The organism is Pseudomonas sp. BT76 TE3572, from assembly GCF_050435365.1.
Taxonomy (GTDB): domain Bacteria; phylum Pseudomonadota; class Gammaproteobacteria; order Pseudomonadales; family Pseudomonadaceae; genus Aquipseudomonas; species Aquipseudomonas fluorescens_W.
Map to the genome: position 1 here is coordinate 2,339,692 of NZ_JBNDKE010000001.1, position 111,243 is coordinate 2,450,934.

The window sequence follows — 111,243 nt, forward strand, 5'->3', positions numbered from 1 at the left end:
TGTCGGCATCGCCTTCGGCCAGAATCTGCTCAGCGACTTCCGGGGTATTGATACGGTTGGTGGTGATCAGCGGAATGCTCACCGAGCCACGCAGCTTGGCCGTGACCTTGCTGAACGCGCCGCGTGGCACTTTGGTGGCGATGGTCGGGATCCGCGCTTCGTGCCAGCCGATGCCGGTGTTGATGATGGTCGCACCAGCCTGCTCGATGGCCTTGGCCAACTGGACGATTTCTTCCCAGCTGCTGCCACCTTCCACCAGATCAAGCATCGACAGGCGGAAGATAATAATGAAATTCGGGCCTACCGCTTCGCGCACCCGGCGGACAATTTCCACCGGCAGGCGCATGCGGTTTTCGTAGCTGCCGCCCCAGCGGTCAGTACGGTGGTTGGTATGGGCGGCGAGGAACTGGTTAATGAAATAACCTTCGGAGCCCATGATCTCGACGCCGTCGTACTCGGCCTGTTGCGCCAGGGTCGAACAGGTGACGAAATCGCTGATCTGCTTCTCGATGCCTTCCTCGTCCAGCTCTTTAGGCTTGAACGGGTTGATCGGCGCCTGAATGGCGCTCGGTGCAACCTGTTTCGGGCTGTAGGCATAACGACCGGCGTGAAGGATCTGCATGCAAATCTTGCCGCCCGCCTCGTGCACCGCGCGGGTGACGATGCGGTGCTTGAGCGCTTCTTCCTCGGTGGTCAGCTTGGCTGCGCCGGAGTACACCCCGCCCTCGTCGTTGGGGCCAATACCGCCGGTGACCATCAGGCCAACGCCGCCACGGGCACGTTCGGCGAAGTACGCCGCCATGCGCTCGAAACCGCCGGGTTTTTCCTCAAGACCGGTGTGCATCGAACCCATCAGGGTACGATTGCGCAGCGTGGTAAAACCCAGGTCCAGCGGGGCTAACAGGTGCGGGTAATGAGCGGCGGCCATCGGTAACTCCACATCGAGCGATCACGGAAAAAGTGCAGGAGCTCTTCGGCCCCTGTCAGTCATATTGAACAGACTAAGAGTCGCGCCGCTGTCACTCAATGACCGAAACTGACAACTTATTGATCCAAATGCACAGCGCCCCTTGGCAAGCGCCGGCATGCGCCCTACCCTAGTCGCGAACCCTGCACACGGCTGTTGACTGTTTCCCCATGCGCAAACTTCTGTACCTGACCTTTTCCATGGCATTGATTGCCGCACTCACGACCTACGCCATGTGGGCCGCGGACCGTCCGGTGGGTCATTACCTGTCGGACCTGCGCATCAACCTTGCGGTTGACCAAGGCATACCCGCTGATCGCGGCAATTTGCTGGGCATACAGCCCGAACTGTTTCCCACCGACTATCAAAGCTCCGAGCGCTTGCACCGCAAGTTGGCGGCCTATTTGCAGAAGGCCCAGGACCAGGGCCTGCTGAATGAAAAAACCATCGTCGTCCTGCCCGAACATATCGGTACCTGGTTGATGGTCAGCGGCGAGAAAGATGAGCTGTACCAGGCGACCACGCTCAAGGAGGCCATGAACTGGCTGGCGGTCAGTAACCCGTTGAAGTTCGTCCGCGCACTGATCAGCGCCGAGGGCGAAAAACGTCTGGACGACGCGCACCTGCGCATGAAGGCCAAAGGCATGGCCAAGGACTACCAGGCACTGTTTGGTGGTCTGGCAAAAGAATTCCACGTGACGTTGGTGGCGGGCTCCATCGTGCTGCCCGAACCCAGCGTCATCGACGGTACCCTGAAAATCGGCCACGGCGCGCTGTACAACAGCAGCGTGGTGTTCGGCCGCGATGGTCTACCCATCGGCCAGCCCCAGCGCCAGATGCACCCGATTTTCGATGAACATGACGTCATCGCCGCCAATGGCGAGCACACGCTCAATGTCGTCGACACCCCGGCCGGACGCCTGGGTGTGCTGATCGGCAGCGACAGCTGGTACCCGGACAATTACCGCAAGCTCGACGATCAGGGGGCGCAGTTCGTCGCGGTCCCGGCGTTTGTGATCGGGCGCGGCACCTGGGACAAGCCGTGGCGCGGTTACAAGGGGCTGTCAACGCCTGGTTCCGTCAGCCTCAAGGCCGGGGAGCTCAGCGAAGGCCAGGCCTGGCATCGTTTGACACTCACCGCTCAACCGCCCAGCAGCCAGGCAATCGCCGGCATGAGCGTGTTTCTGCGCGGTCAGTTCTGGGATCAGGGCAGCGCGGGTCAAAGTTTTCTCAGCAGCAACGGGCAGCAATTCGCCGACGGCAATGCCCGTGGCGCGCGATTGCTGAACCTCTGGTTGTAACCGATGAAACCGTTGCCGATGCGCCTCGGCGATCTGTCGGTCGGCTTTGTTCATAGCCTGGCCGACGCCGTGCGCAGCCACGGTGTAGACCCTCAGCCGTTGCTCGAACAATACGGTCTCGACGCGGCTCGCCTCAGTGAAGCGGGCGCCCGGCTCTCGATCCCGCGCTACATGCGCCTGGGCCACAGCGCCATTCAACTGACCGACAACCCGGCACTTGGCTTGCGCATGGGCCAACTCAGTCGCCTGAGCCAGGTCGGCCTGGCCGGGGTCACGGCCGCTCAGGCGCCAACGGTGCGAGAGGCCGCGCGGTGCCTGATTAGGTTCGAAGCCTTGTATGGCTCCAACTATCGCGGTCAATCGAGCTTTCACGAAGACGCCCAAGGTGCCTGGCTGCGGTTCTATTCCATCAGTCCTTACAACGCCTACAACCGCTTCGTGGTGGATTCGATCATCGCGGGCTGGTTGCAGCAATTGTCCAGCATAAGCCCTGCCCCGTTACGGGCCGAACGTATCGAGATCGAGTTTGATGAGCCGGATTACCGAACGGCTTATGAAGTGCTGGGCGACTGCCCGATCCAGTTCGGCAGTGAACACAATCAACTGCGACTGAGCCTTGCCAGCCTCGCCCAGCGCAACCCGGAACACTGCCCGAGCACCTGGCGACACTTGCTGCAACTGTGTGAGCGAGAACTGGAGCAACTGACACGCACCCGCAGCCTGCGTGAACGCATCACTCAGCTACTGGGGCCATTGCTCAATGGTGGCCGGGAACCCGACCTGGAAGAAGTGGCGGCACGCCTGAAGCTGCCAACCTGGACCTTGCGCCGCAAACTCGCCGAGGAAGGCACGCAATTTCGCGCGATCCTCAATGATACGCGTCGCGACCTGGCCATGACCTACATCCGCGATACCGAACTGGCGTTCGGAGAAATCGCCTACCTGCTGGGTTTTGCCTCAGCCGAAGCCTTTCAGCGGGCCTTCAAACGCTGGAGCGGCCAGACGCCCGGCGAGTTTCGCCGCAGTCATCGCCAATCCGCCTGACGCTTACAGCTCGGTCGCGTCTTCGGCCGGTTCCAGCGGGTCCAGTTCAAACGCCTGATACTCGAGCAGCTCTTCTTGATAATCGTCCATTTTGAATCCCCCACAGCTCGTTGAAAAAAACGCCTGAATAAATGACCAGCGCCCCGAGCATAAAGTGCCCACGTGAAAGAAAAATGACGCAGGCACGACGCTCAGCGGCTACTTAATAAAACGTAGCAGGCCGTCAGGAATTTATCACAGGATTTTTTCGATACAGGCTGTAGGACAACGGCCTGGGTTGACGCGGATCAATTTAAAGACGCTGCGGGATCGGTGTCGTCTGACCCGATCCCGCAGCGTCAGAGCACGATTACTGGCCAGATACAGGAATGGCCGAAATAGGCTCGGTGGGTGGAGGCAGGCTTGATTGAGGCGGCGGAGTGACCGTTTCCGTGGTCGATGCCGGCTCGGAATTCCCGGCTGGGGCAATCGGAGCGGCTTCAGGCGGCGGAGCAACAGGCTCAGAGGCTGCTGGAGCAGCTTCGGCAGGTGCCGGCGCAGGTTCTGCCGCCGACGGCGCCAACGGAGCCGGTGCGACCTTGGCTTCAGGCACGCCGAGATCGGGTTTGGGCTTATCCTGGATGTGCGCGGCCTTTTTCGCTTCCGGCGGCAGGAACAACTCGACCAGGGTGAAGAACCGCTCGTAAAACTTGGGCGACGATACGGTTTCGCTGGCGACCTTGACCATCGAGTCGTCGGACGAGCCGATCGGCATCGACACAGAACCCAGCACGCCGACACCAACGCTGGCGGAGTTGTTGGTCTTCTTCAGCGCATAACGGTCCTGCAGGGCGTTGGCGAACATGGTCGCGTGGCGCCCCTCACTGCCGTCATCGGCACAGACCACACTGAAGCTGATCTCCATGTGGGTTTCGCCGGTCTGCTGGAAGCTTTTGTGTCCGCTGACCAGTTTCGGGTCGGCGCTGGTGATGATGTAGCCCTGGCTGAGCAATGCCCGACGGGCGGCTTCGCACGTCTGCGCATCAGTCACCGGGTAGCTACGCGAAAACGTTCCGGAGTCATCGAAGTTCTCATGCTCGTAGATAGGGGCTTTCTTCGACGAGCAGCCGGCCGCGGCGGCCAGCAATAACGCCAGCCCTGCAACACGCATGGGAATTGATTTAAACATTGAACATCCTGAGGAAAACGGTCCGAGGCGTATTGTGCAACAGATCGATGCTTAGCGGAGTATCGATTAGTGTCTTAAAACAGTTACAAGTCTACTGACTGCCATTTACAGGAAAAAGTCGCACGGTAAACACTCAGGCGACGGGTAACCCGCGCCGCTTTTGTTTCGCCCATAAAAAACCCGGCCTTTCGGCCGGGTCTTTGTGTTGCGCAAAACTCAGTCAGGCATCAGAAACGTTTGATCTCAGCCTGGCTTTCCAGCATTTTGCGGTAGGCCGCAAAGTCTTGCTGGCCAATGCGCGAAGCAAGGAAGCGACGGTATTGAGCCTTCTCTTCTTCGGTCGGCGCAGCCGCTTCGTTCACGCCGTTCAGACGCACAATCACCAGGCTACCATCGGCCAGGGTCACGTTGCTGAAGGTCGGCTTGTCCTTGGCAGCAGGCTTGGGCATGCGGAACAGCGCCTGCAGCACGGTTGGGTCAACCCCTTCCTGGCCACGAGTGGCTGCCTGGGTCACTTTCCAGCTCTGACCGTCGATCGCCTTGTCCAACGCAGTCTTGCCATCGCGCAGGCTGACAATCAGCTCTTCAGCCTTGGTCTTGGCGGCAGAACTGGCGTGCTCCTTGGACAATTGCACGCGAATACTGGCAGCTACGCTTTCCAGCGGCAGTTGCGCAGGCTTCAGGTGCTCCTTGGCGCGCAGCACGATCACGGTTTCCGGATCGAGCTCGATGGCGGTGCTGTTGGCACCCTCATCCAGCACTTCAGGGCTGAACGCTGCAGTGACCACGGCGCGGTTGGCCGCAACACCTTCGCCACCTTCACGGCCGAACGGCTTGGACGTATGAACAGTGAGCTTCAGGTCCTGCGCCGGCTGAGCCAGATCGGAGGATTCGAACGACGAATCTTCCAGTTGCTTGGTCGCCTCGACGAAACGCTGCTCGACCTGCTGGGTTTTCAGCTCACGGGTCAGCTTGTCTTTCAGGCTGGCGAGCGTCGGCACTTCAGGCGCTTCAACGCCCAACAGCTTGATCAGGTGGAAACCGAAGTCGGTGCGAACCGGCGCCGAGACCTGATCCTTGGCCAACGCGTACAGCGCTGTTTCGAAGGCTGGGTCGTAGACGCCAGGACCGGCATAGCCGAGGTCACCGCCGTTGTTCGCCGAACCAGGATCCTGGGAGAACTCCTTGGCCAGGGCCTCGAACTTCTCGCCTTTAGCCAGACGTGCCTGGATCTCTTCGATCTTGGCCTTGGCTTGCGCTTCGGTCACCTTGTCGTTCACTTCGATCAGAATGTGCGCGGCCCGGCGTTGTTCCGACAGGTTCGCGATTTCTTTCTGATACGCCGCTTGCAGGTCTTCGTCCTTGACGCTGACCTGATCAAAGAAGGAAGCCTTCTTCAACTCCAGGTAATCAATGACCACCTGATCCGGGGTCATGAATTCCTTAGCGTGTTCGTCGTAGTAGGCTTTGACTTCATCGTCGGTCAGCTTCACAGCCGCCGGGTCAGCCTTGACGTCCAGGGAAGCGAAATCGCGGGTCTGTTTTTCCAGACGGGCGAATGCCAGAACCTGTGCGTCGGTGACGAAACCGCTACCTGCCAGACCAGCGCGCAGCTGACCGATCAGCATTTCCTGAGCCAGCATCTGGCGGAATTGCATGCGGCTGTAGCCGAGTTGACGAATAACCTGGTCAAAACGCTCTGGGCTGAACTTGCCATCAACCTGGAATTCAGGCGTTTGCAGGATCACCTGGTCCAGAGCAGCTTCGGAAAAAGCGAACTTCGAGTTTTCTGCGCCTTGCAGCAGCAGCTTGCGATCGATCAGGCCTTTGAGGGCCGATTCGCGCAGCATTTTTTCGTCGAGCAAGGAAGCATCGAAATCCTTGCCCAGCTGTTGCATGAGCTGACGGCGTTGCATATCGACCGCCTGGCTCAGCTCGTTCTGGCTGATTTCTTCGCCATTGACCTTGGCCGCATCATTGCGGTGCGTCGTGGCCTTGAAGATGGCGTCGAAACCGGTCAAAGCCATCAGTGCAACGATGACCCCGATGATAGTCTTGGCAATCCAGCCTTGTGAATTGTCCCTGATATTCTGCAGCATGCGTCCCCCAGAAACGGTTGAACTTCAAAATTAGGCAACCGTGGAGCGTGGGTAGAATCCGGATAGAAGAAAGGCGCATCCGAGGATGCGCCTTCTCGTAACTGGCGGAGCGGACCGATGACTCGAACTTGCGAGCCTCGGGGTCTCGGATCGGCGACTCGCCGACTGGACTACCGCTCCGCTGCCAGGTCAGGCATGACCCCGACCCGGATAGGCAAAAACCTGAATCGAACTTAGTTGACAGCTTCTTTCAGTGCTTTACCGGCTTTGAAACCTGGTTTTTTAGCGGCTGCGATTTCCAGCGTCTTACCGGTCTGTGGGTTACGACCAATGCGAGCTGGACGATCAGTTACGGAGAAAGTACCGAAACCAACCAGAACAACAGAGTCGCCAGCCTTGAGAGCGCCAGTGACGGATTCGATTACAGCGTCCAGCGCACGGCCAGCAGCAGCTTTCGGGATATCAGCGGATGCAGCGATAGCATCAATCAGTTCCGACTTGTTCACTCTAAGTCCCCTTATATCTATTTGAGTATGATTCTAAGTTTTTTGGTGAAAGCAAAAACGAGTGCTGAATGGCCTACAGACACTTAAGAGCCGCTTTATAACAAGGGCTCTAAAAAGCTGTCAACAAGCCACCCAGGCAAATGCGTACTAATGCGTGCTAATTCTTTCCTTAGAGTCAGACTCGCGTTTTTCATCCTTTGCAACTATCTCTGGAGCTACATCTGGCAAGGGCTCCGGCGCGTATTGCAGCGCAATTTGCAGGACCTCGTCAATCCATTTAACCGGTTTAATCTGCAGATCTTGCTTGATATTGTCAGGAATTTCCTTCAGATCGCGTACGTTCTCTTCAGGAATGATCACCGTCTTGATTCCGCCACGGTGAGCAGCGAGCAGTTTTTCTTTCAAACCACCAATCGCCAGCACCTGACCACGCAGGGTAATTTCGCCAGTCATGGCGACGTCCGCGCGCACAGGGATCCCGGTCAATGCCGACACCAGAGCCGTGCACATGCCCACACCGGCGCTAGGGCCGTCCTTCGGGGTCGCCCCTTCCGGCATGTGGATGTGCGTGTCGCGCTTCTCGTGGAAGTCCAGGGGAATCCCCAGGCTCTTCGCGCGACTGCGAACAACGGTCAGCGCCGCAGTGATCGATTCGACCATAACGTCACCCAGGGAACCGGTCTTGATCAACTGGCCTTTACCCGGTACGACGGCGGCTTCGATGGTCAGCAATTCGCCACCCACCTGAGTCCACGCCAGCCCGGTGACCTGACCGATCTGATCCTGCGATTCGGCCAGACCGTAGCGGAATTTGCGCACGCCCAGGAAGTGTTCCAGCATCTCGGCAGTGACCTTCACCGAGAAGCGTTTTTCCATTGCATGCTCTTTGACCGCCTTGCGGCAAACCTTGGCAATCTGGCGTTCCAGCCCACGCACACCGGCTTCGCGGGTGTAGTAGCGGATGATGTCGCGGATCGCCTCGGCGTCGAATTCAAGCTCGCCTTTTTTCAAGCCGTTAGCCGTAATCTGCTTTGGCGAAAGGTATTTGACGGCGATGTTGATCTTTTCGTCTTCGGTGTAACCCGGCAGACGAATCACTTCCATCCGGTCCAGCAACGCTGGCGGAATGTTCATGGAGTTCGAGGTGCAAAGGAACATCACATCGGACAGGTCGTAGTCGACTTCCAGATAGTGATCGTTGAAGTTGTGGTTCTGCTCAGGGTCGAGCACTTCCAGCAACGCCGACGCCGGATCGCCACGCATGTCGCTGCCCATTTTGTCGATTTCATCGAGCAGGAACAGCGGGTTGCGGACGCCCACTTTTGTCATCTTTTGAATCAATCTTCCTGGCATCGAACCGATATAAGTACGGCGATGACCACGAATTTCCGCTTCATCACGTACGCCACCGAGGGCCATGCGCACGAATTTGCGGTTGGTGGCGTGAGCAATCGACTCCGCCAGAGAGGTTTTACCCACCCCCGGAGGACCGACCAGGCACAACACCGGACCACGAATTTTCTTCACGCGTTTTTGCACGGCGAGGTATTCGAGGATCCGCTCTTTGACTTCTTCCAGACCATAGTGGTCGGCATCGAGAATGTCTTCAGCGCGTGCCAGATCCAGGCGCACTTTGCTCTGTGCCTTCCACGGCACCTGAACCAGCCAGTCAATATACGAGCGCACCACGGTCGCTTCCGCAGACATTGGCGACATTTGTTTTAACTTGTTCAGTTCACCCTGGGCTTTGGCCAAGGCATCTTTCGGCAGACCGGCGGCATCGATGCGCTTTTTCAGCTCTTCGATTTCGTTGTGGCCTTCGTCGCTGTCGCCGAGCTCTTTCTGAATGGCCTTCATCTGCTCATTCAGGTAGTACTCGCGCTGGCTGCGCTCCATTTGTTTTTTGACGCGACCGCGAATGCGTTTTTCGACTTGCAGCAGGTCGATCTCGGCATCCAGCAACGCCAGAACGTGCTCGACCCGGGCCGACAAATCAATGATTTCGAGGATTTCCTGCTTCTGCTCGATCTTCAGGGCCATGTGGGCGGCCATGGTGTCGACCAGGCGACCTGGTTCGTCGATGCTGTTGAGCGACGACAGGACTTCAGCCGGGACTTTCTTGCCCAGCTGCACATATTGTTCGAACTGAGCCAGCAGGCTGCGTACGAAAACTTCCGACTCGCGCTCTGGTGCGTCGACTTCGTCGATCAATGAGACTTCGGCACGGCAGTGGCCGTCCACTTCGCTGAAACGCTCAACAGCGCCCCGCTGCTCACCTTCGACCAAAACCTTGACCGTGCCGTCAGGCAGCTTGAGCAGCTGTAGAACGGTAGCAATGGTACCTACGCGATAAAGTGCATCTTCACCGGGATCGTCGTCAGCAGGGTTTCTCTGAGCCAGCAGAAGGATCTGCTTGTCGCCCGTCATCGCTGCCTCGAGGGCTTCGATGGATTTCTCGCGCCCCACGAACAGCGGGATAACCATGTGCGGATAAACCACAACATCACGCAATGGCAGGAGAGGCAATTCGATGGTTGTCTTCATGATTTCGCCTCTACGGCGGCCATAAGGCCGTAAACAGATGGAAGTGAGCTTGAAACCAAGATGGGGGCTACCTTCAAAAAAAACAAGCTTAAAGAAGGTGTTAAAACGCGCAAAAAGCAAAGGGGCCCGAAGGCCCCTTCTTTATTCCAGCAGCGTGACGCTTAGGCGTCTGGCGCTGCCTTGGCAGCCGGCTCACTGTTTTCGTAGATATACAGTGGCTTGGACTTGCCTTCTATAACGCTTTCGTCGATCACTACTTTACTCACCTCGGACTGCGAGGGGATTTCATACATAGTGTCGAGCAATACACCTTCGAGAATCGAACGCAGTCCACGGGCACCGGTTTTGCGCTCCAGGGCACGCTTGGCGACCGATTTCAGTGCGTCAGCCCGGAATTCCAGGTCCACGCCTTCCATCTCGAACAGCTTGGCATACTGTTTGGTCAGAGCATTTTTCGGCTCGGTGAGAATCTGCATCAGCGCAGCCTCATCAAGCTCGTCCAGCGTGGCAAGTACCGGCAGACGACCGACGAACTCCGGGATCAGACCGAACTTGACCAGATCGTCAGGCTCGACTTCACGCAGGGACTCACCGACTTTCTTGCCTTCTTCCTTGCTGCGCACTTCCGCGTTGAAACCGATGCCGCCTTTGGTGGAACGGTTTTGAATAACCTTTTCCAGACCGGAGAACGCACCACCGCAGATGAACAGGATGTTACGGGTGTCGACCTGAAGGAATTCCTGCTGCGGATGCTTGCGACCACCTTGAGGCGGAACGGAAGCGACCGTGCCTTCGATCAACTTGAGCAGGGCCTGCTGCACGCCTTCACCGGAAACGTCCCGGGTGATCGACGGGTTGTCAGACTTGCGCGAGATCTTGTCGATCTCATCGATGTAGACAATGCCCATCTGGGCCTTTTCTACGTCGTAATCGCACTTCTGCAGCAGCTTCTGAATGATGTTTTCGACATCTTCACCCACGTAACCCGCCTCGGTGAGGGTGGTTGCGTCGGCGATGGTGAACGGAACGTTCAGCAAGCGGGCCAGTGTTTCGGCAAGCAGGGTTTTACCCGAGCCTGTCGGGCCGATCAGCAAGATGTTGCTCTTGCCGAGTTCGACATCGTCATTCTTTTTGTCACGCTGGTTCAGGCGCTTGTAGTGGTTGTACACCGCTACGGCCAGAACCTTTTTCGCACGCTCCTGACCAATCACGTACTGATCAAGGATGCCGCTGATTTCTTTAGGCGAAGGCAATTTATGCGCGCTGCTTTCGGCCTGGGCTTCCTGCACCTCCTCACGGATGATGTCATTGCACAGGTCGACGCACTCGTCGCAGATAAAGACCGAGGGGCCGGCAATCAATTTGCGCACTTCATGCTGGCTTTTGCCACAGAAGGAGCAATAGAGCAGCTTGCCGTTGTCCTCGCCGTTGCGGGTGTCAGTCATTCGTTCGATCCAAATCCGATAGGCTTGCAACACAAGATGAAGGCTATTGCGGGCTTTTTCAAGCCCGCTAGTGATCGGACGCGCCGACCAGCCCTATTTTGAGCTGCTTAATTTAAGCGGGGCGCTGGCTGATCACTTCATCGATCAACCCGTATTCACGCGCTGCTTCTGCACTCATGAAATTGTCGCGGTTGGTATCGCGCTCGATTTCTTCAAGAGTGTGCCCGCTATGCTTGGCCATCAGCGTGTTGAGACGCTCACGAATGAAGAGGATTTCCTTGGCATGGATTTCGATATCCGAAGCCTGGCCCTGGAAACCGCCCAGTGGCTGGTGAATCATCACACGCGAGTTCGGCAGGCAGTAACGCTTGCCGGCTGCACCGGCCGTCAATAGAAACGCACCCATGCTGCACGCTTGACCGATACAGGTGGTCGACACGTTTGGCTTGATGAACTGCATGGTGTCATAGATCGACATGCCCGCTGTCACCGAACCGCCCGGGGAGTTGATATAGAGATGGATGTCCTTGTCCGGGTTTTCCGCTTCAAGGAACAGCAGTTGCGCACAGATCAGGTTGGCCATGTAGTCCTCTACCGGACCAACCAGAAAGATCACTCGTTCCTTTAGAAGGCGCGAGTAGATGTCATAGGCGCGCTCGCCACGAGCAGATTGCTCGACAACCATCGGGACCAGGCCGCCTGCGGCCTGGATATCAGAGTTCTGCTGAATATACGAATTACGGAACATGCTCTGCAGTCACTCCCAAATAGTTATGTCTTGAATACGCATAAGCCAGCACGAAGGCTGGCTTATGGTGTGTGCTTCTTACCGCAAAAACGATCAGTCGGCTTGTGGAGCTTCTACCGGCTTGACTGCTTCTTCGTAAGAGACCGATTTGTCGGTCACGCTAGCTTTCTGCAGAACAGTATCCACAACTTGTTCTTCCAGCACAACCGAACGGACTTCGTTCAGTTGCTGGTCGTTCTTGTAGTACCAAGACACAACCTGCTCAGGCTCCTGGTAAGCCGAAGCCATTTCCTGAATCATTTCACGAACGCGGGCTTCGTCAGGCTTGAGGTCGAATTGCTTGACCACTTCAGCCACGATCAGACCCAGCACAACGCGACGCTTGGCTTGCTCTTCGAACAGCTCGGCCGGCAGTTGCTCAGGCTTGATGTTGCCACCGAACTGCTGAACAGCCTGCACGCGCAGACGGTCAACTTCGTTGGACAGCAGAGCCTTAGGCACTTCGATCGGGTTGGTGGCCAGCAGACCGTCCATTACCTGATTCTTGACCTTGGATTTGATCGCCTGACGCAGTTCACGCTCCATGTTCTTGCGAACTTCGGTGCGGAAGCCTTCCAGACCCGTTTCCTTGATGCCGAATTGAGCGAAGAATTCTTCGGTCAGTTCTGGCAGTTTTGGCTCGGAAACAGTGTTCACGGTCACGGTGAACTCAGCAGTTTTGCCTGCCAGGTCGAGGTTCTGATAGTCCTCTGGGAAGGTCAGGTTCAGAACGCGCTCTTCGCCGGCTTTAGCGCCAACCAGACCGTCTTCAAAACCAGGGATCATGCGGCCGGAACCCAGAACCAGCTGAGTACCTTTGGCGGAACCGCCTGCGAATACTTCACCGTCGACCTTGCCAACGAAATCGATGTTCAGCTGGTCTTCGTTTTGAGCAGCACGATCAGCCACTTCGAAACGGGTGTTCTGCTTGCGCAGCACTTCCAGCATTTTGTCCAGATCGGCATCAGCCACGTCAGCGCTCAGGCGCTCAACCGCGATACCTTCGAAACCGGCAACGGTGAACTCAGGGAACACTTCGAAAACCGCGACGTATTCCAGGTCTTTGCCAGCTTCCAGCGATTTCGGCTCGATCGAAGGAGCACCAGCCGGGTTCAGCTTTTGTTCAACAACAGCTTCGTAGAAAGAAGACTGGATCACGTCGCCAACTGCTTCCTGACGCGCATCAGCACCAAAACGGCGCTTGATTTCGCTCATTGGCACTTTGCCTGGACGGAAGCCAGCAATCTTGGCCTTTTGGGCAGTCTGCTGCAGACGCTTGTTGACCTGAGTCTCGATGCGCTCAGCCGGCACGGTGATGCTCATGCGGCGCTCAAGAGCAGAAGTATTTTCAACAGAAACTTGCATGGATATTCCTCGTTGCACAGACGTTAGCCGGCCGTTTCCGACCCCAGAATCAAGGGCATGCATTCTAGTGGGTCAAACTCAAGAAGTCACCCTACTGAAAACGGGTAAAAAAGCAGCAGGCAATTTATAGGCGAGGGACAAACGGTTGTGCCTCGCCCTGTTAGCAAATACAGCCAGTCACGCCAGGGCTCTGCACCAATCCTTCTATATATAGAAGAAGTTGCCAATCATCTCCCTGACAGCCGGTCTTGCGAGCAAGGCCGGCGGGCGGCGCGGCATCATCGAGAAACATAAATACGACGAAACACCCCACCCCTGCGGCCCAGGACATGCAGCCGATTGATACTCGAACCGCTAAAACAAAAAAGGCGCCAGACTGTTAAATCTGGCGCCTCTCGAAATATGGGGTGGACGAAGGGGATCGAACCCTCGACAACGGGAGTCACAATCCCGTGCTCTACCAACTGAGCTACGCCCACCATATTGCCTGACAAAGAAGCCAAAAACTCCCTTGCTGCGCCCCAACCAAACCAACCGGCCTGGGTGAAGCTTTATTTGGTGCGGATGAAGAGACTCGAACTCTTACACCTTGCGGCGCTGGAACCTAAATCCAGTGTGTCTACCAATTCCACCACATCCGCGATTTGAAGCTGTTAAAGCAAAGGCGCCAGACTGTTAATCTGGCGCCTTTTGAAATATGGGGTGGACGAAGGGGATCGAACCCTCGACAACGGGAGTCACAATCCCGTGCTCTACCAACTGAGCTACGCCCACCATATTGCGCTACTTGTGCCAAAGCTGCCTAATGGCGCACCCGGCAGGACTCGAACCTGCGACCATCCGCTTAGAAGGCGGATGCTCTATCCAGCTGAGCTACGGGCGCCTTATTAATCTGTACTCTTGGAGGACTACAAACTAAGTGCTTTCCAGTCTCGCAGAATCGCAATTCCGCTCGACCTTCTCATCCAGTGCTAGGCTGTGCCCGACAAGTGCGACGAATAGTATAGAGCGCCCCGAAGGCCGTCAAATCCTTTTTATAAAAAATTCATTTAATTAAAGGGCTTAGAGGAATTTGCAGACCAAGCGCCTTTGCCCTCACCTCATGACATGCGAGAATGCGTTCTCTTTTTTTTCCCTCTCGATGGTTAATCACGCGCAATGACTGCACAACTAATCGACGGCAAATCGATCGCCGCCAGCCTGCGCCAGCAGATCGCCAAACGCGTCAACGAGCGTCGCCAGCAAGGTCTGCGCACGCCCGGCCTCGCGGTGATCCTGGTCGGCAGCGATCCTGCCTCTCAGGTTTATGTCTCGCACAAGCGTAAAGACTGTGAAGAGGTCGGCTTCATTTCCCAAGCCTACGACCTGCCTTCCGAAACCACTCAAGAAGCGCTGACCGATCTGATCGATCGCCTGAACGACGACCCGGCGATTGATGGTGTTCTGCTTCAGCTTCCTTTACCTGAACACCTGGACGCCTCCAAATTGCTGGAGCGCATTCGTCCAGACAAGGACGTCGACGGTTTCCACCCTTATAACGTCGGCCGCCTCGCCCAGCGTATTCCGCTGCTGCGTCCGTGCACGCCTAAAGGCATCATGACGTTGCTGGAAAGCACCGGTGTCGATCTCTACGGGATGGACGCAGTGGTTGTCGGAGCCTCCAACATTGTTGGCCGCCCGATGGCCATGGAATTGCTGCTGGCCGGCTGCACCGTGACCGTCACCCACCGCTTCACCAAGGATCTGGCAGGCCACGTCGGCCGTGCCGATCTGGTGGTGGTCGCCGCCGGCAAGCCGGGGCTGGTAAAGGGTGAGTGGATCAAGGAAGGCGCCATCGTGATCGACGTCGGCATCAACCGCCAGGAAGATGGCAAACTGGTCGGTGACGTGACCTACGACACCGCCCTGCCCCGCGCCGGCTGGATCACTCCAGTCCCGGGCGGCGTTGGCCCGATGACCCGCGCTTGCCTGCTGGAAAACACGCTGTACGCAGCCGAAACACTGCACGGCTGAGTTCGCATTTTCATGGCTGCGACGTTCAAAGGAACCCCGCCATTGGCGGGGTTCTTTTTGCCCGAGTCAAAAACGTTACCGCTCGCCGGAAACCTACTGTTTGTAGGGGTTTTCAAGGACTTTGCCCTGTTCATTGATCAACCATCGACAGTTCTTCAGCCATACTCCTAAAATGCGTCGTTTTTTAAGAAACAACCCGTTACAGAACGGCTTATCCACACCTATCGAGTCTGCCAGCGTGAAAATCCGTCTTTCCATCCTGAGCCTATTTTTTGCATTTACAGGGACTTTCACCACGCCAATGGTCAACGCTGCCGACACCACTTCGGCGCCGCGAGATACGTCATCACTGAAGATCGCCTCCGGCAGCGCATTGCTGATGGATCTGCAGACCAACAAAGTCATCTATGCCAGCAATCCCGACGTGGTTGTGCCGATCGCTTCCGTCAGCAAACTGATGACGGGGCTGGTTGTGGTTGAAGCCAGGCAGAACATGGACGAATACATCAACATCAACATCAGCGACACCCCGGAAATGAAAGGCGTGTTTTCCCGGGTCAAACTCAACAGCGAAATGCCGCGCAAGGAAATGCTGCTGATCGCCCTGATGTCCTCGGAAAACCGCGCGGCCGCGAGCCTGGCCCATCATTATCCGGGTGGCTACGTCGCGTTCATTGCCGCAATGAATGCCAAAGCGAAAGCATTGGGCATGACCAACACGCACTTCGTCGAACCCACCGGCCTCTCCCCTCGCAACGTGTCCACGGCCCGCGACCTGAGCAAACTGCTGATCGCTGCGCACAAGTACCCGCTGTTGACTGAGCTGAGTACCACCAAGGAAAAAACCGTCTCGTTCCGTAAACCCAACTACAGCCTGGGTTTCCGTAATACCGACCATTTGGTCAACAAGCCGAACTGGGACATCAAGCTGACCAAAACCGGCTTCACCAACGAGGCTGGTCACTGCCTGGTGCTGGTCACCAGCATGGGCAATCGCCCGGTTGCGCTGGTCATCCTCGACGCCTTTGGCAAGTACACGCACTTTGCCGATGCCACTCGCATTCGCAGTTGGGTGGAAACCGGCAGGGGCACGAACGTGCCGACTGCAGCCTTGCAGTACAAATCCGACAAGAACCTCAAGCATCGTCAGAGCGGCGTGGTTGAAGCGTCGAAATAACTAAACGACAGGTAAAAGAAAGCCCCGACTATTCGGGGCTTTTTTTCGTCCGGCTGTCTCGTCCTGAATAAGGTTTACACCTTCTGACCCATTCTCAGGAGGGAGTAATGAATACAGGAAAAAGGCGCAGTCAGCGTGACTACACGCGGACCTTTAAATTGTCGGTCGTCGATCAGGTCGAAAAAGGCGAGTTGAGTTATAAAGAGGCTCAAGAGCGCTATGGCATTCAGGGTAAATCGACCGTACTGAACTGGTTACGCAGGCATGGTCGGCAGGACTGGAGTCAAGGCGCGTCCATTCGCTCCAAGAGACCCCGTTCCATGGATGAGCCCGATAAACCACTGACACCCGAACAGCGAATCAAAGAGCTTGAAGAAAAGCTGGCCCAAGCCAACCAGAAAGCTCAGTTTTTCGAAGCTGTCGTTGATGTTTTGAAGAACGACTTCGGTGTTTCTGTCGTAAAAAAGCGATCCGGCAAGTCCTCTCCCAAGGGCAGATCCAAGACCTGAGCATCAGTCGGGCTTGCCAGTTCATGGGAATTTCCCGTCAGGCTTATTACAAGCGCAACCGGGCGTGTGATGCCCGGGCCCGTCATGCCCAGGAAGTGATGGGATTCGTGAGGGAAAAACGACTTAGGCAACCGCGCCTTGGCACCCGAAAACTTCACAATCTGATGCGCACTGAGCCAGAAGTGTCCGTAAAGGTCGGTCGAGACCGGTTATTCGATATCTTGCGAGATCGGCGCGAGCTGGTTCCCCGCAGACGGGCCTATCACAAAACGACAGACAGCCATCATCGCTTTCGCCGGCATCCAAACCTGCTCAAAGATGGGCCGATTCAGGTAGTTGCCAAGGCGCCAGAGCAAGTATGGGTTGCGGACATCACCTACTTACCGACGCAAACGGGTGTGGCTTATCTGAGTTTGATCACCGATGCGTACTCCCGAAAAATCGTGGGGCACCATGTCCATGAAAGCTTGCACACCGAATCGGTGATCCAGGCGTTCAACAAAGCCCTCAAGCAGCGGACAACGAAGCAATGTTTGGTGCATCACTCGGATAGAGGCGTCCAATACTGCTCCGAGCTTTATCAGCGGCTGCATGCCAAATACGGCATCACCTGCTCAATGACCGATGGCTACGACTGCTACCAAAACGCGTTGGCTGAGCGTGTGAACGGGATTTTGAAAAACGAGTTATTGCTGCATCGCCCCAAAAATTTTGCAGAGGCCATCCGGATGGTGGACGAGTCGGTGCAGATCTATAACAACGAGCGGCCTCATCTATCGCTGAAATACAAAACGCCCGATGCGGTGCATCGGGCGTTTTGAGGCTGAAACAGGTGTAAACCTATTTCAGGACTAGACAGGCGTTAATCATTGGGAAGCGGCATCTGGTCGTCATCCGGAATGCCGTCCCCGGCACTTGGGTCTTTCCAGCCTTGTGGATGCTCCGTGGGCACAACTACTGGCCTGGCCAAAGGATCCCTTAACGGGCTGTTCGGATCCATCACGGGGTCAACACCCTCTTCCGGCGTGGTTGGAACGCTATCCGGACGTTTGTCGTCGAAACTCGAATCGGTAGACATACGCACCTCACTCAGGCTCAGGGTTTCAGATCGGCGAGTGGATCGTAAGGCTTCGCAGGCGTCTTGGGGTTGTCGCCCGGCTTCACATCCCTGGGCGCTTTGGCAGGTCCGATGGGGTCGACCTGAGGATCGGCGAGATCCGGCGAATCGGGATCGAAGCCCAACTCATTACCTGAAGAATGCTCAGATGAGTGCGGGCCGACAGGGGTAGTGGAAGTTGCCATGGGCGCCTCCTTTGAGTCTGACCCGGAGAAATCCGGGCCCTACTATTTTAGAGGTCGGCAACGTGCAGGGGTGCCCGACAGATGACGAACGGACTTATTGCGCGTTCAGCGCTTTCTTCGCCCTGGCGGCCGCCTGCTCCTGACCTGCCTGGGCAAGGTCGCTCGCTGCCTTGAGCCAACGCTGTTGATCGACATTGGCTGGCAGTTGATTCGGCTTCTGGATCAGCACGGCCCAGCCACCGGCATCCTTGAGCGCCGATTCAAACGAACCGAAGCCCATCAACTCCCGACGATTCATGCCCGAGCGCAGCAGCACTGTCTGCTTCTGACGGTTGTACCCGGCAAGAATGGCGTAACGCGGTTCAGCCCAGAACGCCGAGCCTTCCGTGAAACGCACCATGACCGGGTAACCGGCCGCCACCTGGGTCAACAGTGCAGGCAGATTGCTGTCGAGGGGATAGACGACCATGCCGTATTCGCGAGCGAGGTTCTGCATGTTTTGCTGCAACTGGGCTTCGGCACCCGGCAAATGCAACGGTTTTTCGAGCAAACCTGGCGTAATCACAATGCCTTGCTGGGACAACATGCTGGCCAGCACCTGCGGCCCACTCTGATTCGCCACGCCACGGTAGAACGTGCCACTGAGCTCGACTCGCTCCGGCAGGCGCTTGATTTCAGGTGCCACACTCCCCGCGCAGCCCGCCAGACCGGCAACGCAGCCAACGACCAGCATTAAAGATCGAATTCGAGAAAATACCCGCACCATCATCACTCTCTTGATTTAGACGCCAGGCATTCGCGCTCCCGGCTTGGCCGTCGATCATAGGACGCCGCGCGGCAGCGGTATAGCCTTAACCGGCAGATGATGGCATTCGATAGAGCGAACTGATTGATCACCGCCGACCTTTGGTCAATAGCCTGAAACACAGCAGCGACTAGACTGTCATGTGCAAAGAGTGTGTGCCCGCAGCAGGGCGAAGAGGAGGCACTGATGAGCCTGACAATGACCATTGTGATGTTGATTTCTGGCTGGCTGGCCGTTGCCGCCGCCATGTTATGGGGAGTCCTGCGCATTACCCGCCGGCACCATCATCCAGCTCAGTCGACGCCAGCGGCGAAACCCGATAAACCCGCTGAACAGCACGCTACCGCGCATTGACCGACAACCCTTATGTACCCAAATAAAAACGGCCGCCTGGCTCTTTCGAGCACAGGCGGCCGTTTCGTTTAACGCAGGTTATGCTTCAGCGGCGATACGCTTCTGCTTTGCCCGTCGCGACATCATGTTCAAACCCTCGATCGTCGCCGAGAACGCCATGGCCGCATACACGTAGCCTTTCGGTACATGGGCGCCAAAGCCTTCGGCGATCAGTGTCATGCCGATCATGATCAGGAAGCCCAGCGCCAGCATCACCACCGTCGGGTTGTCGTTGATGAACTTGGCCAGAGGATCAGCCGCCAGCAACATCACCAGCACCGACACCACCACCGCGATGATCATGATCGGCAAATGCTCGGTCATGCCGACAGCGGTAATGATGCTGTCGATGGAGAACACCATGTCCAACAGCAAGATCTGACCGATCGCGGCGGCAAAGCCCAAGGTCACGGTCGAGGTGGCCGACGTCGGATCATCCGGCGCAGGGTCCATGCTGTGATGGATCTCGGTGGTCGCCTTCCACAACAGGAACAGGCCGCCGGCGATCAGGATCATGTCCTTCCAGGAGAACGTCTGGCCGAAGATATCGATCACAGGCTCAGTCAGCTGGACGATGAACGCGATGGTGCTCAACAGCGCCAGTCGCAGGATCAGCGCCATGCCGATACCAATGCGCCGCGCCTTCTGCCGGTGCTGCGCGGGCAGTTTGTTGGTCAGGATCGAAATGAAGATCAGGTTATCGATGCCGAGCACGATTTCCATGACGATCAACGTAGCCAGGGCGACCCAGGCGGTGGGGCTTGCAGCAAGTTCTAAAAGGTATTCCATGGGTCAGTCCTGACTCTTTTAAGACGGTTTAGATTTCCTGGGACGACGATTCGGTTTTAGCTTTCTCTTCGCCCGAATGTTCTTTCTTGCTGATAAGCCCGCCAGTGGCTTCACTGATTGCCTGCTCTGCGGCTTTGTGGGTGTCGTCGATCGCTTGTTTGGCGGTTTCGGCAGCCTTGCCCATCAGTTGCTGAGCGCTTTTTTCGGCCTGTTCACAACCGGCCAGGACCAGTAAAGACGTGATCAGCAGTGCCGTGGTTTTAAGCTTCATGATGCTTTCCTCGATAGAACAGACAGGGCCGAAAAGGCCACCCGTCGATAGCGGAGCATTCTAAGGAGGCAAACACTTCAGGAAAATTCGTATTTTTAGCGTCTATACTTCGGTTTTAACGAACTGTAGGTCGTCATGCTCAACTATCGGCAATTGCATTATTTCTGGGTGGTGGCCAAGACAGGCAGCATCGTGCGCGCCTGCGAGCAGCTGAATCTGACGCCGCAGACCATCAGCGGGCAGATTTCCCTGCTCGAACAAACTTATGGCATCGAGTTGTTTCGCCGGGTCGGCAGGCAGCTTGAGCTTACGGAGGCCGGCCGTCAGACCCTGCCCTACGCCGAGCAAATGTTTCAGCTGGGCGGCGAACTGGAGCTGATGCTGCGAGCACAGCCCAATGAACAGCAGATTCTGTTTCGGGTTGGCGTGGCCGATGTGGTGCCCAAATCCATCGTCTATCGCCTGATCGCGCCGACCATGGAATTGAGCGAGCCGCTGCGCATCACCTGTCGCGAAGACAAACTGGAACGCCTGCTCGCCGACCTGGCGATCCAGCGGCTCGACCTGGTGATTTCCGACAGCCCGATGCCCTCGCACCTGGACATCAAGGGCTACAGCCAGAAACTCGGGGAATGCGGGATCAGCTTCTTCGCCACCGCTGAACTGGCGGCGCAATACGGTCAGGATTTCCCCCGCAGCCTGCACGGCGCACCGCTGCTGATTCCAGGCCCGGAGACCGTGGTGCGCAGTCGCTTGCAGCGCTGGTTTGCCGAGCAGCAGATCCAGCCGCGCATCGTCGGCGAGTTCGACGACAGCGCCTTGATGCAGGCTTTCGGCCAATCCGGCAGCGGGATCTTCATCGGCCCGAGCGTGATTGCCGATGAGGTAATACGCCAATACGGCGTGGAATTGATTGGCCAGACCGACGCGGTGACCGAGTCGTTCTACGCCATTTCGGTGGAACGCAAGGTCAAGCACCCCGGCATTGTCGCCATTACCGAAGGTGCCCGACGCGAGTTGTTCACCGAGATGTGAGGGGTCAGGCGCAGACTTCGCGGGGCTTGAAGGTCATCAGCGCGATGGCCAAGAGGATCGAGGCGAGGATAAAAGCGGCCGCCGCGAAACCAAGACCTTGCAGGCCTACACCGTCAATGACCCGACCACCAATCATGGCGCCCAGGCCGATCCCGAGGTTAGCCCCGGCAATGTTGAGCGATGCCGCGAACGCCGGCGCTTCGGGTGCCGCCTTCATCAATCGAACATGGCTGACCAGGAACAACGCCGCCTGAGTCACGCCCCAGATCCCCATCGCCGCCGCCAGACCCAGCGGCGAATGGATGTTCGGCACCAACGCCACCAGGCCGGCGATCATGAACGCGCAGAACATCATCGAGGCGATCAGCGGATGACGATCCACCGCGCGGCCGCCCAGTGAGTTGCCGATCAAGCCGACCGCGCCGAAGCCCATCAGGCACCAGCCGACCACTGTGCCGTTGAAACCGGCCAGGCGCTCAAGAATGTCCGCCAGGTAGGTATAAGCAGTGAACATGCCGCTAAACACCAGGATCGACAGCAACACATGCCCCACCATCAGCGGGCTGCGCAGGATCCTGAACTGCGAGCGAAAGCTCACCTGATGCTGATGCAGATTGGTTTTCGGCAGGTAGATAAACAGCAGCAACGCCTTGGCAAACGCGATCACCGCCAGAATGCCGAAGGCACTGCGCCAGCCGAATGCATCGGAGATCAGTGTGCCCACCGGAATGCCGAACACCGTGGCGCAGACAATCCCGAAACCAATCTTGGCGATGGCGCGACCGGCGTAGTCCGGGCCGACAATGTCCACCGCGGTTTCACTGGCCAGCGCCCAGAACACTGGCAGCCCCAACGCGGGGATCAACCGAGCGGCGGCCATCACCCAGATATTCGGCGCAAACGCCGCGAGGGTGTTGGCCAGGCCGAACATGATCAGCACCGAGATGAACAATTTGCGGCGCTCGAACCTCGCGAAATAGGCCGTCAGGAACGGCCCGAATGCAGCGACCGTGAAGGCGAACAAGGTCACCAGCAAACCCGCCTGGGGGATGCTGACTTCAAGGTCTCGAGCGATCGCCGGCAACAGGCCGACGATGACGAATTCCGTGGTCAGCACCGTGAAACCGGCGGCAGACAACAGAAGGATGGGCAACAGCATGCAGAACTCCAGAAAACGACGACACCAGCGATAACCCGAAGGCCCACTGGCATGACTTGAAAATGAGGATGGCGAATCTTAACAGAGTGTTTCCGATCAGGGTTGCACGAACCTGCCGATCTCGTTGCCCTCGCGGGCGGCAGATCGTCACAGGTCTGAAGGATGAAGACCACGCTGTGATAAAGTCCGCGCCCTGCGATACGTACACCTTGTTCATCGGCCATTGATTGGCATTGATGTCGCGATACCCCCGCACCTAAAAAAATCAGAGATGCCGTTTTATGACCGCTCCAACCCCTTCGCTATGGTTACGCCTGAAACGCTTAAGCCTGGTCACACAAATCATCATCGGCCTGATCGCCGGGATTGCCCTGGCCCTGTTCGCGCCGGAGGTGGCGAAGTCCACCGCGTTCATCGGCAAAGTCTTCGTATCGGCACTGAAAGCCGTCGCGCCGATTCTGGTGTTCGTGCTGGTCATGGCCTCGATTGCCAACCATAAGCACGGCCAGGAAACCCACATCCGACCGATTCTGTTCCTGTATCTGCTGGGAACGTTTGCGGCGGCGGTGGTGGCTGTTGTCGCCAGTACGTTGTTCCCATCGAGCCTGGTACTGGCCACTCACGACGTTGCGGTTACCGCGCCGGGCGGAATCAGTGAAGTGCTGCAAAGTCTGCTGCTGAGCGTGGTCGACAACCCGGTCAGTGCGCTGATGAATGCCAACTTCATCGGCATTCTGGCGTGGGCTATTGGTATGGGCATTGCCATTCGCCATGCCGGTGACACCACTCGCGAAGTGCTCGGCGACTTGTCGAACGGCGTGACCTTGATCGTGCGCTTGGTGATTCGTTTTGCGCCGCTGGGCATTTTCGGCCTGGTGGCTTCGACCCTCGCCACCTCCGGTTTCGGTGCCTTGATCGGCTATGTGCATCTGTTGGCGGTGTTGCTGGGTTGCATGCTGTTTGTGGCGCTGGTGATGAACCCGGTCATCGTGTTCTGGAAACTGCGGCGCAACCCGTATCCACTGGTGCTCACGTGCTTGCGCGAAAGCGGTATCACCGCATTTTTCACCCGCAGCTCGGCGGCTAACATTCCGGTCAATCTGGAATTGAGCAAGCGCCTGGGTTTGCACGAAGACACCTACTCGGTCTCTATCCCCCTGGGCGCAACCATCAACATGGCGGGTGCGGCGATCACCATTACCGTGCTGACACTGGCCGCCGTGCATACGCTGGGCATCGCCGTGGACATTCCGACCGCCATCCTGCTGAGCATCGTCGCCGCGATCTGTGCCTGTGGCGCTTCGGGCGTGGCGGGCGGTTCGTTGCTGTTGATTCCACTGGCGTGCAGCCTGTTTGGCATCCCCAGTGAAATCGCCATGCAGGTGGTGGCCGTCGGGTTCATCATCGGTGTGCTGCAGGACTCGGCGGAAACTGCGCTGAACTCCTCCACCGACGTACTGTTCACCGCGGCGGCGTGCCTGGGTGAAGACGAGAAGGCTCAGCGTCTGGCGTAAAGCAAAGATCAAAAGATCGCAGTCGAGTGCAACGAGGCTGCGATCTTTTGATTCACAAAAAAAAGCCCGCCAAGGCGCGAACCTTGGCGGGCTTTTGTGTATCAGGGCGGTTTAGAACGCGCCCATGTAATCGCGCTTGCCCACTTCCACACCGTTGTGACGCAGCAGTGCGTAGGTGGTGGTGACGTGGAAGAAGAATTGCGGCAGACCGTAGGTCAGCAGGTAAGCCTGGCCAGTGAAGCGCTTCTCTTTCGGCGTGCCCTGACGGGTGATGATTTCGATACCTTCCTTGCCATCGATCTGTTCCGGTTTGATCTCGCCGATGAAGGCCAGCACTTTGGCGATCAGCGCTTGCAGCTCGGCGAAGGTGGTTTCGGTGTCGTCGTATTTCGGCAGTTCAACTTCAGCCAGACGCGCGGAAACGCCCTTGGCGAAATCAACGGCGATCTGCACCTGACGGACCAGCGGGAACATGTCCGGGTACAGACGGGCTTGCAGGAAAGCATTTGGGTCGATGTTCTTGGCAGTGGCGTGGGCTTCGGCCTTGTTCAAAACATCGCTCAGGGCGTTGAGCATTTGTTTGAAAACCGGAACGGAAGCGGCGTACAGAGAAATAGTCATGGCAGTCTCGTGTTGTGACAGGAGGGAAACGTGGGAGCGATTATAGCCATGAGCGGTCCCAGGTGAAGCGATAGATATTGGCTGGCTGTCCGGGATGACAACGACCGTTATCAGCATCGGCACCAACAATCGACCACTGCGCACGCGAAGTTTCGCCCAGTTCACGGGCGGCCTGAGGATTGAAACACTGGCTCAGCAGTTCATCCGGCACCAAGGCGTACGCCTGAGGGTGTTCGCGCAGCCATTGAGCGGCCTGCTCGACCGTGGAGCCGATCATCCCGAAATGCACGATCGGCTGTCGGGCGAACAACCAATGGCCTTCGCGCCAGTTGACCAGCACCAAGTCTGCGCCTTGAGTCATTGTCGCTGCTTGCGCCATCAGCGCCTCGTGGGGATTGGGTCCGTCCTTGACCGGGTCGATGAAACCGCGAGCGAACCACAGCGTGAACCACGTGACGGCCAACACCTGAAATACCCGCCGACCGCGCGGGCGCGTGCCGAACCAGCGCTTGAGCAGCCACGGAATCAGCGGCGCGGCAACCAGCACCAGCCCTGGCAACGCCGGATAAATGTACAACTTGCGTTTGCCGCTGCTCAGGCAAAAGAACAGTACGACCAGTACAACCCAACCCAGCAGCACCAGCACTCGACCGTCGCGCTTGCGCAACTGCCTGCGCCAGGCGGGCACGAGCCACGGCAAGGCCAGTACCAACGGCAACCAGTATTGCGGGATGACGTTGACGAAGAAATACCAGAACGGTTCACGATGATCCCACGCTGCGGCATAGCGCCCCGCTGTCTGGCGCAGAAGAATTTCCCGCGCGTAGGCGATTTCGTCAGCGGCGCCATTGAATGCGATGGACACCGCCAAAGGCAGCAGCCAGATCGCGACGGCGCCAAGCACCACCAAAAGGCCCAGGCACCACTTGCGCGCCTCGCCCGGCATGGCCACCACGCCAGGCCAGCCTTTGCGCACCGCGTAGGCATACGGAATCAGCATCAACGCCGGGAGAAAGCCGACCCCTTTGGTGATCACGCCAATGCCCATGGCCGCGCAACCCGCGTAGAACCAACGCCAGGCGGGCCCGAGCAGCAGGTGACGGGCCAGGCCGTACATACCCAGAGAAGTGAACAGAATCAGAAAACTGTCGATCTGACCGGTCCGCAGAATGCTGTAGGTCTGATACGTGGCCAAGTACAACAGCGCGGCTGTTCGTCCGGCCTGCTGATTCCACAACCGGCGACCCAGGTCGTAAAGCATGGCCGTGACCGAAGTGGCAGACAAAAGCCCCGGAATATAAAGGGCAAGCGCGGGCATCCCGGTGATCCAGGTGAAAAACGCCACCGTCCACATGAAAATCGGTGGTTTATCGCCGTAGATCTCGGCGGCTCGGTGCGGAATCAGCCAAGAACCGTTGTGCAGCATCTCCAGCGCAACGCCGAGAAAACGCTCCTCGTCGACATTCTGCGGCTGACGCAGCCCGAATCCGGCGCCGACCAATAAAAGAGCAAGCAACATCAGCCCCAGGCATTCGACGCTGGGTGACAGGGTTCGGCGCACGGTTCAATCCTTCACGGTTGTGCTGCGGGCAATCAATTGCAGGTTGCGTAAATACACGATGGAGCCGAACGCCTGACCGGCGATGAAAACCGGGTCCTGTCGGTAAATGGCATAGGCGAACAGCAGCGTACTGCCGACGATGCTCAGGTACCAGAAGCTCACCGGAATCACGCTGCGTTTTTGGTATTCGCTGTACAGCCACTGCAGGACAAAGCGACCGGTGAAGGCGATCTGGCCACTGAAACCGACCACCAGCCACAGGGTTTCGCGGGACAGGTTCATCCTTCGATCTCCTGCGCATGGGCATGCAGACGCGTGCGCCTGATCAGCCACCAGACGCCGATCAGATCGAGAATGCCCACCAGGGCGCGGTCGATGTTTCCGTATTTGGAGACCCCGGCCGTGCGAGGCCGATGGTTGACCGGATGGGTGATCATGCGGCCGTTATGACGCTGGATCAGCGCAGGAATGAACCGGTGCATGTGGTCGAAGTACGGCAAGCGCAGAAACGCCGCGCGCTGTATCAGTTTCAGCCCGCAGCCGGTGTCCGGCGTCTGGTCCTTGAGCATGCGGCTGCGCAGTCCGTTGGCAAAACGCGAGGCCCAGCGCTTGCTCGCGGTATCGCGACGATTGACCCGGTGCCCGGCCACCAACTGAAGGTCGACGCGGCCCTGCTCACTGCGCACTAATGCCAGCATGCCGGGGATGTCCGCCGGGTCATTCTGACCATCGCCATCGAGCGTGGCCAGCCATTGGCCCCGGGCGGCGAGCGCCGCATGATAGAGCGAAGTGCTCTGCCCCAGCGAACGCTCATGGCGCAGGATACGCAACGTGTCCAGGCCGCTGTGCCGGGTCTGCCGCAGTTCCTGCAAGGACGCGTCAGTACTGCCATCGTCCACAACGATGATTTCATACGCCTCATCGGCCAGTGCGATACGGATTTCTTCGAGCAGCGATTTGAGATTGCTCGCCTCGTTCTTTGCCGGAATCAGCACGGATACAAATATGTCTTGGCTCATAGAGGCCCCTATTACCCTGGATTTTTTATTATCAAGGGCCAACGTTTTATCTCTGGTAAAAGTGGCGATACCACTTCACAAATTCCGCGACGCCAGCCTCAACCGTCACTTGTGGACGGAAATCGACCCACTGCGCCAATGCCGACACATCCGCCCAGGTCTTGACCACGTCGCCAGCCTGCAGCGGCAGGAAGTTGCGCCGGGCCTCCCTGTCCAATGCCGACTCCAGACACTCGACGAAATCCAGCAACGCCACCGGTGTGCCGCGCCCGATGTTGAAGATCCGGTTGGTGCCATCGCCAGGTCCGTCCGATAACGGCGGTCTTGGGCGCAGCCGCGCAATGCTTTCGACGATGTCGTCGATGTAGGTGAAGTCGCGCGACATCTGGCCTTGGTTGTAGAGGTCAATTGGTCTGTCGTTAAGGATCGCTTCGGTAAATTTGAACAGCGCCATGTCGGGGCGCCCCCAAGGTCCGTAAACGGTAAAAAAACGCAGGCCGCTGGCCTTCAGTCCATACAGATGGCAATAGCTGTGGGCCATCAGCTCGTTGGCACGCTTACTGGCGGCATACAACGAAATCGGATGATCGACGGGGTCTTCGACGCTGAACGGCATTTTGCTGTTGGTGCCGTACACCGAACTGCTCGATGCATAAATCAGATGCTCGGGGCGATGGTGCCGGCAGGCTTCCAGCACATTCAGAAAACCCGTCAGGTTCGATTGCGCATACACGTCCGGGTTGTCCAGCGAATAGCGAACGCCCGCCTGGGCAGCCAGATGGATAACCTCGGTGAAGCCGTGATCCTTGAACAATGCCATCAAGGCCGGTTTGTCGACGATATCCAGTGCCTGGAAACGAAAGCCCGGCAAGGGCTTCAGCTCCTTGAGCCGTGCGTGTTTGAGTTCCACGCTGTAGTAGTCGTTGAGATTATCGATACCGACCACCTCAAGACCTTCCTGACACAGGCGCTTGACCGTGTGATACCCGATGAAACCGGCGGCGCCGGTGACCAGTACGGTCATAGCGGGCGCGCGCCGATCAGCGCATTATTGCGGGTCGATGCCCACGTCAACTTCATGCCTTGCTCCACTGCACAATTAATAAGGCCGGTGACGTCGTCGATAGGAATTTTCGCCGTACCCGTGATGAGCCGCAGTCCGCTGCAGCCCTGCATACGGTGCACGTCTGATTGTTAAGATTACGTAACAGATTGATTTAGCTTTTGTGACCATTGCCAATCGTACGGCGACGAATTCAGTTGCCATTGGCACACGTCAATCTAAAGTGCATGCCAGCAGGAGAAAATCATGAACCCGGGAAGGAATGCAGAATCATGAGCACCGAGCAAGAAACGACCTTCGACGAGCCGCGACTCAACAGCACGGAAATCCGCATTCTGGGGTCGTTGATCGAAAAACAGGCCACCAGCCCGGAAACCTACCCGCTGACCCTCAATGCGCTGGTGATTGCCTGCAATCAGAAAACCAGCCGCGAGCCGGTGATGAACCTGACCCAGGGTCAGGTCGGCCAAAGCCTGCGCGCCCTCGAAGGACGCGGCTTTACCAAACTGGTGATGGGCAGTCGTGCGGATCGCTGGGAACACAAAGTCGACAAGGCACTGGAACTGGTGCCGGCTCAGGTCATTCTTGCGGGGCTGCTGTTCCTGCGCGGTCCGCAAACGGTCAATGAACTGCTGACCCGCAGCGGCCGCATGCATGACTTTGAAGATGCCGAGCAGGTGGTGCATCAACTGGAACGCTTGATCGCTCGCGGTCTGGCGCTGTTGATTCCGCGCCAGGCTGGTCAGCGTGAAGACCGCTACATGCACGCCTTGGGCGACCCGGCCGACATCGAAGTGATCCTGGCGGCACGGCAGAACCCGACAGAGCGTGGCGCGGGTGGCGGCGTATCGGTTGAGCGGATCGAAGAGCTTGAGGCGCGAATTGCGGCGCTGGAAGAGCGTCTGGCCCGCCTCGAATAACCCTGCGCTACTCGCCGTCCCAATAATCCACGCCGTCCGCCGGCCTGGCGACGGCGACGAAGCCCGAGGCATTGCCCTCGGCGTCGACCTTGAAGTCGTCCATCACCGCGTACTTGCCGGAATCCGGGTACTCGCAAATCTCCGGTGACTGCTGGGTGCTGACCGCCAGGTAGCGCAGCTCAGCGTTGCTGGTGTTGATGATCTGGTGCGCGGCTTCAGGGCCGCCCGGCGGACAGGCAATGACATCACCGGCGCGGACGGGAAAGCGCTCGGCGCCCAAGCGAATCTCCCCCTCCCCGGCCACGATGTAAAACATCTCCTCGTTGACCCGATGACTGTGAAACGGGCTGCCACGCATCCCCGGTTCCAGCGCATACAGGCGATAACCCAGCTTCTGCGCGCCCAGTTGCTGGCCGATGCGCGCCTGCCGTTGCTGATAGCGGTCGGCGGTGTCTCCCGTCGGGGCAAACGCTTCGGGCAGCGGCTCAAGTTCGGCCTGATCCAGATTAAGAATGGCAGGATGCATGAGTCACCTCAGTCACGGTTTCGCTTGCGGGGCAGCAGGATAGCCAAGGCCACTTCGGGCAAATTCCACGGCGTTGTGAAACTGCTCATCGGTCGGTCGCACCCCGGTGTACAGCACGAACTGCTCCAGCGCCTGGATCGCGATCACTTCCAGCCCGGTGATCACTCGCTTGCCTTCAGCACGAGCGCGCACAATCAACGGTGTTTCCGAGGGAACTGCCACTACATCGAAGACAATCTCGGCAGCAGCGATGGTTTCAACATCGAACGCCAGCTGATCGGCCTCGGGGCCGGACATGCCAATCGGTGTGACGTTGATCAGCATCTGCGGCCGCTCCGAACCCAGCTCCGCTTGCCATCGATAGCCCAGCGAGTCGGCCAACGCCCGTCCGGAACGCTCGTTGCGGGCAACGATCAGGCCATTTTTGTAGCCACCATCGCGCAAGGCGCTGGCCACCGCCTTGGCCATGCCGCCGCTGCCGCGCAGGGCAAAGGTCAATGCCTTCGGCACCTGGTGGGTGTCAAGTAACTGGGCGATCGCGATGTAGTCGGTGTTGTAAGCCTTGAGATGGCCGTCAGTGTTGACGATGGTGTTGATCGATTGAATGGCCGCAGCGGAAGGATCCAGTTCATCGACCAGCGCAATGCAGGCCTCCTTGAACGGCATCGACACGCCGCAACCACGAATCCCCAGAGCGCGAATGCCGCCAACGGCGCCTGGCAGATCCTGACTGCTGAAGGCCTTGTAGTAAAAATTCAGGTCCAGTTGCTCATACAGATGATTGTGAAACCGCAGGCCGAAGTTCCCGGGACGTGCGGAAAGCGACATGCACAGCTGGGTGTCTCTGTTGGGGTTCATCTGCATGAAAAATCTCCTTGAATAGCACTTTCAGATGGACGGGATTAGCCAATCCATCGGGTCTGATCGATCATAACGGTGTGTCTGTACACGGCCTCACAGAACCGTAAAGAAGCGAGTACAGACCTTACACAAAATTTACCCAACGGCTGTGCTGATTTTGAAAAAAACGCTGTCTTAAAAGTATCCCCGCGACAATCCTTGGGTCTATTGCAGACACAAGCGCAGGGGCGAAGAACCGAGGAACTATCATGATCCGTAAAATCCCCACAGTAGCCTTGCTGATCGGTGCTCTTGCTATCGCAGGGCAGGCAGAAGCTGGCGGCGGTCACGGCGGTCACGGTTGGGAAGGGCCGGCGGTATTTGGCGCGATCGTTGGCTCGGCCATCGTCGGTTCGGCCATCATCAACAGCAATCGGCCGGTCTATGTACAGCAACCGGTTTACGCTCAACCACAACCGGTTTACTACGCCCCGCCACCGGTTTATTACCAGCCGGCACCGGTCTATGTGCAACAACCGGTCTATTACGGCCCGCCGCCGGTTTACTACGGACCGCCACGTGGTTATTACGGTCCACCGCGCGGTTACTACGGCCCTCCCCACGGCTATGGCCGCTGGTAACGGAATCATCAGGCCCCGCCTCAACAGCGGGGCCTTTTTTGTGACCGTCCGTCGGCAGAAGTCTGGATAAATCTCGCCAAGGTCGCTGTCGGGACAGTCTTTGCGGTTCAAATTGGCAAGATTGACTCGCCGCCCTTCCCCCGCTTCGGGGAAAACGGTCATATTTATGTCATGTCGGGTCCGCACTCTTGGATCTGTCCGTTAACAACAGGTTGATAAAAACAAGGACGACCTCATGCCCACGCAAAACCCGCACCGTATTGTCGGCTTGTGCACTTCCAGCAAGGTGTACAACGCACTGACCGAACTCAAGCACCTGGAAGGCCATCGCAGCGCCAAGTTTCTTTCGCTGCTGGCAGAAAACCTGGTGCGAAAAGGCCTGCTCAACGAGCAGGAAGTGGTTCATATGCTGGATCTGGTGGTCGACTGAAGCGAAGCCTCATTGGCATCAATGACGACTATCGAAAGCGTTGATTGTCCGTTCAAGCGTCCGGCCCGTAAGGTAGCTCCATAGATTGATGGAGGTACTTATGTCCCAGGTTCAGATCATGTCCGTTATCGGCAGCGCCGTTCCCGCATCACTTAGAGAGCTCGGATTGCTCGCCTGTTGGTACCTGGTGCAGGACGGCGAACCGATCAGCGGCCCGCTCACCTCACTGCCGGCCGCCCAGGCACTGTCGCAACGCATCGGCCAAGGCCATATCAGCGCTTAAGGCAGCTGTACCCGCGGCTTGGTTTCAATAAAGATCGCCCAGCTCGACATGAACAGCGCAGCGATCAGCGGCCCGATCACAAAGCCATTGAGGCCGAAGATCGCCAGACCGCCAAGGGTCGAGATCAGGATCAGATAGTCCGGCATCTTGGTATCCTTGCCCACCAGGATCGGTCGCAGCACGTTGTCCACCAGGCCGATCACAAAAACCCCGAACAGCCCCAGCACCACGCCCTGCCAGATCGCTCCGGCGAACAGGAAAAACGCCGCCACCGGCGCCCAGACGATCCCCGCCCCCACCGCTGGCAACAGCGACAGAAACGCCATCAGCACCGCCCAGAGCAACGCGCTCGGAATATCCAGAAACCAGAAAATCAAACCGCCCAAGGCGCCCTGCGTGATCGCCACCAGCAGGTTGCCCTTCACTGTCGCCCGCACCACACGATTGAACTTGAGTTGCAAACGGCGTTTCTGGTGCTCTTGCAGCGGCACGGCAGCGCGTACTTTGCGGGCCAGTTCGGCGCCGTCCCGCAGAAAGAAGAACAGCAGGTAGAGCATGATGAAAAAGCTCACCACAAAATCGAACGTGCCTTGGCCGAAACTGAACGCCTGCGTGGCGATAAACTCATTGCCTGTCACCGCACTCTTGATGATTTTCTCCCGCAGCCCGTCCAGCTCACCTACCCCGGCCCGATCGAGCAAGTGCTGGAAGTACGGCGGCAGGCTGTGTTTGAAATGCGTCACGTACCCGGCGATGTCCAGTTCGCCGCTTTCGATGCTCTTGTACACCGAGGTCCCTTCCTGGACCAGCAAGATACTGAGGACAATCACCGGCAGAATCGCGATCACCAGACAGATGCTCAGGGTGAGCAGCGACGTCAGGTTGCGCTCCCAGCCGTATTTCAGTTGCAGTCGTCGCTGCAGGGGCGCGAAGAGGATGCCGAGGATCACCGCCCAGAACACCGCGCCGTAAAACGGCAGCAATATCCAGATGAAGGCGACGGTGACCAGCCCCAGCAAGATCACCAGTGATTTGTTTTGTACTGTCTCTTCGTTCATGTCCGATCCATGTCAGTCCGCAAGGACACAATGTCGCGCCCTGATACTTAGTCCTCCACGGTTCGCGCGAGTGCCATCCGTTTGTTCATCAAGCATAGATCCAGATCAATGAACCCCACGGGCAAGCCGCTTACTCTCGGCGGCTTTTGTGACCGACTCCGCCATGACTCTCCTGCCTCCAGAACTGCTCGCCCCCGCCGGCACCCTGAAAAACATGCGATATGCCTTCGCCTACGGCGCCGATGCGGTGTACGCCGGTCAGCCGCGCTACAGCCTGCGGGTGCGCAACAACGAATTCGATCACGCCAATCTCGCCCTCGGCATCCACGAGGCCCAGGCTCAAGGCAAGCGCTTCTATGTGGTGGTGAACATCGCCCCGCACAACGCCAAACTGAAAACCTTCCTTAAAGACCTGGCGCCGGTGATTGCCATGGCGCCGGACGCGCTGATCATGTCCGATCCAGGCCTGATCATGCTGGTCCGCCGGCACTATCCGCAGATGCCGATTCACCTGTCGGTACAGGCCAATACGGTGAACTGGGCCAGTGTCGAGTTCTGGCAGCAACAAGGCTTGAGCCGGATCATCCTGTCGCGAGAACTGTCCCTGGAAGAAATCGCCGAAATCCGCCAGCAAGTCCCGGCGATGGAGCTGGAAGTGTTCGTCCACGGCGCCTTGTGCATGGCCTATTCCGGTCGCTGCCTGTTGTCGGGTTACATGAACAAGCGCGACGCCAATCAGGGCAGTTGCACCAATGCCTGTCGCTGGAAATATTCGGCGCAAGAGGCCACGGAAAATCAGCTCGGCGAGATCGTGCAGACCTTCCAGCCCGAACCGACCCTGGGCATCGGCGCCCCGACCGATCAGGTGTTCCTGTTGCAGGAAGCCAATCGGCCCGATGAACTGATGCCGGCCTTCGAAGACGAACACGGCACTTACATCATGAACGCCAAGGACCTGCGCGCGGTGCAGCACGTCGAGCGCCTGACACAGTTGGGCGTGCACTCATTGAAAATCGAGGGCCGGACCAAATCCCATTTTTACTGCGCGCGAACCACTCAGGTTTACCGCCGGGCAATCGACGACGCGGTGGCCGGTCGTGAGTTCGACCGCAGTCTGATGACGGATCTGGAATCCCTCGCCCAGCGCGGCTACACCGAAGGCTTTCTGCGGCGGCACGTGCATGACGAATACCAGAACTATCAGCACGGCAGCTCTGTTTCAGAGCGGCAGCAATTTGTCGGCGAGCTGACCGGCGAGCGGCGTGACCGGATGGCGGAGGTCAAGGTGAAGAATCGATTTGGTCTGGGCGACCACATGGAGCTGATGACGCCCAAGGGTAATTTCCACTTTGATCTGCATCAGCTGCAGAACGTAAAAGGCCAGCCCATCGACGTGGCGCCGGGGGACGGGCACACGGTGTATCTGCCGATTCCGGATGCGGTGGATTTGCGGTTTGGGTTGTTGATGCGGGATGTGGGTGTCGCTTAGATCCCCCCTCACCCTAACCCTCTCCCAGAGGTAGAGGGGACTGACCGATGTGTTCTTAGGACGACATCGACCTGAAATTCCGAGCCGAACTCAGGTTTGAAAAACACAAAGATCGGCTCCCTTTCCCCCTCTCCCCTCTGGGGAGAGGGATGGGCGGGTAAAAACCGGGTACATCCTTTACGTTTGAGACCGGGGACATGGTTTACAGGTATCAATCATGGTCAGGAGGTACTGACCATGCCCTGGAATCGAGAGTCCCCGATGGATCAGCGAGTGAAATTAATCCATGACTGGCTTAGCGGCAGTTACAGCAAGAGCCAACTGAGTCGACGATATGGCGTTAGCCATCGAGCCGGTGATTGAGTGTGTCGTCGAGCAATTGGCCTCACCAGCGCCTGATCCAGACTGGCGCCCACAAAATGCAGGGTCAGCGATCGGCCGAAAACCGGTCTCGACTGTTGGTCAGGTGCAGCCACATGGCCGCCCGCGCCGCGTCCGGATCCTGGCGTTTGATCGCATTGAGAATCGCCTCGTGCTCAAGGTTGGCCAGTTGGCCGAGCTTGCTCAAGTCCACTGCGCCGCGCTCGGCGGCATTGACGCGGGTGCGCGGGATCATGGCGCTGCCCAGGTGCTGCATGATTTCGGTGAAGCACACGTTGCCGGTGGCTTCGGCGATCAGCAGGTGGAAGCGCTTGTCGGCTTCGACGCAGCTGTCGTTGTTGGCCAGCAGGCTTTGATAGTCATCCAGCGCTTCGCGCATCTGCGTCAGTTGATGCTCGGTGCGACGAGTTGCCGCCAGTGCGGCGGCCTGGGTTTCCAGACCCATGCGCAACTCCAGAATGCTGCGCACCCCCAGCGCGGTATCGACGTTCAACCGCAGCCCCTGCTCCGGTGCTCGTTCAATCACAAAGGTGCCGATGCCGTGGCGAGTTTCCACGAGACCGGACGCCTGCAACTTCGAGATCGCCTCGCGCACCACCGTGCGACTGACCCCGTGCTCCTGAACAATCGTGTTCTCGGACGGCAGCTTATCCCCGGGCAGCATCTGGCCGAGCAAGATGCTCTGGGTCAGTTTGGCGACAAGGTCATGGGCCAGGTTGTGGGTGCGCTTGCGGGCAGGCGCGTCGAGGTCTTCTTGCATGGCGATCATCCGGAAGCAGGGCTACCGGAATCGTAGCACTGCGCTCGATGGGAATCTCAAGAAAACACCCACCTACTTGTATGACAACACTCAACAAATCGGCTATTCGAGACCACAATAAAGGTCGTACATCACGGAAAAAGAATAACAAACGCTCTATAAAGCGCCATTTTGTTGGGCAATCACTCTTGCGTGATGAAAAAACGTAGTTGTATGATGTCTATCAACAACGCAACACCCAGTCACACCCCGCATAAAAATAATCAGTGGGAGATAACGCAGTGAATACATCCATATCCGGGATGAACGATGGCGCCGATTCGGTCCTGAAATCCGCCATCTCGAAAGTGAAACGCCATGTTCTGCCGCTGTTCGTGATCATGTTCATCGTCAACTACATCGACCGTGTGAACATCGGCTTCGTCCGCGCCCACATGGAACATGACCTGGGCATCGGCGCTGCCGCCTACGGCCTCGGCGCCGGTCTGTTCTTCATCGGTTACGCGCTGTTTGAAGTCCCCTCCAACATTCTCCTGCAAAAAGTCGGCGCTCGAATCTGGCTGACCCGCATCATGCTGACCTGGGGCCTGGTCGCCGCTTGCATGGCCTTCATCCAGAACGAAACCCATTTCTACATCCTGCGATTCCTGCTCGGCGTGGCCGAAGCCGGTTTCTTCCCCGGAGTGATTTACTACTTCACCCGCTGGTTGCCTGGCGTTGAACGCGGCAAGGCGATTGCGATCTTCCTCAGCGGTTCGGCGATTGCTTCGCTGATCTCCGGCCCGCTGTCCGGGTTACTGCTGCAAATCAGCGGTTTCGGGATGCACGGCTGGCAGTGGATGTACTTCATTGAAGGGATGTTCTCGGTCGGGTTGTGCGTGTTTGTCTGGTTCTGGCTGGACTCCAAACCCCACGACGCCAAATGGCTGAGCCGCGACGAACAAAACGCGCTGGTCAAAGCCATCGACGACGAACAACTGGCCCGCGAAGCCGCGACCCCGATCAAGCCGTCGTTGGGCACACTGCTCAAGGATCGCCAGATCATCCTGTTCTGCCTGATCTATTTCTTCATCCAATTGACCATCTACGCCGCGACCTTCTGGCTGCCGAGCATCATCAAGAAGATGGGCGACCTGAGCGATATTCAGGTCGGGTTGTTCAACTCGATTCCATGGTTGCTGTCGATCGTCGGCATGTACGCCTTCGCTTCGCTGTCGGCCAAATGGAAGCATCAACAAGCGTGGGTCGCCGCGGCCCTGCTGATTGCAGCAGCCGGGATGTTCATGTCCACCACCGGTGGGCCGATCTTCGCCTTCGTTGCAATCTGCTTTGCTGCGCTGGGTTTCAAATCGGCGTCGTCGCTGTTCTGGCCAATTCCACAGGCCTATCTGGATGCGCGGATCGCTGCCGGCGTGATCGCGCTGATCAACTCGGTGGGCAACCTCGGCGGCTTCGTCGCGCCGACCACGTTCGGCCTGCTGGAAGAACGCACCGGTTCGATTCAGGGCGGGCTGTACGGCCTGGCCGCGACCTCGATCATTGCCGCAATCATCGTCTTCGCCGCACGCAACAAACCGAAATCCGCACCTGCTGCTGCACTGGCCAAACCAGCGCCCAATCACGCCTGAACACTCATGTAAGAGCACTGTTTTGAAGGACATGACAATGAACACACAAGAAACCGCCAAAGCCCCGATCATCACCAGCATGCAGGTTGTTCCGGTGGCCGGCCACGACGGCATGTTGCTCAATCTGAGCGGTGCTCACGGGCCGTTTTTCACCCGCAACATCGTGATCCTCAAGGACAACGCCGGTCACACCGGCGTCGGTGAAGTACCGGGCGGTGAGCGCATTCGCCAGACCCTCGAAGATGCTCGCTCCTTGGTGGTCGGCAGCCCGATCGGCACTTACCAGAAGATCCTCAATCAAGTGCGCCAGACCTTCGCCGATCGCGATGCCGGCGGTCGCGGGTTACAGACGTTCGATTTGCGCATCACCATCCACGCCGTCACCGGCCTGGAAGCCGCCCTGCTCGATCTGCTCGGTCAGCACCTGGACGTACCGGTTGCCGCCCTGCTCGGCGAAGGTCAGCAGCGTGATGAAGTGAAGATGCTCGGTTATCTGTTTTATGTCGGTGATCGCGACGAAACCGACCTGGCCTACCGCAGCGAGCCGGACGCCGACAACGACTGGTTCCGCGTGCGTCACGAAAAAGCCATGACCGCCGACGCCGTGGTGCGTCTGGCCGAAGCCGCCCACGCTCGCTACGGTTTCAAGGACTTCAAACTCAAGGGCGGCGTGCTCAGTGGCGATCAAGAAATCGAAGCCGTCACCGCCCTGGCCGAACGCTTCCCCGATGCGCGCATTACCCTCGATCCGAATGGCGCGTGGTCACTCAAGGAAGCCATTCGCCTGTGCCGGGATCAGCATCACGTACTGGCTTACGCCGAAGACCCATGCGGCGCGGAAAACGGTTATTCAGGCCGGGAAGTCATGGCTGAATTCCGTCGTGCCACAGGCCTGAAAACCGCGACCAACATGATCGCCACCGACTGGCGGGAAATGGGCCACGCGATCCAGTTGCAATCAGTGGACATTCCGCTGGCCGACCCGCACTTCTGGACCATGCAGGGCTCGGTCCGCGTGGCGCAGATGTGCAATGAATGGGGCCTGACCTGGGGTTCGCATTCCAACAACCACTTCGATATTTCCCTGGCCATGTTCACCCACGTCGCGGCCGCCGCGCCGGGTGAAATCACCGCCATCGATACGCATTGGATCTGGCAGGACGGCCAGCGCCTGACCAAAGCGCCGCTGCAAATCGTCGGCGGCTGCGTACAGGTGCCGAAGAAACCAGGGCTGGGCGTCGAACTGGACATGGATCAACTGGCCAAGGCTCATGAGTTGTACAAAGGCATGGGATTGGGTGCGCGGGATGACAGCGTGGCCATGCAGTTTCTGATTCCCGGATGGAAATTCGATAACAAGCGGCCGTGTCTGGTGCGCTGATTCAGCGGTCGCGCCTGGCCTGTTAACAATCAGCCCGGCTCGCCTAAAGGCGGTCGGGTTTAAAAACCGTTCGGAAGGTTGCGTTTAACACCCTAAAATAGCGCGCAATTGAATCACTGACGGACCAAACCAACATGGATAGGCTGAAAACTCTCGCCGTTTGCGTGGCGCTGCTCGCCACTGGCCAATGTGTCGCACAGGATCAAATCGAAACGGTGGTGAATGCCGCCGTACGACCGGTCATGCAAGCCCAGGCCGTTCCCGGAATCGCCGTGGCCGTGACCGTCAACGGAAAGCCGTATTACTTCAACTACGGCGTGGCTTCGAAAGAGAGCGCACAACCCGTCACTGAAAACACCCTGTTCGAGATCGGTTCGGTAAGCAAAACCTTCACCGCCACCCTCGCCGCCTACGCTCAGGCCTCCGGCAAACTGTCCCTGTCGGACAAGGCCAGCAGCGTGCTGCCGGAACTGCGTGGCAGCGCGTTCGATAACATCAGCGTGCTGCAACTGGGCACCTACAGCGCCGGTGGCCTGCCGCTGCAATTCCCCGACGAGGCCGATGCACCGGACAAGATGCTCGGCTATTTCCAGCAGTGGAAACCGACCTATGCCGCTGGCACCCATCGGCTGTATTCGAACCCGAGCCTGGGCTTGTTCGGTTATCTGGCAGCCCAAAGCATGGGCGCGCCGTTTGATGACGTGATGGAAAAAACCCTGCTGCCGAAACTCGGGTTGAAACACACCTACCTCACAGTGCCGCAGGCTCAAATGGGGCTTTACGCTCAGGGTTACAACAAGGATGACAAACCGGTGCGAGTCGGGCCGGGGGCACTGGATTCGGAGGCTTATGGCGTAAAAACCAGCGCTGCGGACATGATTCGGTATGTTGAGGCGAACATGAAGCCGGCCAGCCTCAAAGACCCGATGCAACGAGCAATCGCCACGACACATACCGGTTACTACAAGGTCGGCGACATGACTCAAGGCCTCGGATGGGAGTTCTACCGCTATCCGGTCACCCTCGATACATTGCTGGCGGGTAACTCGACGCAGATGGCGATGGAGGCTCACGAAGTCCAGTGGCTGACCCCGCCGCAACCTCAACCGGAAAGCGTGCTGATCAACAAAACCGGCTCAACAAGCGGCTTCGGTGCCTACGTGGCGTACGTGCCGTCGAAAGACATCGGCATTGTGATCCTGGCCAACAAAAACTACCCGAACCCTGAGCGGATCAAGATTGCTCATACGATATTGAGTGCACTGGCGAAGTAACCAGGAGCAACTAGATCTCTAATAGGCAAACAAAATGGGCGACCCCTTTGAGGTCGCCCATTGTCGTTACTGCGTCAGCTCAATGCCGAGTCGGCGGCTGAGCGTCAGGTACATCGCTTCTAGGATCAAGATTTTCCCGTGCCTGATTCACCAACAACTCAGTGACCGCCGCCAAATGCTGAATCGACAGCAGTACCTTGCGGTTCGAGCCTTCCAGTATCCCGGCAAAACTCGCAATCAGGACATTCAGGGAGGCAAGGTTTTCGCAGGCCTGATTCAGCAGGGTCAGTGTGTCGACACCGGGGGCAACAGTGAAAACCTGCTGGGTCGTGGCGGGACGCCCGGGGCTTCGGGTGACTGCGCCTTTTGCGGATTCACACGGCTTCGCGGGATCGGGATGATCGGCATCGGTCGGGGTTTGCGGTTGATGCTTGCTGAACTTTTTCACAGACGAGGCTCCTTGTTGTGCCATTGGTGTTTTCGTCCCTGGATCCCTCAGTGTCGCGGATTCCCACGTCCGACCGCGATTTTGCGGTGGCTGACGAAGGCTAGCGGTGCTCTCTGACAGAAACCAGTTCATCAAGACCGACAGAACTTGCAGGAAACTTCCGAGACCAATAGAAGCCAATACATCTCCCCCCGGAACACCCGGTTTTTTTAGCAACTGCCGAGCAAACAAAATGGGCGACCTCTTGAGGTCGCCCATTTTTCATTGTTGTAGCAGTTGGCGCAGCCTGCGTTCGGCTGCTCCAAAAGTCTGCGTTTAATCATCCGGCATTTCAGGGGGTTTGGCAGGCTTCGCCGGTTTGCCCGGTTTTGCACCTTTGGCACCCTTGGCGGCAGGTTCCGCTACAACGGGCATCACGACCGCCGGCGCTGCGGCTTCTTTCTCAGTCGCTGGCAAGGCGTCGATGGTATCGAAGATTTTCTTCAAATTGACCGATTTTGATTCATCCCCCGAACTCTCGAACTTCTTCTCGCCGTCCTTGCCCACCAGGATGACTTTGGGTAACGCCCCCGCGCCGAGTTTCAGCGAACGGATCAGTGCCATGGTGTCCTGTTGGCCGAGATCCTTGCCGTCGAGTTGACCGAACATGTTCAGCACGGTGTACACCCTGATATTGCGTTGGGCGACACCCTCCTTGTTGGCTGGATCGTCCAGCGACTTTTTCAGGCCCACCCAGACCGGGTCAACCGTGCTGGGAGCAATCACAATCAGTGGCCGGGCCCTGCCCTTGTCAATATCCAGAGGTGAGCCATCATCGGCGGCAAACAAGGGGCCGGCGAAAGCCAGCAGGGTAGTCAGGATCAATGACCTGATGAGCATGCGCATCTCCTTTTGATATCCACGCTCTAATGATTGCGCATCGCGGCGTTCGTTCCGGGTGACGCACGCAATTATGTCTCGCCTTGCCCCAAGCTTAGGTCAGGGCGGTCATTGCGCAACAGGCTGAGCTAATCTCATAGCTCAATAACGACGCCCTGATCCGCCGTGAGGACCCGTGCATGAGCGCTCAGTTGAACCACACCATCGTCTGGTGTCGCGACAAGCAGACATCAGCCAACTATCTGGCAGACATCCTCGGCCTGCCCCGCCCTGAACCCTTCGGCCCGATGCTGATCGTCAAGTTCGACAACGGTGTGTCGCTGGACTTCTACGACAATGACCCGCCGATTGCCTCCCAGCATTACGCGTTTTTGATCGGTGACGACGACTTCGATGCGGCCTTCGCCCGCCTGCAAGCCCGAAAGCAACCCTGGTGGGCCGACCCCGGCAAACAACGACCGAACGAGATCAACGATTACGGCGGTGGCCGGCGAGTTTACTTCGATGACCCGGACGGGCATCTGCTGGAAATTCTGACCCGGGCCTAAGCCTCGCCCATCACCAACGCCGGAATGGAAAAGGTGAAGACGCTGCCAACCCCCGGCTCGCTCTCGGCCCAAAGCTCTCCGCCATGGGCCTGCACGATGCTGCGGCAGATGTACAAACCCAGGCCACTGCCGTTGGGATTTCCGTCACGAATCGACCAGTAGCGCTCGAAGATGTGCGGCAAATGCACGGCGTGGATACCGCCGCCATTGTCGCGTACCGAGATCAGCACCTTGCCGTTTTCCTGGCGGGCGCTGAGGTCGATACGCCCGCCCGAGGAGGTGAATTTAATCGCGTTGCCCAACAGGTTCGACAACACCTGGAACAACCGCTCGGGATCAGCATCGATGCTCAACCCTTCAGAACTGCTGCAGTTGAGCTCGATGTTTTTGTCGGACGTGAGGGTCACCAGCAACGAACAGGCTTCCTGAAGCAAATCGACCACATCCAGCGGCCTGCACGCGAGTGGGTACTTGCCTGCATCGAGTTTCGACTTGTCCAGCAAATCGACAATCAGGGTGTTCATCCTTGCGGTGGCTTCTTCCATGGTGCCCAGGGCCGCGCTCATCCGCACGGTATGCTTGCCTTCGTCCTTGGCAACCAGGCGCTGCATCATTCCGCATTGCATGATGATGATGGTCATGGGATTGCGCAGGTCATGGGACACCACCGCCACTAACTCATCACGCTCGCGGACCGCTTGATGCTCGCGGAGCACCTGACGGGCGAGGTCGTTTTCGATGGCACTGCGGCGCAGTTCCCTGACCGCATAAGCATCCGCCGTACTCCATTCACGCGCCCTGCCCTCCACTTGCTGTTCCCACAGCGCAAAGGAGGTACGCGGTTGCAGACGGTTGTCGGTCCCGGCACTGAAATGCTCATCAGGATTGCCGCTCCACTTCATGCTGGAGCGCAGTTGCGGGCGGAACCACAGGACGCCGTTGTCCACAGGCTTGGGCAGTACGAAAGCCAGCAGACCGCTGGCCACGTCGCTGTAGCGCGCGCTGGCACCGTGCAAGCCTTGCAGGTGGTCAGTCAACAGCGGCTCGCCGCTTGCCAGGCATCGCTCGCGCACCCACAGGTACAGGGCGCGTACCTGCTCGACCGTCGGGCACTCACCGAACAACTGCAAGCGATCTTCGATCAATACGGCGACGCCACTGGCCTCGGTCAGGTCCAGCAATTGCGCCGGGTGGTTGAGCAGCCCCTCCAGCACACCCCTATCAGCCAGGCGCATCGCGGTGGTCAGTTCAGTGATCAGCCGGGATTTCTGTTCACGCTGACGCTGTTCGTCCCGGGTTTGCAGGGCCGTGATCTGCACGCTGAGCAATTGGGCGATCGCGGCGCACATCGTGCGCACCGAGTGACTGACCAGCAACGGTTCAGGATGGGCACACGTGATCAGCCCCCAAAGCTGATCGCTCTCCAGCAGCGACAGGCTCATGGAGGCCCGCACGCCCATGTTTTCCAGGTACTGGCAGTGCACTGGCGACACGCTGCGCAGGACCGAAAACCCCAGATCCAGAGGCTGCCCCGTGTCAGGGCGCAACACCGGAAGAATCGGCACCGGCACATAACGCGCATCCGGGATCACCCGGATCCAGTTCAGGCGATACAGCTCACGCGCCTGCGCCGGAATGTCCGAGGCGGGGAAGCATTGCCCCAGGTAACCGGGCAGAACACCGCCCAGCGCCTCGCTGATGACTTGCCCATGCCCCGCCGGCTGGAAACGATAAATCATCACCCGGTCGAAGCCGGTCAGGCGGCGGATTTCATCGACACTGACGGTGTACAAGTCCTCCAGCGTGCTGGCTGCCTGCATCCGTCGCAGAGCCCGAAGCAGGATGGCGGTGTTGTCTGGTGTAGCGTCGTGCAACGGCTCCAGCTCAAGAATAATCACACCGTCACGTCGGTTGAGCGATCCGTTGAACCGCTGCCCCTCTATCTCCAGCAACAACGGATTGGCGTCCTCCAGGTCATTCAACAGCAGCGCCTGACGAACCTGCTCTGTCGCCGTAGCACCCGACAGCAGCGTCAACGGTTGCTGCAATAAAGCCGCCGCCGTCTGACCGAGCAACGCAGCACAATTGCGGCTGATCTGCTGGATGATCAACTCAGGCTCACTCAGGGTCAGCAGAACGCCATGGGGCTGGATCGACCCCGGAATCCGGATCGCTTCGCTGGCGCATTCGGCGAGCGCGGCGTCGAGTTGCTCATCGGTGAGGCGGTTCATACCAATACCTCGCAGCGCTCGAGCCAACCTTCGAAGGTCTCGAAAGTCGCTTGGGCCGCAACCACCGACTTCGCTCGTTCAACGGGACCACACACCTCATACAGACACGCCAGGAAACCGCGCCACATCAGCAAGGTCGACGGGCCGTACACCGAAAAAAACCGGCCGCCCGTGTGTTCATCGATGCCCAGGCGCGAGTACAGGCCGTTGCGCAGCGATTGCCCACCCAGCGTCGCGCCTTCCAGGACGTACAACACGCCCAGCACATCGGCAATGGAGCGGGGCTGAAGGGAAAATGGGCAGAGGGGGATGGCATCGATGGCGGCAGCGTCCAGACCCAAGGCATACAGATCGGCTTCAAGCGACGGGGTTTTGCTGCGCATCAGCCAGTCCAGGCCGGGAATGTCCGTCGCCACCGGGAACAGCAGGTTTTCCAGCGGCCGATAAAAACCGTAGTAGGCCTCGATCAGGCGGGTGTAGAGCAATAAATCGGCGGTGAAAAACGGAATGCGCTTTTCCAGCACCAGATGCTGCCGGGTCGTGGCGGTGCGCAGTTCACTGAGGATCAGCGGCAGGCTTTTGGACGGGGCGGTCACGACAGTGTGTCGAAGCAATACCCGGCTTCGTGGCTTTGATACTCGGCGATTGGCGTGGACACGTGCCACCTCTAGTCGATCACGGGAAAATGCCGACAGGTCATTCAAGGTGAATGAAGGCTGGCTTTCCACCGTAGCACCAATGCGGTGCAGGAGGTGGTTTGTTTCTGGAACGGGCGGAATCAGAACGCCAGTTTGTACCCGATCAGCACCAGCATCGTGGCCAGGCAAGGCCGCAGCACTTCATCGGAGATACGGCCCGTCAGGTGGCTGCCCAGGTAAATCCCCGGCAGCGAACCGATCAGCAAATAACCCAGCACGTGCCAATCCATGTTGCCCATGCTCGCATGGCCGAGGCCGGCAACCAGGGTCAGTGGTACGGCGTGCGCGATTTCCGTACCCACCAGGCGGCGGGTCGGCAACAGCGGATAGAGAATGAACAACGCGACGGTGCCCAGGGCGCCAGCGCCGATGGAGGTCAGGGCAACCATAGTGCCGAGGACCAGACCGGTGATCACGGTCAGCGCATTCAAGCGCTTGCCGCTGGGGTTGTAATGACCGCCCGCACGTTTGTGGGCGAAATCGAGCAGGCGTTTCTTGAAGAAAATCGCCAGCGCCGTGGCAAACAGCACAAAGCCCAACGCCTGTTTGATGACCGCGTTCATCGCCTCGGGCGACGTTTGCAAGGTGCTCAGGAACCACAGCGTCAGCGCCACCGCCGGCACACTGCCGAGGGTCAGCCAACCGGTAATGGCCCAGTCGATGTTCTTGTTCTTTCGATGAACCAGCACGCCACTGGACTTGGTAATCGCCGCGTACAACAAATCCGTCCCCACCGCGGTGGCCGGATTGACGCCGAACCACAACAGAATGGGGGTCATCAAAGAACCGCCACCCACCCCGGTCATCCCGACAATAAAGCCGACCACCAGACCTGCCACGACTAAACCGAAATTACCGAATTCCATTAACACGCCCACAAAAAACGCATGAAAAATCTGGTCCGCAGCATAGCGATTTTTCTTATAACCAGTTATATCGATGCGATCTATATTTATGCACTTTTTCGTTTACTGCACGGGCAAGAAATTCAAAAACAGCAAACTCTGCGCGTAGTTCAGACCGATCCGTCGGTAACGCTCGTCCAGCATCTGCGTCAGCAAATCCAGCCGCGCGACGATCTTGCCGAACTCCACCGCGAAACTCAGGTTGCTGCCCTCCTCCGAGATTTCGTTGGAGAACAGCAAAGGCTCGCCGTTCTTGCTTTGTCGCTGGCTGAGTATCCAGGTGGCTTTCTCGATGTTGCGGGCAGCGTTGCTGACGAACGTCGGATTGATCGCATCGGTCATGTAGAACTCGATCCGATTGCCGTGGGCGGTGACGAGCATGCTGCCGATGGCATAGATGAAGGCACCGACGCGGTCGCCGAGAAACTCCGGGCTCATGGCATAACTCAGCGCTGCCAGGTCTTTTTTGCCACCCAGGGTCGGCAGCGGTTGTTGCTGTTCGATGGCCATGCGCACTTGCTTGCCAGCGGTGCGGGCGTCGAGGAAACCGGATTTTTTCAGCTCGTCCGGGTTGCGCAGGTAGAGCTTGCTCATCAGCAGGTAGAGGCTGTCGAGGTTGTCGCGCATCGTCAGGGTTGCCATGCGGTCGACGCTGGTCTGGAGGAATTCCTGGGGTTTGCCTTCACGGAACTGGCTGACGATGTCGCTGCCCTGCTGCTGACTGCACCCGGAGGTTACGAGCATCGACAAGCAGGCCAACAGCAGGCAATGGCGGCGGATTAGCGGGGTGGTGAGGGGTAAAACTCGAGCCATGGGTTCTTGAACTTGGGCATGGGCCGGCGGTGGGGATTCGCCGCAGGCTGGCCAAGGATAGAGCCGTGAATCCTTGAAAAGTGCGGTGCCGGCGGTCCGTAAGCACTGGCAACCGTTAAGAGGATCGCCAAATTAGTCATACTTTATAATTGCAACAGTTCATACATAAGCTATAAATCCTTCCTTGATCGCATTGAAACGCGATTATTAGTATGACTACTTCGTTAAAAACAACAAAAAGGAAGGTCAACCATGCTTCAATCCCGATACCCACTCTGCGGCCTTGGACTGTCCCTGATGATCGCCACCCTCTGCGCCCAGGCCGCCGGCCTGTCCAGCGAACACAAGGCCTTCGGCAAAACCAATGACGGCACGCCCGTCGAGCAATACATCTTGCGCAACAGCCATGGCCTGACCGCCACGGTCATTACCTACGGCGGCATTCTGCAGTCGCTGAAAGTGCCGGACAAAAACGGCAAGCTCGACGATGTGGTGCTCGGTTTCGATAACGTGCAGGGCTATCAGAGCGGCACGGCGTACTTCGGTGCGACCATCGGGCGCTTCGGCAATCGCCTGGCCAACGGTGCTTTCGAACTGGACGGCAAGCGCTATCAGGTACCGCTCAACGACGGTTCCAATTCGCTGTACGGCGGCCCTCAGGGTTTTGACAAAGACGTCTGGAAAGCCCAACCGAGCAACGGCAAGGATTCGGTCGGCGTGACCCTGACGTACCTGTCGGCGGACGGTGAAATGGGCTTCCCCGGCAACCTGAAAACCGAGGTCACCTACAGCCTCACTGAGCAAAACGAGTTGCGCATCGACTACAAGGCTTCCACCGATAAAGCCACAGTGTTGAACCTGACCAATCACAGCTATTTCAACCTGGCTGGCGCCGGTAACGGTGATGTGCTGAAACAGCTCGCCACCCTGCACGCCAGTCATTACACGCCGGTCACCGGAAAATTGATCCCGACCGGTGAACTGGCCCCGGTGGCTGGCACACCGATGGACTTCACCCAACCGACCGCCATTGGCAAGAACATCAAGGCCGATCACCCACAGTTGAAATTTGCCGAACCGAAACAGGGCGGCTTCGATTTCAACTGGGTGCTGAACGCCATGGGTGATGTGGGCCAGCTCGCCGCCGAGGTCAGCGATCCGCAATCCGGTCGTCGCTTGCAGCTCTACACCACCGAACCCGGCGTGCAGTTCTACACCAGCAACTTCCTCGACGGTTCGGTCAAGGGCAAGTCTGGCAAGGTCTATCCGCACTGGGGCGCGTTCACGCTGGAGACCCAGCACTATCCGGATTCGCCGAATCAGCCGACCTTTCCGTCCACGCGCCTGGACCCGGGCAAGACCTATGCCCAGAGCACTGTGATGAAGTTTTCTGCCCAATAAAAAAGGTCAAAAGATCGCAGCCTTCGGCAGCTCCTACCAAGCCAGGGTCCACCCGCGATATCACGGATGGACTGGTCCGGTGTAGGAGCTGCCGAAGGCTGCGATCTTTTGATTTAGCGGCGGAACCCTCGGGCTATTCTGCTGCCCACTGATGTATCGATCGAAATTCAGAAAGGAGGTTTGAATGCGGACCCTCGAACTGGCCGGCGTCAAGGTACCGGTCATCGGCCAAGGCACCTGGCGCATGGGCGAAGATCGTTCCCGGCACACCCAGGAAGTGGCTGCATTGCGCCAGGGCATCGAACTCGGCATGACCCTCATCGACACCGCTGAAATGTACGGCGAGGGCGGCGCTGAGGAAGTGGTCGGTGAAGCCATCGCCGGCAGGCGTGACGAAGTGTTTCTGGTCAGCAAGGTGTACCCGCACAACGCCAGCCGCAAAGGCATCCCCCAGGCGTGCGAACGCAGTCTGCGGCGGCTGGATACCGATTACATCGATCTGTACCTGCTGCACTGGCGCGGCCAGTATCCCCTTGAAGAAACGGTCGAAGCCTTCGAACGCTTGCGCGAAGAAGGCAAGATCGGTCGCTGGGGCGTCTCCAATTTTGATGTCGACGACCTGGAGGAACTGGCCTCACCGGCCTGTGCCACCAATCAGGTGCTCTACAACCTGGAAGAACGCGGCATCGAGTTTGATCTGTTGCCCTGGAGCCGCCAGCATCAAATGCCGGTCATGGCCTACTGTCCGATCAGTCAGGGTGGGCCTATGCTGAACCATACAACCCTCAAACAAATAGCCGCTCGTCACCGGGTGACGCCGGCCCAGGTAGCACTGGCATGGATGCTGCGTAAGGAAGGCGTGATCGCCATCCCCAAAGCGATCCGACCCGAGCACGTACAACTCAACGCGCAAGCGGCGCAATTGCAATTGGAGACTGGGGATCTGGAGGCGCTGGACCAGGCGTTTCGCGCACCACAACGCAAACAGCGGTTGGCCATGGTCTGAGCCATCGCTGTCTGTCAGAGGGCTTCGGCATGAGAAGCACTGATCAGGACGATTCCTTTAATCTGCAACGCTTTATCCAGGCGCAGGACCCGGTGTTCAAACGGGTCCAGGCCGAGCTGAACGCCGGTCACAAGCGCAGTCACTGGATGTGGTTCATCTTTCCGCAATTCTCAGGATTGGGCGGCAGCGAGATGTCCCGCCACTTTGCCATTCGTTCCAAAGAGGAAGCCGAGGCGTACCTCAATCATCCGCTGCTGGGTTCACGGTTGCGCACCTGCACGCAATTGGTGCTGAACATCGAAAACAGCTCGATTGCGGCCATCTTCGGTCACCCCGACAATCTCAAGTTTCATTCTTCCATGACGCTGTTTGCCCAGGTTGCCGGCGCCAACAGCGACTTTCATCGAGCACTTGATCAGTATTTCCACGGCATCCTGGATGACTGGACGTTGTTGCTACTGGATTCAAAACAGGCCCAACTGCCCACCCACCAAGGTTGAAAAGTCGTCGTCCACGAAGGGCAGAATGGCGTCCGCCACCGGTTGCAGTTGGCGGGAGACGTAGTGGTCGTAGTCGATGGGCGCGCTGCGGATTTCCAGCGGCTCGGGCCCGGCGACGGTGATCACGTAACTGATCCAGCCACCGTTCTGGTATTGCCGCGGACGGCCCTGCTGGTCGTTGTACTCATCGGCAATCCGCGCGGCCCGCACGTGGGGCGGCACATTGCGCTGATAGTCATCGAGGGTGCGGCGCAGGCGCTTGCGGTAGATCAGGCGATCGTCGAACTCCCCCGCCAACGTCTTGCGCACGTAGTCGCGCACATAATCCTGATAGGGTTTGCGATTGAAGATGCGCAGGTACAGCTCCTGCTGGAACTGCCGGGCCAGCGGCGACCAGTCGGTGCGTACGGTTTCCAGGCCTTTGTAGACCATTTCGTCGGTGCCATCGGCGCGGGTCACAAGCCCCGCATAGCGCTTCTTGCTGCCCTCCTCGGCGCCGCGAATGGTCGGCATCAGAAAGCGCTTGTAGTGGGTTTCGAACTGCAACTCCAACGCACTGTCCAGACCGTATTCCTGCTGCACATGCTCGCGCCACCACTGGTTGACGTGATCCACCAGCGCGCGGCCGATCTGTGCGGCTTCTTGTTGACCATGGGCACGGCGCAGCCAGACGAAGGTCGAGTCAGTGTCGCCGTAAATCACAGTGTGGCCCTGGGCTTCAATCAGCTGTCGCGTACGCAGCATGATTTCGTGGCCGCGCAGCGTGATGGACGACGCCAGGCGTGTATCGAAGAAGCGGCAGCCGCTGGATCCGAGCACACCGTAAAAGGCGTTCATGATGATTTTCAGGGCCTGGGACAGCGGCGCATTGTGTTCGCGCTTGGCGGTTTCGCGACCTTCGGCGACTCGGGCGACGATGGCGGGCAGGCAATGCCGGGTTCTGGAAAAACGTGCACCGCGAAAGCCTGGCACCGACTCGCTGTCATCGGGATGTTTAAGCCCCTCGATCAAGCCCACCGGGTCGATGAGGAAGGTACGGATGATCGATGGATAGAGGCTTTTGTAGTCGAGCACCAGCACCGACTCGTACAGGCCCGGTTGCGAGTCCATGACAAAGCCGCCGGGGCTGGCCTGCGCAGGCTTGTTGCCAAGGTTCGGCGCGACGAAACCCTGGCGGTGCATCAGCGGCATGTAGAGGTGCGTGAACGCCGCCACCGAGCCGCCACTGCGATCCGCCGGCAAACCAGTGACGCTGGCCCGCTCCAGCAGGAAGGTCAGCAGCTCGGTCTTGGCGAAAATCCGCGTCACCAGCTCGCAGTCCTTGAGGTTGTACTTGGCCAGGGCCGGTTTGTCCTCGGCGAACATGCGGTTGATTTCGTCCATGCGCTGGTATGGGTTGTCGATCGACTTGCCCTCGCCAAGCAGGGTTTGCGCGACGTTTTCCAGGCTGAACGAGGGGAAGCTCCAGGTCGCCGAGCGCAGGGATTCGATGCCGTCGATGATCAGCCGGCCAGCAGCCGAAGCGAAGTAATGGTTGCGGCTACCGTGTTCGCGCCACTGCATTTCCTCACCGCCACGCCCCAGTTTCAGCGGCACCGCCAGACGCCGGGCGTGTTCGTGGAGCACGCGCAGGTCGAATTGCACGACGTTCCAGCCGATGATCGCGTCGGGGTCATGGTGGGCGAACCACTCGTTGAGTCTTTTCAGCAGCAAGGTTCGGGAATCGCAGTATTCGAGCTGGAAATCCACTTCGCTGTCGTCGCCATTGGGCGGGCCGAGCATGTAGACCTGGCGCTCGCCGCAGCCTTCCAGGGCGATGGAATACAGCTCGCCCTGAGCGGTGGTTTCGATGTCCAGGGAGACCAGCCTGAGGCTCGGGCGATAGTCGGGGTCGGGTTTCATTTGCGCATCGAGCAGCAGGCCTTCGGCGTTCGGCGTGCCACTGAACCGGACCGGTGCGGTGATGAAACGCTCCATCATGTAGCGTTCCGGCGGGCGCACATCGGCTTCGAACATGTCGACGCCAGCCTTGCGCAGCGCGGTTTCCAGACGTATCAACTGGCCGTACTGCTGGCAATACAGACCAAGTACCGGGCGGTGCTCGAAATCCAGCAATGCCAACGGCCGCAGCTCGACGTTCTTTTCGCCGCGCAGCAGCGCTTCGGCCTGCTCGCGCTGGGCGGCGGGGATGAACGCCACCGACGGTTGATGAGGCAGGCGGATCCGCTGGGGACCGGTGTCGGTCGCCAGCCAGAACTCGACTTCCGTACCGGCCGGGGTATCGCGCCAATGCCGGGTCAGGACGAAGCCCCGCTGTAAATCCACCACTGCAACCTCACATTTGATTCAGGTCGCAATTCTACGCGCCATTGCGGGTGGAAAGCGTGGAGGCTTATGGATTTGGCAGCCTTTAGAACCACCACTCACCCTAACCCTCTCCCCACGGGGTAGAGGGGACTGACCGAGGTGTTCTTAGAGCTACATCGACCTGAATTACCGAGTTGAACTCAAGGTTTGAAAAACATGAAGATCGGCTCCCTTTCCCCCCTCCCCCGTGGGGTGAGGGGTGGTTCTTGAAGTCGCAGCCAGATTGCAGGTGTTTATCGACCTGGTACGGAGATATTCGAAAGAAAAACCGCTGAATGGCGTTTTTTGCGTGTTATCTGCCGCTTTCTCCCTTGCCCTCAGCGCCCGTGTCTACGATTCTTCAAGGACAACGACAACACCTGAGAAACTGCCATGAAAACCGTCGCCCAACTGCTGAAGTTAAAGGCTGAACAGAATCATGAAGTCCACACCATTGCACCGCATCAAATGGTGCTGGAAGCGCTGATGGTCATGGCCGCGAAAAACGTCGGTGCCTTGCCGGTCGTCAAGAATGGCGAGGTCGTCGGCATCATCAGCGAGCGTGACTATGCGCGCAAACTCGTGCTCAAGGGCCGCTCCTCCGTCGGTACGCCGGTCGAAGACATCATGGTGTCGCCGGTGATCACCGTGGACACCCATCAAACCGTCGAAACCTGCATGGGCATCATGTCCGACAAACGCCTGCGCCACTTGCCGGTGGTGGAAAACGGCACATTGATCGGCTTGCTGTCGATCGGCGACCTGGTCAAGGAGGCCATCGCCGAACAGGCTGAGCTGATTCGCCAGTTGGAGCAGTACATCCGCGGCGAATAGATCAATCCGGCCAATGCCGCGCGAAGACCGGTGCCAATGTCGGGTGCCGGTCGATGCGCGTAAGCCACGCGAAAAACCCGGGCCTTGCACTGCGTAAATGTTCCCGACTGCCCGCCCATCTGGACACCACACCCGCCAGCACATCCAGCGCCCCCGGCGTCTCGTCGCCCAAGTACAAATCGCCCGAAAACTGATCAGCAAACACCTCCCAATTCCTGTGCAGTCGCGCGCGGGCGCCGATCATGAGGTTTTGCCTGGACGATTCATCCGCCTCGGCCAACCAGCGCTCGGGGTAGTCGATGACGCCAATGGCCGAATAGCAATTGCTGACGATGTACACCAGGCCTCGAATGGCCTGATCCCGCGCGGCGGTGTCTTTCGGCAACAGGTTTGATTTGGGGAACGTGAGCCCCAGGTGAATCAGAATCGCCGCGCTCTCGGTGAGAACGCTGCCATCGGGCAATTGCAGCGTTGGAATCTGCTTGAGCGGATTGAGTTTCTCCAGCGCGTGAGTCGCCTCGGCAGAGGCTTCAACGTCGATGAAGCGGTAAGGGATTTCGCAAAGCTCCAGTGCCGCTTCTATCGCGGCAGCGCCGGAGTTCTGGTGTCCGTATAGCTGGTACATATCGCGCGCTCCTGGCGAAACGAAAATAGAGTCAGCAGACGAGTGGGCACGAGGCACGTTCCCTGCCATCGGGCCGGGCGATAAAGGTAAGATACGCCTCCCGGGCCGCACTCATGACTACCCGTCGCGGTTCAAGCCCTACTGCACACTTCAAGGAAAGAACATGCGCCAACAGGATGGCGGTCTCCCCCCGCTTCTTCGTCTCTATGGGTTTCTTCTGGCAGGCCTGGCCCTGAGTGGCTGCTCGCCGAGCGAACACTCGTCATCGACCAGTCTAGCCGGTGAACAAGGGCGCGGTGGCGCCATGCTTGCCTATGAGCACGAACTGCAACTGTTGCTGCCCCAGGCGCAAATCGGGCCGCGCTTGCAGGCCACACGTGAGGCCTGCGAAACCGCACGCTTCGGGGCCTGTAACGTTCTGCGTATCGAGCAAGGCGCCGGCCGCGCCGAGATCACTTTGCGCATTGCCCCCGCTGGCGTCGAACCGCTGGTCACGATGGCGGCCGAGGGTGGGGAACTGGGTCAACGAATCACCAGTGCCGAAGACCTGGCCGATGCCGTGGACGACACGCGTCGGCGTCAAGAACGGCTCAAGGCTCAGCAGCAACGTCTGGATGAGTTGGCGACCCGCAAAGACATCAGCGTCACGGATCTGATTACCTTGAGCAAAGAGCAGGCCGGGATCGAAAACGACCTGCAAGCCCTGGCCCAGATCGCCGCCGGACACCAGCGCCGCCTGGACACCAATCGGGTCACGCTGTCGTTCCTGCCGACCGACGCCAGCAGTCGCTCGTCGCACCTGAGTCAAGCGTTCAGCAATTTGCTGGACAACCTGGCCGATGGCGCGGCCGATGCGCTGGAGAAAGTCAGCTATGCCCTGCCCTTCCTGATTCTGGCCTTCCCGCTGTTCATGCTGTGGGTCTGGTTGTGGCGCAAGTTTGTTCGCCGGCGCACGTGAGTCGTTGAACTGAAACATCACGCACACGAGGGGTGCGTCGCCCTTCCTATCATTGCCGTCGATGTTCACCATCACGGCAATGAAGTTCTCATAAAAAATCCGCGGCGTAACATCGGCTCCATACCAAACAACTACACCCCGGAGCACACCATCATGAAACGCCAAACTATCCTCAGCATCGCTTTCTCGGTTTTTGCAGTTAACGCTTTCGCCGCTACCTCTGTTCACCCGGTTGTCGCCGAAGGCGGTTCGGATCGTCTGATTGAAAACCGCGTTGCCGAAGGTGGTTCGGATCGTCTGATCGAAAGCCGCGTTGCCGAAGGTGGTTCGGATCGTCTGATCGAAAGCCGCGTTGCCGAAGGTGGTTCGGATCGTCTGATCGAAAACCGCGTTGCCGAAGGTGGTTCGGATCGTCTGATCGAAAACCGCGTTGCCGAAGGTGGTTCGGATCGTCTGATCGAAAACCGCGTTGCCGAAGGTGGTTCGGATCGTCTGATCGAAAGCCGCGCTGTATAAATGAATGGTTTTACCGCGGTACTCAATGAAAAACCTGGCCTTATCAGCCGGGTTTTTTTACGCCTGTTTTTTGCGCTCGGTCACTTGCCGGCCCGTGCCATGCAACGCTGATAACGCTCATCGACCCGCTTGGCAAACCATGCCGTGGTGAGTTTGCGGGTGATTTTCGGGCTTTGCAGCGCAATCCCCGGCAACACCGCACGCGGGAATGGCCGATCTTCCGCCTTTTCGGCCAGGGCGAAAACCCGTGCATAGAGCTGGGTGTCCTCGAATTCGAAGTTTTTGCCCTCCTCCAATTGATCCCGAATAGTCGGATTGCGCATGCCCAGTTGCTTGCCGAGGGTACGCACCGCCAATTCCGTGGTGCCAGGCATGATCGAATCGTAACGAACCAGGTCACCATCCAGCTCCAGCGGTATGCCCGACGCGCGACTCACCGCGTTCTGAAACGCGGCATTGCGACTGGCGTACCAACCGGCATTGAAATCGGCAAAGCGATACAGCGGTTGTTTGTAGCTCACCGGATAGCCGAGCAAGTGGGCGATACCGAAGTACAGGCCGCCGCGACGAGTGAACACTTCATGACGGATCGAACCGCTCACCGGGTACGGATACGCCTTCGCCTGTTCCTCGGCGAAATCGATGCTGACCTGCATCGGCCCACCGGTATGCACCGGGTTGAACCCACCGAACAGCGTCTTGCCCATGGGCACCATGCCGATGAAGTCATCGAAGATCGCGCTGAGTTCTTTTTCGCTGCGCGCCGCATTGAGGCGGTCGCTGTAGCTTTTGCCGTTGGATGAACTCACCTGCAGCGCACCGCTCACCAGCAGGCCCGGAATGTGGGCTTTGTCGGCACGGCGGTCGATCTCCTCGCGGGCGATTTTGCCCAGGCCCGGTACCGGTGGGTCCACCTGAAAGGTCGACTCCTGCTCGGTGACCGCCAGTACCGAGCACAGGTTTTGGGTGGATGGATAAATGTTCTGGGCAGCAAATGCTGCGTAAATATCGGTAGCCCAGCCCTGGCGATCAGTGGTTTTGGCCGGCAGCAGACGCACGATCTCGGCCTTGACCTCGGCAGGCTTGCGCGCAGGAAGCTCTTGCGTGCGCTGAGTACCGCAACCGGCCAACACCAGCAGCGCGGCGACGCTCATCATCAATCGATTGGCTTGCATGTTGCTCCATCAAATCCGTTGAGCCGGGTTAACCATACGATCAATGGCATGGCGCAGGCTATGACTCTCGCCGCCCCCTGCTGTTCCCCATCGCAGCGCGGGACCTTTTTCCGTTTGGCAGACAACCTGCCCGTCCGTCCCGGCTGAACCATACTTGTGCCACACACCGAGGAGGACAGTCTGATGAACCGTAGCGACGTTCTGATCATCGGCGCCGGCCCGACCGGGCTGGTGTTGGCGCTGTGGCTGAGCAAACTTGGCGTGCAAGTGCGCATCATCGACAAGACGTCGACACCCGGAACCACGTCGCGGGCGCTGGCCGTCCAGGCGCGGACGCTGGAGCTGTATCGCCAGCTCGACCTCAGCAATGCGGTGGTGCAGAACGGTCATCGAGTGGCCGCGGCGAACTTCTGGGTCAAGGGCGAACCTGTGGCGCGCTTGCCGCTGAGCCGCATCGGCGAAGGCCTGACGCCCTATGCGTTCCTCGAAATCTATCCTCAGGACGAACACGAACGGCTGCTGATAGACCGCCTCGAAGCCTTTGGCATCAAGGTGGAGCGCAACACGGTGCTGGAGAGTTTCTTGGAAAACGGTGACGGCATCACCGCCTATCTGCGCTTGCCCGATGGTCAGGAGGAAACCTGCCAGGCTTGCTATCTGGCAGGTTGTGACGGTGCCCGGTCGATCGTGCGCAAGACTCTGGACACCGGATTTCCCGGCGGCACCTACCAACAGATTTTCTACGTCGCCGACGTGCAGGCCAGCGGGCCGACGTTCAACGGCGAACTGCATGTGGATCTCGATGAAGCGGATTTTCTCGCGGTATTTCCCTTGGCCGGTACAGGCCGCGCCCGTCTGATCGGGACCGTACGCGACGAGCGGGCCGAGCAAGCCGACACCCTGCAATTTGAAGACGTCAGCAGCCGGGCCATCGAGCATATGAAAGTAAAGATCGAGCAACTGAACTGGTTCTCGACCTACCGCGTGCATCATCGGGTGGCAGATCATTTTCGTACCGGGCGCGCGTTTCTATTGGGTGACGCCGCCCACGTCCACAGCCCCGCCGGTGGCCAGGGCATGAACACCGGCATTGGCGATGCCATCAACCTCGCCTGGAAATTCGCGGCGGTGTTGAGCGGCGGCGCTGAAGCCAAACTCCTCGACACTTACGAAACCGAACGCATCGCGTTTGCCCGCAGACTGGTCGCCACCACTGATCGGGTGTTCACTTTTGTCACGGCCGAAGGGCGCATGGCCGATTTGCTGCGCACGCGCCTGGCGCCGTTCGTGATTCCGAAAATGGCATCGTTTGAGGCGTCCCGCGAATTCCTGTTTCGCACGGTGTCGCAGATCACCCTGAATTATCGCGGGATGCCGTTGAGCACGGGTGTTGCCGGTCATGTTCACGGTGGCGACCGCCTGCCTTGGGCTCACGACGGTGAGGGCGACAATTTTGAATCGCTGAAATGTACGACCTGGCAGGTGCATGTGTATGGCGACACCAGCGACGAAATGATCGCCTGGTGCCACGAACATCATTTGCCGTTGCATGTGTTTGACTGGCGGCCGGCGTTTGAAGCGGCTGGCCTGGGACGCAACGGGTTTTACCTGTTGCGGCCGGATACGTATGTGGCGATTGCCGACAACTCTGCCGATCCCAAGGTGATCGAGCGGTACTTCCGGGATCACGGAATCAAACCGTTTTTCGGCGCCCACTGACTCAACACCGTAGAAATGTGGGAGCGGGCTTGCTCGCTCCCACATTTAATCTGCAGTGATACTTAGATCCCGGCCAGCGCCAGGTCCATTGCGAAGTAAGTGAAGATCAGATCCGCCCCAGCCCGCTTGATCGCCCCAAGGCTCTCACGCACCACGCGATCCTCATCGATCGCCCCGGCCTGGGCGGCGAATTTGATCATCGCGTATTCGCCACTCACCTGATACGCCGACAGCGGCAAACGCGAGGCTTCACGGATGTCGCGGATGATGTCCAGGTACGCGCCGGCCGGTTTGACCATCAGCGCGTCGGCGCCTTCCTGCTCGTCCATCAGTGATTCGCGCACGGCTTCGCGGCGGTTCATCGGGTTCATCTGATAACTTTTGCGGTCGCCCTTGAGCGCGCTGCCGCCGGCTTCACGGAACGGACCGTAGAGCGCCGAGGCAAACTTGGTCGAATAGGCCATGATCGCGGTCTGGTTGAAACCTGCTTCATCGAGCGCCCGGCGAATGGCCTGAACCTGCCCGTCCATTGCGGCCGACGGGGCGATCACATCGGCGCCGGCACGGGCCGCGGCCACCGCTTGCCTGCCGAGGTTGATCAGGGTCTGGTCGTTGTCGACTTCATGGTTGTGCAGCACGCCGCAATGGCCGTGGTCGGTGTACTCACAGAAGCAGGTGTCGGACATCACAATCATGTCCGGCACGGCGTCCTTGGCAATGCGCGACATGCGCGACACCAGACCGTTGTCGCTCCAGGTATCGCTGCCGTTGCCGTCCAAATGGTGCGACACGCCGAACGTCATCACCGACTTGATCCCGACCCGGGCATAACGCTCGATCTCACCCGCCAGTTTCGACTCCGGAATACGCATCACGCCGGGCATGCTTTTGATCGGTACGAAGTCGTCGATCTCTTCCTCGACGAAAATCGGCAGCACCAGATCGTTCAAGCTGAACTCGGTTTCCTGGAACAGGCTGCGCAGGCTCGCATTGCGGCGCAGACGGCGTGGACGTGCTTCGGGGAACTGACTGGACATGAGGGGTTCCTGAAAAACGGAGGACGAGACGAAAGTCGTAGGGGGCCAAAGCTTATTCCCTCAACGGTCAGGGGCACAAACATCGATTGTGGAAGACTTTGTTACGGGCCCGGCAATAATCCCACCTCATTGCGCCAGCTGAAGACAACGTTCAGGATTGAGCAAAACCAACACAAGGAGTGACGCAGCATGTTTGATATCCAAAACTACGGCAGCTTCCTTGCCGCGATTCTGATCTTCCAGTTAGTGCCGGGGCCAGGCACCTTCGCCATTCTCAACGCCACCGCCCGCAATGGCCTGGGGGCCGGGTTCGGCGCCGTGGGCGGCACGCTGCTGGGGGATGCGACGTACATGATTGCGGCGGCCATCGGCCTGGCGGCCGTGATGCAGGCCAATCCCCTGCTGTTCCAGATGCTGCAGTGGTTCGGCGCCGCGTACTTGTGCTGGATCGGCGTGCAATTGCTGCGCGCGCCAGCGACTCGAGATTCAGCGGGGCTGGAGCCGAAACGGTCGGCCCGGGACTACTTTCGCACGGCCCTGGCGGTGAGCCTGACCAACCCCAAGGTCATCCTGTTTTTTGTGGCGTTTTTTCCGCTGTTCATTCGCCCCGATGCCTCCAGCCTGACCCTGGTCGCGATGATGCTGCATGTTTCGTTCATCAGCGCGCTGTATCAGGGTCTGCTGGTTCTGCTGGGCAATGCCGCGGCCCGTCGTTTGAAAGCCATCCCCATGGCGCGAAAAATCGCGTCCCGCGTCGCCGGCATGGCGCTGGTCGGGTTCGGGATCAAACTGGCGGCGAGTAACCGTTAGGCCGCGACGCTCGGCGCTACAGATTCAAGGTTCCGCTGATGCAGGTCACCACCGCGCCGCCGATCCAGATCTCGTCGCCCACTTGCTCGACCTGAATGCGTCCGGCGCGCCCCATGGACAGGCCCTGGCTGACCACATAGGACGCCGGCGCCAGTCCATCTCTGAGCAACCATTGGGCAATTCCGGCGTTCAGGCTGCCGGTCGCGGGGTCTTCCGGCATGCCGTCGCCGGAGATAAACGCCCGCACTTCGAATTGTGCGTCATCGCCATCGCGCTCGGGATGCCATGGCGCGATGACACCGACGGCCAGGCCGAGCATTTGCGAATGATCCGGTTGCAGGTCCAGCACCTGCTGGCGATCCTCGACCATCACGGCCAGCCATCCGGCACCGTTGTCGACCCACTGAGTGCGCACAATCGCCCCCGATTCCAGCCCGAGCCCCCGCCGCACCCGTTCCACCACATCCGCCTCCACTGGCCCGGTTTTGAGCAATGGCGGTGCGAGAAAGGCCAGCTCTGTCCCTTGTCGACGAACCCGCACCAGCCCCACGCCGCACTCCTGAATGATTTCTTCGCCCTTGGGCACGCCACCGGCCTCCAGCCACGCATGGCAGGTGCCCAGTGTCGGATGACCGGCAAACGGTAATTCGTTCAGGGTGGTGAAGATCCGCACGCGATAATCGGCGCGAGGATCGCGCGGTTCGAGTATGAATGTGGTTTCGCTGAGGTTGGTCCAGCTGGCGAACGACGCCATGTGCTCATCGCTGAGCTCATCGGCGCCGAACACCACCGCCAACGGATTGCCCTTGAGCGCAACACGGCTGAAGACATCTACTTGCTTGAAATCGAATGAGTGCATGGCCTTCCTTGGTCTTGATCAAATCGAAGCGTTTGGCTTGGGAATTTCCAGCCCGCGCGTCACCGCCGGCCGCGCCAGAAAGCGCTCCAGCACCCGCGTAACGTTCTTGAAGTCGTCGATGCCCACCAGCTCGCCGGCCTCATAGAAGCCGATCAGGTTGCGCACCCAAGGGAAAGTCGCGATGTCCGCAATGGTGTAGCGCTCGCCCATGATCCAGTCGCGCCCTTCCAGGCGGTTATTGAGCACATTAAGCAGGCGTTTACTTTCATCGACGTAGCGGTCGCGGGGACGTTTGTCCTCGTAGTCCTTGCCGGCGAATTTGTTGAAAAAACCGAGCTGGCCGAACATCGGCCCGATGCCGCCCATCTGAAACATCAGCCACTGAATGGTCTCGTATCGCGCCGCCGATTCCTGGGCCAGCAGTTGCCCGCTCTTGTCGGCCAGGTAGATCAGAATCGCCCCGGACTCGAACAACGCCAGGGGTTGGTCCCCCGGACCGTGGGGGTCGAGGATTGCCGGGATTTTGTTGTTGGGGTTCAGCGAAAGAAATTCGGGGGACATCTGATCATGGGTGTCGAAGCCCACACGATGCGGTTCGTAGGGCAGTCCGATCTCTTCGAGCATGATCGACACCTTGACGCCGTTGGGGGTCGGCAAGGAGTAAAGCTGGATCCACTCGGGGTATTGAGCCGGCCATTTTTGGGTAATCGGGAACGCGGACAGATCGGTCATGGGAAGAATCCACGAGAAAATTGAGAGTGCCGATCTTAATGCAGGAGGATCTTTTGCCGGAATCAATCTCACTGATGTTAAAGATCAAGAGATTGCAGCCTTCGTAAGCACTACTACGTGTACTGTGTCCATAATTCCGCAACATCCTGTCGATAACCTTTGCTCTACCCCATCTCAGGTTGCCGCTACAGTGCTGCGCACTCGCCCGGATCGAACCAAAGGGGCTTCAGAGGACTCTGAGCATTGCCCTTTCGGAAACGGACCGGCCCAACGACATGGAAAACACCCGGCGCAGGGAGCTCGCGGTGTAAAGGTTTGTCAGCCTTAACCGAATGCGCTGAAGATCACCTATTCAAATGATGAGCCTTTTTAAATTCGCCAAACGCTTCAAGCATCGCGCGTATGTCGTCCTGCCTTGCCTGTTGGCGGTCGGCGCGCTGTTCCTGTTCCTTGAGCCCGGCGAAAGCCGCGCCCAACCGGCGGACGGCACCCAGACGCTGGTATTTCTGCGCCACGCGGAAAAACCCGAAGGCGGCCTCGGCCAGCTCAACTGCCAGGGCCTGAACCGAGCCATCGACCTGGCCACCTTGCTGCCGGAAAAATTCGGCAAGGCCAACTACGTGTTTGCCGCCAACCCGACGCGCAATGTCGAGGAAGGCGAACTGGACAATTCCTACAGTTACATCCGCCCCCTGATGACCATCAGCCCCAGCGCGATCAAGCTTGGTTTGCCGGTGAACATCAACTTCTCGGCCAACGACACCAGTGACCTGGCCGATGAATTGCTCCACGACAAGTATCACAACTCGGTCATCTACACCGCCTGGTCCCACGGCTATCTGCCGGAGCTGATCAACAAGGTCGCAGGAGAAGCCGTCGGCAAGAAACAGAACATCGCCGACGACTGGGAATCCAGCGACTACGACTCGCTGTACGTGCTCACCCTGACCTGGCACAACGGCAAGGCCAGTCTGCAGAGCCACGTCTACAAGCAAGGCCTGGATAATGGGCGGGAGACCTGTCCGACGTAAGTGTCGGCGGTGCCTTAAGTTTTATAGCGGCTGCAAGGGCCCCTTCGCGAGCAGGCTCGCGAAGGGGCCGGCAAAACCAACACATTACTTACGATTGATGCGCCGCGCTCGTAGATACTCCAGAACTGCAACCCTCTCCCCCGCGAATTCAATGCGAGCCCCTTTCTTCTCCCTCTGATACGCATACATCGGGTCGTAATACTCGCGAAGCAACCCTTCGATCCAGGCCCGGTGCAGGTCCACTGCCCCGCTGCTCGCCTGCTCCGCCAGCGCGTCTTCCATCAAAATCAATATCCGCCGATAGCGTTCACCGCCCAGGCGTTTCTGCACATTGTTCAGGCTCTCCAGCAAACGCTCGGAAAACAGCGCGAAGCCTTCCTCGCCATGCACGCCGATGAACTCGGCACACAAGTCCACCACGTAATCGCGCAGGATCCGTTCGACCCTCCCTTCGAGGCTGTCTTCAAGCCAGACCATCGGAAACTGCTGCATGCCCTGATACAGCGACAACGGCAGCGCACAACTGCCAATCGCGCGGCTCTCGTCTTCCAGCACAAACTGCTCGATGCCGTTGGCGCGCTTCTTCAGCACGTCCACCGCCAGGCGGTTTTCAAAATCGATGTTGGAGGGTTGGCCGGTCGCGCGTTTACCGAAACTGGAGCCGCGATGATGGGCGTGGCCTTCAAGGTCCAGCCCGTTGCGCAACTGCGTGAGCACCTCGGTTTTACCGGTGCCGGTCATGCCGCCCAGCAAGACGAAATCACACTGGGCAACGGCCTGATCGAGCGTGTCCAGCAAGAAGGTGCGCATCGCCTTGTAACCGCCACCCACTCGCGGATAGTCGATGCCCGCCTCGTCCTTGAGCCATTGCTGGACGATCTGCGAGCGCAAACCGCCGCGAAAACAATACAAATACCCATCGGGATGAGCCCGGGCAAAATCGGCCCAGGCCTGGATACGCTCGGCTTTTATCTCGCCGGACACCAACTGGTGCCCCAGCGTAATAGCCGCTTGCTGGCCGTGTTGCTTGTAACAAGTGCCGACCCGTTGCCGCTCATGGTCATTCATCAGCGGCAGGTTGATCACGCCGGGGAATGATCCTTTGAGAAACTCGACTGGCGCACGGGCATCCATCATCGGTCGGTCGTTGAGGAAAATGTCGCGGTAATCGGTGAATTCGATGGACATCAAAACACCTCGACCGCGTTCGTCTGTCGCTCGATCAGTTCACCGATCGGCTCGAGGGTCAGGCCCAGCTCGGCGGCTACTTTGAGGAAGTGTTCGTTGCCTTCGGGGGTGACCGCAACCAACAGGCCACCGCTGGTCTGCGGGTCGCAGAGCACGCGTTTGTGCATTTCCTGAAGACGCCCAAGCTTGCTGGCGTAGCTGTCGAAGTTGCGCAGCGTCCCGCCCGGCACGCAGCCTTGGTCGAGGTAATACTCGACACCCGGCAGACGCGGCACACGGTCGTACTCGATGCGAGCGGTCACGTTGCTGCCGTCGGCCATTTCCACCAAATGCCCCAGCAGGCCGAAACCGGTGACGTCGGTCATCGCGGTGACGCACTCGAGTTTGCCGAAACGGCTGCCGGGTTTGTTCAGGGTGCACATCCAGTCGCGGGCCAGGCCGATGTCGGCGTGGCGCAACTTGCCCTTCTTCTCGGCGGTGGTGAGGATGCCGATGCCCAGCGGTTTGGTGAGGTAGAGCAGGCAACCGGCGGTGGCGGTGTCGTTGCGCTTCATGTGGCGCTTTTCCACCAGACCGGTCACGGCGAGGCCGAAAATCGGCTCCGGCGCGTCGATGGAATGCCCACCGGCCAACGGTATCCCCGCCTCATCGCAGACCGAACGCCCGCCGCGAATCACTTCCCGGGCAATTTCCGGGGCCAGTACATTGACCGGCCAGCCAAGGATCGCAATCGCCATCAACGGATCGCCGCCCATGGCGTAGATGTCGCTGATGGCATTGGTGGCGGCGATGCGGCCGAAGTCGAACGGGTCGTCGACGATCGGCATAAAGAAGTCGGTGGTCGACACCACGCCGCGTTCTTCATCGATGGCGTACACCGCCGCGTCATCGCGCGAGGCATTGCCGACCCAGAGTTTCGGGTCAAGGTTCTGCGCCCCGCTGCCGGCCAGAATCACCTCCAGCACCTGGGGAGAAATCTTGCAGCCACATCCTGCACCGTGGCTGTACTGGGTCAGGCGAATCGGTTCGCTCATGGGGGGCACACCTTGTGAAGTCAGTGCCAAGGAGTCTACATCAACGTCGTCTCCCCCGAGGCCCCACGAATCGTTGACCGAAAGGACAGCTAAACCACTCATTCCCTCACCTTTTCCGTACCTTGAGCAAAACTGGTATGCCTTGTGCAAACGTTTGCGAGTCGCTGATACAAGCGTTTTCGCTACAAAACAGCGCAAGCCCGCAGAACCGGGCCTTCAATCCGCACGAAAAGGGACTTTTAATGCACCGCACGTCCAGCCGCGTGACTTGCTCGCGCACCTTTGCTGTTTCCTTGCTGCTGGCCAGCGTTACAGGACTACTCAGCAACACCGTTTTGGCGCAACCCGCTCTCGCCGAAGAATCCGCCCAGGGTGAAACCCTCAGCCCCGAAGCGAGCCCACCGAAAAAAGGCGTGTACCTCTCGGACTGGTTCAATCAGGACCTGACCGTCATCGGCAGCAAAGACATCAGTTTCGGCCCGCAACCGGCCGACGATATCTACCTGGAATACGAGTACTTCGGCCGCAAGGGGCCGTTCGAGTTGTACGGCTACATCGACATTCCGAAGATCTTCGACATCGGCAACAGCCACGACAAAGGCGTGTGGGACCACGGCTCGCCGGTGTTCATGGAGCATGAACCGCGGATCTCCATCGATTACCTCGCCGGCCGCAGCCTGGCCATCGGGCCGTTCAAGGAATGGTACGTGGCCTTCGACTGGATCTACGACCACGGCAGTAACAGCGCCAACCGCGCCAATACGCTCTACAGCGGTTTGGGCACCGACATCGACACCCATTCGCAGATCAACCTCTCGGCCAACGTCTATGGGCGCTATCAGTGGGAAAACTACGGCGCCAGCAACGAGTATTCATGGGACGGCTATCGCGCCCAGCTCAAATACATCGTGCCGATCAGCAGCTTCAACAACGGCGCGTCACTGACCTACATCGGGTTCACCAACTTCGACTTCGGCTCGGATTTGCACAAGGACAACCCGGCCCGTACCGCCAACGCCACGGTGGCCACCAACGTATTGCTGTACTCGTTCACCCACTTGCGTTTCACCCTGGTCGGCCGCTATTTCCACAACGGCGGCAACTGGGACGATGGCAGCGAATTGAATTTTGGCGACGGTAGCTTCCGCGCCCGTTCCGACGGCTGGGGTTACTACGCTGGTGTCGGTTATCAGTTTTGAGTCTGGTTTGAATCAGGAGCCGCCAAATCTTGTGGGAGCTCGCTCCCACATTGATTGTGTTATGGCAACAAAATCACCTTGTCACCACTGCCTTGACTCACCTCGGCATACCGCTCCAGACCTTCTGCCAACGGCGATTCAAACAACCCCTCGGGCAACGGCAACAGGCCCTGATCGAAGAACGTGCCGAATTGCTCAAGCATCGCCGCACACGCCTGGACGCCGTACAACAACGAGTTGATCCCCACCACCGAACCGCCCTTGCGATACAGCGCCAGGGCCGGCAATTGCACCAGGCCGTCCACCGGCGCGGCGATGATCGCGATGCGACCGAACGCGGCCAACGCCGGGACCGAGGCCGGCAGCCAGAAACCGGTGGTGTCGAAAATCACATCGGCGCCGCCGGCATACACGGCATTCACCTGTGCGCCGAGGTCCTCGGGTTTATCCAGTTGCAGCGTCTGATACCCCTGGGCCTGCAAATCCTTGACCTGTTCCGGCCGCCGCGCTGCTGCCAGCACTTGAGCGCCACGCACCTTGGCCAGCGCCAGTGCTGCGGTGCCAACCGCCCCGCCACCGATCACCAGCAACCGGGTTTCGGCCGTCACCCCACTGCGCTCCAACGCATCCCACGCCGTGGTGTACGGCACGCCGAGGCTTGCCGCCTGGGCAAAACTCAGATGGGTCGGCTTTTGCGCCACGCCATTGGCCGGCAGTTTGACGAATTGTGCATGGGACCCATCGGCGAAAAAGCCCAGTTCACGGCCGGTGCCCCAGACTTCCTGACCGATCAGCGCCTGCGGGCCTTCAACGACGACACCGGCAAAATCACGACCGGGAATCCGCGGCAGTGTGGTGTAGGGAAAACGCCCCAGCACGTTTTTTACATCGCTGGGGTTGAGGCCGGCGGCCTTGATCTGGACCAGCACTTCATCGGCGCCGGGGACGGGGGTTGGAACCTCAACATAGCGCAGGGCCGAGAGGTCACCGGTCTTGTCGAATTGCAGTGCTTTCATGAGCGTTTCCCTCGAATGGATAAACGGTTCAGGAGATCCAGCCAGTGACCAGTTGCCGGCCCATTGGCCACACCTTCTCACCGACCAACATGCCGAGCAGCCCTACCAGCGCGATGGCCGGTGGTGCGGGGGAACGAAAATCCAGTGCGCCGTAAAGCAGACCGACGCCCAGACCGATGACCAATGAGATGAGGTAACTCATGGCGGACTCCGTGGGCAATTAATGTAAGCCCAGAGTCTAAGGAGTGGCAGCGTAGAGCATCGGCCAAGTGCTTCGGAATATCGGCCAAACCGTGTTCAATCCTGACGCTGGCTCGCCGAAAATTGCGAAGGCGCGACACCCAGTTCCCGTCGGAACATGTCGCTGAAGCTGCTCGGCGAATAGCCCAGCTCCCGGGCAATCGCACTGACCGGCACGCCCTGGATCAACTCCGCCACCGCGGTCGCCAGTTGCACCTGGCGCCGCCACTCGGCGAAGCCCATGCCCAAACCGTCTTTGAACAACCGCGCCAGGGTGCGCACACTGGCACCAGCGTTTTCGGCGTGTTGTTCGAAGGCAATGTCCAGCGATGGCGCGGCCATGACCGCCTGGCACAGGTTCATCAGGCGCCGGTCGGAATCATCCGGCAACGGAATCTTCAGCAGCGAGCGCCGGGCTCGCCTAAGCTCCAGCAGCGCCAGGCCGACCAGCGCTTCGTAATACTCGGGCGCGCCATCGTCGCCCTGCTCCACCAGCCCGACGATCAACTCGCGCAGCAGTCCGCCGACTTCGATCACCTGAACCGTGTCATCCAGCGTCGCCGCCAATGAGGGCCGCAAGTAAATGTTGCGCATCTGTAAATCCGAGACCACGCGAATCCCATGAGGCACACCCGGCGGCAGCCACACGGCTCGTTGCGGCGGCACCACCAGCGCTTCATGGGGCGTCTCGACCCACATCACTCCGCTCATCGCATACAGCAGCTGCCCCCAGACATGCTCATGCGGCTCGATGTACAAGCCGCGCGGATAGGTGCGCGCCAGCGGTTGCACGGGCACATCGGTATCACTAAGGTCTGGAGGGGCGGCAAGGGCCATGGTCAGCAATCATTGGGGGTTTTCAGAGATTGCATGGTAACCAGCCACCCGCGTTGTCGCCACTGGCGAAACCCCGTCCGCCAATCCGACTGAATTTTCCGTAACCCCGACGATCCTTGTATTACCACAGGGAGGAATATGGGCTATATGAACAACGCAAAACTTTTCGTCATTGAATACACCCTTCATGGCGCGCCCAAGTCTTTCATCATCCGCCTGGACAAGATGGATAACGCAGAGGCTTGGCATTGGGCGAGTTGCGACGCGGGGGTCGGACGAATCCCTCGCTTTGGCCGAGAGAAGGTGCAAAAAACCAGTAAGCCGATGGCAGAGAAGTTCGGCGTGGAAAACGTCAAATGGCGGCCGGCGAATTGAAATGAAAGTGGAGCCCGATCAGGCTCCACCTTTTTTTGGATAAGTGGTCAGCGTTGGGCGCACTTGCAGCCCTTGCTGGCACATTCTTCGCCATGTTCGTGGTGCTTGGCGCAGGCTTCACAGCAATAGTGCTTGCCGTGGCGCGCGATCGGATGTTCGCCCAGTTTGCAGGAGCATTTGGGGCAGTCGCAGATACTTTCACTGTCGATCATGAGTCTGACTCCATTGGTTGTGGTCGTCCGGGCCTGGCAAATGCGACCCGTATCACCAGTGTAGGAGCTTGCGTCAGCCCTGCCGGGTACTGCTGCGATACATGAACAGCAACGCCAACGCCAGACACACCATCGCCAACATCCGGCTACTCGACAACTCGATCGCCGGGTTGCCCAGCCAGCCGAAGTTATCGATCAACATCCCCATCCCCAGTTGCCCGACGATCACCGCCACCGTCGCCACTGCCGTACCGACCCGCGGCACCGCACCCACCATCACCATCATGTACACCACCCCGAACAGTGCGCCGCTGAGCTGCCATTTCGGCACGTCCAGCAAACTCACGGCATGGGCCGGTTCGAAAAACAGGATCAGCAGCCCGGTGGTCACGGCACCGACCACAAAGGTCAACAAACTGCTGCGCAACACGCCCACCGTTTCGCCCAGCCGCCCATTGATCGCCGCCTGGACGCTCAACACCGCACCGGCCGCCACGACCACCGCCAACAAAATAATCAGATTCATCATCAACCCCGAGCAATCAGAACAAGTGCCACGACAATCAGCAGCAAGGCCAGCCAGCGTTCACCGTTGACCTTTTTGCGGGTGGCGCCGAACCAGCCGAAGTGGTCGATCAACACGCTTTTGCCGACCTGCCCGGAGAGGATCGCAATCATCGTCATGGCAATGCCGATGTGCGGCGTGGCCAAGGTCAGCACGATCACGTACATCGGCCCCAAAAACCCGCCGATCAACTGCCATCGCGGCAGCTCATTCATGGCCGGCCCCTGTTGCGGACCGCTGAACAGCAACAGCAAAAACAGAATCGCCGAGCCGACACCGAAGATGCTCAAGGTCGCCCACAAGTGCCCGACCTGAACCCCGAGCGGCCCGAGTAAACCGGCCTCCACGGACAGGCCCATGCCGGCCAGAATCACCAGCGGCAGCAGCAACAGCCGCAGCCCCGGTTTAGTGGTCGGCGCGGCGACAACGCCAACGTCGTCGATTGAAGAAGTGTGCATAGAAACAACCTGCCTGAAGTAAACAATGGCGCGCATTATCGGCTGGCGGTCCTTTGCGATAAATGGGAGCATCCTGACAACACTTTTGCGCAACTCGCACAGCAGGATTCGTCATGCATGGCCTCAACGATCTGGGATTCAAGGCACTTCGGCTGTTTGTAGCGGTGCTGGACCACGGCAGTTTTTCCGAAGTCGCCCGCCGCGAAGGCCTGGCACCCTCTTCGATTTCCCGGCAAATCCAATTGATGGAGCAAGCCCTGAGCCAGCAATTGCTGTATCGCCACACCCGCGCCGTCTCGCCCACCGAAGCCGGGCGCATGCTCGGTCATCACGCGCGGCTGGTGCTGGTGCAACTCGAAGAGGCCGAACAGGCCTTGCAGGAACAGCAAAGCGAACCGAGCGGACTGGTGCGGATCAATGCGCCCGTGGTGTTCGGTCAGCGGCACCTGACGCCATGGCTGGGACAGCTCTGCGAGCGCTACCCGAAACTGCAACTGGATATCCAGCAGACCGACAGCTACGTCGACCCGCTGCAGGAAGGCGCCGACCTGCTGTTTCGCATCGGCCCGCTGCACGATTCGAGCATGCAGGCGCGGATTCTGGCGCCCCATCGTTTTCAGGTCGCCGCAAGCCCGGCCTATCTGGAACGTCACGGCACGCCGCAACACCCCGAAGAACTGGCCGCGCATCAGTGCCTGGCCTACAAGGGCGTGACCGGCCAGCAACGCTGGTTTTTCCGCAAGGATCAGCAGGACTGGACGCCCTGGTCGGTGAAGGGACCGATCACCGGCAACCACGCCGACACCCTGACGCAAGCCGCCGAACAAGGCTTGGGGCTGGTGATGTTTCCGTCGTGGCTGATTGGTGAGGCGGTGCGCAACGGCACGCTGGTGCCGGTGCTCGGGGCGTATCAGGTGTCCAACAGCCTGGAGCCGCAGCAGATTGCGGTGCTGTGGCCTGGGAGCCGACGGTTGTCGGTTAAGGTGCGGACGGTGATCGATTTCTTCGTGGAATGCTTCGGCACAGTGCCCTACTGGGACAGGCCGTAGCTGCCTGCCTTAATGACGATGCGAAACGCTTTCTGTAGGAGCCAGGCTTGCCGGCGAAGGCGCCCTCAAGAACGCCTTCGCCGGCAAGCCTGGCTCCTACAGTTAGTAGATGGTGTCAGATACGGAACTGCCCCACCAGTTTGCCCAGACGCTGACCGAGGTCGGCGAGGCTGCGGGAGGTCTGTGCACCGAGTTGGGTTTCGTCGGCAACGCTGTCCACGGCTACGGCGATCTGATGCACGCTGCGGTTGATCTCTTCGGCCACGGCGGTCTGTTCTTCGGCGGCGCTGGCGATCTGCGCGTTCATCGAGTTGATGGTGCCGATCAGCTGGGCCATGGTATCTAGCGAAGCGCCGGCCTCGTTGGCCTGAGCCGACGTGCCGTCGCCGGCCTCGCTGGAACGGCGCATCGCTTCCACCGCCGACTGAGTACCGGCCTGCAAGCGATCGATCATGCCCTGGATTTCCTGGGTGCTGATTTGCGTACGACTGGCCAGCGCTCGAACCTCATCGGCCACCACGGCAAAACCACGACCGGCTTCACCGGCACGGGCAGCTTCGATGGCGGCATTGAGGGCCAGCAGGTTGGTCTGCTCGGCAATCGAACGGATCACGCCGAGCACGCTGACAATCGACGACACGTCTTTTTGCAAACTGTCCAGAGACACGCCGCTGCTGCGAATATCGTCCACCAACGCATGAATCTTCACGATGCTGCCGGCCACCACACGCTTGGCAGCCTGGCCTTCTTCGTCGGTCTGCTGGGCAGCCACTGCGGCGTTTTGTGCGCTTTTCGCCACTTCCTGAGCCGCGGCGGACATTTGGTTGATCGCCGTGGCGACCTGATCGGTCTCGTGACGCTGACGCTCCATGGCCTGATCCGAGCGCTGCGCCTGATCGGAGACCTGATTCACCAGCCCGGTCAGTTGCGAGGTCATTTCGGTGATCTGGCGCACCAGGCCGTGGATCTTGTCGACGAAGCGGTTGAACGAGCCGGCCAGTTCGCCGAGTTCATCCTGGCTGGTGATGGTCAGGCGACGCGTCAGGTCGCCCTCGCCCGCCGCGATGTCATCAAGGTTGGCTTTCATCAGGTTCAGCGGACGCAGGATCGTGTTGGCCAACAGCATCCCGGCGGCGGCGATCACCAACAGCACCACGGCGGCGATTCCGACGATGCTCAGCACCACGCCTTGCATGCGCTCCTGAACCTTGATTTCGACCAGTGCCACTTGGGCTTCGATGCCGTCGAGGTTGACCGAGGTACCGACCGCCATGTCCCACTTCGGCAGGTATTCGGTGTAGCCCAGTTTCGGCACCAGCACTTGGGTGTTGCCGGGCAGCGGTGAGCTGTATTGCAGGTAGTGGGTGCCGTCCTTGGCGACTTTCACCAGGTCGCGGTTGACGTAGACACCGTTCGGATCGCGGTTGTCCTTGAAGCTCTGGCCCACGCCTTCAGGGCTGTTGGCCTTGAACAGGCGCACGGTGTTGGAGTCGTAGCCGAAGAAGTAGCCGTCCTTGCCGTAGGTGATGCTCGACAGCAACTTGACCACTTGGGCCCGCGCCGCGTCATCACCGGGGGCGGCCGCGTCGTAGAGCGGTTTGATCGTGGTCATGGCCACGGCGACGTAGCTTTGCAGCGTCGCCTTGGCATCGCTGAGCAGGCGCTGGCGAGTTTCCTCGACTTCCTTGCGGGCCTGCTCTTGCAGAATGAACAACGTGGTCAGGCTGATGATCAGCGCAAAGAGCAACACCGGGAGGACGGCAAGGGACAGGACTTTAGCCTTCAGGCTCATGCGCATGACGGTTCACTCTTTTGATTTTATAGGCGTGGTTAAAGGCTTTAACGGCACGCCAGGCCAAAAGTTGAATCCGCCCCCTGCACGAGCCTGTGTGGCGAGCGAGCTTGCTCGCGCTTGAGTGCGCAGCACTCACAAAAGGGGCCGCTACGCAGCCCAGCGGGAGCAAGCTCCCTCGCCACAGGCCCGTTCCCACAGGGGGAAATGTGTTTAGAGGACCATCGCCGCCACCCAGCCGAACGCCAGCAGCGGGAGGTTGTAGTGCAGGAAGGTCGGGACCACGGTGTCCCAGATATGGTGATGCTGGCCGTCGATGTTCAGACCGGAGGTCGGGCCAAGGGTCGAGTCCGACGCTGGCGAACCGGCGTCACCCAAGGCGCCGGCAGTGCCGACGATGCACACGATCGCAATCGGGCTGAAACCCAGCTGTACGCACAACGGCACAAAAATCGCGGCGAGTATCGGCACCGTGGAAAACGACGAACCGATGCCCATGGTCACCAACAGCCCGACCAGCAACATCAACAACGCGCCAATGCCTTTGCTGTGGTCGATCCACGAGGCCGAGGCTTCGACCAGTGTCTGCACCTGACCGGTGGCTTTCATCACTTCGGCAAAACCTGAGGCAGCGATCATGATGAAACCGATCATCGCCATCATCTTCATGCCTTCGGTGAACAGGTCGTCGGTTTCACGCCACTTCACGATCCCCGACACCGAAAAAATCAGAAAGCCTGTCAGCGCACCGATGATCATCGAATCCAGCAACAGCTGAACGATGAACGCCACCGCGATGGCCAGACCGGCGACCATCAGGCTCAACGGGTTGTACTGCACCGCGACCTGTTCGACTTGCTCGATCTTTTCCAGATCGTAGACGCGCTTCTTGCGGTAGCTGACAAACGCTGCCGCGAGCCCGACGACCATGCCCAATGCCGGAATCCCCATGGCATGAGTGACGTTGATACCGCTGATGTCCACACCGCTGCGGGCGACGTTGGCCAGCAGGATTTCATTAAGGAAGATGTTGCCGAAACCCACGGGCAAGAACATGTACGGCGTAATCAGGCCGAAGGTCATGACGCAGGCAATCAGTCGACGATCCAGTTGCAGCTTGGTCAGTACATATAAAAGCGGCGGTACCAGCAGCGGAATGAAGGCGATATGTATCGGCAGAATATTCTGCGAAGCGATGGCCACCCCCCACAGCAAACCGATCAACAGCCATTTGACCTGACGGCCACCGCTGGCGTGCTGGCGGTCGACCATCAGCAAGGCTTTGTCGGCCAGGGCGTGTGCCAGGCCGGACTTGGCAATGGCCACTGCGAAAGCACCAAGCAATGCGTAGGACAACGCGACCGTCGCGCCGCCACCGAGGCCGCTGTTGAAGGCTTTTAATGTTGCCTCGATGCCCAGGCCACCGGTCAAACCACCCACCAGGGCGCCCACGATCAGCGCGATCACTACGTGCACGCGGGACAGGCTGAGAATCAGCATGACGCCGACCGCGGCAATTACAGCATTAATCATCGTTACCTCAAGGCAAACGGAAAGAGTCCGGCCGACAGTCTGCAAAGAGCCGCCAGCGGATTGAATGAGAGGGTTTTATTAGAGGGCGCGCACTGTGCCGCAGCATCCACGCCTTGTCAAAGCGATCACGATCCCTTGTAGCAGCTGGCGAAGCCTGCGTTCGGCTGCGCAGCAGTCGTGAATTCAGGCGACGGGGTGTGCCAGAAGTACCGTATGCGCAGGTTTTACGACTGCTTCGCAGCCGAACGCAGGCTTCGCCAGCTGCTACAGGTTTGGTGTGATGGCTTATTTAATTGGGAGGATAAAGAAAGCCGAATCGCGGCCGTTACAGTGCAAAGTCTCAGATATTTATCGAATAAAGGACGTCTCCATGTCGCTCAGACAACTTTCCATTCAATGGAAAATCACCCTGCTGGCCGGGCTGTGCCTGGCCGGCATCGTGACCCTGCTGGTGGGTCTTTCGCTGTATCGCATGGAGCACAGCTCCGAGATGGTGAAAGCATCCAGCATGGAGATGCTCACCGAAGCGGCCCAGGCCCGGATCGAATCCCAGGGTGAAAACCAGGCGCTGGTGATTCGCCAGCAGTTCATGGACGCCTATCAATATGGCCACGGTTTTTCGCGCCAGGTGCTGTTCCTGCGCGACCAGGCCGAGAAGCGCTTTCTCGATGCCTTTGACCTGCGTGAAGACCTGACGCGTCAGGTCAAGTCGGCCCTGCAAGCCAACCCGGAATTGCTCGGCCTCTCGCTGGTGTTCGAAGCCAACGCGCTGGACGGCAAGGACGATCTGTTCGCCGGCCAGGCCGAGTTGGGCAGCAACGACAAGGGCCGTTTCGCGCTCTATTGGTCGCAGCCGACACCGGGCAAGGTGACGTCGATGGCGCTACCGGAAAGCGACATGGCCGACACCAGCACCGGCCCCAGCGGCGAACCGGCCAACGCCTGGTTCACCTGCCCGCGTACGACGCTCAAGCCCTGCGTGATCGAACCCTACTTCTACGTGATCGATGGCCAGAACGTGTTGATGACCAGCATCGTTTTCCCGCTGATGGTCAACGGCAAGGTCATCGCTTCGCTGTCGGTGGACATCAACCTCAACAGCCTGCAAGCCGTCAGCCAGGGTGCGAGCAAGAAGCTCTATGATGGCCAGACCAACGTCAGCATCATCAGCCCGGTCGGTTTGCTGGCCGGTTACAGCCCGGACGCCAGCAAGCTCAGCCAGCGCCTGGACACCGTGGACAAGACCAACGGTGTCGAGCTGATCCGCATGCTCGCAACCAGCAGCAAGACCAAAAGCCTGCACAACAATCAACAGCTCAAAGTGCTGTCGCCGTTCCAGCCGATTCCCGGTGGCAAGTCCTGGGGCGTGTTGCTTGATGTACCGGAGAAAGTCCTGGTCGGCCCCGCTGAAGCGCTGAAAAAACAACTCGATGAAAGCAACACCGCCGATACCCTGGTCGAACTCGGCCTGGGTGTGCTGGCCGCGTTGATTGGCCTGTTGCTGGTGTGGCTGATGGCCCGCAGCGTCACCAAGCCGATCCTGGGTGTGGCGCACATGCTCGAAGACATTGCCAGCGGCGAAGGCGATCTGACCCGCCGCCTGGCCTATGACAAAAAGGACGAACTCGGCCAATTGGCCGGCTGGTTCAACCGCTTCCTCGACAAGCTGCAACCGATCATCGCCGAGGTCAAACGCTCGGTGCAGGACGCGCGCAGCACGGCCGATCAGTCGTCCGCCATCGCCACCCAGACCAGCGCCGGCATGGAACAGCAATACCGCCAGGTGGATCAGGTCGCCACCGCTTCCCACGAAATGAGCGCCACCGCCCAGGACGTTGCTCGCAGTGCAGCGCAAGCGGCACAGGCGGCGCGGGATGCGGATCAGGCCACCCGTCGCGGTTTGACCGTGATCGACCGCACCACCGCCAGCATCGACAACCTCGCCGCTGACATGAGCGCGGCAATGGTTCAAGTCGAAGGCCTGGCGGCCAACAGCGAGAAGATCGGTTCGGTGCTGGAAGTGATTCGGGCCATCGCCGAACAGACCAACCTGCTGGCGCTTAACGCCGCCATCGAGGCCGCTCGTGCCGGTGAAGCCGGACGCGGTTTTGCCGTGGTGGCCGATGAAGTGCGCAATCTTGCACGCCGAACGCAGGAGTCTGTCGAAGAAACCCGTCTGGTGATCGAGCAATTGCAGAGCGGCACTCAAGACGTGGTCGGCTCGATGAACGACAGCCATCGTCAGGCTCAGGGCAGTGTCGAGCAGGTGGGTCAGGCGGTGACGGCGCTACGGCAGATTGGTGAAGCGGTGACGGTAATCAGCGACATGAACTTGCAGATCGCCAGTGCCGCTGAAGAACAAAGCGCCGTGGCCGAGGAGATCAACAACAACGTGGCGACGATTCGAGATGTGACGGAGTCGTTGTCGGGGCAGGCGAATGAGTCGGCGCGGGTGAGTCAGTCGCTCAATAGCCTGGCGAATCAGCAGCAGAGTTTGATGGATCAGTTTCGGGTTTGAGAACCACCCCTCACCCTAACCCTCCCGAAACGTCGGACCGCCCCAAGGGGTAGAGGGGACTGACCGAGTTGTTCTTAGAGCTACATCGACCTGAAATATCGAGTCGAACTCAGGATCTGAAAGCGCTGGAGATCGGCTCCCTTTCCCCTCTCCCCATTGGGGAGAGGGCTGGGGTGAGGGGGTGGCTTTCAGCCTCAGCGCCGAGGTAGCTCAACAACCACCCGCAACCCACCCCACTCACTCTCCTCCAACCGCAACACCCCGCCCCACGTATCGACGATGTCCCGCACAATCCCCAATCCCAACCCGTGCCCATCCGTTTGTTCATCAAGCCGAGTACCCCGGCTGAACACCTGATCGCGCTGGTGTTCGGGGATCCCCGGCCCATCGTCTTCCACGCTCAACTCAAACCCTTCGGCCGTCTCGACCACGCTGAAACGAACCTCGGCATCCGCCCACTTGCAGGCGTTGTCCAGCAGGTTACCGAGCAGTTCGAGCAAATCCTCACGATCCCAGGGCAGTTGCAAACCGGCCGGTGCACGGTAGCTGAGGTTCAGATGCTCACCATGAATCATGTTCAACGTCGCCAGTAACCCAGGCAATTCCGCATCGCAATCAAACAACGCCCCCGGCAACGCATCGCCGGATAACCGTGCGCGATTGAGTTCGCGATTGAGTCGCTGCTGGACCTGTTCCAGTTGCGCCTTGATGACCTTGCGCAGTTCCGGATGCGCATCGAGCTTCTCGCTTGAAGCCAGGCTCAACAACACCGCCAGGGGAGTTTTCAAGGCATGGCCGAGGTTGCCCAGTGCATTGCGCGAACGCTTGAGGCTGTCTTCGGTGTGCGCCAGCAAATGGTTGATCTGCGCCACCAGCGGTTCAAGCTCTACCGGCACCTGGTCATCGAGTTGCGAGCGCTGGCCCTGCTGCAGCTGGGCGATCTGCTCACGCGCCTTTTCCAGCGGGCGCAAGGCGCGGCGCACGGTGATCCGTTGCAGCAGCAGAATCAGCAGCAGTCCCGTCAGACCAAGGCCCAATCCGACTTGACGCATGCGCTGGAAACTCTCGCGCACCGGTGTGTAATCCTGGGCCACGCTGATGGAAATCGATTGACCCAAACGGCGATAGTCCGAACGCAGCACCAGCAGTTGCTGGCCTTCCGGCCCCAATTGCAGGTTGCTGTGCAGGCCGGCATGGTCGAGGCGCGGCAGTTCCTGATCCCACAGCGAACGGGAGCGCCAATGGCTGTCAGCGAAATCGATGCGAAAGTAATGACCGGAAAACGGTCGCTGATAGGCCGGCGACAGATGCCGCTCATCCAGCTGCAAACCCTGCGGCCCACGCACCAGCGCCACCAACAGGTTTTCGCTGTCGTCGCGCAACCCGGCTTCGAGGTAGCGTTGCAAACCCATTTCGAACAGCCACAGGCTGGTTTGCGCCAGCACCAGGCCGACGATCACCATCACGCTGATCAGCCCCAGGCTCAAGCGGCGCTGGATTGACCTCACCGGGCTTGCCCGCCGAACAGGTAACCCTGGCCGCGACGGGTTTCGATGACGCTGCGCCCGAGTTTGCGCCGCAGGTGGTTGACGTGGACTTCGAGCACGTTGGAATCGCGCTCGGTTTCACCGTCGTAGAGGTGTTCGGCGAGGTGGCTTTTGGAAAGAATCTGCTCGGGGTGCAGCATGAAATAACGCAGCAGGCGGAATTCCGCGGCGGTGAGCTGGATGTCAGCGCCGTCGCGGGTCACGCATTGGCGGCCTTCGTCCAGGTGCAGTCCGGCAGACTTGAGCGTCGGCTGGTTGGCATGGCCGTGGGAACGGCGCAACAGCGCCTGGACGCGCAAGTGCAGTTCTTCGGGGTGGAAAGGTTTGGTCAGGTAATCGTCGGCGCCGGCCTTGAGGCCTTCGATCCGTTCCGCCCAGGAATCTCGGGCGGTGAGGATCAGCACAGGCGTGGACAGGCCACTGGCCCGCCATTGCGTCAGCACCTCGAGCCCCGGCAAACCCGGCAGGCCGAGGTCGAGGATGATCAGGTCATAAGGCTCGCTGCCGCCCTGATACACCGCGTCGCGGCCGTCGGCCAGCCAGTCCACGGCGTACCCCTGCCGGTTGAGGCCAGCCATCAGTTCGTCGGCCAGCGGCACATGGTCTTCCACCAGAAGCAAACGCATCGATCAATCTTCCCTGTCTTTCAGTAACTGGCCGGTGGTGGCGTCGAGGTCCAGTTCGCGGACCACACCTTCGGCGGTCAGCAACTCGACTTCATAAACGTAGACGTCGCGTTTCTCTTCAAGCTCGGCTTCCAGCAGTTTGGCCCCCGGATAGCGGTCCAGCGCGTGCTGCAACAGCTGCTCCAGCGGCAGGATCACGCCCTGCTGACGCAGGCGCAGGGCTTCGTCCTGATCCAGGTCGCGAGCCATGACCACCGAGCAAAAAGCCAGGAGCGCCAGCGCCATTCGACTGCTGATGCATAGATTTACCTTCATTACGTATCCTGATGATCCTTGAGAATCTGCCCGCTGACAGCGTCCAATTCCAGATCCCACTCAATGCCCTGAGGGTCGCGCAATTCCACCTGATAGATGTACTTGCCGTACTCTTCTTCCAGCTCGGTTTGGGTGACGGTAGAACCAGGGTGTTTGGCCAGAGCGGTGGCGTTGAGCTTCTCGAAAGACACAATGGTACCAGCGTCGCGCAGTCTCAGGGCTTCGTCGGGGCCGAGGTCGCGAGCGTGGGCGATGCTGGCGGTCATGCCGATGATGGACGCGGTGAACAGGGCAGTCAGGGTTCTCATGGGGTGTCTCCGTATTTTTTTATGTGTTGCCTACGGGGGCCACCTTAGTGATCCGAACTTAACTGAAACTGAATTGCCATCATTGGATATAACAACTCCCCCCGGGGATTCATGCACTTATAATCCCCCGCTTGCCTGCATTCGAGACCGGTATGACCGCTATCCACATCAAGTTCCCCTCGCTGACGATCAAGGCCGGCCCTCGCGCCTTGGCGCGCATCCGTGCAAACGGTTTGAGCGCCGCCGATGTCGGCACACTGCCGGGTGCCGCCGGTGGTCCCAAGGCGTTGGGGATTCAAGGTCTGGACTTGGCGTTGTTCGGTGAATGGCTGCCGGCGGCACCGCGGGAGCGCTCGTTGATCGGCGCGTCGGTGGGTTCCTGGCGCTTCGCCAGCGCGTGTCTGCCGGATGCCGCCGAAGGTATCCGCCGTCTCGGTCACCTCTACACCGAGCAGAACTTCGCCAAGGGCGTGACCATGGCGCAGATCAGCCAGAGCTCCCGGCGCATGCTCGAGGAGCTGCTTGATGGCCGCGATGCCTCGATTCTGGACAACGCTCATTACCGACTGAACATCATGGTGGTCAAAAGCCACGGCCTGCTGGCGGACGATCATCGCGGTCGACTGGGGCTGGGCCTGTCATCGGTGATCGCCGACAACCTGCGCGGCCGGGCGCGTCTGTCGCGGCATTTCGAGCGACTGATCATTCACGATCCGCGCCTGGCACCGCCGGTCAATGCACTCAACGATTTCCCCTCGCGCTTCGTTGCGCTGAATGCCGGCAACCTGCGCCAGGCCTTGCTCGCGTCAGGCTCTATCCCGATGGTGATGGAAGGCGTGCGTGACCTGCCGGGTGCCGGTGCCGGGACGTTTCGCGATGGCGGTCTGCTGGACTATCACCTCGACCTGCCCTACAGCGGCAACGACATCGTGCTCTACCCGCATTTCACCGACCGGGTCATTCCCGGCTGGTTCGACAAAACCCTGCCGTGGCGCCGCGCGTGTCCTGCGCGTTTGCAGGATGTCCTGTTGCTGGCGCCATCGAAGGATTACCTGGCGCGCCTGCCCTACGGCAAACTCCCGGACCGCAACGACTTCAAACGCTTCATGGGTGATGCCCCGAGCCGGCAGAAATACTGGCGCACGACGATGGATGAAAGCCGTCGCATGGGCGATGAGTTCCTCGAACTGGCCGCCAGCGGTCGCCTCGGGGAGCGCTTGCTGACCCTTTAGTCAGTGTTTTCCCGCAACGCCAAACACAAACTGTTAAACTCGCCGCCTGCCCACATCGCCGCGGCGATCGCCACCTGACAGAGCTGAAATCACTGTGGAAATCTTCAAAGAGTTCACCTTCGAATCCGCCCACCGCTTGCCCCACGTTCCGGAAGGCCACAAGTGCGGCCGCCTGCACGGTCACTCGTTCAAAGTGGCGATCCACCTGAGCGGCGACCTCGATCCGCACACGGGCTGGATCCGCGATTTCTCGGAAATCAAAGCGATCTTCAAGCCGCTCTACGAGCGTCTGGACCATAACTACCTGAACGACATTCCCGGTCTGGAAAATCCGACCAGTGAAGTCCTGGCCAAATTCATCTGGAAAGAATTGAAGCCTCTGCTGCCGGAACTCAGCGCGATTCGCATCCACGAGACGTGCACCAGCGGCTGCATCTATCACGGTGAGTAAACCGATCTAAAAGACAATGCAAAATCCCACAGGGGGTAATGCGTTTCGTCAGTGAATATAAAAACAGCCTTCAATGGCTGTTTTTTTATGCCTATGCTTTTTGGCTCCCCCACGCCAAGAGGACACCCCCAATGACTGACTGGCCGCTGCCTCAGACCTATCGCTTCAACGGGCGCTCCGTTCGCTACGCCGTACGGGGTGACGGTCCACCGTTGGTGTTCGTGCATGGCACGCCCTTCTCTTCTTACGTGTGGCACCGGATTGCGCCGCACTTCATCACCACCCATCGGGTGCATTACTTTGATCTGTTGGGGTATGGGCTATCGGAGAAAATCGAGGGCGATGTGTCGCTGGGTGTGCAGAACGACCTGTTGGCTCACTTGCTCGATCACTGGGGTCTGGAGCGACCAGATATCGTCGCTCACGACTTCGGCGGCGCCACCGCTCTGCGTGCTCATCTGCTGAACGGCAAGGATTACCGCAGCCTGACGCTGATTGACCCGGTAGCGCTGACACCCTGGGGTTCGCCGTTTGTGCAGCATGTGCGTCAGCATGAGGCGGCATTCAGTGGCCTGCCTGATTACATTCAGCGGGCGATTGTGCCGACCTATATTCGCGGGGCGATCAAGCGTGAAATCCCGGACGACGAACTCGCGCCTTACGTGCAGCCGTGGCTCGGCGATCCGGGGCAAGCGGCGTTCTATCGGCAGATTGCGCAGATGGACGAGCGTTATACCCGTGAGGCCGAAGGGCTGTACCCGACGATTTGTTGCCCGGTGCAGATTCTGTGGGGGGAAGACGATCAGTGGATTCCCATTGAGCGTGGGCAGGCGTTGCATCAGATGATTCCGGGGTCGCGGTTTCAGGCGATTCCGAATGCCGGGCATCTGGTTCAGGAAGATGCGCCGGAAGCGATTGTCGCGGCGTTGCTGCGGTTTCTGCCGCAACACAAATCCCCCTGAAAAAACCAACACCCCCTGTAGGAGCGAGCCTGCTCGCGAAAGCGCCGGGTCAGTCGACCTCAGTGTTGAATGTTCAACCGCTTTCGCGAGCAAGCTCGCTCCCACATGGGGTTTGTGTTCCTTCAGGTGCACCTCTTTCGCGCCCTTCCTCAAGCCAAATGCCCCCGCTCGGCTATAAATAACTACACCACCCCACGCTTGGCACGACCACTGCAACACGCCCCCGCGTCACTCATTCAGCAAGGAACGCCCCATGACGCAGAACGATCCCGGCAACGATTACCCCCTCAGCGAAGTCCCGATGCATGCCCGCAAAGGCCTGGCCTCTACGGCCATGGTGCTGCTGGGTTTCACCTTTTTTACTGCAACCATGTTTGCCGGCGGCAAGCTGGGGGTGGCGTTCAGTTTCGGCGAAATGATGGCGGTGATTATCGTCGGCAATCTGCTGCTGGGGATCTACGCCGCAGGCCTTGGCTACATCGCCTTCAAGAGCGGCCTGAACTCGGTGTTGATGGGGCGCTTTTGTTTCGGTGAAGTGGGCAGCAAGCTCAGCGACCTGATCCTCGGTTTTACCCAGATCGGCTGGTACGCCTGGGGCACCGCCACTGCCGCCGTGGTGCTGGGCAAGTATTTCGAATTGAGCGAGGGCACCGTTCTCGGGCTGATGGTGCTGTTCGGCCTGGTGTTTTGCGCGACCGCGTATGTCGGTTATCGCGGTCTGGAGATTCTGTCGTACATCGCCGTACCGGCAATGATGTTGCTGCTGATGCTGTCGATGTGGGTCGCCACGGTGAAGGTCGGCGGGCTCGACGGTTTGCTCGCGGTAGTCCCGACGGGAACACTGGACTGGTCGACCGCCATTACCCTGGTATTCGGCACCTTTGTCAGCGGCGCAACCCAGGCGACCAACTGGACGCGTTTCTCCCGTTCAGCACGCGTCGCGGTGCTGGCGAGCCTGATCGGTTTCTTCATCGGCAACGGCCTGATGGTGTTGATCGGTGCTTACGGTGCCATCGTCTACCAGCAACCGGACGTAGTTGAAGTGTTGCTGTTGCAAGGCTTCGCCATGGCGGCGATGGCGATGTTGCTGCTCAATATCTGGAGCACCCAGGACAACACCATCTACAACTTCGCCGTCGCCGGTTGCAACCTGCTGCGCACCGGCCGTCGCAAAACCGTAACCCTGGCGGGCGCGGTGATCGGCACGTTGCTGGCACTGCTGGGCATGTACGACATGCTGGTGCCCTACCTGATTTTGCTGGGCACTGTGATTCCGCCGATTGGCGGCGTGATCATGGCGGACTTCTTTTACCGCTATCGTGGTCAATATCCACGTCTGGCCGATGCCCGCTTGCCGGCGTTCAACTGGTCCGGCCTGGGCGCCTACGCGGTCGGCACCGTTGCGGCATTCAGTTCACCGTGGGTCGCGCCGCTGGTAGGGATTGCTGCTGCCGCGCTAACGTATGTGTTACTGACCGGCGTGCTGGGTGCCCGTACTGCCAACGCACCATTACAAGATCTATAAAAGGATTCGCCTGATGCACATCATCAACGCCCGCCTGCGCAACCAAGATGGCCTGCACGAGTTGCACCTGGAAAACGGCCTGATCAGCAGCATCGCCCGCCAGACCGAAGCGCCGACCCTGGGCCCCGATGATCTGGACGCCGGCGGCAACCTGGTGGTGCCACCCTTCGTCGAGCCACACATCCACCTCGACGCCACACTCACCGCCGGCGAGCCGCGCTGGAATATGAGCGGCACGCTGTTCGAAGGCATCGAGTGCTGGGGCGAGCGCAAGGTGACGATCACCGAAGAGGACACCAAAACCCGCGCCAGGAAAACCATCCAGACCCTCGCCGCCCACGGCATCCAGCACGTGCGCACCCACGTCGACGTCACCGACCCGCAGCTCACCGCGCTCAAGGCGATGCTCGAAGTGCGCGAGGAAAGCCGTCACCTGATCGACATGCAGATCGTTGCGTTCCCGCAGGAAGGCATCGAGTCGTACCGCGACGGTCGCGAGCTGATGGAAGAAGCGATCCGCATGGGCGCCGATGTGGTGGGCGGCATTCCGCATTTCGAGTACACCCGCGATCAAGGCGTGAGCTCAGTGAAGTTCCTGATGGACCTGGCCGAGCGCACCGGTTGCCTGGTGGACGTGCATTGCGATGAAACCGACGACCCGCACTCACGCTTTCTCGAGGTGCTGGCTGAAGAAGCCCGAAGCCGCGACATGGGCTCGCGAGTGACCGCCAGCCACACCACGGCCATGGGCTCTTACGACAACGCTTACTGCGCCAAATTGTTCCGCCTGCTTGGGCACTCGGGGATCAGTTTTGTCTCCTGCCCCACCGAAAGCATTCACCTGCAAGGGCGCTTCGACAACTTCCCGAAACGCCGTGGCGTGACCCGCGTCAACGAGCTGCTCGAAGCGGGAATGAACGTGTGTTTCGGCCAGGATTCGATCGTCGACCCGTGGTATCCGCTGGGCAACGGCAATATCTTGCGGGTGCTCGAAGCCGGCCTGCACATCTGCCACATGCTCGGTTACCGCAACCTGCAAAGCGCGCTGGACCTGGTCACCGACAACAGCGCCAAGGCGATGAACCTGGGGGATCGGTATGGACTGGAACGCGGGCGGCCAGCGAATTTGCTGATTCTGTCGGCGGACAGTGATTACGAGGTAATCCGCAGCCAGGGCCTGCCGCTGTATTCGGTGCGCGATGGCAAGTTGTTGATGAAACGGCAGATGCCGGTGGTGGAGTTCTTCGGCGATCAGCGCTGAGATTTGCGTTGATTTGGCCATCGCGGGCGACGCTTGCCCGCGAAGGCAATCTCAAAATCACTCCATCAACCGCGCCGTGCCGAACAACCTGACCCGACTCAACTCCCCCGACTCTTCCTCCAGAAGAATCGGCGCCGTACCGCCGGGCATGACCACTTTCACCTCCCCTGCACTGACCCAACCCACCCGCCATGCGGCGCAGGCCACCGCACTGGCGCTGGTGCCCGACGACGCCGTCGGCCCTTCTCCACGCTCGAATACCCGCGCGTCGACTCGCCCTTCTGACTCAAGCATCGCCCATTGCAGATTCACACCCGCAGCACACGGCTCCCCTGCCCCGGTCGGCACGGTGTAAGCGACACGCGTCAGCCCTTCGAACAGCCCCGGCTCGCGCATCTGCTCATTGCCCGGCAATGCATCGGCGCTTTCTAAAAGCGTCACACAATGTGGATTGCCGATGCGCACGAACTGGCTTCGAGACCAGGCGGGATCGAGCGCCGACAACGGCTGCACATGGCTGACGTCGCGACCGTTCAACAACACACCTTCAACCCCTTTAGCCCCCACCGCGTCCGGTCCGAACGAAGGTTTGCCCAAATCCAGCCAGAACCCTTTCACACCCTCGACCTCGGCCGGTTTCACCGACGTGTTCACCGGTGAAACCGCATCAGCCTTGTCGTGATGAACCCGGAGCAAACAAGCCTCGGCCCCCGGCAGCAGTCCTTGCTCACTCAGGGCCTGAGAGAAAATCGTCAACCCGTTGCCACTGCGCTCGGCCAGGGTGCCGTCGGTGTTGACGATCAGCAGGTCAAACGGTGGCGAGTCTTGAAACGGCCCGATCAACAAGCCATCGCAGCGATGCGACTTGGCATTCGCCGGCCGCGAATGCGACGGCCATTCGCAGAATGCATCCACCGCTTGCCGGCTCCAGGCCACCCGGGAAGACGCGGCCTGCCCGGCCGTTGTCGGCAAGTCGACACCGGCGCGACGCACCGCTGCGGGAGATACCACGCCATAAATATTGCCGCGTGCATCGTAGAACTGCGCCATGTACCGGTCCTTTTTTATCTTTTGGGGCGGTGCCCACTCTAATGCTTCAGCAGGCCTGCAATCACGCTTCATGTCTGAAAAAGCATCCTTTTCAGGGAGAAAGTGATAGCACTTTGTGCAAAAGGTAAACTCGCACACTTCCCTCTTTTTTATCGCGAAAAGATTACAGATACCTGTCACTTATGACAGCAGACAGTCGTCCGAAACCGGCTCAGAGTAAAACCTGACTTGATCGTTCGGAGGACGACTATGAAAAGGATGTCCCTGCTGTCCCTGCTGATATCCCTGGCGCTGACCGGCGCGGTTATCGCCGATGAAACCGTCTCCGTTCGCAACGGCACTGGAGAAGAAATTCTGTTGCAGGGTTTTCATTGGAATTCCAGTCGCGACGCCGCCGAAAAGTGGTACCCCGTACTGGCTCGCACGGCTGGTCAGATCGGCCGGGACGGTTTCACCGCCATCTGGATGCCGCCGCCCTGGCGGGATCGCTCCAGCTGGGTGGACAGCCGTAGGGGCACTTCCGGCGGAGGTGAAGGTTACTTCTGGCAGGACTTTGACAAAAACGGCCGTTACGGCACTGATGAGCAGCTCAAACAGGTCGCTGCCGCGTTAAATGTCGCAGGGGTAAAGGTCGTCTATGACGTGGTACCCAATCACATGGATGACAGCAAGGCTGTCGAATCGCAGTTTCCGAGGGGCCGGAATGAGTGGCGGCATGATTGTGGCGAATGCGATAAGGGCGACTCGTTCATGGATGGCGCTGCCGATCTCAATACCGATAACGAGCACGTATTCGAAACATTCAAAAGGGAGTTCATCAACCTGCGTGACCATTACGGCGCCAAAGGCCTGCGCTTCGACTTTGTCAGAGGCTATACACCCGAAACAGTCAATCGCTGGATGCAAACCTTTGGGGATCAGCAGTTCTGTGTCGGTGAAATGTGGAAAGGCCCCAGCGAGTACCCCGACAACGATTGGCGAAGCAAGGCTAGCTGGCAGGATGCACTCAAGGACTGGTCTGATCGCTCACACTGCGCAGTGTTCGACTTCGCTCTGAAGGAGCGCATGCAGAACGGTTCGATCGCTGAATGGCGGAACGGGTTGAATGGCAACCCGAATCCAGCCTGGCGCAAAATCGCCGTGACCTTCGTCGACAACCATGACACCGGTTACTCACCGGGGCTCTATCAGGGACAGCATCATTGGCCGGTGACGGAAGCACTGCGCAACCAGGCTTACGCTTACATCCTGAGTACTCCGGGAACGCCGGCGGTGTATTGGCCTGACATGTATGACTGGCAACGCGGTGATCTGATTCGTCAATTAATAGACATCCGCAAGGAAGCCGGCATCAAGGCCGACTCACCGATCCGCTTCCAGCCTCAGTATTCCGGGTTGGTCGCGACGACGACGGGCGCCCGTAAAAGCCTGGTGATTGCCCTGGATTCGGATTTGACGAAACTGCCCCAAGGGCTGACCCAACAAGCGCTGACATGGGATGGCGGTAAAATCCGGATCTGGAGCACGGCCCCTGAACAACCACCCGTCAGTGTTCGATTCACCTGCGACTTTGCCACTCCCCTTCCCGGCCAGAACGTTTATGCCACGGGCTCGTCACTCGAACTGGGGGCATGGGATCCCGGCCATGCCATTGCCTTGACCCACAACCCGCAAGCAAACCGCTGGACCAGCGACATCGAATTGCCGGTGAAACAAGGCATTGAATGGAAATGCATCGTGCGCAGCAACGATCCCTCTGCCGCCGTGCACTGGCAGCCGGGCCCCAATGTCAGTTTCACCAGTGGCGCGGTCAGCGAAACGCGAGGAGCATTTTAAAGCTCTGGATCAACCGTCTTGATGAACCTTGAGGGTCGCGGCAGGTTGGCTGATATGCAAGGATGTTGGCCTGCAACCGCCAGTTACCTGCGACACCAAGGATTTTTCATGACCGTCATCAGCACCCCGCCTCCCGTCTTACCCGGACGCCTGGAACAGATGTCCACGCGCATCGCCTTTTTCATTGCCGGATTCGGCATCGCTGCGTGGGCGCCGCTGGTGCCCTACGCCAAGGCTCGGGCCGGGCTGGATGAAGGGACGCTCGGTTTGCTGCTGTTGTGCCTGGGGGTGGGGTCGATTCTGGCGATGCCGATGGCGGGGCTTCTGGCCACGCGTTTCGGTTGTCGCCGGGTGGTGAGCGCCGGGGTGTTGCTGATCTGTGCGGCCCTGCCGCTGCTGGCGACGGTGTCGTCGATTCCGGCGTTGATGGCTGCGTTGTTCATGTTCGGCGCGGGCCTTGGCACGGTGGATTCGACGGTGAACCTGCAAGCGGTGATCGTCGAACGGGCCAGCGGCAAGACCATGATGTCGGGTTTCCATGGGCTGTTCAGCCTCGGCGGGATTGTCGGTGCGGCGGGTGTCAGTGCCCTGCTCGGCTTCGGGGTTTCACCGCTGGGGGCGACGCTGGTGGTGATCGTGATGCTGCTGATCGCACTGGCCAAGGCCGCGCCGCACCTCTTGCCTTACGGCAGCGAAAGTTCGGGGCCGGCGTTTGCCGTTCCCCATGGCATCGTGCTGTTCATCGGCGGGATGTGCTTCATCGTGTTCCTCGCCGAAGGCGCGGCGCTCGACTGGAGTGCGGTGTTCCTGGCACAGGAGCGCGGGATCGATACCGCTTATGCGGGGCTGGGTTACGCGGCGTTTGCGCTGACCATGACCGTCGGACGTTTGACCGGTGATTCGATCGTGCGTCGTCTCGGCGCAACCAAGGTGATTGTGTTCGGTGGGTTGACGGCCGCAGCGGGTCTGTTTGTGGCGACCTTCGCCCCGAGTTGGGAAGCGGCGCTGGTGGGTTATGCATTGTTGGGGGTGGGCTGTTCGAACATTGTGCCGGTGCTGTACACCGCAGTGGGTAAACAGACGGTGATGCCCGAAAGCGTCGCCGTGCCGGCCATTACCACGCTCGGTTATGCCGGCATTCTTGCGGGGCCTGCGTTGATCGGGTTTATCGCCCATGGCAGCAGTTTGAGTTTTGCCTTCGGGTTGATGGCGGTGTTGCTGGTGGCGGTGGCCATTGGCGGGAAGGTGTTGAAGGTTTGAAAGCTTCGCCAGCAGGCTCGCTCCCACAGGGGATCTTCAGTGAACACAAAATTTGTGAACGACATGGATCAAATGTGAGAGCGAGCAGCTGGATCTATCGCAAGTTTCTTGCGGCATCACTGGCTGACCACAATCGTCCCGATCATCTGCGGGTGCAGCGCACAAAAATACTCAAACTCCCCCGGCGTGTTGAATACCCAGGAAAAGCTGTCATTCGTATCCAGCGCCCCAGAGCGAAACACCTTGTGGGTTTCCGCCACCGTATGCGGGATCTGGTCGTCGTTCACCCACGTCACTTTGGTGCCCACGGGCACAGTCAAATCCTTGGGCCCGAACATGAACTCCTTGATATCGATTTTCACCTCCTGAGCCCATACCGGCATCGACAGCATCAGGCAGACAACAGCCAACAATCGCGTTTTCATCCCAGATCCTCCGCTAAACCAGTGTCGAATCAATCAGCGCCAGCGGATGCTCGCCCTGCGTCGCTCGCACATCGGTGAGCCCTAAATAATTGCGCAGTTGATCAGCCGCCACCGTCATCGGTCCCGGTGCCGGCGCCGTACCCGGTGCAGGTTGTGGATAAGCCGTGCCGCGGGCGGTGTGGAAGGTGATATTGCCTTCAACCTTCTGGATGACCTGATGAATATGCCCGTTCAACACCGTCACCGAACCGTACTTGCGCAGCATGGCAATCGCCTGATCGCCATCCTCGGTGCCCCAACCCCACGGCTGATAAATCGTCCACAACGGAATATGGGTAAACACAACGATTGGCGTGCTGCTCGTCACGGCGCGCAAGTCATCGGCCAGCCAGGCCAGTTGATCGGCGCCAAGCGTCGCTTCATGGCCAGCCTGGAAGTTGAAGACATTCACCAGCCCGATGAAATGCACGCCGTGGTCATCGAAGCTGTACCAGCCATTGCCTTTGGTGCCCTTGCCGTAACGCTCCAGATAGAGCTTGCCGCCGCCCTCGTCGAGGGTGTCGTGCTCGCCCGGCACGTAGTGCACGGTGGACGGCAGGCCCTTGAGCAGTTGCGCGGCCGTGTCAAACTCTTCCGGTTTCGACAGGTGGGTGATGTCGCCGGTATGCAGGATCAACGATGGCCGTTTCGGCAATGCGATGACCTTGTCGATGGCCACCTGCAAGGTCTTCAACGGTTCCGGGTTGGCCTCCTTATTGAAACCGATGTGCGAGTCGCTGATTTGCACAAAGTGGAAAGTGCTGGCCAGCGCTTTGGGGTCGGAGACGTTGCCGGAATCGTCCAGCGCAAAGGCCCGTGGAATGCCGCCGCTCAAGGCCCAGATCACGCCGGCCCCGGCCCACGCGGAGCACTTGAGCAGTGTCCGGCGGTCGGGGTTCAGCGGACCGTCGGTGCGTCGTTCGTATTTCGTATGAATGTCCATCGGTGTGCCCTCGCTAGCGGACTACAGTGATGTAGCTGACACGAGATACAACCTTGCGGGACGGGTCTTTATTCCACGTCGGAAAATTATTTTTTCCCCGGGAATAAAACCCGGCGAATGACAGTTATAGGGGTGGGACGTTACGGGAATCACTATGAAGCGATTTGAGGAATTGTTTGCGCCCCACATGGACGCCGCCTACAACCTCGCGCGCTGGCTCACCGGAAACGACAGCGCCGCGCGCGATGTCGTGCAGGAAAGCGCCCTGCGGGCCTTCAGATTCTTGCACCGTTTCGCCGACGGCAATGCCAAGGCCTGGTTTCTGACCATCGTACGTAACGAAAGCTACACCTGGCTCAAGGCCTCGGCCGGCCACCACTGGGTGGCCATCGGCGATGAACTGCCCGAAGACGATGCCGCGTTGAGTCACGGCCAAACCCCGGAGTTGCTGGCCATTCACACGGAAAACGCGACGCTTGTCCAACAGGCCCTGTGCGCCCTGCCGCCAGTATTTCGCGAGGTGATTATTCTCAAGGAGTTCGAAGACATGCCCTACAAGGACATCGCCTTGGTGGCCGACATCCCCATCGGCACCGTCATGTCGAGACTGGCCAGGGCTCGCGCCATGCTCAAGCTCGAACTACTGAAGTTGCACGATCATGAATGAACTCGACTGCACGGCTTGCCAGACGCTGGTTCATGGCTATCTGGACAAGGAACTGGATACGGTGATGGCGGCCCGGGTCGCCGGACATTTGGCCGAATGTGCCGAGTGCGCGCGGCTGCATGATCAAGCGCGGCTATTGAAGGTCAGCGTGAAGCGGCATGCGCCGTATTACTCGGCACCGGCGTCGTTGACGGCCAACCTGTTCGCCCCTGTTGCACCTCAACCCCGTGCCGTGGAACGTTGGCGAAAATGGTTCGCACCTGTTTTTTCAGCGACAGCGCTGGCCTTGGCAGTGATGCTGTATGTCGTCACGCCGGGCAGTGAACAGCCGTTAATGGATGAGGCGGTCTCCAGCCATGTCCGCTCGTTGATGGGCGAGCATTTGAACGATGTGGTGTCGTCCGACCGCCATACCGTGAAACCTTGGTTCACCGGCAAGCTCGACTTCTCGCCGCCCGTATTCGATTACTCGGCGCAGGGTTTTCCGTTGTTGGGTGGGCGGCTGGATTACCTGCAACATCAGACCACGGCGGCCCTGAGCTATGGGCGCGCCAAGCACATTATCAATGTGTTTATCCTGCCCACGCAGGAGACGGACAAGCCGCGGCAGAGTCAGACGGTCCGTGGCTTTAACGTCGTGTTTTGGCAGGAGAACCACATGCGATTTGTGCTGGTTTCCGATCTGGAGAAAAGTGAACTGGAGGCGTTCAGCCAGTTGCTCAAGAACGGCGCCTGAAGGGACGCGCCCCCTGCCGACGCCGGAGCTACCGATGGCTGCGATCTGAACCTCAAGCATGATTCTTGCGATATTCGCCGGGAGAAATGCCGAAACGTGATTTGAACGCGGTCGAACAGTAGCTCGAATCGTAAAAGCACATATCCAGACGGCGGCACTTGATGTAGCGCAAGGACTGAGGAAAATCTGCTGATCGTTCCCACGTTACCTGTTTGTAAAGGGGCGCCGAAAGGCGTAATGCCGATCAGTTAAGCCAAAACGCGATCCGTAGCAGCTGGCGAAGCCTGCGTTCGGTTCGGGCCGCTCCTTAACTGATCGGCATTAGCCGAACGGCGCCCCTTTTTTTCTACGCTGAAACCTGCCTCTGCAATCGTCGGCCGACGACATCCATCAAATCACAGCCATCGCGCAGTGAAGTCACCAACACCCGCGCCAGCTCACTGTGGACACCTTCGCCAAACGCAATGCTCTCCAGCAGTTGCGTTGCGGTACGAATGCGGTAGGCCGCGGTTTTATGCAACACGTCCAGTGGTGCTTCAGTGTCGATCAGCAATGATGGGATGTTGCAGTCGATGCCAGTGATAGGCATGTATCGATCCATGATGAAAAACCTCCATTGGGTAAAGGCACACGATTATTCAGCGTTGGCAGTTGGACGACCTTCAGACGATCCCCGGGGCGGCTCCAGGTTGTCCAGCACTCGATTGACCAGCAATTCGCCCAGCGCAGACAGTTGCTGAATACCCACAATGATATGGCGACGAGGACCTTCCAGTTCACGGGCGAGATCGGTGGCCATGACACTGAGGGAGGCGAGGGTTTCAGAGGCGTGACACAGGAGGGATTCCGTGTCGACATCCGGAATGACGGTGAAGAAATAGTTGGCAGACTTGGGATGTGTGTGAGAGCGCAGGGGCACGCTGACAAGTTGTTCGGTGACTTTGGCGGGACTGGATGAATCGACGGTGTCGTCGGCCGGAAGGCCTGACGGTTCGATTGCGATTGAGGTGATCTTTTTCATGCCGGTGCTCCTTGCAAGGGTAAGAAATCGCCCGTCTCTTGCCCTCAACCAGGATTGAGTGACGGCTATACAGGGCGGACCGGTAGATTTATTACCAGAAAATTCCATTTAATTAATCAAATAAATGAACATCTGTGTAATTAAATGATTCTTGCCAGATTAATATTTTTTCGACCTTCATAGTTACTGTAAGAAACTTCTACAACCCAAGTAGGCAGCGTCTTACATGCAATGTCAGAATTCAATCGCGACAATAGAAAATATTCCACAGCTGTTTAACCCGAGTGAAAAATTATCTTTTTTGTCCAGTGGCCAGGCGTGTAGGATGCTGCACTCAAAGCGAATCACCTCCCTACGTGCGATCTATTGCAACGACAGCAAATGGTAAATATTTAATGCACAAGAAAGACAGAACGGAAAAGTTGAAAAACAACATCAAGTACCTGATAAAGAGCCGTGGAGAGACTCGGCTTTCGTTGTGCAATGCTAGCGGATTGACCAGAACGACCATCTACAACATTCTGGAAGGAAGGGTTGTCCATGTACAACAATCAACGATTCGAAAAATATCGGATTTTTTTGGCGTTTCTTATGCGGAAATAGAGACGATTGATTTTGAAGAAAAGGAAACAATAGAGAGTAGCGCCTCCCCACTCGGAAACATGAATCCGGCCGCGGTTCCGATCATTAGAGAGAGTTTGTTGATTCAGAGCCTAGACAAAAGAATTGGCGAGCTGTCCATCACGCATCCGTTGACGTATTACTTCGGTACGGCCTGCAATGTAATAGGCGTGCTTCTGGAGAATGACATTAGTGGGATGAATGAGTCAGGAGATCTCTTGATAGTAAAAAAGGGATTATCCACTGGTAATGGAGAGAGGCTGGTGTACGACAAGGCTACAAAGAAGCTTTTCATAACCAGCGAAACTTTTTTTGACTCGAATGCTATTTCTATTGGAGTTGTGCTAGAGGAGCGTTTTAATGATCAGCAGTAATACTCTTGAAAATAGCCGATACAAACTATTAGGATTCGATAACGGCAAAAAACTCGCTGTCATTATGGTGCTCTCTACAGGAAAGGTAATAAAAATAAAACTAGACGAACTATTGAAAAGTGAAATCACAGACAATTTAAACAAAATGGAAATCAGAGACATATACAAAAAACTATATACCAGCGGACCTACATTGACTGCATATGAAATGAATGATCGCCATGAACGGTCGTGGATGATTTACGTAGCTTTAAATTTACTAATGCTTACGATTTACTTCTTCACAAACATTGCTGCGGCAAAACTAATCCACTTGGATGTGTTTGATGTTGTTATCACTCCGGGGGTATTTCTCTATCCATTGACATTTTTGATAGTCGACCTATTAAATGAATCTTACGGATTGAGACTTGCAAGAAGAGCCATTCTATTTGCTTTTTTAAGCAATGTTTTTATTATTATTTTGCTTAGCGCAATTACTTCGTTGCCAGGGCTGCCTGATTGGAAACTTGACAAGCCATACAGTGAAATCATGACTCATGTATCGTCAGTAATAGTGGCATCTTCAGTTTCCTTTCTTTTTTCTGAATATGTTAATTCTTACTTGCTATGTAAAATCAAGAAACTTACAAGCTCTAGATTTCTTTTTTTAAGGGTGTTCCTTAGTACTTTTTTTGCAGTAATAATAGACACTTTGCTTTTTTGCTACATTGCATTCTATGGCACCATGCAAAATAGCGACATACTAAATATGGTTTACGCCCAAATAGCTATTAAAATGTGTTTTGCCGTGTTTAATGTTTTTCCTGCCTACGGAGCAAGATCATTATTTAAACGCTATGTAGGTGCACACCAAGTAAAATAACGATAGAGGGACAGCCATTAATGGCCACCCCCTTCCTACAGCAAATTACATCTATAGTTTTAGTTTGATTTTCAGGCTATTAAAAACCTCTTCTCTGCCCTCCAAAAACTCACTCAATCCTTTCGCACGAAGAGAACAAGCATCACAGTCGCCGCACCCACTTCCCATTATTCCGTTGTAGCAAGTCAATGTATGGTAACGAACCAAATCCAACTGCTCATGATAATCAGCCAAAGCCCAAGTCTCAGCTTTGTTCAGCCGCATAAGCGGCGTCTCGATTCGAATCTTATAGTCCATGCCCAAATGGATGGCACTGTTCAACACCTTAACAAACTCATCACCACAATCCGGATAACCAGAGCTCTCAGTTTCACAAACACCTGTGATGACAGCTTCAGCGCCTACCTGATAGGCATAAATAGAAGCCAACGTTAAAAACAGAATATTCCTGCCAGGCACGAACGTATCAGGCACACCGTCCCCCATACTCCTTGCAATAGGAATATGGTCGCGCGTCAAACTGCTAATGGCCAGTTCACTCAACAATGAAGTGTCTAATACTTTGTGCACCTTCACACCAAGCTGTTTCGAAAGCTGTTGCGCCACTTCGATTTCCGCACGATGGCGCTGGCCATAATCAAAGGTTATGCAGTGAATTTCATCGTACATCGGCAATGCATGGATCAAGCAGGTGGTTGAGTCTTGTCCGCCGCTGAAAACGATAACGGCCTTTCTGGTCATGGTTCGTTCTTCCTTGGGGTGTCTCGGCAGGGTGCCGGGGCCGTTGACCCTACCGGGAAGCTCAAACTCTGGGTGTGGGAGGTTTCCGAAATGACCGTCTCCGGTTTCCGTTTGTGTCAGTTCTATGCTGGATTCTCGAGGGATTTTCCAAACAGTCATCCCTGATGACCCCGGCAAAGGCGTGGTTGAAGGCCAATCCGGCAGTGCTTGAAGCATGGTTGGTGGGGGTCAGCAGTCGGGATGGGCAGGATGGGTTGGCGGTGGCCAGTGGGCAGTTGGCCCCCTGAAAGGAATGGCTTGGGTCCCGCCGCAAACACGGCGGGTACCGCTTGATGGAAAGATTACTTGCCTTCGCTTTCGGTAATGAAGCCGATGATGCTGACGCCCCCTCGCATAATGTCTTCGGCGATGGCCTTGCGCGCCTTGGCCGGCTTTTTCTCGCGCAGGGCTTCGATCAGCACCAGATGCTCGTCGGCACCGATGTAGGTGTTATGCCCCTTGGTGTAGAACAGATTGAGGATCGGCCCCATGGACACCCACAACCCTTCGATTTGCGCAGTCAGCATGTCCATTGCTGCCAACCGATAGACGGTGAAGTGGAACTCACGGTTGAAGTGCATCGCTTGCGGACCGTCGTTGGCCTGGTCGGCCTGTTGAAAATTGGTATGCAGTTCTTCCAGCCGCGTCAGGTCCTCGGGCGTCACGTTGCGCGTGGCAAGTTCTGCCGCCAGGCCTTCCAGTGCGATGCGGATAGTGCGCACCTCCAGATAACGGCTCATGGTCAGTTCCGGGACCATGGCAAAACGGCCTGAACGCAACTCGAGGCCACGTTCGCTGACCAGCCTCAGGCAGGCTTCGCGGACCGGGGTGACGCTGGTGCCGAGCTTGTCGGCCAGGTCTTGCATGACCAGCCGCTCGCCGGGCTTGAAGTTACCGGCGATCAGCCCTTCGCGGATGGCGTAATAAGCGCGGGCGGACAGGTTGCCTTGTTCCAGCGGTTGAATCTGCACGGTCGAACTCCTGGATGATGCTTTTTTATTGCGCAGCCTGTCGGGGGTGCGCCAAGAATCTGAAATACATTGTCTTATATCCTATAAGTAAGACTCAACCTTGCATTACAGCGGTTCGGGAATCAGTTGCAGAAAGAGCGGCACTGCGCGTGCCGCTCTCCGTTGCTTGGCTTAGCGAATCAATGCTTTGAGGGTGTGTTCGATGACGTCGAGGCTTTCATCGAGAATCTTCGTGGTATGCAAGGTCGACAGGTACAGGCGCTTGAGGGGCAATGGCTGAAAAATCATCCGCTGCTCGATCAGGCGCTTGCGAAACGCCAGGTCCAGTGCATCGTCGTTGCGCAACAAATCGCGGTACTGACTGTAGGCCCCCTCGAAGAAGTACATCAGCCAGACCGAGCCATATCCGGCGCTTTGAGCTGGAATGCCCAGCCGCTGAATGATGCCGTCGAGCTGCCCGCGCAAGTAATCCCCCATGGCAAACAGACGCTCGTAGACACCTTCGCGAGAAAGCTCTTCGATGGTCGCCAGCACCGCGGCCAGCGTCGACGGCGTACCATTGAACGTTCCGCCCATGAACACACCCCGGTCGCCCGACTGCCCTACCCGCTCCAACAGATCCCGACGGCCGGCGACCAGACCCACGGGATAACCCGATGAAGCCGCCTTGCCGAAGGTTGCCAGATCCGGTGTCACGCCGACGATGGACTGATAGCCACCCAGCGCATGACGAAACCCGGTGATGACTTCGTCGAAAATCAGAATCACGCCGTGCTCGAGGGTCAATTGCCGAAGCGCCCGCAGAAACTCCGTCGATGCCGCCACCGAGCCCATGTTGTGGGCAATCGGCTCGACGATGATTGCCGCGACCTGCCCCGGATTGGCTTTGAGATAACGTTCCACCGCCTCGGCATCGTTGTACGGCAGGATGATCGTGTACTGCGCCGCATCCAGCAGGATACCGTCGGACATCGGGTCGAAGCTGTCCATGCGCTCACGGGATGTCTGGCCGTTCATCGCCACATAGTCGTGCCAGCCGTGATATCCGCCCTGGAACTTGATGATCCGTTTGGCACCGGTTACGGCCCGTGCCAGGCGCAAGGCGTGGTACGTCGCCTCAGAGCCACTGTTGCAAAATGCCACCTGCTCGGCACAGGGAATGCACTCGACCAGGGCTTCCGCCGTCTCGACTTCCAGATCGGTAATGCCGGCACCGATCAGGTCAAGGCGTTCGCTGACCTGCGCTACGCGTTGACGAATCGCCTGGTTGCCGTGCCCGAGTACATGTGCCCCGAATCCGCAGTGGAAATCGGTATGACGCTCGCCATTGGCGTCGTACAGATAGGGGCCTTCTGCGCGGACAAACGCGTAAGGCTGCCCGAGCTTGCGGCTCGGGCTAAGATGGCCGCCCGGCAACACCTGCCGGGCGCGTTCATGCAAGGATTGATTGGCATCAAGCAACATGATCGACTCCTTGGGCAAGCGCCTCGCGGGCCACTGCTTCAATACCGACAGCGTCCAGCCGGTAATGCCGATAGAGGTGCGTCGGCGGTGCAATCAGGCTGTATTCATCTTCGATCCCGTGACGCCGCAGACGTGTCCCCCGTCCCGTGTCCGCCAGCACCTCCGCCACGGCACCACCCAACCCTCCCAGCACGTTGTGTTCTTCAACGGTCATCAACAACCCGCTTTCACTCGCCGCACATAACACGGCGTCACGATCCAGCGGCTTGATGGTGTGCATATCGATCACACCCACCGATAAACCACTGGCGCGCAAGGCCTGCGCGGCTTCCAGCGTGGGGTGAAGCATGCTGCCGGTGGCGATCAGCGTCAGGTCGCTGCCCCGCTCATGAACGATGGCTTTGCCAAATTCGAACACCACGTCATCGGGGTAAACGTTGGGCTCCTGGCCGCGGCCGATACGGAAATAAATCGGTTGCGGATGATGAATCGAGGCGCGGATCGCCGCCGCCAGCTGTGGGCCATCGGCCGGCGCAACGACCGTCAGATCGGCGATGCTGCGGGTGATTGCCAGGTCTTCTGTGGCGTGATGCGAGGTGCCATAAAAGCCAAGGCTGATACCCGAATGGTGCCCGATCAGCCGCACCGGCAGCGCGCTGTAGGCCACGTCCATGCGAATTTGCTCGCAGCAGAGCAAAGCCAGGAATGAAGCAAATGTCGCCACAAACGGCATGCTCCCGGTGGTGGCAATGCCCGCCGCCGCGGTGACCATGTTTTGCTCGGAGATACCGAACTGGATAAACAGCTCGGGGAAGCGTTGAGCGAAGCGACTCAAGCCATTGGAGTACTGCAGGTCGGCGGTGCCGACCGCGATCTTGTGACCGGCCTCGACCAGGTCGATCAACGCATCGGACAAGTAGCTCAGGCCGGGGGCACGAGCATTGATTTGCCGGTATTGCCAGGTATCGGCGCTGACGGGCGAGCTCATCACACACCTCCTTTGGATTTGATTTCTTCAATAGCGAGCAATTCGTCTTCCTCGGCCAACCAGCCAAGGTGCCAACCGGGTTCGGTTTCCATGTACTCGACGCCCTTGCCCTTGACGGTCAAGGCGATCACGCAGACTGGCTTTTCGCGCTGCGTATCGGCTTTTAGCTGGCGCAACAGGCGAGCCACGGCAGCAACGTCATGCCCATCGACCTCATGCACGTCCCAACCGAAAGCGCGCCATTTGTCGCCCAGTGGTTCGATGCCAATGATGTCGTCGACCTTGCCGTCGAGCTGGTAACCGTTTCGATCGATGATCGCGATCAGGTTCGAGGTCTTGTAATGCGCGGCTGCCATTGCCGCTTCCCACACTTGGCCTTCATGCATTTCGCCGTCGCCCAGCAGCACATACACATCGAACGGGTTGTTCTGCAGACGTCCGCCCAGTGCCATGCCCAGTCCGCCGGACAACGCATGACCAATGGAACCGGAACTGAAATCCACCCCCGCGACCTTGCGCATGTCCGGGTGATCGCCCAACGGATTACCCAAGCGGGTGTAACCGTCGAGCAGCGCCTTGTCGAAAAAGCCCCAGTCCGCCAGTAACGGATACAGCCCGACTGCAGCATGTCCCTTGCCCATCAAGAAGCGATCACGACCTGGCCATTTAGGCTCGCCGTGGCGCAAGCGCATGGCGTCGTAATACAGCGCCGAGAAAATTTCCGCGCACGAAAATACGGAGGTGTAGTGCCCCACCTTGGCGATGGAAATCAGGCGCACGGTTTCCAGACGAACAAACAAGGCACGCTCTTTGAGGTGGGCGATGTGCTCGGCACTCAGGTCCTCGACCGGAACGGGAATGGGGGGTGGGGCGGCAATCGACATGGCTGCATTTCCTGAATGATTGTTAGAGAGGCGACCGCTCTCGCGGCCTCCTTCTTACAACTTATAAGATATATATTGCAACGACAAGCCGTTGGCGTTATTTTTTCCAACAGGCAGGAACGACCCGGCCAGACTAGGCCAGATTTTCTGATCTTATAAGTTATATGTATTTCAGCTCTCGGAGATGCCACTCGTGTCGCACGAAACCACCCCCGCAGCCAGCGTTCTGGCCCAGGCAGATCAACGCTTTCACCTGCACTCGCAGACCAATCTGCGGCGCCATCAACAACAAGGCCCGATGGTCATCGAACGCGGAGATGGCATCCACGTCATCGACGAACATGGGCACCGCTACATTGAGGGAATGTCTGGCCTCTGGTGCGCCAGCCTGGGGTTTTCCAATCGTCGGCTGGCCGAAGCCGCACAACGCCAGTTCGATGTCCTGCCCTACTACCACACCTTCAATCATCGGGTTCCATCGGTGACAGTACGCCTGGCCGAACGCATCGCCGCCCTCGCGCCCCTACCGGATGCGAAAGTGTTTTTTGCCTGCTCGGGTTCGGAAGCCAACGACTCGATGATCAAAATGTCCTGGGCCTGGCACCGGGCTCGAGGCAATACACACAAACGCAAAATCATCGCCCACCAGAAAGGTTTTCATGGCTCCACAGTCATGGGGGCGACGCTGTCCGGATTGCCAAACATGCATGCCGCATTCGGCTTGCCACTGGACCAGATGATTCATGTCGAGTGCCCTCATTACTACCGCAATGGCTTGCCCGGCGAGACGGAGGCCGCCTTCTGCGAACGCCTGGTCGCCGACTTGCAACAGCGCATTGAGGCTGAAGGGGCAGACACCATCGCCGCCTTCATCAGTGAACCGATCATGGGTGCCGGCGGCGTGATCGTCCCGCCGCCCGGCTACTTTTCCGCGGTGCAGGCGCTGCTGGCGCGGCACGACATTTTGATGCTGGCCGACGAGATCATTTGTGGTTTTGGACGCACCGGCCAGTGGTTCGGCCATCAAACGATGGGCTTTGCACCCGACATGATGGCGTGTGCCAAAAGCCTTTCAGCGGGCTATCAGCCGATTTCCTGCACCGTAGTCAGCGGCCCGGTCTACCAAGTGCTCGAAGAACAGAGCCAGCAACTGAACGGCTTCGGGCATGGCTTCACCTACTCCGGGCACCCGGTGGCCGCCGCCGTCGCCCTCGAAACGCTTTCCATCTACCAGGAACTGGACATCCCGGCCCGTACCCGCCAGTTGGGCGAGGTCCTGCACAGTGAACTTGCGCCCCTGCTCGACCATCCCCTGGTCGGCGAAATCCGCGGTATCGGTCTGGTTGCGGGGCTGGAACTGGTGGCCGACAAGGCGTCGCGACGCTCATTTGCCGCTCAGGTGGCGATTGGGGCGCAGGTCGAACTGGCCGCCCGCAAGCACGGCCTGATCGTGCGCAACATGGGCGATTCGATCGCCCTGGCGCCGCCTTTCATCATTGAACCGGAGCAAATCCGCGAACTGGTCGGCCGCCTGACGGACGCGCTGAACGACGTCAATCTCGCCATGGGACACTGCTCATGAATAGCCTCGCCCATTCCCTCGACGCCTCCGGCGCCTTGATCGACCTCACCCATGTGCAAAAGAGTTACGACGGCAAGACGCTGATCATCAAGGATTTGAACCTCTCCATCGCGCAAGGAGAATTCCTGACCCTGCTGGGTGCGTCCGGGTCGGGAAAGACCACCACGCTGATGATGCTCGCCGGCTTCGAAACCCCGACCCGTGGCGAAATCCGCATGGCGGGCAAACCGATTCAGAACGTCCCGGCGCACCGACGCGGCATGGGCATGGTGTTCCAGAACTACGCGCTGTTTCCGCACATGACCGTGGCCGAGAACCTGGCCTACCCGTTGAAGATGCGCGGACTCAATCGCCTCGATGTGCAGAACAAGGTCAAGCGCGCCATCGAGATGGTCCAGTTGCATGACATGCAGCAGCGGCGCCCCACAGAGTTGTCCGGTGGCCAGCAGCAACGCGTCGCCCTCGCCCGCGCCATGGTGTTCGAACCGCAGGTGATCCTGATGGACGAGCCACTTGGCGCGCTCGACAAGAACCTGCGCGAGCACATGCAGTACGAGATCAAGCAGTTGCATCGAAGACTGGGTGTCACGGTGGTGTACGTGACCCACGATCAGGGTGAAGCCTTGACCATGTCCGACCGGGTGGCCGTGTTTCATCAAGGTGATATCGCCCAGATCGGTGATCCGGTTTCACTGTACGAACACCCTGAAAACGCTTACGTGGCCACGTTTATCGGCGAAAACAATGTGCTGCGCGGCCATCTCGTTGCTCGCCACGGGCATGAACTTGAGGTTGCGCTGGAGGCTGGCTTCGGGGCCCGAGGCATGGGCGTTACGGTGCCGATCGGCGCCTCGAAAAAAGTCGAGTTGCTGATCCGTCCGGAAAATATCCGGCTGTGCCCAATCAATCAGAACAGCTACCAGGCCACCCTCGCCGACCGCGTCTACCTGGGCGACCACCTGCGCATTCACTTGAAACTGGGTAACGGCGACACGCTGATTGTGAAAACCGCCAACGACGAGGCCATCAAGGGCCTCAACAACGGTCAGCACATCGGCTTTACCTGGCGACCCGAAGACGCGCGGGTTTTCCCGCTGGGTTGAGACCCGCCCCCTGTAACCATCGAAACACTCACACCCACAACAATAAGAAGGTCATCACCATGCAATGCTTCGATCACTCGACCTGAGTCGCTTTCCTGCCAGTACACCCGCGAATCCCTATTTGCTTTTCCTTCAGCAGGAGAGTTGCACCATGCACTCACATTCAACACGCTTGGCCCTTGTACTCGCGCTGGCGCTGACCGGCCCCCTCGCCCAGGCCCGCGACCTGACGGTGGTCGGTTTCGGTGGCGCCACGCAGGAAGCCTTCGACAAGGCCTGGTTCAAACCATTTGCCGCCCAAAGCGCCAAACCAGTCGTTCAAGACAGCTACGGCGGCGGTCTGGCCAAACAGAAAGCGATGGTCGAGTCGGGCAATCCGACCTGGGACCTGGTGCAGATGGACCAGAACGAAATGGAGCTGGCCTGCGAACAGGGCCTGCTCGAAGACCTCGACCACAAACAATTGAAGAATGCAGCCGAGGTCAATCCCGAGGCCTTTTCCGAGTGTGGTGTGGGCGCCTTCGTCTGGTCCGAAGTGATGACCTACGACCCGAAAAAATTCGGTGCCGACGGTCCGAAAAGCTGGGCTGATTTCTGGAACGTGCAGAAATGGCCAGGTAAACGTGGCTTGCGTAAACAAGCCCGCATGACCCTGGAAATTGCCCTGATGGCCGACGGCGTCGCACCGGCCGATGTCTACAAATTACTGGCGACCCCGGCAGGACAGAACCGCGCATTTGCCAAACTGGACGAAATCAAACCCTACATCCAATGGTGGGAAACCGGCGCTCAGCCGCTGGAATGGCTGGCCGCCGGTAACATCGCCGTGAGTGCCGCCTACAACGGCCGGATCGCCATCGCCAATCAACAGGGCAACCATTTCCCACTGATCTGGCAGCAACAGCTTTACAGCATGGACTACTGGACCATCATCAAGAACACCCCCAACAAAGCGGCCAGTTATCAGCTCCTCGACTACATCCTCGGCACCAAGGCCCAAAGCGATTTCGCCCACGCGATTCCCTACGGCATCGTCAACAGCAAGGCCATTGCGGCCATGGATGAGAAGACGGCCAGCGCATTGCCCAATGCCCCGGCCAACATGAAAGATGCCTTGCTGCTCGATACACCGTTCTGGGTCAACTACGAGGAAGACCTGATGAACCGGTTTACCCGCTGGGTCGCCCAGTAAACAGGCCTCAAGACCGCGCCGCCGATGACGACGGCGTGGTTCGAGTATGGTTTTATCAAGGTGGGTTTCACTATGTCCGTTTCCTCGATAGATGCACCGGCTCGCGTCGACACGCTGGCCATCGCCCATCATCAATCCAGCCGCCGCAAGCGCTGGGTATCGATGCTGCTGCTCTTGCCGCTGCTGGCTTACACCTGTGTTTTCTTTGCATTGCCGATCGGCATGATGTTCTATCGGGCCGTCAGCAACCCCGAACTGTTGCAAGCTTTCCCCTCGGCCATCGCGACAATGGCCGACGAGCAGACGAAAAATCCTGCGCAGCTGCCGGGCGACCGGGTGTTCGATGCGCTCGAGCAAGACTTCATCAATGCCCCCAGCAATGCGGTCATCGGTGAGGCGGCACGACGCCTCAACTACGAAAACAGCGGATATCGTTTCCTGGTCATGAACACTGCCCGCACTTATAGAAAGGCCTTGGAGAACCCGGACAATCAGAGTGCCCGTGAGCGTTTGGCCGCCATCGACCAGCGCTGGCTTTCACCCCAATTATGGGAGGACTTTCGCCGTGCCTCACCCGCCTATACGCCGTATTACCTGTTGGCGGCCCTGGACCTGAGGCAAACGGATCAAGGTGTTGCGCAGGTCGAAGAGAGTCAGCAGGTGTACCTGGACCTGACCTTCAAAACGTTGAAAATCGCGCTGATCGTCTCGCTGTTGTGTCTCTTGCTGGGCTTTCCGTTTGCCGCTTTGATGGTCAAGGCCTCGCCTTCCCTGCAAGTCCTGCTGTTCCTGGCGGTCATGCTGCCGTTCTGGACCTCGTTGTTGGCACGAACAACTGCCTGGATCGTGGTCTTGCAGGACAAGGGCATCGTCAACACGTTGCTGTTGCGCCTGGGCCTGATCGATCACCCGCTGCCGATGATTTTCAATCTGCCCGGCGTGTACATCGTGATGGTGCACATCCTTCTGCCATTCAGCGTGCTACCCCTGTACAACGTGATGAAAAACATTCCACCACATTTCATGCGCGCCTCGGCCTCGCTCGGTGCTCATCCCATACGCGGGTTCATTCGCGTTTATTTGCCCATGACCTTGACGGGAATCGGTTCCGGCACCCTGCTCACGTTCATCGTCGCGGCGGGTTACTACGTGACACCGACCCTAGTGGGCAGTGCACGCGAACAGATGCTCGGCTATTTCATTGCGTTCTACACCAATACCACGGTCAATTGGGGCATGGCCTCGGCACTGGGGCTGGTGCTGATTTCCTGCGTGATGGTCATTTACCTGCTGGCTGCACGCCTGGTGGGTGTTCGCCAGATTGCCGGCCTGCGCTGAAGGAGCTCCCATGAACCATTTCATACAGGCTTACCTCGCCCGCAAGGCTCACGTATTGTTCGGACTATTGATGAGTATTTTCATGATCGCTCCCTTGTTGGCGGTGGTCCCGATTTCATTCAGCAGTGGCACGTTCCTCTCCTATCCGCTTCCGGGACTGTCCCTGCAATGGTATGAACGGGTATTCACCAGCGGTCCCTGGATGCAAGCGCTGAGCAACAGCCTGTGGGTCGGCATCGCCTCCACTCTGTTGGCGACGCTGCTGGGCACGCTGGCCGCGCTTGCCTTTGCACGACGCAACCTGCCGGCCGCCAGCGGAATGCTCGGTCTGCTGATTTCACCGATGATTTTCCCTCCGGTGATCTCCGGGCTGGGCATGTATTTCCTCTTCGGCAAACTGGGCCTGACCGGAACCCTGTCCGGTCTGATTCTGGCCCACACGGTACTGGCCACGCCTTTCGTCCTGATCAGCGTAGCCGCCAGTCTTCAGGGTTTCGACATGACCCTGCTCAAGGCCGCCGCCATGTCCGGCGCCTCGCCGGTGCGGGCCTTCACAGGCATCGCTTTGCCAATCATCGCGCCCGGCGTGATATCGGGCGCACTCTTCGCCTTCATGACATCGTTCGATGAAATCGTCGTGGTGCTGTTCATCGGCGGGCCCAGCCAAAGGACCTTGCCTCGCCAAATGTTCGATGGCATACGCGACACCATCGACCCCTCGATTCTCGCCATGTCGACATTGTTGTTACTGGTGGGCATCGTCGGGCTTATGACCACTACCTGGCTGACCTTGCGTGCACAACGCACCGCTCGCCAACTCAAGGAGCAATAACGGATGAGCATGTATATCGTGACCGGCGGCACCCAGGGCATCGGCGCCGCCACCGTGGAGCAGTTGATCGGCCAGGGCTTGTCGGTTGTGTTCACTGGACGAGATGTCGAGGCGGGGGAACGGCTCGTCCAACGCCTGCCGGGCAGCACGTTCGTGGCGGGTGATGTGCGGCAAGAGGCCGATTGTCAGCGAGTGGTCGATCGTGCACTGGAACTGGGCAACGGCTCATTACAAGGTCTGGTCAACAACGCCGGCATGGCCGGACGCAAGGCGCTCACGCAGACCTCGCAGCTGGAATGGGACACCATGTTCGAGGTCAACACCCGCTCGGCATTTTTCTTTATCAAGCATGCCTTGCCCGGCTTGCAGGCGGGTAATGGAGCGGTGGTGAATGTGTCGTCGATCGCCGGCAAGGCTGGCGAAGAGGGACTGGCCACTTACTGCGCCAGCAAGGCCGCATTGATTGGCCTGACTCAGGCACTGGCCCTCGAATATGGCGCAAGCGTGCGTTTTAACGCGGTTTGTCCCGGCCAGATTGCCACCCGCATGATGGGAGCGATTATGCAGGACGCACCTCGTCTTGCCGCCCTGACTGCACGGATCCCCGCCGGTCGTCTGGCCGCGCCCGAAGAGGTGGCCCAGGCGATTTGCTGGTTACTGTCGTCGGCGTCCAGCTATGTCAACGGTACGGTGTTGACGGTGGACGGTGGCGAGACAGCGGGGCTGAGAACCCCGCCGAGTCACACCGCGCAAGCTTCCCGCTAATACACGTCGTCATTCTTCGCGAGCAACGCGGGAGCGAAACTGCCCGCGATTGCTGTGCGTCAGGCGGCATCTTTATCGATTGGACGGCCACCATCGCGAGCAAGCTCGCTCCCACAGGAAATCTTCGGTGGGCACAACATCTCCTCAACCAAGCACCTGACGACCGGCACCAAAAATCATTTGCCACAAAATATTACCTGCGTCATATTACACGCGTAATAAAGACCCGTTTCCCACAGGTAATCTCCATGACCAGCATGCCCAGCCTTGAACCCGACCTTGCTGTCCCGGTGAGCACACCCAAGCCTCCCCTGCTCAAACGGTTGATCTTGCTCGCTGCGGTCATCGCTGCCCTGGTGTTCGCCGGGCTGTACGCGACTCACTGGTGGACCGCCGGCCGTTTCATCGAAGAGACCGACGACGCCTACATCGGCGGCGATGTGACGGTGATCGGGCCGAAAGTCGCTGGGTACATCGAAGAAGTCTTGGTCACCGATAACCAGAAGGTGAAGGCCGGCGATGTGTTGATTCGCCTCGACTCCCGCGATTACCGCGCCAACCTGGCCAAGGCCGAAGGTGCGGTGGCCGCCGAAGAAGCGCTGCTCGCCAACCTCGATGCCACCGAACAATTGCAACACGCGGTGATCGGCCAGGCCCGCGCCGGGATCGATGCCGCCGGTGCTGAAACCGCCCGTTCACGGGATGACGATGCTCGCTATAAAAAACTGGTCGGCAGCAATGCCGTCTCGGTGGAAAGCGCCCAACGCGCCAACGCCACCTTCAAGACCGCCCAAGCCCTCAGCGCCCGGGCCCAAGCTGAACTGCTGGCAGCGCAACGTCAGCTGAACGTGATCGAAACCCAGAAACAGCAAGCCCGCGCCGCGCTGATGCAGGCCCGTGCCGAACGTGATCTGGCGCAATTGAACGTGGGTTACACCGAACTGAAAGCCCCGGTAGACGGTGTGATCGGCAATCGTCGGGCGCGAGTCGGCGCCTATGCCCAGGCCGGTTCGCAACTGCTGTCGGTGGTACCGGTCAGCGGGCTGTGGGTCGATGCCAACTTTAAGGAAGATCAACTGGCGAGGATGACGCCGGGGCAACGGGTGATCATTCATGCCGACGTGCTCTCGGGGCAGGAATTCCACGGTCATCTGGACAGCCTCGCGCCGGCCAGCGGCTCGCAGTTCAGCGTGCTGCCGCCGGAAAACGCCACCGGCAACTTCACCAAAATCGTCCAGCGGGTGCCGGTGCGCATCGTGCTTGATCCGGCCGATGGCGTGCTCGGCCATCTGCGTCCAGGCCTATCGGTCACCGCTGAAGTGGACACTCGCCAGGAACCTGCAACCCCGGCCGTGGCCAGCGCACCATGAGCCGCGCCCTCACCATCCCCGCGCAACCGTTCAATGCCGCCGACATGGCGACGGCGACCAAGGTGTTCGCCTTCGCCACCATGTGCATCGGCATGTTCATTGCGCTGCTGGATATCCAGATCGTCTCGGCGTCGTTGCGTGACATTGGCGGCGGACTCTCGGCCGGCACCGACGAAACGGCGTGGGTGCAAACCAGTTACCTGATCGCCGAAATCATCGTGATTCCGCTGTCTGGCTGGCTGTCGCGAGTGTTCTCGACGCGTTGGTTGTTCTGCGCTTCCGCGGTGGGTTTCACCCTGGCCAGTCTGCTCTGCGGCGCGGCCTGGAACATTCAGAGCATGATCGCCTTCCGCGCCCTGCAAGGGTTTCTCGGCGGTTCGATGATCCCGCTGGTGTTCACCACCGCGTTCTTTTTCTTCACCGGCAAACAACGGGTGATCGCGGCTGCAACCATTGGCGCGGTGGCCTCTTTGGCCCCGACTCTGGGGCCGGTAATCGGCGGCTGGATCACCGATGTTTCTTCCTGGCACTGGCTGTTCTACATCAACCTGGTGCCGGGGATTTTCGTCGCGGTGGCGGTGCCGATGCTGGTGAAAATCGACCAGCCGGAATTGTCCCTGCTCAAAGGTGCTGACTACTTGAGCATGGTGTTCATGGCGCTGTTTCTCGGCTGCCTGGAATACACCCTCGAAGAAGGCCCGCGCTGGAACTGGTTCAGCGACAGCACCATTCTGACCACGGCATGGATCAGCGGACTGGCCGGCCTGGCGTTCATCGGTAGAACCCTGCACGTCGCCAATCCGATCGTCGATTTACGCGCCTTGAAAGACCGTAACTTCGCCCTCGGCTGCTTCTTTTCGTTTGTCACCGGGATCGGCCTGTTCGCCACCATTTACCTGACGCCGCTGTTTCTCGGCCGGGTGCGTGGCTATGGCGCACTGGACATTGGTCTGGCGGTTTTCTCCACCGGGGTGTTCCAGATCATGGCGATTCCGCTGTACGCCTTTCTGGCCAACCGCATCGATCTGCGCTGGATCATGATGACCGGCCTTGGGTTGTTCGCGTTGTCGATGTGGGATTTCAGCCCGATCACCCATGACTGGGGGGCTAAGGAATTGATGCTGCCGCAAGCGCTGCGCGGGATTGCCCAGCAATTGGCGGTGCCGCCAGCGGTAACGTTGACCTTGGGTGGTCTGGCACCGGCGCGGCTCAAACATGCTTCGGGGTTGTTCAATCTGATGCGAAACCTGGGGGGCGCCATTGGCATCGCCGCGTGCGCGACCATTCTGAATGACCGTACCAACCTGCACTTCACCCGGTTGGCGGAAAACCTCAACAGCACCAACGAAGCACTGAATCAGTGGCTGTCCCAGGTCGGCAACAACTTCGCCGCCCTTGGCCAGAGCGGCGATGCCGGCGTCACCGCCAGCCTGCATCAACTCTGGCTGCTGACCTATCGTGAAGCCCAGACACAGACCTACGGCGACGCGTTTCTGATGATCATGGTCTGCTTCATCATCGCCACGGCGATGGTGCCCTTGATGCGCAAGGTGCAACCACCGGCCGCGCCGTCAGCAGACGCTCATTGATCAGGCTTGAGGCATTTTGCGAAAGCCCACCGCCAAGCGGTTCCAGGCGTTAATGGTAGTAATGGCGACGGTCAGGTCGACCAGCTCCTTCGGGCTGAACTCGGACGCCGCCAGTTCGTAGTCTTCATCCGGCGCATGAGTCTGGCTCAGCAGGGTCAAGGATTCAGTCCACGCCAGCGCCGCACGTTCACGCGGTGTGAAGAACGGCGTCTCACGCCAGGCCGACAGTGTGTACAGACGGCGCTCGTCTTCACCGCCCTTGCGGGCATCGGCGCTGTGCATATCCAGGCAGAAAGCGCAGCCGTTGATTTGCGAGGTGCGCAGTTTGACCAGTTCGATCAGGTTCTTTTCCAGCGGCAGCTTCGAAACAGCGGTTTCCAGCGCGATCATGGCTTTGAGGGCGTCGGGGGAAGCGGTGTAGAAATCGATGCGAGGTTTCATGACGGGCTCCAGCTACAAAAGTGGGTGTGGAGCTACGTTAATCCCGCGCCGGCCTGCGGCAAATAGCCAATTATTGGGAAGTTGGGGAAGCCAATGACCGCTTGAAAATAATCTAGATGGGTAATTGCCATCACCGCACCGACACCACTAGAATGCGATTAATTCCTGATAACGCGGCCGGGACGCCGGAAACGAGTACCTCCTGCTCATGTCGTCCTCTTCCGAAATGCCTTTGCCACCGACTACTTCGCCGAATTCCGAATCGCGTTGGCAGCTGGAATCCTTATTGTGGGAAATGCCGGAACAGGCGCGCGAAGCCTTTCTGCTCGCCCAGATTCATGGACATGGCCGCGCCCGGATCGCAGCGCGGCGGTCGGCGTACAAAAAACCGCTGACGCGTCGACAAACCCTGGCTTATCTGGCCTTGCTGTTGATCGCCGGCCCCGTCGGCATGATTTGGCAACATGCGCCGTTCGAGTACTGGAACAGTCATGACCGTACCCTGGTCGGCGCACCGCTCGTTCGCCAGGCGCCTGCCGCCGACTCACTCGATTGCACCCGCGCCCATGACCTTCAAGCCCCTACGCTCGATTGCGCAGCCACTGCAAAAATCCCTTCTTCGCCACAACCTTAGGCACTTCCTGGGTCAACGTCTGAGCCTTGTTCAAGCGGAAATCCAGTAACGCCTTCATCGCTTCGCTGATGTCATGTCGCGCATCCAGACACGGTTTTAGGTATTCCTTCTCGATCCGGTACAAGCTGCAGAACGTCTTGGCACTGAAGTCCGCCGGCATCGCCGTATCCGACAAAATCCCGCCCTCGCCGATCACCTCCCCCGGCCCCATGCGCCCGGTTTCGAACTTGACCCCGCCACGGCTCAGCTCCACCGACACCACACCTGATTCGATGATGAACAAATGATCGCTGACCTCCCCCGCCGGCAGGATCATTTCACCCGCGCGGAAGTTTTGCAGGGTCATGTTCTGGCTGAAGGTGTCTTTCTCTTCCTGACGCAGGGTCGAGAAAATGCTCGACGCATCCAGCAATGCCCGTGGCCGTGAGAGGTTGGCAGGTGCAGTCGGTTCGACGCTCGACAACAGGCTGACGCCGCTGGCCTGCAAGTGCCGGAATGCCAGGTCGAACAGCAGATTACGGACCATGCGTTTCTGGTCCATGGAGACCACGAAACCACTGATTTCGTATTCCACGCCGGTGGCGCTGGAACCTTTCAACGCGACACACGGCGCCGGTTTGTTCAGCAGATAACGGCAGCCCTGCATCGCCCGTTCCAGCGCGTCGATCACCGTTTGCGGACGCGCATGCGGGCTCAGTTGCAGGCTGATGGATACGCCGAAAATGTCACTGGGCCGGCTGAAGTTGATGATCTTGGCCTTCGCCGCCAGGGAGTTGGGGATCACCGCCATGCTGCCTTGGGACGTTTGCAGGCGTGTCGCGCGCCAGTCGATATCGATGACCCGACCTTCGGTGCCGTCGATCGAGATCCAGTCATCCAGTTGATAGGGCTTGGTGGTGTTGAGGACGATCCCGGAGAACACGTCGCTGAGGGTACTTTGCAAGGCCAGGCCGACGATGATCGCTAACGCGCCGGAGGTCGCCAGCACGCCTTTGACCGGCAGATCGAGGACATACGCGAGGGCGGCGATGATCGCGATCAGGAAAATCACCGCGCCGAGCAAATCCTGGAGCAAGCGCCCGGTGTGCCCG

At 58.8% G+C, this 111,243-nt stretch carries 111 protein-coding genes, 4 tRNA genes and 5 pseudogenes (2 of these 120 cut by a window edge); 52 read left to right on the forward strand and 68 right to left on the reverse strand.

Annotated elements, in window-relative coordinates:
* A protein-coding gene (locus ABH912_RS10750; protein ID WP_429510622.1) for an FAD-dependent oxidoreductase crosses the window boundary here: on the reverse strand, positions 1–928 show its start. 1,112 nt of this gene lie to the left of the window's left edge; the window shows 928 of its 2,040 coding nt (coding positions 1–928); the start codon lies at positions 926–928; the stop codon falls past the left edge of the window.
* Positions 929–1,137: 209 nt separating this feature from the next.
* Here ABH912_RS10750 and ABH912_RS10755 point away from each other — a divergent pair, with 209 nt between their 5' ends.
* Both ABH912_RS10755 and ABH912_RS10760 read left to right on the forward strand, forming a co-directional pair.
* Positions 1,138–2,268 (forward strand): carbon-nitrogen hydrolase family protein, encoded by a 1,131-nt coding sequence (locus tag ABH912_RS10755; RefSeq protein WP_429510623.1) that lies wholly within the window; start codon positions 1,138–1,140, stop codon positions 2,266–2,268.
* A gap of 3 nt (positions 2,269–2,271) precedes the next feature.
* A complete protein-coding gene (locus ABH912_RS10760; RefSeq protein WP_429510624.1) occupies positions 2,272–3,312 on the forward strand; it encodes an AraC family transcriptional regulator in 1,041 nt (346 codons plus the stop codon).
* A 3-nt stretch (positions 3,313–3,315) separates the two neighbouring features.
* Here the strand turns inward: ABH912_RS10760 and ABH912_RS10765 are convergent, their stop codons facing one another.
* From ABH912_RS10765 to ABH912_RS10820, 12 genes are all read right to left on the reverse strand, one after another.
* Positions 3,316–3,498 carry a hypothetical protein gene (locus tag ABH912_RS10765; RefSeq protein WP_080932598.1) on the reverse strand — a complete coding sequence of 61 codons (183 nt, stop codon included), beginning with the start codon at positions 3,496–3,498 and terminating at the stop codon, positions 3,316–3,318.
* Between the two features lie 163 nt (positions 3,499–3,661).
* Positions 3,662–4,480, reverse strand: coding sequence for a DUF2242 domain-containing protein (locus ABH912_RS10770; RefSeq protein ID WP_429510625.1), 819 nt, complete (start codon positions 4,478–4,480; stop codon positions 3,662–3,664).
* A 227-nt stretch (positions 4,481–4,707) separates the two neighbouring features.
* Entirely contained in the window at positions 4,708–6,579 is a 1,872-nt protein-coding gene (locus tag ABH912_RS10775) for a SurA N-terminal domain-containing protein (protein WP_429510626.1), read from the reverse strand.
* 233 nt (positions 6,580–6,812) lie between these two features.
* Positions 6,813–7,085, reverse strand: coding sequence for an HU family DNA-binding protein (locus ABH912_RS10780; protein ID WP_002552737.1), 273 nt, complete (start codon positions 7,083–7,085; stop codon positions 6,813–6,815).
* Between the two features lie 147 nt (positions 7,086–7,232).
* Complete coding sequence (gene lon / locus ABH912_RS10785) at positions 7,233–9,629, reverse strand: endopeptidase La (RefSeq protein WP_027926069.1); 2,397 nt, start codon at positions 9,627–9,629, stop codon at positions 7,233–7,235.
* Positions 9,630–9,790: 161 nt separating this feature from the next.
* The gene (clpX, locus tag ABH912_RS10790; protein WP_007946893.1) at positions 9,791–11,074 is read right to left on the reverse strand and encodes an ATP-dependent Clp protease ATP-binding subunit ClpX; all 1,284 of its coding nucleotides are present in this window, start codon (positions 11,072–11,074) and stop codon (positions 9,791–9,793) included.
* A 112-nt stretch (positions 11,075–11,186) separates the two neighbouring features.
* Entirely contained in the window at positions 11,187–11,822 is a 636-nt protein-coding gene (clpP, locus tag ABH912_RS10795) for an ATP-dependent Clp endopeptidase proteolytic subunit ClpP (protein WP_033057292.1), read from the reverse strand.
* Between the two features lie 93 nt (positions 11,823–11,915).
* On the reverse strand, positions 11,916–13,226 hold the full coding sequence (tig, locus tag ABH912_RS10800) for a trigger factor (protein ID WP_033057294.1): 1,311 nt from the start codon (positions 13,224–13,226) through the stop codon (positions 11,916–11,918).
* Positions 13,227–13,629: 403 nt separating this feature from the next.
* A tRNA-His gene (locus ABH912_RS10805) sits at positions 13,630–13,705 on the reverse strand.
* Between the two features lie 77 nt (positions 13,706–13,782).
* A tRNA-Leu gene (locus ABH912_RS10810) sits at positions 13,783–13,867 on the reverse strand.
* Positions 13,868–13,924: 57 nt separating this feature from the next.
* Positions 13,925–14,000, reverse strand: a tRNA-His gene (locus tag ABH912_RS10815).
* A gap of 32 nt (positions 14,001–14,032) precedes the next feature.
* Positions 14,033–14,109: transfer RNA gene (locus ABH912_RS10820), tRNA-Arg, on the reverse strand.
* A gap of 275 nt (positions 14,110–14,384) precedes the next feature.
* Here ABH912_RS10820 and folD point away from each other — a divergent pair.
* From folD to ABH912_RS10835, 3 genes are all read left to right on the forward strand, one after another.
* Entirely contained in the window at positions 14,385–15,239 is an 855-nt protein-coding gene (gene folD, locus ABH912_RS10825) for a bifunctional methylenetetrahydrofolate dehydrogenase/methenyltetrahydrofolate cyclohydrolase FolD (protein ID WP_429510627.1), read from the forward strand.
* A 238-nt stretch (positions 15,240–15,477) separates the two neighbouring features.
* A complete protein-coding gene (gene pbpG, locus ABH912_RS10830) occupies positions 15,478–16,416 on the forward strand; it encodes a D-alanyl-D-alanine endopeptidase (protein ID WP_033057298.1) in 939 nt (312 codons plus the stop codon).
* Between the two features lie 107 nt (positions 16,417–16,523).
* Positions 16,524–17,746, forward strand: a protein-coding gene (locus tag ABH912_RS10835) for an IS3 family transposase (protein ID WP_429510628.1) whose coding sequence is annotated in 2 segments (ribosomal slippage) — positions 16,524–16,875 and positions 16,875–17,746 — 1,224 coding nt in all. Because the reading frame shifts where the segments join, the coding sequence is not laid out codon by codon here.
* A 41-nt stretch (positions 17,747–17,787) separates the two neighbouring features.
* Here ABH912_RS10835 and ABH912_RS10840 read toward each other — a convergent pair.
* From ABH912_RS10840 to ABH912_RS10850, 3 genes and pseudogenes are all read right to left on the reverse strand, one after another.
* A complete protein-coding gene (locus tag ABH912_RS10840; protein ID WP_046054153.1) occupies positions 17,788–18,003 on the reverse strand; it encodes a hypothetical protein in 216 nt (71 codons plus the stop codon).
* A gap of 17 nt (positions 18,004–18,020) precedes the next feature.
* Complete coding sequence (locus ABH912_RS10845) at positions 18,021–18,227, reverse strand: DUF6021 family protein (RefSeq protein WP_429510629.1); 207 nt, start codon at positions 18,225–18,227, stop codon at positions 18,021–18,023.
* A gap of 94 nt (positions 18,228–18,321) precedes the next feature.
* Positions 18,322–19,051: pseudogene (locus ABH912_RS10850) on the reverse strand (peptidase C39 family protein).
* A 167-nt stretch (positions 19,052–19,218) separates the two neighbouring features.
* On the opposite strand from ABH912_RS10850, the gene ABH912_RS10855 reads away from it, so the two are divergent.
* A complete protein-coding gene (locus tag ABH912_RS10855) occupies positions 19,219–19,386 on the forward strand; it encodes a hypothetical protein (protein WP_429510630.1) in 168 nt (55 codons plus the stop codon).
* Between the two features lie 78 nt (positions 19,387–19,464).
* Here the strand turns inward: ABH912_RS10855 and ABH912_RS10860 are convergent, their stop codons facing one another.
* Both ABH912_RS10860 and ABH912_RS10865 read right to left on the reverse strand, forming a co-directional pair.
* The gene (locus ABH912_RS10860) at positions 19,465–20,214 is read right to left on the reverse strand and encodes a TerC family protein (RefSeq protein WP_429510631.1); all 750 of its coding nucleotides are present in this window, start codon (positions 20,212–20,214) and stop codon (positions 19,465–19,467) included.
* Between the two features lie 28 nt (positions 20,215–20,242).
* The gene (locus ABH912_RS10865; protein ID WP_033057308.1) at positions 20,243–20,485 is read right to left on the reverse strand and encodes a hypothetical protein; all 243 of its coding nucleotides are present in this window, start codon (positions 20,483–20,485) and stop codon (positions 20,243–20,245) included.
* Positions 20,486–20,620: 135 nt separating this feature from the next.
* On the opposite strand from ABH912_RS10865, the gene nhaR reads away from it, so the two are divergent.
* Entirely contained in the window at positions 20,621–21,520 is a 900-nt protein-coding gene (nhaR, locus tag ABH912_RS10870) for a transcriptional activator NhaR (RefSeq protein WP_008148408.1), read from the forward strand.
* Positions 21,521–21,524: 4 nt separating this feature from the next.
* On the opposite strand, the gene ABH912_RS10875 is transcribed toward nhaR, so the two are convergent.
* Positions 21,525–22,679, reverse strand: coding sequence for an MFS transporter (locus tag ABH912_RS10875; protein ID WP_429510632.1), 1,155 nt, complete (start codon positions 22,677–22,679; stop codon positions 21,525–21,527).
* 281 nt (positions 22,680–22,960) lie between these two features.
* Here ABH912_RS10875 and sstT point away from each other — a divergent pair, with 281 nt between their 5' ends.
* Positions 22,961–24,193, forward strand: a complete 1,233-nt coding sequence (sstT, locus tag ABH912_RS10880) for a serine/threonine transporter SstT (RefSeq protein ID WP_429510633.1) — start codon at positions 22,961–22,963, stop codon at positions 24,191–24,193.
* Positions 24,194–24,304: 111 nt separating this feature from the next.
* On the opposite strand, the gene ABH912_RS10885 is transcribed toward sstT, so the two are convergent.
* The 5 genes from ABH912_RS10885 to ABH912_RS10905 are packed head-to-tail and all read right to left on the reverse strand — an operon-like array spanning position 24,305 to position 28,418.
* Complete coding sequence (locus ABH912_RS10885) at positions 24,305–24,814, reverse strand: DUF1993 domain-containing protein (RefSeq protein ID WP_033057319.1); 510 nt, start codon at positions 24,812–24,814, stop codon at positions 24,305–24,307.
* 40 nt (positions 24,815–24,854) lie between these two features.
* A complete protein-coding gene (locus ABH912_RS10890; protein ID WP_429510634.1) occupies positions 24,855–26,375 on the reverse strand; it encodes an ArnT family glycosyltransferase in 1,521 nt (506 codons plus the stop codon).
* A gap of 3 nt (positions 26,376–26,378) precedes the next feature.
* Entirely contained in the window at positions 26,379–26,657 is a 279-nt protein-coding gene (locus ABH912_RS10895; RefSeq protein ID WP_033057324.1) for a lipid-A-disaccharide synthase N-terminal domain-containing protein, read from the reverse strand.
* Entirely contained in the window at positions 26,654–27,394 is a 741-nt protein-coding gene (locus ABH912_RS10900; protein WP_033057326.1) for a glycosyltransferase family 2 protein, read from the reverse strand. Before ABH912_RS10900 ends, ABH912_RS10895 begins: the two co-directional genes overlap by 4 nt.
* 46 nt (positions 27,395–27,440) lie before the next feature.
* Positions 27,441–28,418: an NAD-dependent epimerase gene (locus ABH912_RS10905; protein WP_429510635.1), complete on the reverse strand. Its 978-nt coding sequence runs from the start codon at positions 28,416–28,418 to the stop codon at positions 27,441–27,443.
* A gap of 311 nt (positions 28,419–28,729) precedes the next feature.
* On the opposite strand from ABH912_RS10905, the gene ABH912_RS10910 reads away from it, so the two are divergent.
* The gene (locus tag ABH912_RS10910; RefSeq protein ID WP_074878482.1) at positions 28,730–29,377 is read left to right on the forward strand and encodes a YceH family protein; all 648 of its coding nucleotides are present in this window, start codon (positions 28,730–28,732) and stop codon (positions 29,375–29,377) included.
* A 7-nt stretch (positions 29,378–29,384) separates the two neighbouring features.
* Here the strand turns inward: ABH912_RS10910 and ABH912_RS10915 are convergent, their stop codons facing one another.
* Together ABH912_RS10915 and ABH912_RS10920 are read right to left on the reverse strand one after the other, a co-directional pair.
* Positions 29,385–29,903 (reverse strand): cupin domain-containing protein, encoded by a 519-nt coding sequence (locus tag ABH912_RS10915; protein ID WP_415757210.1) that lies wholly within the window; start codon positions 29,901–29,903, stop codon positions 29,385–29,387.
* Between the two features lie 12 nt (positions 29,904–29,915).
* Positions 29,916–30,767 (reverse strand): shikimate 5-dehydrogenase, encoded by an 852-nt coding sequence (locus ABH912_RS10920; RefSeq protein WP_033057336.1) that lies wholly within the window; start codon positions 30,765–30,767, stop codon positions 29,916–29,918.
* A 245-nt stretch (positions 30,768–31,012) separates the two neighbouring features.
* On the opposite strand from ABH912_RS10920, the gene ABH912_RS10925 reads away from it, so the two are divergent.
* The 3 genes from ABH912_RS10925 to ABH912_RS10935 all read left to right on the forward strand — a co-directional run bounded on the left by ABH912_RS10925 (position 31,013) and on the right by ABH912_RS10935 (position 32,097).
* Entirely contained in the window at positions 31,013–31,384 is a 372-nt protein-coding gene (locus ABH912_RS10925) for a hypothetical protein (protein WP_033057339.1), read from the forward strand.
* 235 nt (positions 31,385–31,619) lie between these two features.
* Positions 31,620–31,814 carry a hypothetical protein gene (locus tag ABH912_RS10930; RefSeq protein ID WP_003179723.1) on the forward strand — a complete coding sequence of 65 codons (195 nt, stop codon included), beginning with the start codon at positions 31,620–31,622 and terminating at the stop codon, positions 31,812–31,814.
* 100 nt (positions 31,815–31,914) lie between these two features.
* A complete protein-coding gene (locus ABH912_RS10935; RefSeq protein ID WP_033057342.1) occupies positions 31,915–32,097 on the forward strand; it encodes a hypothetical protein in 183 nt (60 codons plus the stop codon).
* On the opposite strand, the gene ABH912_RS10940 is transcribed toward ABH912_RS10935, so the two are convergent.
* Positions 32,094–33,155: an AI-2E family transporter gene (locus ABH912_RS10940; RefSeq protein WP_429510636.1), complete on the reverse strand. Its 1,062-nt coding sequence runs from the start codon at positions 33,153–33,155 to the stop codon at positions 32,094–32,096. The genes ABH912_RS10935 and ABH912_RS10940 overlap by 4 nt on opposite strands.
* Positions 33,156–33,318: 163 nt before the next feature.
* Here ABH912_RS10940 and yegQ point away from each other — a divergent pair, with 163 nt between their 5' ends.
* Together yegQ and ABH912_RS10950 are read left to right on the forward strand one after the other, a co-directional pair.
* A complete protein-coding gene (gene yegQ / locus ABH912_RS10945) occupies positions 33,319–34,644 on the forward strand; it encodes a tRNA 5-hydroxyuridine modification protein YegQ (RefSeq protein WP_033057347.1) in 1,326 nt (441 codons plus the stop codon).
* A 237-nt stretch (positions 34,645–34,881) separates the two neighbouring features.
* Positions 34,882–35,004 (forward strand): annotated as a pseudogene (locus ABH912_RS10950) (IS481 family transposase); the annotation flags it as partial.
* 67 nt (positions 35,005–35,071) lie between these two features.
* Here the strand turns inward: ABH912_RS10950 and ABH912_RS10955 are convergent.
* Positions 35,072–35,785, reverse strand: coding sequence for a FadR/GntR family transcriptional regulator (locus ABH912_RS10955; RefSeq protein WP_429510637.1), 714 nt, complete (start codon positions 35,783–35,785; stop codon positions 35,072–35,074).
* A gap of 281 nt (positions 35,786–36,066) precedes the next feature.
* On the opposite strand from ABH912_RS10955, the gene ABH912_RS10960 reads away from it, so the two are divergent.
* The 3 genes from ABH912_RS10960 (at position 36,067) to ampC (ending at position 40,068) form a co-directional block, all read left to right on the forward strand.
* Positions 36,067–37,413 (forward strand): MFS transporter, encoded by a 1,347-nt coding sequence (locus ABH912_RS10960; protein ID WP_429510638.1) that lies wholly within the window; start codon positions 36,067–36,069, stop codon positions 37,411–37,413.
* A 37-nt stretch (positions 37,414–37,450) separates the two neighbouring features.
* Entirely contained in the window at positions 37,451–38,794 is a 1,344-nt protein-coding gene (gudD, locus tag ABH912_RS10965) for a glucarate dehydratase (RefSeq protein WP_429510639.1), read from the forward strand.
* 134 nt (positions 38,795–38,928) lie between these two features.
* The gene (gene ampC / locus ABH912_RS10970) at positions 38,929–40,068 is read left to right on the forward strand and encodes a class C beta-lactamase (RefSeq protein ID WP_429510640.1); all 1,140 of its coding nucleotides are present in this window, start codon (positions 38,929–38,931) and stop codon (positions 40,066–40,068) included.
* A gap of 79 nt (positions 40,069–40,147) precedes the next feature.
* On the opposite strand, the gene ABH912_RS10975 is transcribed toward ampC, so the two are convergent.
* Both ABH912_RS10975 and ABH912_RS10980 read right to left on the reverse strand, forming a co-directional pair.
* Positions 40,148–40,516 (reverse strand): DUF6124 family protein, encoded by a 369-nt coding sequence (locus tag ABH912_RS10975; RefSeq protein ID WP_429510641.1) that lies wholly within the window; start codon positions 40,514–40,516, stop codon positions 40,148–40,150.
* Between the two features lie 315 nt (positions 40,517–40,831).
* Positions 40,832–41,395, reverse strand: a complete 564-nt coding sequence (locus ABH912_RS10980) for a DUF4174 domain-containing protein (protein ID WP_429510642.1) — start codon at positions 41,393–41,395, stop codon at positions 40,832–40,834.
* Positions 41,396–41,574: 179 nt separating this feature from the next.
* Between ABH912_RS10980 and ABH912_RS10985 the strand changes: the two genes are divergently transcribed.
* Positions 41,575–41,943, forward strand: a complete 369-nt coding sequence (locus ABH912_RS10985; RefSeq protein ID WP_429510643.1) for a VOC family protein — start codon at positions 41,575–41,577, stop codon at positions 41,941–41,943.
* Here the strand turns inward: ABH912_RS10985 and ABH912_RS10990 are convergent.
* From ABH912_RS10990 to ABH912_RS11005, 4 genes are all read right to left on the reverse strand, one after another.
* Positions 41,940–44,174 (reverse strand): ATP-binding protein, encoded by a 2,235-nt coding sequence (locus ABH912_RS10990; protein WP_429510644.1) that lies wholly within the window; start codon positions 44,172–44,174, stop codon positions 41,940–41,942. The two genes, ABH912_RS10985 and ABH912_RS10990, sit on opposite strands and share 4 nt — an antisense overlap.
* Complete coding sequence (locus tag ABH912_RS10995) at positions 44,171–44,770, reverse strand: biliverdin-producing heme oxygenase (RefSeq protein ID WP_429510645.1); 600 nt, start codon at positions 44,768–44,770, stop codon at positions 44,171–44,173. Before ABH912_RS10995 ends, ABH912_RS10990 begins: the two co-directional genes overlap by 4 nt.
* Before the next feature lie 182 nt (positions 44,771–44,952).
* A complete protein-coding gene (locus ABH912_RS11000; RefSeq protein ID WP_033057357.1) occupies positions 44,953–45,738 on the reverse strand; it encodes a sulfite exporter TauE/SafE family protein in 786 nt (261 codons plus the stop codon).
* Positions 45,739–45,840: 102 nt separating this feature from the next.
* The gene (locus tag ABH912_RS11005; protein WP_429510646.1) at positions 45,841–46,590 is read right to left on the reverse strand and encodes a hypothetical protein; all 750 of its coding nucleotides are present in this window, start codon (positions 46,588–46,590) and stop codon (positions 45,841–45,843) included.
* 252 nt (positions 46,591–46,842) lie between these two features.
* Between ABH912_RS11005 and ABH912_RS11010 the strand changes: the two genes are divergently transcribed.
* The 3 genes from ABH912_RS11010 (at position 46,843) to ABH912_RS11020 (ending at position 49,497) form a co-directional block, all read left to right on the forward strand.
* On the forward strand, positions 46,843–47,991 hold the full coding sequence (locus tag ABH912_RS11010) for an aldose epimerase family protein (RefSeq protein WP_429510647.1): 1,149 nt from the start codon (positions 46,843–46,845) through the stop codon (positions 47,989–47,991).
* Between the two features lie 184 nt (positions 47,992–48,175).
* On the forward strand, positions 48,176–48,997 hold the full coding sequence (locus ABH912_RS11015) for an aldo/keto reductase (RefSeq protein WP_429510648.1): 822 nt from the start codon (positions 48,176–48,178) through the stop codon (positions 48,995–48,997).
* 29 nt (positions 48,998–49,026) lie between these two features.
* Complete coding sequence (locus ABH912_RS11020) at positions 49,027–49,497, forward strand: DUF1810 domain-containing protein (RefSeq protein WP_046056087.1); 471 nt, start codon at positions 49,027–49,029, stop codon at positions 49,495–49,497.
* Here the strand turns inward: ABH912_RS11020 and ABH912_RS11025 are convergent.
* Complete coding sequence (locus ABH912_RS11025) at positions 49,462–51,822, reverse strand: DNA polymerase II (RefSeq protein ID WP_429510649.1); 2,361 nt, start codon at positions 51,820–51,822, stop codon at positions 49,462–49,464. The two genes, ABH912_RS11020 and ABH912_RS11025, sit on opposite strands and share 36 nt — an antisense overlap.
* Positions 51,823–52,236: 414 nt before the next feature.
* On the opposite strand from ABH912_RS11025, the gene ABH912_RS11030 reads away from it, so the two are divergent.
* A complete protein-coding gene (locus tag ABH912_RS11030) occupies positions 52,237–52,677 on the forward strand; it encodes a CBS domain-containing protein (RefSeq protein WP_033057363.1) in 441 nt (146 codons plus the stop codon).
* Between the two features lies 1 nt (position 52,678).
* Here ABH912_RS11030 and ABH912_RS11035 read toward each other — a convergent pair whose 3' ends face one another.
* Positions 52,679–53,302 carry a glutathione S-transferase family protein gene (locus ABH912_RS11035; RefSeq protein WP_429510650.1) on the reverse strand — a complete coding sequence of 208 codons (624 nt, stop codon included), beginning with the start codon at positions 53,300–53,302 and terminating at the stop codon, positions 52,679–52,681.
* 163 nt (positions 53,303–53,465) lie between these two features.
* On the opposite strand from ABH912_RS11035, the gene ABH912_RS11040 reads away from it, so the two are divergent.
* Positions 53,466–54,260, forward strand: coding sequence for a DUF4349 domain-containing protein (locus tag ABH912_RS11040; protein ID WP_429510651.1), 795 nt, complete (start codon positions 53,466–53,468; stop codon positions 54,258–54,260).
* Between the two features lie 153 nt (positions 54,261–54,413).
* Complete coding sequence (locus ABH912_RS11045; protein ID WP_429510652.1) at positions 54,414–54,776, forward strand: hypothetical protein; 363 nt, start codon at positions 54,414–54,416, stop codon at positions 54,774–54,776.
* An 80-nt stretch (positions 54,777–54,856) separates the two neighbouring features.
* Here the strand turns inward: ABH912_RS11045 and ABH912_RS11050 are convergent, their stop codons facing one another.
* A complete protein-coding gene (locus tag ABH912_RS11050; protein WP_429510653.1) occupies positions 54,857–55,951 on the reverse strand; it encodes a DUF1615 domain-containing protein in 1,095 nt (364 codons plus the stop codon).
* Between the two features lie 183 nt (positions 55,952–56,134).
* Here ABH912_RS11050 and ABH912_RS11055 point away from each other — a divergent pair, with 183 nt between their 5' ends.
* Positions 56,135–57,670: an FAD-dependent oxidoreductase gene (locus tag ABH912_RS11055; RefSeq protein ID WP_429510654.1), complete on the forward strand. Its 1,536-nt coding sequence runs from the start codon at positions 56,135–56,137 to the stop codon at positions 57,668–57,670.
* A gap of 62 nt (positions 57,671–57,732) precedes the next feature.
* Here ABH912_RS11055 and hemB read toward each other — a convergent pair whose 3' ends face one another.
* Positions 57,733–58,707 (reverse strand): porphobilinogen synthase, encoded by a 975-nt coding sequence (gene hemB / locus ABH912_RS11060; RefSeq protein WP_429510655.1) that lies wholly within the window; start codon positions 58,705–58,707, stop codon positions 57,733–57,735.
* Between the two features lie 189 nt (positions 58,708–58,896).
* On the opposite strand from hemB, the gene ABH912_RS11065 reads away from it, so the two are divergent.
* Positions 58,897–59,517, forward strand: coding sequence for a LysE family translocator (locus tag ABH912_RS11065; RefSeq protein WP_429510656.1), 621 nt, complete (start codon positions 58,897–58,899; stop codon positions 59,515–59,517).
* 16 nt (positions 59,518–59,533) lie between these two features.
* On the opposite strand, the gene ABH912_RS11070 is transcribed toward ABH912_RS11065, so the two are convergent.
* Positions 59,534–60,376 carry a PhzF family phenazine biosynthesis protein gene (locus ABH912_RS11070; RefSeq protein ID WP_429510657.1) on the reverse strand — a complete coding sequence of 281 codons (843 nt, stop codon included), beginning with the start codon at positions 60,374–60,376 and terminating at the stop codon, positions 59,534–59,536.
* An 18-nt stretch (positions 60,377–60,394) separates the two neighbouring features.
* On the reverse strand, positions 60,395–61,108 hold the full coding sequence (locus ABH912_RS11075; RefSeq protein WP_429510658.1) for a glutathione binding-like protein: 714 nt from the start codon (positions 61,106–61,108) through the stop codon (positions 60,395–60,397).
* A 359-nt stretch (positions 61,109–61,467) separates the two neighbouring features.
* Here ABH912_RS11075 and ABH912_RS11080 point away from each other — a divergent pair, with 359 nt between their 5' ends.
* Positions 61,468–62,139, forward strand: a complete 672-nt coding sequence (locus tag ABH912_RS11080; RefSeq protein ID WP_429510659.1) for a histidine phosphatase family protein — start codon at positions 61,468–61,470, stop codon at positions 62,137–62,139.
* 84 nt (positions 62,140–62,223) lie between these two features.
* Here the strand turns inward: ABH912_RS11080 and mnmH are convergent, their stop codons facing one another.
* Both mnmH and selD read right to left on the reverse strand, forming a co-directional pair.
* Positions 62,224–63,327, reverse strand: coding sequence for a tRNA 2-selenouridine(34) synthase MnmH (gene mnmH / locus ABH912_RS11085; protein WP_429510660.1), 1,104 nt, complete (start codon positions 63,325–63,327; stop codon positions 62,224–62,226).
* Entirely contained in the window at positions 63,327–64,361 is a 1,035-nt protein-coding gene (gene selD, locus ABH912_RS11090) for a selenide, water dikinase SelD (RefSeq protein WP_033057379.1), read from the reverse strand. The genes mnmH and selD overlap by 1 nt, the downstream gene beginning before the upstream one ends.
* 242 nt (positions 64,362–64,603) lie before the next feature.
* On the opposite strand from selD, the gene ABH912_RS11095 reads away from it, so the two are divergent.
* Positions 64,604–65,560: a nucleoside-specific channel-forming protein Tsx gene (locus tag ABH912_RS11095; protein WP_429510661.1), complete on the forward strand. Its 957-nt coding sequence runs from the start codon at positions 64,604–64,606 to the stop codon at positions 65,558–65,560.
* Between the two features lie 59 nt (positions 65,561–65,619).
* Here ABH912_RS11095 and ABH912_RS11100 read toward each other — a convergent pair whose 3' ends face one another.
* The 3 genes from ABH912_RS11100 to ABH912_RS11110 all read right to left on the reverse strand — a co-directional run bounded on the left by ABH912_RS11100 (position 65,620) and on the right by ABH912_RS11110 (position 67,653).
* Positions 65,620–66,576, reverse strand: coding sequence for a quinone oxidoreductase family protein (locus tag ABH912_RS11100; protein WP_033057382.1), 957 nt, complete (start codon positions 66,574–66,576; stop codon positions 65,620–65,622).
* 28 nt (positions 66,577–66,604) lie between these two features.
* Positions 66,605–66,778, reverse strand: coding sequence for a DUF1427 family protein (locus tag ABH912_RS11105; protein WP_082459108.1), 174 nt, complete (start codon positions 66,776–66,778; stop codon positions 66,605–66,607).
* A 95-nt stretch (positions 66,779–66,873) separates the two neighbouring features.
* Positions 66,874–67,653: an AraC family transcriptional regulator gene (locus ABH912_RS11110; RefSeq protein WP_134099418.1), complete on the reverse strand. Its 780-nt coding sequence runs from the start codon at positions 67,651–67,653 to the stop codon at positions 66,874–66,876.
* A 147-nt stretch (positions 67,654–67,800) separates the two neighbouring features.
* On the opposite strand from ABH912_RS11110, the gene ABH912_RS11115 reads away from it, so the two are divergent.
* Positions 67,801–68,028: a DUF6555 family protein gene (locus ABH912_RS11115; protein WP_008152143.1), complete on the forward strand. Its 228-nt coding sequence runs from the start codon at positions 67,801–67,803 to the stop codon at positions 68,026–68,028.
* 47 nt (positions 68,029–68,075) lie between these two features.
* Here the strand turns inward: ABH912_RS11115 and ABH912_RS11120 are convergent, their stop codons facing one another.
* The 3 genes from ABH912_RS11120 to ABH912_RS11130 all read right to left on the reverse strand — a co-directional run bounded on the left by ABH912_RS11120 (position 68,076) and on the right by ABH912_RS11130 (position 69,263).
* Positions 68,076–68,240 (reverse strand): metallothionein, encoded by a 165-nt coding sequence (locus ABH912_RS11120; protein ID WP_046049906.1) that lies wholly within the window; start codon positions 68,238–68,240, stop codon positions 68,076–68,078.
* A 73-nt stretch (positions 68,241–68,313) separates the two neighbouring features.
* Entirely contained in the window at positions 68,314–68,769 is a 456-nt protein-coding gene (locus ABH912_RS11125) for a DMT family transporter (RefSeq protein ID WP_429510662.1), read from the reverse strand.
* A complete protein-coding gene (locus tag ABH912_RS11130) occupies positions 68,769–69,263 on the reverse strand; it encodes a DMT family transporter (protein ID WP_429510663.1) in 495 nt (164 codons plus the stop codon). Before ABH912_RS11130 ends, ABH912_RS11125 begins: the two co-directional genes overlap by 1 nt.
* Positions 69,264–69,376: 113 nt before the next feature.
* Here ABH912_RS11130 and ABH912_RS11135 point away from each other — a divergent pair, with 113 nt between their 5' ends.
* The gene (locus tag ABH912_RS11135; RefSeq protein ID WP_033057388.1) at positions 69,377–70,312 is read left to right on the forward strand and encodes a LysR family transcriptional regulator; all 936 of its coding nucleotides are present in this window, start codon (positions 69,377–69,379) and stop codon (positions 70,310–70,312) included.
* A gap of 115 nt (positions 70,313–70,427) precedes the next feature.
* Here the strand turns inward: ABH912_RS11135 and ABH912_RS11140 are convergent, their stop codons facing one another.
* The 3 genes and pseudogenes from ABH912_RS11140 to ABH912_RS11150 form a co-directional block, all read right to left on the reverse strand.
* Entirely contained in the window at positions 70,428–71,249 is an 822-nt protein-coding gene (locus ABH912_RS11140) for a methyl-accepting chemotaxis protein (RefSeq protein WP_371922184.1), read from the reverse strand.
* 84 nt (positions 71,250–71,333) lie between these two features.
* Positions 71,334–72,110: pseudogene (locus ABH912_RS11145) on the reverse strand (cache domain-containing protein); the annotation flags it as partial.
* Positions 72,111–72,317: 207 nt separating this feature from the next.
* Positions 72,318–73,634, reverse strand: a complete 1,317-nt coding sequence (locus ABH912_RS11150) for a Na+/H+ antiporter family protein (RefSeq protein ID WP_197281699.1) — start codon at positions 73,632–73,634, stop codon at positions 72,318–72,320.
* Positions 73,635–74,007: 373 nt separating this feature from the next.
* Between ABH912_RS11150 and ABH912_RS11155 the strand changes: the two genes are divergently transcribed.
* Positions 74,008–76,155, forward strand: coding sequence for a methyl-accepting chemotaxis protein (locus ABH912_RS11155; protein ID WP_429510664.1), 2,148 nt, complete (start codon positions 74,008–74,010; stop codon positions 76,153–76,155).
* 194 nt (positions 76,156–76,349) lie between these two features.
* Here ABH912_RS11155 and ABH912_RS11160 read toward each other — a convergent pair whose 3' ends face one another.
* From ABH912_RS11160 to ABH912_RS11175, 4 genes are read right to left on the reverse strand one after another with little or no spacing between them, the layout of a single operon-like run.
* The gene (locus ABH912_RS11160; protein WP_429510665.1) at positions 76,350–77,663 is read right to left on the reverse strand and encodes a sensor histidine kinase; all 1,314 of its coding nucleotides are present in this window, start codon (positions 77,661–77,663) and stop codon (positions 76,350–76,352) included.
* Entirely contained in the window at positions 77,660–78,328 is a 669-nt protein-coding gene (locus tag ABH912_RS11165; RefSeq protein WP_429510666.1) for a response regulator transcription factor, read from the reverse strand. The genes ABH912_RS11160 and ABH912_RS11165 overlap by 4 nt, the downstream gene beginning before the upstream one ends.
* A 3-nt stretch (positions 78,329–78,331) precedes the next feature.
* The gene (locus ABH912_RS11170; protein ID WP_419866205.1) at positions 78,332–78,613 is read right to left on the reverse strand and encodes a PepSY domain-containing protein; all 282 of its coding nucleotides are present in this window, start codon (positions 78,611–78,613) and stop codon (positions 78,332–78,334) included.
* 29 nt (positions 78,614–78,642) lie between these two features.
* Positions 78,643–78,951, reverse strand: coding sequence for a PepSY domain-containing protein (locus ABH912_RS11175; protein WP_033061084.1), 309 nt, complete (start codon positions 78,949–78,951; stop codon positions 78,643–78,645).
* A gap of 152 nt (positions 78,952–79,103) precedes the next feature.
* Between ABH912_RS11175 and ABH912_RS11180 the strand changes: the two genes are divergently transcribed.
* From ABH912_RS11180 to codA, 5 genes are all read left to right on the forward strand, one after another.
* Positions 79,104–80,183, forward strand: a complete 1,080-nt coding sequence (locus ABH912_RS11180) for a patatin-like phospholipase family protein (RefSeq protein WP_429510667.1) — start codon at positions 79,104–79,106, stop codon at positions 80,181–80,183.
* 94 nt (positions 80,184–80,277) lie between these two features.
* Complete coding sequence (gene queD, locus ABH912_RS11185) at positions 80,278–80,634, forward strand: 6-carboxytetrahydropterin synthase QueD (RefSeq protein WP_008152165.1); 357 nt, start codon at positions 80,278–80,280, stop codon at positions 80,632–80,634.
* A 131-nt stretch (positions 80,635–80,765) separates the two neighbouring features.
* Complete coding sequence (locus ABH912_RS11190; RefSeq protein WP_429510668.1) at positions 80,766–81,596, forward strand: alpha/beta fold hydrolase; 831 nt, start codon at positions 80,766–80,768, stop codon at positions 81,594–81,596.
* A 253-nt stretch (positions 81,597–81,849) separates the two neighbouring features.
* Entirely contained in the window at positions 81,850–83,121 is a 1,272-nt protein-coding gene (codB, locus tag ABH912_RS11195; RefSeq protein ID WP_033061089.1) for a cytosine permease, read from the forward strand.
* A gap of 13 nt (positions 83,122–83,134) precedes the next feature.
* On the forward strand, positions 83,135–84,382 hold the full coding sequence (gene codA / locus ABH912_RS11200; RefSeq protein ID WP_033061091.1) for a cytosine deaminase: 1,248 nt from the start codon (positions 83,135–83,137) through the stop codon (positions 84,380–84,382).
* 57 nt (positions 84,383–84,439) lie between these two features.
* Here codA and ABH912_RS11205 read toward each other — a convergent pair whose 3' ends face one another.
* Complete coding sequence (locus ABH912_RS11205; protein ID WP_033061092.1) at positions 84,440–85,432, reverse strand: DeoR family transcriptional regulator; 993 nt, start codon at positions 85,430–85,432, stop codon at positions 84,440–84,442.
* Between the two features lie 249 nt (positions 85,433–85,681).
* Here ABH912_RS11205 and ABH912_RS11210 point away from each other — a divergent pair, with 249 nt between their 5' ends.
* Both ABH912_RS11210 and ABH912_RS11215 read left to right on the forward strand, forming a co-directional pair.
* A complete protein-coding gene (locus tag ABH912_RS11210) occupies positions 85,682–87,268 on the forward strand; it encodes a glucan 1,4-alpha-maltotetraohydrolase domain-containing protein (RefSeq protein ID WP_033061094.1) in 1,587 nt (528 codons plus the stop codon).
* A 108-nt stretch (positions 87,269–87,376) separates the two neighbouring features.
* On the forward strand, positions 87,377–88,528 hold the full coding sequence (locus ABH912_RS11215; RefSeq protein ID WP_033061096.1) for an MFS transporter: 1,152 nt from the start codon (positions 87,377–87,379) through the stop codon (positions 88,526–88,528).
* Positions 88,529–88,644: 116 nt separating this feature from the next.
* Here ABH912_RS11215 and ABH912_RS11220 read toward each other — a convergent pair whose 3' ends face one another.
* Complete coding sequence (locus ABH912_RS11220; protein WP_429510669.1) at positions 88,645–88,953, reverse strand: cupredoxin domain-containing protein; 309 nt, start codon at positions 88,951–88,953, stop codon at positions 88,645–88,647.
* Between the two features lie 13 nt (positions 88,954–88,966).
* Complete coding sequence (locus ABH912_RS11225) at positions 88,967–89,935, reverse strand: metallophosphoesterase family protein (protein ID WP_123368394.1); 969 nt, start codon at positions 89,933–89,935, stop codon at positions 88,967–88,969.
* A gap of 154 nt (positions 89,936–90,089) precedes the next feature.
* Between ABH912_RS11225 and ABH912_RS11230 the strand changes: the two genes are divergently transcribed.
* Together ABH912_RS11230 and ABH912_RS11235 are read left to right on the forward strand one after the other, a co-directional pair.
* A complete protein-coding gene (locus ABH912_RS11230) occupies positions 90,090–90,602 on the forward strand; it encodes a sigma-70 family RNA polymerase sigma factor (protein WP_429510670.1) in 513 nt (170 codons plus the stop codon).
* Positions 90,595–91,338 (forward strand): anti-sigma factor family protein, encoded by a 744-nt coding sequence (locus ABH912_RS11235; RefSeq protein ID WP_429510671.1) that lies wholly within the window; start codon positions 90,595–90,597, stop codon positions 91,336–91,338. Before ABH912_RS11230 ends, ABH912_RS11235 begins: the two co-directional genes overlap by 8 nt.
* Before the next feature lie 52 nt (positions 91,339–91,390).
* Here the strand turns inward: ABH912_RS11235 and ABH912_RS11240 are convergent.
* From ABH912_RS11240 to ABH912_RS11250, 3 genes and pseudogenes are all read right to left on the reverse strand, one after another.
* Positions 91,391–91,507: pseudogene (locus ABH912_RS11240) on the reverse strand (AraC family transcriptional regulator); the annotation flags it as partial.
* Positions 91,508–91,684: 177 nt separating this feature from the next.
* Entirely contained in the window at positions 91,685–91,939 is a 255-nt protein-coding gene (locus ABH912_RS11245; protein ID WP_429510672.1) for a hypothetical protein, read from the reverse strand.
* A 33-nt stretch (positions 91,940–91,972) separates the two neighbouring features.
* Positions 91,973–92,359 carry a DUF6124 family protein gene (locus tag ABH912_RS11250; protein WP_429510673.1) on the reverse strand — a complete coding sequence of 129 codons (387 nt, stop codon included), beginning with the start codon at positions 92,357–92,359 and terminating at the stop codon, positions 91,973–91,975.
* 395 nt (positions 92,360–92,754) lie between these two features.
* On the opposite strand from ABH912_RS11250, the gene ABH912_RS11255 reads away from it, so the two are divergent.
* Together ABH912_RS11255 and ABH912_RS11260 are read left to right on the forward strand one after the other, a co-directional pair.
* Entirely contained in the window at positions 92,755–93,354 is a 600-nt protein-coding gene (locus ABH912_RS11255; protein ID WP_429510674.1) for a helix-turn-helix transcriptional regulator, read from the forward strand.
* Positions 93,341–94,219 (forward strand): queuosine precursor transporter, encoded by an 879-nt coding sequence (locus ABH912_RS11260; protein ID WP_429510675.1) that lies wholly within the window; start codon positions 93,341–93,343, stop codon positions 94,217–94,219. The genes ABH912_RS11255 and ABH912_RS11260 overlap by 14 nt, the downstream gene beginning before the upstream one ends.
* A gap of 51 nt (positions 94,220–94,270) precedes the next feature.
* Here the strand turns inward: ABH912_RS11260 and queC are convergent, their stop codons facing one another.
* Positions 94,271–94,960 carry a 7-cyano-7-deazaguanine synthase QueC gene (gene queC / locus ABH912_RS11265; RefSeq protein WP_429510676.1) on the reverse strand — a complete coding sequence of 230 codons (690 nt, stop codon included), beginning with the start codon at positions 94,958–94,960 and terminating at the stop codon, positions 94,271–94,273.
* Positions 94,961–95,127: 167 nt separating this feature from the next.
* Here queC and ABH912_RS11270 point away from each other — a divergent pair.
* Positions 95,128–95,247: pseudogene (locus ABH912_RS11270) on the forward strand (glycine/betaine ABC transporter substrate-binding protein); the annotation flags it as partial.
* Positions 95,248–95,301: 54 nt separating this feature from the next.
* Here ABH912_RS11270 and ABH912_RS11275 read toward each other — a convergent pair.
* The 4 genes from ABH912_RS11275 to ABH912_RS11290 all read right to left on the reverse strand — a co-directional run bounded on the left by ABH912_RS11275 (position 95,302) and on the right by ABH912_RS11290 (position 99,306).
* Positions 95,302–95,970, reverse strand: coding sequence for a GntR family transcriptional regulator (locus ABH912_RS11275; protein ID WP_429510677.1), 669 nt, complete (start codon positions 95,968–95,970; stop codon positions 95,302–95,304).
* Positions 95,971–96,141: 171 nt separating this feature from the next.
* Positions 96,142–97,434 carry an aspartate aminotransferase family protein gene (locus tag ABH912_RS11280; protein ID WP_429510678.1) on the reverse strand — a complete coding sequence of 431 codons (1,293 nt, stop codon included), beginning with the start codon at positions 97,432–97,434 and terminating at the stop codon, positions 96,142–96,144.
* Positions 97,424–98,422 (reverse strand): transketolase family protein, encoded by a 999-nt coding sequence (locus ABH912_RS11285; protein WP_429510679.1) that lies wholly within the window; start codon positions 98,420–98,422, stop codon positions 97,424–97,426. Before ABH912_RS11285 ends, ABH912_RS11280 begins: the two co-directional genes overlap by 11 nt.
* A complete protein-coding gene (locus tag ABH912_RS11290) occupies positions 98,422–99,306 on the reverse strand; it encodes a transketolase (protein ID WP_429510680.1) in 885 nt (294 codons plus the stop codon). The genes ABH912_RS11285 and ABH912_RS11290 overlap by 1 nt, the downstream gene beginning before the upstream one ends.
* A 184-nt stretch (positions 99,307–99,490) precedes the next feature.
* Here ABH912_RS11290 and ABH912_RS11295 point away from each other — a divergent pair, with 184 nt between their 5' ends.
* The 8 genes from ABH912_RS11295 to ABH912_RS11330 all read left to right on the forward strand — a co-directional run bounded on the left by ABH912_RS11295 (position 99,491) and on the right by ABH912_RS11330 (position 109,077).
* Complete coding sequence (locus tag ABH912_RS11295; RefSeq protein WP_429510681.1) at positions 99,491–100,888, forward strand: aminotransferase; 1,398 nt, start codon at positions 99,491–99,493, stop codon at positions 100,886–100,888.
* On the forward strand, positions 100,885–101,991 hold the full coding sequence (locus ABH912_RS11300; RefSeq protein WP_429510682.1) for an ABC transporter ATP-binding protein: 1,107 nt from the start codon (positions 100,885–100,887) through the stop codon (positions 101,989–101,991). The genes ABH912_RS11295 and ABH912_RS11300 overlap by 4 nt, the downstream gene beginning before the upstream one ends.
* A gap of 151 nt (positions 101,992–102,142) precedes the next feature.
* Entirely contained in the window at positions 102,143–103,183 is a 1,041-nt protein-coding gene (locus tag ABH912_RS11305; RefSeq protein ID WP_429510683.1) for an ABC transporter substrate-binding protein, read from the forward strand.
* 72 nt (positions 103,184–103,255) lie between these two features.
* Positions 103,256–104,521 carry an ABC transporter permease gene (locus ABH912_RS11310; RefSeq protein WP_429510684.1) on the forward strand — a complete coding sequence of 422 codons (1,266 nt, stop codon included), beginning with the start codon at positions 103,256–103,258 and terminating at the stop codon, positions 104,519–104,521.
* Positions 104,522–104,531: 10 nt separating this feature from the next.
* The gene (locus tag ABH912_RS11315) at positions 104,532–105,353 is read left to right on the forward strand and encodes an ABC transporter permease (RefSeq protein WP_429510685.1); all 822 of its coding nucleotides are present in this window, start codon (positions 104,532–104,534) and stop codon (positions 105,351–105,353) included.
* 3 nt (positions 105,354–105,356) lie between these two features.
* Positions 105,357–106,118 carry an SDR family NAD(P)-dependent oxidoreductase gene (locus ABH912_RS11320; RefSeq protein ID WP_429510686.1) on the forward strand — a complete coding sequence of 254 codons (762 nt, stop codon included), beginning with the start codon at positions 105,357–105,359 and terminating at the stop codon, positions 106,116–106,118.
* Between the two features lie 248 nt (positions 106,119–106,366).
* A complete protein-coding gene (locus ABH912_RS11325) occupies positions 106,367–107,488 on the forward strand; it encodes an HlyD family secretion protein (protein WP_429510687.1) in 1,122 nt (373 codons plus the stop codon).
* The gene (locus tag ABH912_RS11330) at positions 107,485–109,077 is read left to right on the forward strand and encodes a DHA2 family efflux MFS transporter permease subunit (RefSeq protein WP_429510688.1); all 1,593 of its coding nucleotides are present in this window, start codon (positions 107,485–107,487) and stop codon (positions 109,075–109,077) included. Before ABH912_RS11325 ends, ABH912_RS11330 begins: the two co-directional genes overlap by 4 nt.
* Here ABH912_RS11330 and ABH912_RS11335 read toward each other — a convergent pair whose 3' ends face one another.
* Positions 109,078–109,518: a carboxymuconolactone decarboxylase family protein gene (locus ABH912_RS11335; RefSeq protein ID WP_033061114.1), complete on the reverse strand. Its 441-nt coding sequence runs from the start codon at positions 109,516–109,518 to the stop codon at positions 109,078–109,080. It abuts the gene before it with no gap.
* 208 nt (positions 109,519–109,726) lie between these two features.
* On the opposite strand from ABH912_RS11335, the gene ABH912_RS11340 reads away from it, so the two are divergent.
* A complete protein-coding gene (locus ABH912_RS11340; protein ID WP_156363960.1) occupies positions 109,727–110,152 on the forward strand; it encodes a hypothetical protein in 426 nt (141 codons plus the stop codon).
* Here ABH912_RS11340 and ABH912_RS11345 read toward each other — a convergent pair.
* A protein-coding gene (locus tag ABH912_RS11345; RefSeq protein WP_429510689.1) for a mechanosensitive ion channel domain-containing protein crosses the window boundary here: on the reverse strand, positions 110,100–111,243 show its 3' portion. The gene runs 299 nt beyond the window's last position; 1,144 of the gene's 1,443 nt are visible here — the last part of the coding sequence; its start codon lies off the right edge, out of view; it ends in the stop codon at positions 110,100–110,102. The genes ABH912_RS11340 and ABH912_RS11345 overlap by 53 nt on opposite strands.

Bases quoted from the DNA above. Each gene is read 5' to 3' on its own strand.
- ABH912_RS10755 (WP_429510623.1), top strand. From the start codon at position 1,138: ATGCGCAAACTTCTGTACCTGACCTTTTCCATGGCATTGATTGCCGCA.
- ABH912_RS10760 (WP_429510624.1), top strand. From the start codon at position 2,272: ATGAAACCGTTGCCGATGCGCCTCGGCGATCTGTCGGTCGGCTTTGTT.
- ABH912_RS10770 (WP_429510625.1), bottom strand. From the start codon at position 4,480: ATGTTTAAATCAATTCCCATGCGTGTTGCAGGGCTGGCGTTATTGCTG.
- ABH912_RS10775 (WP_429510626.1), bottom strand. From the start codon at position 6,579: ATGCTGCAGAATATCAGGGACAATTCACAAGGCTGGATTGCCAAGACT.
- lon (WP_027926069.1), bottom strand. From the start codon at position 9,629: ATGAAGACAACCATCGAATTGCCTCTCCTGCCATTGCGTGATGTTGTG.
- clpX (WP_007946893.1), bottom strand. From the start codon at position 11,074: ATGACTGACACCCGCAACGGCGAGGACAACGGCAAGCTGCTCTATTGC.
- clpP (WP_033057292.1), bottom strand. From the start codon at position 11,822: ATGTTCCGTAATTCGTATATTCAGCAGAACTCTGATATCCAGGCCGCA.
- tig (WP_033057294.1), bottom strand. From the start codon at position 13,226: ATGCAAGTTTCTGTTGAAAATACTTCTGCTCTTGAGCGCCGCATGAGC.
- folD (WP_429510627.1), top strand. From the start codon at position 14,385: ATGACTGCACAACTAATCGACGGCAAATCGATCGCCGCCAGCCTGCGC.
- ABH912_RS10840 (WP_046054153.1), bottom strand. From the start codon at position 18,003: ATGTCTACCGATTCGAGTTTCGACGACAAACGTCCGGATAGCGTTCCA.
- ABH912_RS10845 (WP_429510629.1), bottom strand. From the start codon at position 18,227: ATGGCAACTTCCACTACCCCTGTCGGCCCGCACTCATCTGAGCATTCT.
- ABH912_RS10855 (WP_429510630.1), top strand. From the start codon at position 19,219: ATGAGCCTGACAATGACCATTGTGATGTTGATTTCTGGCTGGCTGGCC.
- ABH912_RS10860 (WP_429510631.1), bottom strand. From the start codon at position 20,214: ATGGAATACCTTTTAGAACTTGCTGCAAGCCCCACCGCCTGGGTCGCC.
- ABH912_RS10865 (WP_033057308.1), bottom strand. From the start codon at position 20,485: ATGAAGCTTAAAACCACGGCACTGCTGATCACGTCTTTACTGGTCCTG.
- nhaR (WP_008148408.1), top strand. From the start codon at position 20,621: ATGCTCAACTATCGGCAATTGCATTATTTCTGGGTGGTGGCCAAGACA.
- ABH912_RS10875 (WP_429510632.1), bottom strand. From the start codon at position 22,679: ATGCTGTTGCCCATCCTTCTGTTGTCTGCCGCCGGTTTCACGGTGCTG.
- sstT (WP_429510633.1), top strand. From the start codon at position 22,961: ATGACCGCTCCAACCCCTTCGCTATGGTTACGCCTGAAACGCTTAAGC.
- ABH912_RS10885 (WP_033057319.1), bottom strand. From the start codon at position 24,814: ATGACTATTTCTCTGTACGCCGCTTCCGTTCCGGTTTTCAAACAAATG.
- ABH912_RS10895 (WP_033057324.1), bottom strand. From the start codon at position 26,657: ATGAACCTGTCCCGCGAAACCCTGTGGCTGGTGGTCGGTTTCAGTGGC.
- ABH912_RS10900 (WP_033057326.1), bottom strand. From the start codon at position 27,394: ATGAGCCAAGACATATTTGTATCCGTGCTGATTCCGGCAAAGAACGAG.
- ABH912_RS10905 (WP_429510635.1), bottom strand. From the start codon at position 28,418: ATGACCGTACTGGTCACCGGCGCCGCCGGTTTCATCGGGTATCACACG.
- ABH912_RS10910 (WP_074878482.1), top strand. From the start codon at position 28,730: ATGAGCACCGAGCAAGAAACGACCTTCGACGAGCCGCGACTCAACAGC.
- ABH912_RS10915 (WP_415757210.1), bottom strand. From the start codon at position 29,903: ATGCATCCTGCCATTCTTAATCTGGATCAGGCCGAACTTGAGCCGCTG.
- ABH912_RS10920 (WP_033057336.1), bottom strand. From the start codon at position 30,767: ATGCAGATGAACCCCAACAGAGACACCCAGCTGTGCATGTCGCTTTCC.
- ABH912_RS10925 (WP_033057339.1), top strand. From the start codon at position 31,013: ATGATCCGTAAAATCCCCACAGTAGCCTTGCTGATCGGTGCTCTTGCT.
- ABH912_RS10930 (WP_003179723.1), top strand. From the start codon at position 31,620: ATGCCCACGCAAAACCCGCACCGTATTGTCGGCTTGTGCACTTCCAGC.
- ABH912_RS10935 (WP_033057342.1), top strand. From the start codon at position 31,915: ATGTCCCAGGTTCAGATCATGTCCGTTATCGGCAGCGCCGTTCCCGCA.
- ABH912_RS10940 (WP_429510636.1), bottom strand. From the start codon at position 33,155: ATGAACGAAGAGACAGTACAAAACAAATCACTGGTGATCTTGCTGGGG.
- yegQ (WP_033057347.1), top strand. From the start codon at position 33,319: ATGACTCTCCTGCCTCCAGAACTGCTCGCCCCCGCCGGCACCCTGAAA.
- ABH912_RS10955 (WP_429510637.1), bottom strand. From the start codon at position 35,785: ATGCAAGAAGACCTCGACGCGCCTGCCCGCAAGCGCACCCACAACCTG.
- gudD (WP_429510639.1), top strand. From the start codon at position 37,451: ATGAACACACAAGAAACCGCCAAAGCCCCGATCATCACCAGCATGCAG.
- ampC (WP_429510640.1), top strand. From the start codon at position 38,929: ATGGATAGGCTGAAAACTCTCGCCGTTTGCGTGGCGCTGCTCGCCACT.
- ABH912_RS10980 (WP_429510642.1), bottom strand. From the start codon at position 41,395: ATGCTCATCAGGTCATTGATCCTGACTACCCTGCTGGCTTTCGCCGGC.
- ABH912_RS10985 (WP_429510643.1), top strand. From the start codon at position 41,575: ATGAGCGCTCAGTTGAACCACACCATCGTCTGGTGTCGCGACAAGCAG.
- ABH912_RS10990 (WP_429510644.1), bottom strand. From the start codon at position 44,174: ATGAACCGCCTCACCGATGAGCAACTCGACGCCGCGCTCGCCGAATGC.
- ABH912_RS11000 (WP_033057357.1), bottom strand. From the start codon at position 45,738: ATGGAATTCGGTAATTTCGGTTTAGTCGTGGCAGGTCTGGTGGTCGGC.
- ABH912_RS11005 (WP_429510646.1), bottom strand. From the start codon at position 46,590: ATGGCTCGAGTTTTACCCCTCACCACCCCGCTAATCCGCCGCCATTGC.
- ABH912_RS11010 (WP_429510647.1), top strand. From the start codon at position 46,843: ATGCTTCAATCCCGATACCCACTCTGCGGCCTTGGACTGTCCCTGATG.
- ABH912_RS11015 (WP_429510648.1), top strand. From the start codon at position 48,176: ATGCGGACCCTCGAACTGGCCGGCGTCAAGGTACCGGTCATCGGCCAA.
- ABH912_RS11020 (WP_046056087.1), top strand. From the start codon at position 49,027: ATGAGAAGCACTGATCAGGACGATTCCTTTAATCTGCAACGCTTTATC.
- ABH912_RS11030 (WP_033057363.1), top strand. From the start codon at position 52,237: ATGAAAACCGTCGCCCAACTGCTGAAGTTAAAGGCTGAACAGAATCAT.
- ABH912_RS11035 (WP_429510650.1), bottom strand. From the start codon at position 53,302: ATGTACCAGCTATACGGACACCAGAACTCCGGCGCTGCCGCGATAGAA.
- ABH912_RS11040 (WP_429510651.1), top strand. From the start codon at position 53,466: ATGCGCCAACAGGATGGCGGTCTCCCCCCGCTTCTTCGTCTCTATGGG.
- ABH912_RS11045 (WP_429510652.1), top strand. From the start codon at position 54,414: ATGAAACGCCAAACTATCCTCAGCATCGCTTTCTCGGTTTTTGCAGTT.
- ABH912_RS11050 (WP_429510653.1), bottom strand. From the start codon at position 55,951: ATGCAAGCCAATCGATTGATGATGAGCGTCGCCGCGCTGCTGGTGTTG.
- ABH912_RS11055 (WP_429510654.1), top strand. From the start codon at position 56,135: ATGAACCGTAGCGACGTTCTGATCATCGGCGCCGGCCCGACCGGGCTG.
- hemB (WP_429510655.1), bottom strand. From the start codon at position 58,707: ATGTCCAGTCAGTTCCCCGAAGCACGTCCACGCCGTCTGCGCCGCAAT.
- ABH912_RS11065 (WP_429510656.1), top strand. From the start codon at position 58,897: ATGTTTGATATCCAAAACTACGGCAGCTTCCTTGCCGCGATTCTGATC.
- ABH912_RS11070 (WP_429510657.1), bottom strand. From the start codon at position 60,376: ATGCACTCATTCGATTTCAAGCAAGTAGATGTCTTCAGCCGTGTTGCG.
- ABH912_RS11075 (WP_429510658.1), bottom strand. From the start codon at position 61,108: ATGACCGATCTGTCCGCGTTCCCGATTACCCAAAAATGGCCGGCTCAA.
- ABH912_RS11080 (WP_429510659.1), top strand. From the start codon at position 61,468: ATGAGCCTTTTTAAATTCGCCAAACGCTTCAAGCATCGCGCGTATGTC.
- mnmH (WP_429510660.1), bottom strand. From the start codon at position 63,327: ATGTCCATCGAATTCACCGATTACCGCGACATTTTCCTCAACGACCGA.
- selD (WP_033057379.1), bottom strand. From the start codon at position 64,361: ATGAGCGAACCGATTCGCCTGACCCAGTACAGCCACGGTGCAGGATGT.
- ABH912_RS11095 (WP_429510661.1), top strand. From the start codon at position 64,604: ATGCACCGCACGTCCAGCCGCGTGACTTGCTCGCGCACCTTTGCTGTT.
- ABH912_RS11100 (WP_033057382.1), bottom strand. From the start codon at position 66,576: ATGAAAGCACTGCAATTCGACAAGACCGGTGACCTCTCGGCCCTGCGC.
- ABH912_RS11105 (WP_082459108.1), bottom strand. From the start codon at position 66,778: ATGAGTTACCTCATCTCATTGGTCATCGGTCTGGGCGTCGGTCTGCTT.
- ABH912_RS11110 (WP_134099418.1), bottom strand. From the start codon at position 67,653: ATGGCCCTTGCCGCCCCTCCAGACCTTAGTGATACCGATGTGCCCGTG.
- ABH912_RS11115 (WP_008152143.1), top strand. From the start codon at position 67,801: ATGAACAACGCAAAACTTTTCGTCATTGAATACACCCTTCATGGCGCG.
- ABH912_RS11120 (WP_046049906.1), bottom strand. From the start codon at position 68,240: ATGATCGACAGTGAAAGTATCTGCGACTGCCCCAAATGCTCCTGCAAA.
- ABH912_RS11125 (WP_429510662.1), bottom strand. From the start codon at position 68,769: ATGATGAATCTGATTATTTTGTTGGCGGTGGTCGTGGCGGCCGGTGCG.
- ABH912_RS11130 (WP_429510663.1), bottom strand. From the start codon at position 69,263: ATGCACACTTCTTCAATCGACGACGTTGGCGTTGTCGCCGCGCCGACC.
- ABH912_RS11135 (WP_033057388.1), top strand. From the start codon at position 69,377: ATGCATGGCCTCAACGATCTGGGATTCAAGGCACTTCGGCTGTTTGTA.
- ABH912_RS11140 (WP_371922184.1), bottom strand. From the start codon at position 71,249: ATGACCTCGCAACTGACCGGGCTGGTGAATCAGGTCTCCGATCAGGCG.
- ABH912_RS11155 (WP_429510664.1), top strand. From the start codon at position 74,008: ATGTCGCTCAGACAACTTTCCATTCAATGGAAAATCACCCTGCTGGCC.
- ABH912_RS11165 (WP_429510666.1), bottom strand. From the start codon at position 78,328: ATGCGTTTGCTTCTGGTGGAAGACCATGTGCCGCTGGCCGACGAACTG.
- ABH912_RS11170 (WP_419866205.1), bottom strand. From the start codon at position 78,613: ATGGCGCTGGCGCTCCTGGCTTTTTGCTCGGTGGTCATGGCTCGCGAC.
- ABH912_RS11175 (WP_033061084.1), bottom strand. From the start codon at position 78,951: ATGAGAACCCTGACTGCCCTGTTCACCGCGTCCATCATCGGCATGACC.
- ABH912_RS11180 (WP_429510667.1), top strand. From the start codon at position 79,104: ATGACCGCTATCCACATCAAGTTCCCCTCGCTGACGATCAAGGCCGGC.
- ABH912_RS11190 (WP_429510668.1), top strand. From the start codon at position 80,766: ATGACTGACTGGCCGCTGCCTCAGACCTATCGCTTCAACGGGCGCTCC.
- codB (WP_033061089.1), top strand. From the start codon at position 81,850: ATGACGCAGAACGATCCCGGCAACGATTACCCCCTCAGCGAAGTCCCG.
- codA (WP_033061091.1), top strand. From the start codon at position 83,135: ATGCACATCATCAACGCCCGCCTGCGCAACCAAGATGGCCTGCACGAG.
- ABH912_RS11205 (WP_033061092.1), bottom strand. From the start codon at position 85,432: ATGGCGCAGTTCTACGATGCACGCGGCAATATTTATGGCGTGGTATCT.
- ABH912_RS11210 (WP_033061094.1), top strand. From the start codon at position 85,682: ATGAAAAGGATGTCCCTGCTGTCCCTGCTGATATCCCTGGCGCTGACC.
- ABH912_RS11215 (WP_033061096.1), top strand. From the start codon at position 87,377: ATGACCGTCATCAGCACCCCGCCTCCCGTCTTACCCGGACGCCTGGAA.
- ABH912_RS11220 (WP_429510669.1), bottom strand. From the start codon at position 88,953: ATGAAAACGCGATTGTTGGCTGTTGTCTGCCTGATGCTGTCGATGCCG.
- ABH912_RS11225 (WP_123368394.1), bottom strand. From the start codon at position 89,935: ATGGACATTCATACGAAATACGAACGACGCACCGACGGTCCGCTGAAC.
- ABH912_RS11230 (WP_429510670.1), top strand. From the start codon at position 90,090: ATGAAGCGATTTGAGGAATTGTTTGCGCCCCACATGGACGCCGCCTAC.
- ABH912_RS11235 (WP_429510671.1), top strand. From the start codon at position 90,595: ATGAATGAACTCGACTGCACGGCTTGCCAGACGCTGGTTCATGGCTAT.
- ABH912_RS11245 (WP_429510672.1), bottom strand. From the start codon at position 91,939: ATGGATCGATACATGCCTATCACTGGCATCGACTGCAACATCCCATCA.
- ABH912_RS11250 (WP_429510673.1), bottom strand. From the start codon at position 92,359: ATGAAAAAGATCACCTCAATCGCAATCGAACCGTCAGGCCTTCCGGCC.
- ABH912_RS11255 (WP_429510674.1), top strand. From the start codon at position 92,755: ATGCACAAGAAAGACAGAACGGAAAAGTTGAAAAACAACATCAAGTAC.
- ABH912_RS11260 (WP_429510675.1), top strand. From the start codon at position 93,341: ATGATCAGCAGTAATACTCTTGAAAATAGCCGATACAAACTATTAGGA.
- queC (WP_429510676.1), bottom strand. From the start codon at position 94,960: ATGACCAGAAAGGCCGTTATCGTTTTCAGCGGCGGACAAGACTCAACC.
- ABH912_RS11280 (WP_429510678.1), bottom strand. From the start codon at position 97,434: ATGTTGCTTGATGCCAATCAATCCTTGCATGAACGCGCCCGGCAGGTG.
- ABH912_RS11285 (WP_429510679.1), bottom strand. From the start codon at position 98,422: ATGAGCTCGCCCGTCAGCGCCGATACCTGGCAATACCGGCAAATCAAT.
- ABH912_RS11290 (WP_429510680.1), bottom strand. From the start codon at position 99,306: ATGTCGATTGCCGCCCCACCCCCCATTCCCGTTCCGGTCGAGGACCTG.
- ABH912_RS11295 (WP_429510681.1), top strand. From the start codon at position 99,491: ATGCCACTCGTGTCGCACGAAACCACCCCCGCAGCCAGCGTTCTGGCC.
- ABH912_RS11300 (WP_429510682.1), top strand. From the start codon at position 100,885: ATGAATAGCCTCGCCCATTCCCTCGACGCCTCCGGCGCCTTGATCGAC.
- ABH912_RS11305 (WP_429510683.1), top strand. From the start codon at position 102,143: ATGCACTCACATTCAACACGCTTGGCCCTTGTACTCGCGCTGGCGCTG.
- ABH912_RS11310 (WP_429510684.1), top strand. From the start codon at position 103,256: ATGTCCGTTTCCTCGATAGATGCACCGGCTCGCGTCGACACGCTGGCC.
- ABH912_RS11315 (WP_429510685.1), top strand. From the start codon at position 104,532: ATGAACCATTTCATACAGGCTTACCTCGCCCGCAAGGCTCACGTATTG.
- ABH912_RS11320 (WP_429510686.1), top strand. From the start codon at position 105,357: ATGAGCATGTATATCGTGACCGGCGGCACCCAGGGCATCGGCGCCGCC.
- ABH912_RS11325 (WP_429510687.1), top strand. From the start codon at position 106,367: ATGACCAGCATGCCCAGCCTTGAACCCGACCTTGCTGTCCCGGTGAGC.
- ABH912_RS11330 (WP_429510688.1), top strand. From the start codon at position 107,485: ATGAGCCGCGCCCTCACCATCCCCGCGCAACCGTTCAATGCCGCCGAC.
- ABH912_RS11335 (WP_033061114.1), bottom strand. From the start codon at position 109,518: ATGAAACCTCGCATCGATTTCTACACCGCTTCCCCCGACGCCCTCAAA.
- ABH912_RS11340 (WP_156363960.1), top strand. From the start codon at position 109,727: ATGTCGTCCTCTTCCGAAATGCCTTTGCCACCGACTACTTCGCCGAAT.